Source organism: uncultured Marinococcus sp., from assembly GCF_947493875.1.
Classification (GTDB): Bacteria; Bacillota; Bacilli; order Bacillales; family Marinococcaceae; genus Marinococcus.
Map to the genome: position 1 here is coordinate 57672 of NZ_CANLSU010000007.1, position 92479 is coordinate 150150.

The following is a 92479-nucleotide window of genomic DNA, read 5'->3' on the forward strand; positions in this document are numbered from 1 at the left end:
TTTTGGCAGCCGGCTGTTAAACACCCAGTACCTGGCACGCATCAACACAATAAACCATCGGAAAGAAAAGCGTTTGATTGTCTTCAGGCCCCGTTCATCAAAAAGCTCTTTGTACCGGTGGTCAATGCTCCAGTAAAAACGGAGCTTCGGATAATCCTGCTGCATTTGTTCATAAATCGCACGCGGATTACAGCTGTACTGCTTGCCGAAAAAGCTTTCAAACACGATAATATTTTCATTTTTAGGAAGCTTTCCAAGTACGGAAAGAACCGCTTTATAAAAGTTTTTGCCGTTACGCAGTCTTTTAATTTTTTTCCATCGTTTCGTTATTCGTTTTTTCGCATTTTTCCATGAGCGTTTGAATTTCTTTTTGTATTTTTTCGTCCATTTCTTTTTTGCCATTATCGTCCCTCAATTTTTTTAAAAGTTCGTATTTTGGGTGCTTTGCTGCGCACCTTGTTCCATTCTATCAAAAAAGAGCTTAACAAAAACGACAAACTTACAAAACAGGTTTAAGTTTTTGTAAATCGTTGTTAATTTTGATGGCAACAAAAAAAGGGAGAGAACATTTCTCCCTCCCCGGCTGCTCAGGTTCTCCGCTTAGGCAGGCGAAGCCTCTTTGAGTGAAGATTAATAGTTTACGAGCAGTAATTCTTTTTTGATTTTTGTTGTCGAGATGTCAGCCGTACGCGGCAGATACACTACTTCACAATACGGGCGGAGGAAATCGAATTTCCCGTGCCAGTCGTCACCCATTACAAAGGTAGTAATGTCGTGATCGAGTACGTCATCGATTTTCTGCTCCCAGTTTTCTTCCGGGATGACTTCATCTACATAGCGAACCGCTTCCAAAATCAGCTTACGCTGTTCATACGTGTAGTATGCTTTTTTGGATTTCAAGTCATTGAATTCGTCTGTCGATATTGCTACCACCAAATAATCTCCAAGCTCTTTAGCTCTGCGAAGAAGATTAATATGCCCCCAATGCAGCAAATCGAACGTGCCGTAAGTCAATACTTTTTTCATAGTAGTGCCCCCCTATATTCCGTTAATTTTTACTCTGTATTTTACTCTTCTACACAAATAATTTTCTCAACAAATTCTTCATTAAAAATTTACATTTATCAACTTGACGCGTTAATTGTAACACATATATCCTTCCAAATATGTCGTCTAATCATGGGAAGTGGAAGGAACTTTCTATAAAACTATGTGACAACCGTGATATCGTTCACATTTTTTCACATATTTAATGGTATTTCAATATAGTTTATGGGCTGCTTTGCTCCACAAAAAAGAAGCAGAATGGCTCTGCTCCTTCAGCTGTTTTCTTTTTCAAGCTCTTCTGCAGCCTGAAATATGCGCGCTGCATTCTGCTTATCTGAGTAACTGAAAATCATTTTTCTGTTTTCGCTTACCGCTTTCTTTTCGGTCCACCCACGCTTCAAATGACGCCGCAGACTTTTCAGAAGCTCTTCCTCCGAATGAACAACATCTCCAAGAAAAGTCTCTTCAAGCGGCCGCAGACTTCCACCCTGGAAAAATCGTTTCGTATCGAAATGATAATAGATGACCGGCTTCTGCATATACGTAAAATCAAAGGATACGCTCGAGTAGTCGGTGATCATCAGCATGCTTTCCTTTAACAGCTGCTGAACCGTTTTTGTGCCCAGTTTGACTACTTCGATTTTATCACTGTTAATTTTATCAAAGGCGTTCGTGTACTGCTGCATCCGGTAGTGCGGGTAAAACTGCAGCACTACGTCATTTTTCTCTAAAAACCGGTGCAGCTTCGGATTTTCCAGAAAGCTTTTGTACCGTCGGTAATATTCCGACTCCAGAAAGGTCTCTTTGGAATGAAGCCATTCCCGCCAGGTCGGAATAAAAATAATTTTCCGCTCCGCCGGCACGCCCTCAAGAAGATTATCAAACCTTGAGAGACCCGTTACCTGTACGTTCTCTTCGTCGTAATGCATCTTTTTCATTACCATTTTCTTTTCAATTTTCGAGCTGACACAAAACAGATGAAACGGGTATTTATAGTATTCCCGGTTATATTCCACACGCTTTCGTCCAAGCACGCCGTGCTGCAGGAAGACACGCAGGCCGCTTCGGTAGGATTCCATTAGCGACCCTTTAAACGGCAGAAAATATTCAATATCATGTGATCCGAAAAAGGCAGTTGCCTTAAGACAAACGTCCACGTGCTCATCGCTTCCGATAATCAGCACGTTCCCAAGCCTCTCCACAGCTTCCCGGTCCATGGAATCTTCCTCAATCGCGTAGTATACCGCCATTTCGGGATAGGCAGTACGGCAGTATTTGAAAAAATGATACCCCGTATCCTGTGCAGTATCCGGCCGCTCCCCGATAACCCACACTGCTGGCTTTTTCCCGGCCCTTTGCATTCTGGCATTTTCTTCCCGGAGCTTCAGGAAATGCTTACGAGGATAAGTGGTCGTTTCTATTTTCACATTTCCCCGCGGCGTATAGGTGACATACCAGGAAACCGCCCGATCTCCTTCTTCAAGCACCCACGAATGCAGGATTTCATCTTTATAATAAATAAAATCTTTTTTTCCAAGCTTTCGTTCGTGTACAAACTCCCCTGCATGCAGGCGGATATAGATGTCCAGCACAGCCTTATCACCGTGAAGCGAGCGGAAATCTTTGAATGCCGCTTCCGCTTCAAATTGTACCCAGCTATCTTTCAGGTGCTGGTTTCTGATAGTTAAGTGATGCTCTTCATTTGTTTCCCTGTTTTTCACCACTACCGTTACCCGCTGTCTCGGCCGCAGGTTACGTGTCAAAGTTGTAAAACGGGCCTGCCCTTCAATAATAAATTTCCCATTCTTCACCTTCATCGATGTAATGTCCTTGGCAATGTCGATTTCATCTATGGAGAATGCGACACGTTTACTTGTCGTCCGGTAAAATTGGTGGCGGTAGATTTTGTCCTGGTGGTACCATTCAAGCTTTGTATTTTTCACCAGATTCCTGCTGTTGGAACGCAGCCGGTAGTCAATCTTCTCCCCATCCCTGGTAACACGAAGGTAGAGGTCCGACCGCCCAAGCCGGTAGGGATGTTTTCCTCTCCCGGTTTCATTTTTAAATAAATTCGTCATTTTTCCATGAAAAACGTATTGCGCCTGCCTGGAATGCAGCTTGTATACACGCACTGGCACAGAAGCTTCTTCATTAGTGTCTCTGTTTTTCCATACGAGCTCCCATGCGTCCGGGCTGTAGCGGTTCCAGTAAAGCGTACCCCGGAAATGGATGATATTCTGTTCATAACTGGCGCGCACCGTATACAGTTTGACGTTTTCTGTCTGAATCATAACTGAAGCCGAATAATTCTGGGTACGGTACACTCGGAAGCTGACCGCCCCTTTTTCATAATGAGGGGCGTACCACTTGGATGCTTTTGCCATATCCCTGGCCGGCATATGAAGACGATGCCGCCATAATGGCTTCGCGCTGGCGTCTGCGATATAAAAATCCCATACACCTGTAAAATGACTTGAAGCATCCAGTTCTACAGTCGATGACCACCATTTATCGTCCTGCCATTCAACGGGGTAGTAATATTTCTTTGACTCTCCACGCTTTTTCAGAATCAATTGAAGCTTTGACGGCCATCCGTTTGCTTCAAGCAGCTTTTTTGAAGCTGTGCCGAGCAATAACCAACCGTGGTCGACTGCTTCTATGTCCATCAGATATGCAGGAAAGAGCTTCACTTTTTTTCCGGAGGGCCTGGTGACTTTCAGCTCCAGGTTATTAAATTTATTGAGTACAGGCCTGAACAAACAGCCCTTTTCGTTTACACTAATTGTCCCCTTCTGCAGCCAGGTTGTCCCGCTTCTTCCGGTTTTCAGGCGAAAACGAATTCCTTCCTTCCTATTTGAAAGCACCGCCCAGCCAATCGCTTTAAAAGGAATATCAGTCGCCAGCTTTTCAAGCAGTACATAAGGCACATAGCCTTCAAACGTCGAAAAGCTCCGTCCGTTTCTCACATCGGCCGCGAAAAAACGAAGCGGTACCCTGATCCGGTTTTCCCATTCCGGCCCCGCTGCCCATTCGATAAAAGAGTACTCTTCTTCGATACGCTTTGGCAGCCGGTCATCTCCAATTTCAATACGGATGGTTATACCATGGTCATCTCCAAGCCATTCCTTCGTCCGGCAGCTGTACTGCTTTTCCTTCCACGGCGACTGTCTTTTCTTAAGCTGCTGCACTGGTGTCCGGTAATGCGTTTTTATCGCTGGTGCCTTCATCTCGACGCTCTCCTCTGTGGTCAAACTCTTTTCACTATGTAAAATGCGGACGCTCTGAAGGTCCGCATTACGTTTCATATCAGTATAGCATATGCGTATTAGTAGCTTCTATACGCAGACGGCCGAGTATACGTTTCGGCAAGCCGGGCTCTCCAGGCAAAATCATCCTCCGCATGGTCATGACGTCTTGGCACCCATTTTTTCCCGATAATCATCGTCTCCGGCCGTTCCTTGGTATACTGTTTCCATTCCGGAATGTCTCCGTGCCCGGGGTCCCCTTCCCTCGCGAACCGAACCCAGGCGTCCTGCATCCGTCTGGTGAGCCCCGGGCTTTCATTTATGCCTAAAAGCGTCCGGTTCCGGAGGGAAAAAGCTGTTTTAACCGTATTAAACAAATATCCGAGCTCCAGCCCGTGGCAGGCTTTCAGCCAGCGGGCTTCCACATTGAAACGGTATTGATACACCCTCCCCCCAGCCCGGGAATACAGCTCGCTAAGCTCTGTGTGATACAAACGAAATGCCCGGTCTGTAAACATCTGCATAAAAATCTGCGAGCGGCTCCATCTGGGATACCTCTTCTTATAGTCCTGGTAAACTGCCATCGTTGTCTCTTCTGACATATGCTCATATTTTCGAAGATAAAATAATACATACGTGTCCACCGATTTTTTCTTGCGCAGCTCTGGAATGAGCAGCTTGAAAAAATGCATCTCGTCTGCGTTGGAGCCGTGAAGGAGCTGTACCTTTCCCGCGTTTTCCTGAATCGCCCGCTCTACGTCAAACGGAATAATTTCTCCATCCGGGGTAGGGGCAAACATTCTGGAGCCGTTATATGGACCGTTGGAGGTAAAATTTTTGTCCACGAACGACACCGTCGTTTTTACCAGATTTTCTGCCGGAGTGGTACAGATGTCATTCATGGAATGCAGGCCGAGCTTGTAAATAAGCTGATCAGAAATGTTCACCGCATCCTCCACCGAACGCGCAAGTCCGGTGATCACTCCGCTTTGAGCGATGGCCTTCTGGAAAAGCCCGCGGGCGGATGGCGCAGCGAGCAGGGCTGTTGCGCTGATGCTTCCGGCTGACTCTCCAAAGATGGTGACATTTCCTGGATCGCCGCCAAAGCTTTCAATATTTTCCTGTACCCAGCGGAGTGCTTCCATTTGGTCCAGCAGGCCGAGGTTTTTCATGTAGGCCCGTTCCGATCCGCAAATATTTTCTGCATCCAAAAAACCAAACATCCCCAGCCGGTAATTAATACTCGCCATTACTACTTCTCCCCGGGAAGCCAACGATTTTCCGTCATACAGCGCCTCCCGGTTCGAGCCGCTGTTAAAGCCGCCGCCATGAATAAATACCATCACCGGCCGGCGGTGCACCGGCTCTTCGTCCGGTCTCCAGATATTCACATGCAGGCAGTCCTCCGATTCCGTACCTTTTCTGAGGCCTTCCACGGACTGCGGACAGGCGGGACCGTAATCCAAAGCGCTGTATAATTCCTTGGATTCACCTAAACGCTGTGGTTTTTTAAACCGCTCCGCTTCTGCGTATTTTATACCAAGATACTCTTGAACATGTTTATATAAACGCCCTTCAAATATTCCTGCAGGCGCATGCAGCCGGACAGTTCCTTTTGATTTTTTCATTTTTATCCTCCATAAATACTAAGTTATGTTTATTTTATCAGTAAGAAAATATGTATATTTTAATTCTTCCTCATATTAGTCGACGGAACAAATGGCGGGTTACGTATAAACAGCTACATATTCTTACAAATTTTTACTTATAATTATGACATTTATATTATCAGCAGGCAGCTGTTCTGTTTACTGTAAATAAAAAAGCTGCAGCCCCCGGTTACCAGGGATTGCAGCTTTTAGTTATCAGTTCTTAACGTCAGGATTGCTGACTTCTGTATCCCGTTTATTCATTACGTAAAGAACCCCAAGGACGATGAGTACAAAAACACTGAATACCGCAAGCACACCATAGCCTTCTCCTAAAAATCCGGACCGGTAAACGAGAGAGCCAAAAATGCCTCCCAGCGCCGGTGCCGCCACCGGAATCCAGGCATACGACCAGTTAGAATCCCTTTTACCCGCAATAGGCAGGAGAGCATGGGCAATACGCGGACCCAAATCCCTGGCCGGGTTGATCGCATAGCCGGTTGTGCCACCGAGCGAAAGTCCGATAGCACCAACAAGAAAACCGACAATAAGCGGGTTCAGGCCTTCCGTGAACTCGTTTGCACCTATACTGTTTAATACGAGTAAAAATACAGCCGTTGCGATAAACTCACTTAAAAAGTTTGCAAACCGGTTCGGAATCGCCGGATCTGTTGAAAACGCCGCCAGCTTTACATCCGCATTCTCTGTTTCCTTCCAGTGGCCGAGAAAATGAAAATATACAACGGCTCCGCCGATTCCCGCACCTATAATTTGAGACACGATATAGCCAGGCACGTCCGCCCACGGGAACTCCCCAATAGACGCAAAGCCAAGAGTAACAGCTGGATTTAAATGCGCCCCGGAAAACTGGCCAACAGCATATACCCCCATTGCTACGGCAAACGCCCAACCGAGCGCAACAACAATCCATCCTCCTCCTTCTGCTTTCGATTTGTTTAAGTTAACGTTTGCAACAACGCCACCACCAAAAATAATAAGTATCATCGTACCAATGACTTCCGCTAAGTATATCGACATCTTCCCAGCTCCCTTGTAAGCGTTTTTAATTTACAGACATAAGTATTGACAGCCGTTTCGCTTTCTCAAACGACTAAAAAACCACACACCTCACTCCCTGTAGAGCATTTTAGTGTGTGGCTTTCATTCGACTCAGCCCGATATATTAACTTAAAAAAACTTTAGCACGAAAAGAAAACGCTGTCAATTCGATTTAGAGCTTAGAGATTTATTCTGTCTTTCTAACCGGTATTATAAAAACGGCCGCCCGCATAATTAACGGACGACCACCGTTATATTTATTTTTTATCTTTCGAATTCTTTTCCCTTTCATTTCCCTGCTCGGCAGAATTTCTGCTTCCCTGCCACTGCTCCTTCTGATCAGCTGTATTTCCGGTGTCTTCCCCTTCCAGATCAGCGACGGAGGCATCTTCTACTTTCTCCACCCGTCCTTCCTGCTCTTCCTCTTCTTCCTGTTCACTTGTGTAGCCGGTCATGTCCGGATCATCGGAAGGGGTCTCGGAAGTACTGTGTTCGCTCACTGCTTCCCACGTGTCTTCTTTATCGAAAGCTACATTTTCTTCCGTTTTTTCACGCTCCGGCCCGGGATTAACTACATCTTCTTCCACTGGGTGATCCTGGGCTGGAGCATCGCTGCCTGCATGGTCTACACAGCGCGTTGTTTCCGGCACAATTTCCAGACGTTCATACGGAATTTCTCTGCCGCAGACCTCACACTTGCCGTAATTTCCGTTTTCCATCGCCTCAAGGGCATGGTCAATGTTTTCAAGCTGCTCCCGGGCCTGATTATTGAGCGCTGCGTCCTTTTCCATTTCATGCAGCTCTGTACCCTGATCGCCGGGGTGGTTGCTGTACTCGGAAAGCTCGCCAATGGTTTCTGTATTGTTATTAGCATTTCCTGTTTCTTCCACTTCGATTTTTTCTTCATTTTCTTTTTTCATTTCCAGAAGCCTACTTTTTAATGCTTTTTCCTGTTCTGCCGTAATCATTTGTATCCCTCCAGTTTTGTCTACTATCTCTTTACCCAATTATCATGTATATTGAAAATGCTTTTTTCTTCAAAAGCGTTCATACAAAATAAACCGAAAAGAGTAAAGGCTTCCCCTCCGGCTTTAAAACAGATTGTTATCGCCTAACATCTTTTCCCCCGGTTTACTGATGCGTAAACCCCAGTGTTACTCTTAAAATTTATCATCTGTCCGACTCGTCTGTTTTCACTTTTCCATAGACTACCTGATTGACATAACCACCTGCGAGGCGCTCTGATTCCTTCAGCGTCCCTTCCAGTTGAAATCCCAGCTTTTCCGGGACCACCCTGCTTTTTTTATTTTTTTCGGCGCAGCGAATTTCCACCCGGTGCAGATCCATTTTATCAAAGGCATATTGGGTAAAGGCTTCTACTGCCTGCGTCATGATGCCTTGGCCCTCGTATTTCTTCCCAAGCCAGTAGCCGAGGCTTGTTTTTTTATTCCCCCAGTCCACTTCATGGTAGTTAATGACACCGGCAAGCTCTCCTTTAAACCTTATGCCCGCCCGGAACCCGCCTCCAGCTGCCGCCTGCTGAAGTGTCCTTTCAATGCTTGCAGCAGTATCCTGGACCGACTGGACATTGTCCACCCAGCTCATCCATTCTTTTAGATGCTCACGATTTTTATCAATCAGGGCAAACAGCTCCCCCGCATGCTCTTTTTGAAGCAGCAGCAGCTCCAGACGCTCGTTAATTTTATATACAAACATATAATTTCTCCTTTGACTCCATAATCAGCATGTCCTGCTCGTCAAACCTCCAGAAATCTGCGTACGCCACTTCCCAAAGGTGGCCGTCCGGGTCTTTAAAATATCCGCTGTACCCTCCCCAAAAAACCCATTCCGGCTGTTTTACAATCCTTCCCCCGGCCCCGGCTGCCTGCTTCATGACGATATCCACCTCTTCAGCAGACTTCGCATTATACGCAAGCGTCACCCCTGAAAAACCTCGTGGTGCTTCCTCCACCATTTCACCAGTTTCTTCCGTCATCTCCTTTAATGAATAAAGAGCCAGCCTGGTGCCTTTGTTGTTAAAAAATACAATACCCGGACCGTCTTCCGTTGCAGCAGTCTCAAAACCGAGTCCCTCCCGGTAAAATTTTCTGGAAGCAGCAATATCTCTGACACCAAGTGTAATAAGATTAATTCTATTCATCGTTTTAGCCTCCCTTATTGAGGTCCCACGTACAAAAGATACTTTAATTGTTATTTCGCCGGGATGCCCCTTTTTCCTTCTTCTTTTCTTTTGAACGGTTGATCTTATCAGTGTTACTGAGCGTTTCGCTTTTCATTCAAACGGGAACCGTCTTTAACAATCATAATTTCATAAGGAGGACGACGATTCATGAGTAAAACAATATTTATCACCGGTGCCGGCACCGGTCTTGGGAAAGGCACAGCAATCGTCCTGGCGAAAAAAGGCCACCGCGTGATTGCTGCAGTCGAGATAATGGCGCAGATTACAAGTCTCCGGGAAGAAGCAGAAGCTGCAGGGGTGGACCTTGAGGTGATCAAGCTCGACATTACGAATAAACGGGACCAACAGTTAATTGCCGATTATGACTATGACATTTTCGTCGCAAACGCAGCCATTGGCGAAGGCGGCCCTATCGCTGAAATACCGGTTGAACGCGTCCGTGAAATTTATGAAACCAACGTGTTCAGCACGCTTGAGAATGCGCAGATTGCTGCTAAAAAGTTCGTAGAAAAAGGCGGGGGCAAAATAATCTTTCTCAGTTCGATCGTCGGTGTGGTAGCGATGCCTTATTTGGCCCCGTACGGCTCCACGAAACACGCCATCGAGTCCATTGCGAAATCGATGAAAGCAGAGCTTGAAGAATTCAATGTCCAGGTGGCCACCATTAACCCCGGTCCATACGAAACGGGCTTTAATGACCGGATGTTTGAAGAAAAATGGAAATGGTACGACCCGGAAAAAAACTTCACCCCGGAAAAATCAATCAGCCGCATGGAGCAAATGCTCGACAGCCAGTTTGACCCTGACGACATGATTAACAAGATGGTTGAAGTGATCGAAGCAGACCATCACGCCTTCCGTACGGCGCATCCTAAGGATACAGAGGATCAGATGAAGCAGGAGGAACAGCAGAACTGGGACGCCCGCATATAAAAAATAAACCGGCCGCGTGCCGGTTTATTTTACGTTCTGGTCCATGTGAAGGAACTTCCTGTCGGTGTCTACCTGACCGTACAAAAACTGTTCAAAAATATCCTCCCCATCCAGCCAGCGGGTGAAGTCAATTTCATACGGCTTTTGGTCTCCTCCAAGGGCGAACCATGCCTTTTGTTCCTGCAGCAGGTAGCCGGAGGTATGAATCGTACCCGCCCAGCTGTGATAATTATCCGAAAACACCCCGCCTTTAGTATTATTCAGCAGCCGGTACGCCTCTTCTGCGGAAGGAAGTACCTGCTTTTTCTTTTCCATAACCGCCTGCCGGGCTTTCGAATCCACTAAATAATGACGGTTTTCCTCCGGCATTTTTTCAAAATGATTTGTACATGTCTGATCGTCCCTGGCAATAACCCCGCGCGGCGATGCCTCTATTACTTTAGAAAAGCCCTTTATGTCCTGGACCACATAGCTGAACGAATGGCGGTGCGGAATTTCTTTCAGCATATCGACCGCCTCCTCCACCGATGCACATACCTCCAGGATTAAGCGGCCAATCATGGAGCAGATGAACCCGTCCCCCGGCTTTTTCCGGTGCATAAAATTGTAGCCCATCGCAAGCTGTTTTTCGTTCATGCCGTCCATCCGGCCGGTTACCCGCTGCGAGGGACCGATCATTGCATAGCCCTGATCCGCCGGCTGAAACAATGTGTACCTGCCCTCGTAGGTTTTTGGATGGTAGTCGTAATTGCGCACAAGATAATTGTCTCCGGTCATAATAGAGCAGCCCGATTTAGGTATTTCAAGACGATAGCCGGAAAAATGCATGATGATTTTTTCCATACTCCATTTCAAACCGTCCTGCAGCCCCTCAAGCTCCTCCCAGATACCCGGAGCCACCTTCATAAGCGCTTCCTTCGTGTCCCCTATGTCCACCTGAAACCGTGGTTTCCGTATTTTCCATTGCTTGTCCCGGTTCTCGACGGACAACGACCCCGCGAGACGTTCCCCCTGGTGTTTGCCAAATTCGTAATGGGTGCCGCGAAACTGCACCACGCTGCTGTATATCTCTTTCACATTGTCACCTTCATTAAATGGTTATTTTTCCCGTCGATACGTGAAAATCAGTTTCGCAAAGTGAAAAACCGCCTGCTGCCAGGCGGTTCAGCGATGCTTTTCCAGGTATTCCTGTTCGAGTATGCTCATCATTACGGCGTGATAGTACTGGTGATCGTAGTAACGGCACTCGCGCTTCATTCCCTCGTGTACAAATCCAAGCTTTTCATATACGTGAATCGCCCGGGTGTTAAACGAAAACACCTCGAGTTCAATCCGGTGGAAATTCAATTTCCCAAACCCGTATTCAAGCATCAGCTTTGTCGCTTCAGTGCCAAAGCGCTGACCGATATAGTCGTCAAACACGACCATTTGAAACCTTGCCTGCCGGCTCGCCGGCGTGTCGATGTCACTAAACGAAGTATCACCGATTAATTGATCATTTCCCTGCATGAAAATACCTAGGCGAACATCTGCATGGGCGTCGGTGCCTTCCATATAGCGCTCCACATCCTCCAGGCTGTAGATACGGCTTGTGCCGGTAAACTGACGGGCAATCTGATTATTGTTAAACGCTTCATACAGCGCCGGTATTTCTTCCTTCGTGTATGGACGCAGATACAGCTGCTCTCCTTCAATAGCTTTTACTAATGGCTGCATTATTTATCCCCCATTTGTTCCCTATTATTCTGATATACAATCATCGCACTGAAATAAAAGAAGTTCATCCCAAACTGAATATCCGTTACTTCGATGCCTGCATCGTCCAGGAAGGCATTCACCTTCTTGTCGAGTCCTTTATCGCTTATGGCATAAAACGTTTTTATTCTCACGTCTCTCCTCCTCAGCATTTTCCTATTATCTATTGTACCAAAAGCAGGTATGATAAAAGGAGAACAGGAGGGAAAATTATGGAACGAATTTATTACGGGGACCATCCGGAGCAGTTTGGAGACCTTCGCCTGCCCGAAGGAGAAGGCCCTTTTCCTTTAGCAATTGTTATTCACGGAGGTTTTTGGAGAATGCCCTTCGGTCTCGATATTATTCAGGACGCAGCGGAGGATTTAACCCGGGAGGGCATTGCCACATGGAATATCGAATACCGGCGCGTCGGCCATGAAGGCGGTGGATGGCCGGGAACATTTAACGACGTTGGCAGGGCCGCTGACTATGTCAGGGAGCTCGCAGCCATTCATCCCATCGACGTTCGGCGGGTATTTACCATTGGCCATTCCGCTGGGGGACAGCTAGCCTTATGGCTCGCTGCCAGGCCATTCCTGCCGGCTACCAGCGAGCTGTCCCATTTCGCTGAGCCATTATCCATCCACGGGGCAGTGAGCCTCGCCGGAGTGCTCGATATGCATCTGATGCACGAGATACACGATTACCGCAACAAAGCCACGGATGCAAAAGAACCTATGGACCCCGTCGCAGATCTACTCGGCGGTTCCCCGGATGAGTTTCCTGAGCGCTATACTGAAACGTCACCGTTTGATCTGATTCCTATTGATGTGCCCCAGATACTCGTGCACGGAGCGCTCGATGTGAACGTACCGGTTGGCATCAGCGCGCAGTACCACCAGGCAGCAAAAATCGGCTACCGGTCCATACGGTATCTCGAACTCCCGGACGCAGAGCATTTTATGCTTACCGATATACAAACCGATGCCTGGAGCCTGATTAAAGAAGAAATCCATGAGATGCTATCTTTATAGATTCGCTTATATAAAAACAAGAATATAAATTTAATAATAAAAAACCGGCGCCTCTGCCGGTTTTTTATTGAGACTGCAGGTGAAAACCAATGTGTTCGAGTGCAGCTTCAAGATTTCTTGAAATATGAATATTCATTTTTAAAATTTCATTGTTGCTCAACTCGTGCCGGGCGATCGCCGGAGATATTCCTGTCAGCAAAATGTTGACTCCCATGAGCTTGAGGGCATGAATGACGTTTATAAACACGTGCGGAAATTCACCATCCACGATCACAAGTCCGGACAAATCAATCACAAGGTGCTCAATTTTTTGAGCCGCGGCGTACTCGAGAACGGTCCGGGTAATAATTTCAGCCCGTTTTTCATCAATAATTCCCTGAACCGGAAGAATCGAAATACCTTTTCTGACCGGGATGATCGGCACATTTAAAAACCCGAGGTTGTACTGGGTATGGTCAAGCTCGATAATATGGGCAAGCACCTCTCCCATGGCTTTTAAGTAATCTATATCCTCCTGGCTGAATATTTTTTCCTCCGGATCCATGACGCAGAGCGTTCCGAATACGTTGCCGTTCAGATCGGTCAGCGTGACGCCAAGGAATCCCTTCATTTGCAGCTGGGAGGTCACCTCTAGTTCTTTTGTCATCACGTCTTTGGTCAGGTCCTCGGTACAGAGTGCATCTTCCTCGTTCATGATAATTTTTCTGCAGTATGTATCACTGTATTCTACTGAAAAGCCTTCAGGAATAATTTCTTCTTTTTTATTGAACGTGCTGATGACAGTCATTTCATTACTGCCGCGCTTTGTAATATACGCTGTATTCACATCAAGCTGGTCGGCTATTAAATTAAACATTTTTTGCGAAACGGATTTCAACGATGGAAATTCGGTCGAATCCAGACTATATTCTTTTTGCAATTTTTGTTCCTCCAACATTTAGTTTAATTGCGGGGGCGATTTGCACATTAGAATTATTATAATACTTTTCCTTTTCCCAAACAATACATGTGTCTTTAGTATGGTATAAATGTTTATTTAGTATGTATTTTCATACACAAAAAAGCCAGGGTGATCCCCTGACTCAAGTGTAAAGCGTATGGACTGTAAAGAGCGCGTTTTCAACGAATCCATGCTCTGAAGCGTGCGGACGGTCCTCTCCGTCTCCGTATCCGTAATCAAGCATGCGGTTTCGATTCAGGCAAAGCTTCACCATGGCTGGCTGAAAAAGATTAAAAAGCTCAAAGCGTCCAGCGAGCTCCGGGAAACGTTTTTGATACGCTTCAATTGTTTCCACTGTCATTTTCCAGAATGTATGCTCTGCAAGTAAATTTTCCCGGTCAAGCAGATCCGACAGGTAGCGGAAGTGGCAGATGAACAGTCCCGTGAAGATAAACTGTACGAGTCCTTCCGGCGGTTCGCACCGCAGAACCTGCTTTAAGTCCTCCGGAAGGTCTTCAAGCTCCGGCAGCTGCTGGTCACTCACATTTACGTCATCTACGAAGTCTTTCATAATAAGCCGGTGCGGTTCGTAGTTCTTTAATACCACGATCGTATTCTGGCCGTGCGGTGAAAAAACGGTGCCGTATTTATACATGTAATGCAGCAGCGGAGGAAGCACGGAATCAAACAGCTGTTTGATCCACGCTTCTGTACTTAATCCCGACCGCTCCACGTATTCCAGCACCAAAGGCTTTCCATTCGCATCTTCGTGCAGAAGGGCCGCCAGCGTTACTGGTTTTTCCTCCTCTTCCACAGCCGTATAAATACTTTCTCTCCAGACAGCCCCCAGCATTTCTGTATACTGGTACGGCACTCCCTCCAGATGATGAAACGTGGGGTGTGGCACATCGATCGTCTCTGTTTCCCCGAGCAGCCCCACCCTACACGTACCCCTCAGGAACGGGTCTTTGTCCTTGACCGCCTGAATCCACTTCGTCACTTCCGGGGCCGCCATTGTCCGCTCACTGGGCAGGCCCCGGTACACCAGCGTATTCAAAATACTTACCGGAAGCTTCACATGTTTTTTTGTTTTATGCTCTGTATTTACGAACGTACGAATCGATTGCTGCGGAAGGTATGTGTCTTCTGAATACTGCAATGGAATAATCCATCCTTTGGCAATGTACTCAGCGTAAAGCGTCACAATGTGATTGTCCCACTGCCAGGCATGCACCGGCATGTAATAATAGTCCTCCGCTTCTCTCCCGGCCCGGTTTATAAGATCGCGAAAATGTTTTCGTTCACTCTCATTCAGTTCCTCTTCTATTAAACGATGGTAACCGTCAGCGTGTACCGTTTGAAACGAAGCTGCTTTCTTGTGGACCGCTATCCAGAACAAACGAACCTTCTGCTTGTGTTCAGGAGCATAAGAAAGATAATCCTGAAAGCTGAAGCCAATGCGGCCTTTATTGTAAGTGATCCATGGATGCCCGCCCATTTCTCCTTCAAGACGCAAATAATCCATTTCCGCAAGCTCGGCAGCTGTCGTTTGTTTGTCCAGCAAATGGCAGTCTGCGATCAGGGTATGATAATATTCTTTCAGTAAATGGCCGGCGGTCTCACTCGAGATCGGTGCCATTTGCTGAAGTTCAAGCAGAAAAGCATCTGCCCGCACAGGTACTTCTACATCATGTTCTTTTTTTACGATGCTTTCCGGGTACACATGGACACTGTCAAAAAGCCGCTTGCGTGCAGAAAATGTATAAACTGCTCCAGAGGCTTCTACTTGAAGCGTTTGGGGGTCGCCTTCTTTTACAATATCTGCTTCTATAATAGCTTCATACAAAAATTCCTGGAGCATCTTCGCCGTTAACCGCTGATTCGCTTCCTCCCAGTGCCGCTGTTGGACGGCCCCAAAGGATTCATCCGTATATGGATTCATTTGTTTTCTTCCCTTCTTTTTAGGATTAGGATCACAGGTTTACGCGAAAACCCCGGTCTTTTTTCTCTCAAATTGCTGGAAAACATTTTTGGTCCGGACAGGGTAAACCTCCCGGCCGGCGATTTGGTTAATAATGACCGCGTTCCGATGCGCTCCAAGCCCGAGATCCGGCGCCCCAACGCCGTGTGTGTGCATTTCACCGTTTTGAATAAACACATGACGGTTCCTTTCAGCCTGTACAGCGCGGTACTTTTCATCAATCTGCAGACGCCCGTGTTTATCACGCTGCAGCCTTGCTTCGATACCTTTTAAAAACGGCTGTGGAGACGGCTGATAGCCTGTCGCAGCGATTAACGCTTCCGTTTCTTCTGTGTATTCCGTGCCGTAGTTAATCTCCCTCAAAAACAGCTTCATTTTGCCGGCGGGCATTCTCTCCATGTTCATCACTTCCGTATTTGCCTGCAGAGTGATGTCCTCGTTCTCCCCTCCGATCGTCTGCTCATAAAGCTCATCGTACACCGCAGCTATGGTGTCAGCGCTGATCCCTTTATACAGAAGATCCTGCTTCTGGAGCAGCTGCTCCTTTGTGTAAGAATCAAGGTGGTAGAAATAACTAATATATTCCGGCGAAAAATGCTCCAGCCCGAGCTTGGAATACTCCATCGGGAAAAATCCTGAAGACCTTGTATACCAACGCAGACTGTAGCCATATTCAGGCCGGTTCTTTAACAGATCGAGAAAAACTTCAGCGGCGCTCTGTCCGGATCCTGCCACCGTAATGCTCTCCTTTTGAAGAAGCTCCTTCCGGCGGTACCGGTAACCAGCAGAATGGCAGACATCTCCTCCCTTTTCTGCCCAGAAGGGAAGCGACGGTTTCGTGCCCGTACCTGTCACGATGTGCCGGGTATAGTAGTATTCGGTTGTTTTCCCATTCGAACGTACCGCTTCCACTTTATACAGGCTGCTTTCTTCCAGAAAGGACACATTGGCCACATACCGGCCAAACCGGCAAGAGGAAAGCTTGTCCGCTGCCCACTGGCAGTAGTCATTGTATTCACGACGAGGAATATGAAATTTTTCATAGAAATAAAAAGCATACAGCCGATCCTTTTCCTGTAAATACTGCAAAAAGGAGTAGGGACTCTTTGGGTCTGCCATTGTGACCAGATCAGCAAGAAAAGGAACCTGCAGACTGGCGCCATCGAGCAGCATACCGCCGTGCCATTCAAATGATTCATTTTCATCCAGGAATACGCCTTGTATTCCCGATACGTTTTCCACAAGCGCTGCCATCCCAAGGTTGAATGGCCCAATGCCTATGCCAAGTACGTCATATACTTCTGTTTCAGCTGCCACCGGCTGTCCCTCCTTCAAATGTCTCCCGTCTGCAAACCATTAGAAGCCCCCGTTTATCCGGCAGATCCACCGGCTTCACAGGCTCAAACCCCGCTTTTTTAAACACATGAATCATTTTGCCGTTGGTGATATCGGGCTCTGCAATGATCCGGGCTGTCCGGGCGTGTTGAAACTGCATCGAAAGCATAGCCTTTAAAAGCGGCAGGGCGTAGCCTCTGCCTGTTTCTTCCGGAGGCCCAATCAAAAGGTGTACACCCTGATCTCCCGGTTCCGCCCTGTAATAGGAACCAATGACGTCATCTGCTGCCCAATACACTTCCCAGTAGCTGACCGGACGTCCGTCGATCTCTCCGATGTAAAGTGTCTGATGGGCATCATTAAGCGCCTTATGCAGATGGGTTTGATATTTACTTTCACTTATATTCAGCTGCCAAAATGGCACCACGTGAGCCTGATGCATCCAGCCGTGCAGCAGGTGAAAGTCGGCTGTTTCATCAACTGCGCGGAATTGAATGCGTTCACCTGCCTGCCCGTCCGGCTCCCGGGTAAACGTATGAGAATTAGATTGCTGGGCTTTCATGCTGCAAGCACTCCTTTGCGGTCAACGGGTTTGAAATATGAATATAAACGGACTGTTCAGCAAGGGAGCCGACCAATTCATCCATATCAAAAAAACGGGTCAGCAGATTACCCTTGGAAGGGATTGTTTCGTGTTCAAGGAGACTTTCAGTTAAGGCAGAACGGCCGAATGATTTTTCTGCATCTTCAAGCTCTTCACGCAGTATTCGCAGCAGCTCCGCCTCTTCAATCAATTCTGAAGCGCCGAAGCCGTTAATCAGTCCAAACAAATGGTTGATAAAAAAGTAGTAACGAAAGCGTTCGTCTGCAATGTCATCTGCGCATACCGTATCGCTTGAAGCATTCAGCTCCGGTACGTACTCCTTTAAGTGGGCTTCCTTCGAGCGCGCAAAATAGTAGCCCTGGTTGTCCCGGTAATAAAACACCTGCGGATAGCCGCCGGTAAAACGCACGACGGAATTCTGCTGATGGGCTTCAAGCGCAATGCCGTGGGTCATATACAGCCAAAGCATCGGATGCAGGGAGATTGATAAATACTTCCTGAACCAGTCCCGGCTTACCTCGGCAGTGCTCCGGTTTTCTGCCTGAGCAAGGCTTCGGATCAGATTGCCTAGCATACTGCCTTCTCCGTAAGCATCGTGCACCAGCCCTGCGGCCAATGATACCTGGTCGTCCATAGTTTCCTGAAAAGGGTTTTGCCGGATAATCGTTTCAAAGCCTGTTTCTTCTTCACCTTTAAGGGCGATGTATGCTGGGTCACGAACAATTTCAAATTCCGGAAAAAACCGTGCTGCCTCTTTCCCAATCCGGCTCTGCATCAGCTGTTCCACTTCTACACCGCGCACGAGTTCCTTTTTTTGATTCACACGCAGGGAATTGGTAACCTTCACCGGAATAGAGACTTTGAACATATAAGGTGACTGCTCATGGTAAAGTGTCCGGATCGAGGAGGTCGCTGTAAAGCTCCGGCCAGCCGGGCCAAGGTACGCTAATTCTCCCTGGTCTAACTTCTGCTGAATGGGTTCCTGCCGGAGCATGGCCTCTGCCTGAAGCGGATGCACCGGCAGCAGAGCATACCCATCATCCAAGAGACAATAGTTTTTTTTAAATAGTTCCTCTGTCTCTGGCGCATTTTGGAGCTCGTTTTTCACGATAGCTGACGCACTTTCTTTTTCCATCGATGCTTCCTCCACCTGCTCTGATGGCGCCCGGAAGAAATGCATTTGAAAACGTCCGCCGGTTTCCGGGGAATACAGGTCTCTTTCCTCTTCGCGTTCCATTCCCTGACGGCTTTTAGGGGTCGGGTGCAGCAGATGCCCGAGCAGAAGGGCCTGTTCTGAATCAATGTAGCGGGAGACCATTTCCCCCTTCTGCTCTTTGCGTGCTTCCAAAAACAGTTCTGTGAGCTCAAGGCTCTGCAGCACCCGCTGCATCATCTCTTCTCTCCCTCCGTGATCACCGTACTCAAGCGAAAGCTCCTTCAAAAGCAAAGCCCCGGTGGTCAGCACATCAAGCTCAAGCAGGGGACCGCTTTCCTGGGTTTTATAATAAACCGGAAAATGAAAGATATGGCGGTGGGTCAGCGACCGGTACTTCACTGGAAGAATCAGCTCGATTTTCTGACGGGAGAGCTCCACGCGGTATTGCGCCTCTTCCCAGACACCGCTTCCGGTTTCACGCAAATAACAATTGATAAAGCTCTGCATCGAAGCTTCTGCTGCTTGTTGTTTAAAATTCAACACTTTTCCTCCTTCGTAAAATTTCAATTTCCTGTCCTGCTTCAATGACCGACTGGATTACATGATCTATATCCTTTTCCGTCGTTAAAGGGTTCAGCAGAGTGCATTTTAAAAACTGTCTGCCGTCTATTTTCGTTTTGGCAATGACTGCTTCGCCTGAGGCATATAACTGCTGCTGAATTTCTCTGTTGATCTCACCCTCTTCTGCTTTTTCAAAGGGATGCTCTGTGCAGTATTTAAACACCACTGCATTCATTTCCGGCTTCATTACCAGGTGCAGCGCCGGCTCGTCGTTAATTTTTTCCGCGAGACGTTCGGCCTGTTTTAACCCACGGCCTATCATTTCCGCCCATTTTTCCGTTCCGAGGGTACGGAGCGTCATCAATATTTTAAGTGCATCGAATCGGCGGGTCGTCTGCATCGAATAGTCCACAAGGTTCGTAAAGCCCTCCTCCCTGTCCTCCTCCGGATTCAAATACTCCGCCCCATGTCTGATAAAACGAAAACTATCCTGGCTCCTGACCAAAAAAGCGCCGCAGCTGACCGGCTGATAAAATAATTTGTGAAAATCCACCGCCAAAGAATCTGCGTTCTGCATTCCTTCAAGTTTGGCAGTTTGATCACTGCAGAGCGCCAACGCCCCGCCAAATGCTGCGTCCACATGCATCCACAGATGCTCTTTATTAGCCGTATGCTGAATATCTAAGAGCGGATCGATGCTTCCAAAATCAGTAGTCCCGGCAGTAGCTACTACGGCAATCGGGTGCTCCCCGGCTTCCCTTGCCTCCTGAATGAATGCTTCGAGCTTTTCGGTGCTCATCTTTTTATGCTCATCTGTCGGCACGCCTACTACTGACCGCTCTCCCAGACCAAGCTGAACTGCTGATTTTTTGACTGTGAAGTGTGCTTCCTCTGAACAGAAAATTTTAAATCGGGCTGCTTCCGGGGGAAGCCCGTCGGCTTTTACATCATGTGATAATTTCTGTGCGCAGTACTCGTCTCTTGCAAGCAGCAGTCCCATAAAATTCGACTGCGTGCCTCCGGTCGTAAACGTTCCCGCAGCAGTTTGAGGCAGCTGGTACAATTCACACAGCCAATTCACTACTTCTGTCTCCACTGCCGTCGCTGCCGGACTTTGATCCCAGGAATCCATTGATTGATTTAAAGCACTCACAATTACATCCGCGCACACCCCGGATAAAAGCGGCGGGCAATGCAGATGCGCCATCGCATGAGGGTGGCTGATGTTTAAAGAGGGTGTCATAATATGCTCCATTACTTCCTCAAGCACACTATCAAAAGCATGTTCATTCTCTGTGCCGTGAAAGAATTGCTTTACCTGCGGCTCTGCTGCTGCCGGCACAGGTCCTTCACTTTCATTGAAAAATTCTGCTATACGGGCAGAAGTCTGGGTTAACATTTCAAGAATTCTGCCCTTATCACCAACGTTGGTTAGGAATTCGTTATCAAATGCGGTGTGCGATTCTTCCTTTACAACCGGCATATCGTCTCCTCCATTATCTGTTATTTATAGATAATGAAAATCATTATCAATTAAACTGAAAAAATAAAAGCTTTTCCAAGCTCTTAATTACAATATACACACTAATTGAAAATGATTATCAAAGTCAACAACTGCTGTGGAATTGATTCAAAGGTTGGTGCCGGCCGCTTAAACAGTTTAGGTCTATTACCCTTTTCCCCGCCCAGATCGTGACTTAATAGCCACATGCTTTTGACCGTTCATGTCGTTGGTTTAAAAACACCCCTCTCCGGTAATAAACCGGATATCAATAACTATTAGCAGGAGGTGCAGCAATTGCTCGTACGTACAAAGGATTTTCAGGCATTTTGGATCTCAGCCACCGATGAAGAAGCGATTGGCTCCATTTCCGACGTCTATTTCGACTCCAGAGGCGCATGGAAGGTACGGTTTCTCGTCGCTGATACCCGTACGTGGTTTGTCGGAGGAAAGGTTCTGCTCAGTCCCCAGCTGATTAACCGTCTTGATCTGGCTGGCCAGGCCATTCAGATGAATGCTTCGAAAGATCAGATTAAAGACAGCCCGAAGCCGGACGAGCACGAACCTATTTCCCGTTCCTACGAAGCCTCGGTGCTAAATTATTACAACCTGGAGCCTTATTGGATTCCAACAGCCGACAGTACTGACACAGAACCGGTCATGCCTGTAGGCGGGCCGTTTGCCCCAATGGATGACGACGATAATAATGCACGGCCTGCCCATGACACTGCTGTCACCGGTCCGGAAGAAGATGAAGTGGAAGCTTCCCGGAACAAAGAAGACTACTACCTGCAGAGTACGAAGGATCTCCGCGGCTATGATATCGATGTGAGCGGTGAAAACATCGGCACCATTTCTGACGTTGTGTTTGATACAAACGACTGGAGCGTTCAGTTTATCGAAGTCGATACCGCTGGTGCGCTGTCAAGTGACCACTCTCTTGTCCCGGTGGAATGGTTTAATCAGTTCAATGCCCTGGATGAAAGTGCCACCGCCAGTGTGAGCCGTGAAGCCGTAGAAAATTCGCCTGATTACGAAGCCTCCATGACACTGACCGATGATTACGGCGAAGAAATCCGCCGTCACTTTGGCAGCCCATCAAACAGATAAACGCTGGACTCCCGCTGCTTAAATGCAGCGGGCTTTTTTATGCGTGCCGGAACCAGAACCTCTGTGATATGTTAAAATAAATAAGCTAATAATCCTTCAAACAGCTCAGGAGTGGACTACCAATGGATAAAAAAGATATTTCCGACCTTCGCAGGCAGTTAAAAACAGACAACGATCTGCTTACAATCTCCGACATTTTTAACGTTTACATAATGAAAGAAACCACCGATATTTATCACCACCAGAGCCAGCCGTTTGAAATGCTCGACAGTGATCAGCAGGAGCTGTTTATGGCCAATTTTAAAAAGGTTCTCACCGGGCAGCTGGATGAAAAGCTATTCGAACTGAAATTTCAGCAGGACGCTGAAGACTCCAGCCAGCTCATTCTTCATAAAGGCCTCTTAAGCCGCAATGTTGAAGACTGGAAGGAACAAATGCTTCGCATGACCGAAAAAATGATTGAAGACCATCCGTATGAAAAGGACACTGTTATTACCTTTATCCGTGCCGACTATTTAAAGCCGGCCAAACAGCGGAACGAGGTGGAAGAAACTAGCAGCCGCGACGCAGTTTATACCAATTCTTTCATTCTCTGCAGCATTAATAAGACAGAAGAGCCGAAAAAAGAAATGCAGTTCGACTACATTGAGAAGGAATTTAAATACAAGGTCGAGGCCGATCCAGTCATTGATCTCAAGCATCCGCTGGCCGGCTTCCTGTTTCCGGCTATGACCGAAGGGGCCGCTGACGTCAATCATGTTCTTTATGCGGCGTCGAAGCCCAATGAGCCGGACTACCGGTTTATCGAAGACGTGCTGAACGGCGAAGAGATCGTTACAGCCAAAGAAAACAAGACCGTGTTCGAGGATATTGTAAGAGACGTGGTCGGCGATCAGATGAATCCCTCCACGCTTGCGAACGTCTACGGGGAAATTCACCGGGTCGTCGAAGAAAACGAGGAGGATACGCCGCCGATGCTTGACTATAAAGATGTCGAACGGGTACTCCAGCAGAGCGGCGAGCAGGTGGATACCGACAAAGTAAAAACGGCCTTTCAGCGGGTGACCGATAACGAAACATATGAACTGAAAGCAAACAGCATCGTACCGAAATACAACTCCAAATCCATTAAAATTAACACGAAGGTCGCCAATATTTCGATCAGCCCGCAGGATCTCGAATATGTGAAACAGGTCAACTATCAGGGAAAACGCTGCATTATGATTGAAATTGAAGAGGACGCAGAGATCGAAGGCTTTAAAATGCTGCCGGAGGCCTTTGGCGAAGATACTCTCTAATAAAACAAGGAAGGTCCCGCGCCCGGGGCCTTCCTTGTTTTTTAATATACAGTTGTGCTCCTGTCATTCCTTTTGCAGGTGCCCTCTTATTTCCGCACCAACTTTGTGGCTACTTCCACATGCGTTGTCTGCGGGAACATATCGACCGGCTGGGCTTCTACAACCTCGTATCCGCCCTCCACGAGGTGCTTTAAATCCCGGGCGAGTGTCGCCGGGTTACAGGAGACGTATACGATACGTTCGGGTGCTACCTCGAGCATTGTATCAAGCAGTTGTTCGTCGCAGCCCTTCCGCGGCGGATCCACCACAACGACATCCGGTCTCAAGCCGTTTGCTTTTACCCACCACGGCATCACTTCCTCTGCTTTGCCTGTCGCAAAGGTTACGTTATCAAAATGATTCAGCTGGGCATTTCGCTTAGCATCACTCACAGCCTGCGGCACTACCTCCACGCCGTACACCTGCCGGGCTTTTTCCGCGAGAAACAGCGAGATGGTACCAATGCCGCAGTAGGCATCAATGACCGTTTCATGACCGCGCAGGTCCGCGTACTCCAACGCTTTATCGTACAGCGTTTTTGTCTGGACCGGATTCACCTGGTAAAAGGACCGCGCAGAGATCGCAAACTTCACGCCGCCAATGTGATCGTAAATGTAGTCTTCGCCCCATAGCGTTTTTGTCTTATCGCCAAAGATGACATTCGTGCGTTTCGTATTCACGTTTTGAACGATGCTTGCGGTATCCTTTACTTCGTCTCGAACAGCTTCGATAAACCTTTGCTCATCCGGGATTTTTTTGCCGTTTGTAATAAGAACAATCATCAGCTGGCCGGTGGTCGGTGCGTAACGCGTTACGACGTGTCGCAGAAAGCCGCTTCCGCTTTCTTCATCATAGGCGCTCATGCCAAACCGGCCGGCAATATCCTTTACCTGCTGGACGGCAGCGTCGTTTTCCTTCTGCTGAATAATGCACTCATCCATGTCAATAATGTTATGCGTACGCTTCTGGTAAAAGCCTGCCTTCAGCTGTCCGTCCTCTTTTACCCCGATCGGCACCTGGGCTTTGTTGCGGTAGCGCCACGGGTCCTCCATGCCGATCGTATCACGGACCACTGCTTCATCGAGGCCGCCGATCCGTTCGAACGCATCCTTCACCTGTTTATGCTTGTAGCGGAGCTGGGCATCGTAGGTCATATGCTGCAGCTGGCAGCCGCCGCATTTTACATAAATCGGGCACGGCGCTTCGGTTCGTTCGCTGCTTTCTTCAAGAACAGTAATAAGCTTTCCAAAGCCGTAGCCTTTTTTTGTTTTAATAACCTTGGCCTCTACACGCTCGCCGGGCAGGGCGTACGGAATAAACATCGCATATCCGTCGATTCTTCCAACTCCGTGTCCTTCATGGGTTAAATCCTCAATTGTCGTCTCTATTAATTCATTTTTTTCTACCGGGGCTTCCGGCTTATTTTGCTTACTCATTATTTCGTTCCTTCCGTTCATTCTAGTCTGTCAGCAAAATTGTAACACAGGAGCGGTTTGGCGTCCGTCTGTTCGCACGCTATAATGTAGGAATACATAAAGCAAATACTGCAGAATGGAGAGATACATATGAACATCCGGCTGATTGAGCCCGCCGATGCCAACGATCACCTGGCGTTCAGCCAGCAGCTCGATAACGAAACATCGTATATGCTGCTCGAGCCGGGAGAGCGCAGGCCCACGGCCGAACAGCATCAGCATATGGTGAACGAGTTTATTATGAAGGATCATCTTGTGCTGTTTATTGTGGAGGACGCGGGTGCGGTCGTGGGGCACGCGATGGGGGTCGGAGGCAGTACCATTCGTAATTGCCGGACCGCCTCTGTCGTTATCGGCATCCTGCCGGCCTACCACCGTCTGGGCATTGGCAGCCGGCTGCTCGGACGTATCGAAGCATGGGCCATAGAACGAAGCCTTCACCGCCTGGAGCTGACCGTAATAGAAGAAAATACCGGGGCACGTGCTCTCTACGAACGCTTCGGCTTTCAGGAGGAGGGCGTCAAAAGAAACTCGCTTTTTGCCCACGGAGCGTATGTTAACGAAATAATGATGGCTAAGCTGCTGTAGAAAGGAGCAATACTGTGCGTATTTCATTTGAAGCGATTTATGAGCTGATTCTTGCTGCTCTCTTAATATTTTCATTGACGGTAGATTTGCCGCCGGACCAGTCACGGGCACTTGATGTATTTATTTACGTGTTGTTTGTGATTGATTTTGCTGTCCGCTTTTTTGCGAGCGACAACAAATGGCAGTACGTTAAAAGCAACCCGCTGGAGCTGATTGCTATTCTTCCGCTCGGGGAAATTTTCCGGGCTGCCCGACTCGTTCGTCTCTTAAAAGTCCTGCGTTTGATTGTACTTTTCAGCCGGAAGCACTCTCCATTCGACGTATTTTTTTCTAAATACCATATAGACAGAGCTGTCATTATTGTCGGCGTGCTCCTGTTTGCGGCCAGTCTTTCCATGCGATGGATTGAACCAGATTTTCACACTTATGAGGAGGCGCTGTGGTGGGCAATCGTCACGACGACCACAGTCGGATACGGAGATTTCATTCCAGTAACAACTGCCGGCCGGATTATTGCAAGCATTCTGATGATCGTCGGCATCGGCCTGATAGGCGTGATCACCGGGACTGTAGCAGCCTTTTTCTCTCAGAACCAACGCACGCTGCCTCCCGAAGCCCGGCACGTGCAGGAAACGCTGAACCGCTACCCGAAAATTACCACCAGAGAAATGGATGACATGATTGCTTCACTCGAAAGGTGGAAGGAGCGCTACAAGAAAGAGGAAGATCAATCATCGTAGCTGTCTTCCTCTTCCACACCGATCACCTGGCTGCGGCGTTCAAGCAGGACCACGTCCCGCCAGCGCCCCTGCATTTTGCCAATACGCTCCCGTACACCTACTTCACGGAACCCTTTGCGCCGGTGAATGCGCAGACTGTAATCATTTTCCGGAAAAATGCCGGCCTGCAGCATCCAATAGCCTTCTGCTTCTGCTTTTTCAATTAATGCCTCCAGAAGCGTTCCGCCTACGCCCCGCCCGCGTTCATCCTGATGAATATAGACATTTGTTTCGCCTACACCTTCATATACTTCCCGGCCGGAAACCGGGGCGAGCGCTGCCCAGCCGATTACTTTTTCAGTTGTAGTGTCGATAGCAACGAGACGGCAGGCCAGGTCGTGCGTCGCTGACCACAGCTCCCATGACGGCGCCTCCGTTTCAAATGTCGCATGCTCGCTCATAATTCCCATTTCGTATATCTCCCGGACTTCAGGCCAATGCTCCTTTTGCATTCTAGTTATGTAGTAGTCCACGTGCATCTACCCCTTATCCTGTTTTTTTCCTAGAATAACATACCTGTTTTTCTTTTGTTTATTTCAGCATCCATCCCCAGGTTGTTTATAATTTCATGAACAAAGGAATACTTCTGACGTAACCTGTCTCTTTGTCACAGTGAATTATACTTATGAAAAGGACGTGTTTGCATGAAGTATCGTCGATTAGGGAACTCCGGCGTAAAAGTAAGTGAAATCGGCCTTGGCAGCTGGCTTACCTACGGCTCTTCCGTGGAGGACCAGACTGCAGGCAACATCATTCACCATGCATATGAAAACGGCATTAATTTCTTTGACACCGCGAACGCCTATAACCGGGGCGAAGCGGAAAAGGTCGTAGGCAAAGCGTTAAGCTCCTACAACCGGGACAGCTACGTGCTTGCTTCGAAGGTATATTTCCCCATGGGAGACGGACCGAATGACCGCGGACTTTCCCGCAAGCACATCATGGAGCAGTGCGATGCCAGCCTGCAGCGGCTCGGAACGGATTATATGGATTTGTATCAATGCCACCGCTATGATCCCGATACTCCGCTCGAAGAGACGCTGATGGCACTTGATGACCTTGTTCGCCAGGGTAAAATATTGTACTACGGCTTCAGCGAATGGTCCGGAGCCCAGATCAGTGATGCGGCGCATATTGCCGATAAACGAAACCTTCACCGGCCGGTGTCGAACCAGCCAATCTACAACATGCTCGTACGCTACATTGAGAAAGAAGTACTTCCGATCAGCGAACGCGAAGGACTCGGGCAGGTCGTCTTTTCCCCGCTTGCCCAGGGCATTTTAACCGGTAAATACCGTCCGGGCGAGCAGCCTCCTGCTGACAGCCGCGCTGCCAATTCAGATATTAATTTTGCGATGGACCGTTTCATGGACGACCGCATTCTCGAAAATGTTGTCAAGCTGGAGAATTTAGCCCGTAACGAGCTCGGTGTTAAGCTTTCCCAGCTTGCCCTTGCCTGGATTCTCCGAAAGCCTGGCGTAAGCTCTACTATCGTCGGAGCGAGCCGTCCCGAACAGCTTGAAGAAAACTTAAAGGCTGCCGAGCTGGAGCTTCCGGACAATCTGCTCGATGAAATCGACAGCACCCTACAGGAAATCGAAGATGTTACCTCCAGGCTTCATTAAATACTTTCCCGCCGACCACGGCGGGATTATTTTTATATACAGAACTTCTATATTTTCATTATTTTTAAATGGTGCTATAATGAACTTGTGTAAGCGTTCCCAATTTTTCTCTAATACGAAGGAGGATTTTGCATGAGATACGATGCACCAAACACCCCTGAAAGCCTGGTACATTTTAAAAACAAATACGACAACTTTATTGGAGGCGAATACAGGCCGCCGGCCCAGGGCGAATATTTCGATAACGTCAGCCCGGTTACCGGTACCGTTTTCTGCCAGATTGCCCGTTCAACGAAAGAGGACGTTGATGCGGCAGTAGCAGCAGCAAATAAAGCGAAGGAAGCCTGGGGCAAAACATCCACCACCGAACGATCCAATATTTTAAATAAAATGGCGAACCGGATGGAAGAAAACCTTGAAATGCTGGCCGTTGCCGAAACATGGGAAAACGGCAAAGCTGTCCGGGAAACGCTGAACGCTGATATACCGCTTGCTATCGATCACCTGCGCTACTTTGCAGGCGTCATCCGTGCCCAGGAAGGAACAATTGGCCAAATTGACGATGATACCGTAGCTTATCATTTCCACGAGCCGCTCGGCGTTGTCGGCCAGATTATTCCGTGGAACTTCCCGATCCTTATGGGCATCTGGAAGATCGCTCCTGCGCTTGCTGCCGGCAACTGCATCGTGCTCAAACCGGCCGAACAGACCCCGGCGTCGATTTACAAGGTGCTTGAACTCGTCGAAGACCTTCTTCCGCCAGGCGTTCTGAACGTAGTGAGCGGGTTTGGTGTCGAAGCCGGCAAGCCGCTGGCCCAGCACGAAGGCATTGATAAAGTGGCGTTCACCGGGGAAACCACGACCGGCCGCCTGATTATGCAGTACGCTTCGGAAAATATTATTCCGGTAACGCTCGAGCTCGGCGGCAAATCACCAAATATTTTCTTTGAGGACGTAATGGCCGAGGATGACTCGTATCTCGATAAAGCGATCGAGGGCTTCGTTATGTTTGCCTTGAACCAGGGGGAAGTGTGCACGTGCCCATCCCGTGCTCTCATTCAGGAATCCATTTATGACAAATTTATCGAACGGGCCATTGAACGCGTCAAAGCCATCAACGTCGGCCACCCGCTCGACACCGACACTATGATGGGCGCCCAGGCCTCCAAGGAACAGCTCGATAAAATTCTTTCGTATCTCGATATTGGAAAACAGGAAGGCGCAGAGGTTCTCGTCGGGGGCGAAGCAGCCCAGGTCGACGATGAAGACCGTTCGCAGGGATATTATGTACAGCCGACCGTATTTAAAGGCCACAACAAAATGCGTGTGTTCCAGGAAGAAATCTTCGGACCAGTGCTGAGTGTGACTACCTTTAAAACGAAAGAAGAAGCGATGGAAATCGCCAACGATACGCTGTACGGCCTCGGCGCCGGCGTATGGTCCCGCGATATGAACACCGCCTACCGATTCGGGCGCGCGATCCAGGCCGGCCGTGTATGGACCAACTGCTTCCATGACTACCCGGCGCATGCAGCATTCGGCGGGTATAAAAAATCGGGTATTGGCCGGGAGAACCATAAAATGATGCTTGACCATTACCAGCAGACGAAAAACCTTCTGGTCAGCTACAGCGAACAGCCGAAGGGATTCTTTTAAGAATCTGCCGGCCGGAAGCATATAAAAAGGAGGATTTATCATGGCAGTAGAGCGTGTAACCGCTACTGACGCTGCCCTTGAACTGATTAACCGACTGACAAAGCGACATGGCCCGTTAATGTTTCACCAGTCCGGCGGCTGCTGCGACGGCAGCGCCCCGATGTGTTATCCGGAGGGCGACTTTAAAACCGGCAACAGTGACATGTATATGGGTGACATCGGCGGAGCCCCGTTTTATATGTCCAAGGATCAATTTGAATACTGGAAGCATACGCAGCTGATTATTGATGTGGTCGATGGCCGGGGCGGAATGTTTTCTCTCGAAGGGCCAGAGGGTAAACGGTTTTTAACCCGCTCACGGGTGTTTTCCGAAGAAGAACGCACCGAGCTCGAACAAAATTCTGCTGTTTAAACGTCCAGGCATTCTGCATTTACGCAGAATGCCTTTTTTTCTGCCTGGTGTGCCTATTGTCATTTCGGGTATTTCTTATTATTCTATAATTAACAAAGAAATAAGCACCGTTTGAGGGCGCGCTACAGTAAAGGATGAAGGCCTATGCATCATTCATCAGCATCACCATTCAGACCCTTCCCCACCCTGGAGACGTCAAGGCTCCGGCTCCGGGCTCTGCGGTATTCAGATCTTGAAGATATTTACGAATACGCCTCCAACCCGCTTGTCTCCCGCAACGTTTTGTGGGACACCCACAGAAGCCGCGGAGAAACAAAAGATTTTCTGGATATCACGATGAACTCCTATAAATACGGCGACCGGGCACCGTTTGGCATCGAACGCAAGGATTCCGGCAAAGTAATCGGCACTATCGATTTTGTGCATTGGGACCGTGGCCACGCCAATGGGGAAATTGGATACACGCTCGCCCCTGATCATTGGAACCAGGGGTTCGGCTCGGAAGCAGCACGGGAAATCATCCGCTTCGGCTTTGAAGATATGGGCCTGCACCGGATTGAAGCCCGGTGTTTTATCGAAAATACAGCCTCAGCCAAGGTGATGGAAAAGGTCGGCATGGTGCATGAAGGCACACTGCGCCGTTCCCTGTTGATCCAGGGGGCGCGGCGGGATGTAATGATTTACGCAATTTTAAAAACAGAATGGAAAAATAATTAAAACAGCCGACGATGCGGCTGTTTTTTTACGGACAGAACAATTCAATATGCTGGTATAAATTTTCAAACGTCGTCGGCAGATGACCTCCGTATTCCCCGTCGAGATTCAGCTGCATGTCTTCTTCTGCTTCTATACGAAGCTGTTTCGCTTTAAAATACTTTATTTTAGGATTCTCCAGATGCCGGCCGCGTAATGCCTGGCGCAGCAGCTGGCTGAATTCAAACATTGTCATCTTCTGTACGATCATCACATCAAAATAGCCGTCATTATACTCTGCCTGCGGAAGAAGCTTTTCAAAACCGCCGACAGAATTGGTGTTGGATACGAGAAACATTGTAATTTCTTCCTCGAGAAACTTTCCATCATATTCAACAGTCGTCATCTGCGGCTGCAGGGACCAGAATTTCTCAAACCCCTTAATGAAATAGGCAGCCTGTCCCAGGGCCGTTTTCAGTCCCTTTGGGGTGTCATAGGTGAGTTCTGTCAGCTTCCCGCCCGCGGCAATATTAATAAAGTATGAGCCATTCGCCTTTCCTATATCAATCTCCTGGGTGCGCCCGCGTACAAATACGTCACAGACTTCTCCAATTTCTTTTCCCTGCAGGCCAAGAGCACGAGCAAAATCATTCGTCGTTCCAGCAGGAATAAGCCCTACTTTGGGACGCCACTCCTGTTCAGCAATTCCGTTGATAACCTCAAAAATAGTTCCGTCCCCGCCTACGGCAATCACGGCTTCGAACCTGTCCTCCGAGGCGCGGCGTGCCTCATCCCGGGCATCCCCTTCCCCGCGGGTCATAAATGCCGATGTTTCGTACCCTGCCTGCTCCATCCGGTCCAATATATAGGGCACCTGCCGCTCCATCTGTTCTCTTCCAGACGTTGGATTGTAAATTATTCTTGCTCGTTTTCGCATATTTTAACCCCTATTACATCGAAGATTTCAACTCATTTGAATAATATATAAAAGAACTATCTTTCTCCGCCTTTGTTACATGCGTTACTAATTAATTGTATACTATTGTTAATTCATTAAACAGTAGCAGTTGTAGGGTCGATACTACCCGGTTGAAAATATGGGCGCTGCGCCAACGCGGCACGCTGAAAACGCAGATAGTTTTGAAGAATAAAGTCATAAAAAATCGTCTGACCTTTTTCTTCTAAATAAAATAAAGACTTCTCCATACAACGCAGCGCTTCTTTTATATTACCTAAATAATATAAACATATTCCTTTTTGATAATATAATTCTCCCAATAAATATAATGACTCTTGCTCATATACGTTTTTAATTCCTTCATCAACAACTTTCAACCCTTCTTTAAATTTATTAGAATTTGCATAAACTACACATGTATTAAAATATATTTTTGTTTGCATCGGGCCCCATTGATCTATAGGTAGTTTTTTATACAAAGTTCTTGCTTCATCAAAATATTTAACTGCTTTACTAAATTCCTTTGTGTCCATAAAAATAGTGCCAAAATTTATTATAATACCTATGTCTTCTTCTGTAATACTCAACGTTTCCGTCTTAAGGTCTCTAGCTAATTGCAATAATTCTAAGGCTTCTTCTTTTTCATTTGTTAATTTAAAATGTAAAATAGCTCTTTTCCATAATAAAAACTTTTTATGCACTGGCTTTCTAAAAAGAGGATTTTTTAATTCTTCTCTTATGATATTCATTGCCTCAATGAAATCATAGTCGCGGATTAATTTATCAATTTTATCTTTAGTGTCCCTAATATAATTAAATCGTGGAGCTTCATGATCGTCAAAAAAATAACTTATCTTAACCCCTAATTTTATAGCTATCAAATTTAAAATTTCTGCAGTCGGTTGCATTTCATTTCTTTCAATTTTGGAAATAGCTTTTTGTGAACATATACTTTTAGCTAGTTCACTTTGGCTAACTTCATAGTATTGTCTTAGATCTTTAAGTTTTGTGCCCAAAGTCAATATTTCCATAACAACCTCCTGTTTAGTACTATAGTTCTTAAGATTTCTATTGTATCATGAATACTGGATCTTAAGGCATTTAATCACCTCTAAAGCCTGAATTCCCGGAATACACTTTTTTATTAATTGTGTAATAATATGGATAGAGCTTGATTAACTAGTCTTTAGGAGGAATGCAGTAATGTCCAAAGCGTATTTGTGTAAAATAGCAACCTTTGCCATAATGGCATCATTTGCAGTTGCTGCTGGGGATTTTCAAACTCTAGTCAACCTGCCTGGAGTAGCTTAATATCTAAGTTCTAAGCGTAAACCGTCACCCTCGACACACGTTTCACACCATTAACCAAGCTTACCCCTGTTATATTTTTGTATCCCTTGCAGTTTAGCTGGCAGGGGATTCTTTTTTATTACTTATTGCCTGACCATTTATTGGCATAGGAGGAGCGGCCATGCATCCGGACCAACATATTGCTTATTTTGTAGATCAATTTTTGTACCAGCTGGATCGTGCGGATGACCCGGCGGAGCTCTGCCAGCTCCGCGACCGCGTATTTGAACACGGGGCCCTGATTGACACGCGCATCCCTTATATTGAAATGATGGGAACGATCTGGCATAAACACCCCGCCACTATTCAGAAGGCACTTGAGGAAGAGCCTGTCTGCTACGGGCTTTTGGTTGACATGTTTGAGCATATTTCTTCGAACCAGTTTGTCTATATGCGCTGGCGCCTCCAGGAATGGGCCAGGCTTTCTGCTTGATTCGAAAAAGGGTTATATTCGGGAAAATATCGGGAAAATACTCTCCACCTATAGTTTTCGGAGGGGATAAAAAATGGCTGAGTTTACCGTGGATTCCCAAATGTACCTTCGCCCGTTTAAGGAACACGATGCTCCCGACTACCTGCAGCTCGTCGAAGCCAACCGTTCTTATTTACGGCACTGGCTTCCCTGGGTCGATAAGACACGCGAACTGCGTGACGTACTCCGCTTTTTTGAATACCGGTCCAGGCTAGCCCGCCGCGGCACCTCCTATACATTTGGTATCTGGTATGAAGGCAGGCTCGCCGGTGCGATCAGCTTCAACCACGTGTACCGGCTGACCCGGCGCACCGTTATTGGCTACTGGCTCGCCGCCCCCTTTCAGGGCAGAGGCATTATGACCCGGGCGGTACAGACATTGACTGATTATGCCTTTCAGGATATTCATCTCCGGCGTGTGGATATTTGTGTCGCTCCAAATAACCGTCCCAGCCGTTCGATTCCGGAGCGGCTCGGCTTTGAAAAATATAAATACGTGCGTAACGCTGAATGGCTGTATGATCATTACGTCGATCACGTTGTCTATACCATGCGTTCACGCTTTTGGTTTCCGGCCATTCTAGGTACCGGAATGGAGCATACAAAAACCCCGCAGTTTTAAAACTGCGGGGTTTTTGTATTAGCGCTGTTCCATACCCTCAAGAATTAAAGAGTTCACCATTTGCGGGTTGGCTTTCCCCTTCGTTTCCTTCATCACCTGGCCGACTAAGAAGCCGAGCGCTTTGTCTTTTCCGTTTTTGTAGTCTTCGATCGACTGCGGATTGTTATCCAGTATACCATCGACGACCTGCTTAAGCTCTCCTTCATCAGAGATCTGCATAAGTCCTTTGTCTTTTACGATCTGTTCCGGATCGCCGCCCTGCTCCATTACATCTGCAAAAACCTGCTTGGCAATTTTGCTTGAAATGGTGCCCTTTTCAATGAGTTCAATCAGCTTGGCGAGCGACTGCGGCGTGAGCGCGGTCTCTTCGATATCCATATCGTTGTTGTTTAAATACCCGCTTACCTCACCCATCAGCCAGTTGGCCGTGAGCTTGCTGTCCGCTCCGGCCTCAACAGTTTCCTGGAAAAAGTCTGCGATTGCCTTGGACTGCACCAGCACCGAGGCGTCGTATTCGGAAAGACCGAAGTCCTCGATATAACGCTTCTTCCGGGCGTCCGGCAGCTCGGGAATTAGTGAACGGATTCGTGATTTCCAGTCTTCATCAATATAGTAAGTGACCAGGTCCGGCTCCGGGAAGTAACGGTAATCGTCCGAACCTTCTTTGATACGCATCAGAATCGTTTCTTTTTTCGCATCATCCCACCGACGCGTTTCCTGCAGTACTTCCCCGCCGGCAAGCAGTTCTTTTTCCTGGCGCTCTTCTTCAAACGACAGCCCTTTTTGTACATTCGTAAATGAGTTCAGGTTTTTCAGCTCGGTTTTTGTGCCGAATTCCTCCTGGCCGGCCGGACGGATGGAAATATTCGCATCACAACGGAGCGATCCTTCTTCCATTTTGCAGTCGGACACGTCGGTATACTGCAGAATCGCTTTTAGTTTTTCCAGATAGGCGTAGCCTTCCTCGGGCGTTGTAATATCCGGTTCTGATACGATTTCAATCAGAGGTGTGCCGACACGGTTAAAGTCCACCAGAGAGTGGTCGCCGTCTTCGTCGTGCGTGAGCTTTCCGGCATCTTCTTCCATGTGAATACGGGTGATACCGATACGCTTCGGCCCGTTTTCTTCTGTTTCAATGTCGATCCAGCCGTTTTCCCCGATCGGCTGGTCAAACTGGGAAATTTGATATGCCTTTGGGTTATCGGGATAAAAATAGTTTTTCCGGTCGAATTTCGTTTCTGCGGCAATGTCGCAGTTCAATGCGAGCGCTGCTTTCATGGCGAAGTTAACCGCCTGCTCGTTCAAAACCGGCAGCACTCCCGGATGGCCCAGGCAGACCGGGCACGTATGCGTATTCGGAGGAGCACCAAATTCGGTTGAGCAGTTGCAGAAAATCTTTGTGTTTGTTTTTAACTCTGCATGGACTTCGAGTCCAATGATTGTTTCAAAGTTCATGGTCCTGGTTCCTCCCCTATAATTCCGGTCTGGCTTTATGGTGTTCAGTTGTCTGCTCAAAAGCGTGAGCAACTGTATAAATCGTTTCTTCAGCAAACGGCTTGGCGATAATCTGCAGGCCTACCGGCATATTGTCCGAGAAGCCGCACGGCACAGAAATCGCCGGAATGCCCGCCAGGTTTACCGGAATGGTTAGAATATCGTTGGCGTACATGGTGAGCGGGTCATCGAGCTGTTCCCCGAGTTTAAACGCAGTCGTCGGTGCCGTTGGCCCAACGATGACGTCGTAATCGGCAAATACTTTTTCGAAATCCCGGCGGATGAGCGTCCGTACCTGCTGAGCCTTTTTATAGTAGGCATCATAATAACCGGCGCTCAAAGCAAATGTTCCGAGCATGATCCGGCGCTTTACTTCTTCGCCGAAGCCTTTGCTGCGGGTTTCTTTGTACATTTCCACCAGGTCTTTCGCGTTTTCATCGCGAACACCGTAACGGACACCGTCAAAGCGGGCCAGGTTGGCTGAAGCCTCTGAAGAAGCGATTAAATAGTAGGCAGCAACTGCATATTTTGAATGCGGCAGGGAGACCTCCTCCCACACTGCACCCTGATCCTCTAAAACCTTCAGCGCTTCAAGCACCCGTTGTTTGACGCCTTCATCCACGCCTTCACCGATGTATTCAGATGGCACACCAATTTTCAGGCCCTTGACGTCCTTGCCCAGTGCCTCCAGATAATTTGGCACCTGTACATCGGCAGAGGTGGAGTCGTTCTCCGAATGGCCGGCAATCTGCTGCAATACGTAAGCATTATCCTCCACGGAGCGGGTAAGCGGCCCAATCTGATCCAGGGAAGAAGCGAAAGCAACAAGACCATACCGCGATACGCGTCCGTAGGTAGGCTTCAAGCCGACAACTCCGCAGTAGGACGCCGGCTGGCGGATGGATCCGCCCGTGTCCGACCCTAATGAAAACAGGACTTCGCCGGCTGCCACTGAGGCTGCCGAACCGCCGCTCGAACCGCCTGGAACGTACTCAGTGTTCCACGGATTTCTCGTTTCCTGCACACCGGAGTTCTCCGTCGAGGATCCCATGGCGAATTCGTCCATGTTCAGCTTCCCGACGGTTACCGTTTCTGCCTCTCCAAGCTTATCCATCACGGTCGCATTATGAACCGGGTCAAAGTTTGCAAGCAGCTGGCTCGCGCAGGTGGTCCGCAGGTCCTGGGTGATGATATTATCTTTAATACCTGCTGGCATGCCGAACAAAAATGGAACCTCACCGCCGTTTTGAATCTGCTTGTCGAGCTTTTCAGCCTGTGCGAGTGCCCGGTCTTCGTTTAACGTTAAAAACGCTTTTACATCTGTGTCTACTTCACGAATACGCGCAAATGAGGCTTCCACCAGTTCGGCGACAGTTACTTCCTGATTTTTTATCTTTGTATGTAACGACGCTACATTTTCTTCCAAAATGGACATACGTTATCTCCCTTCTTTTACTCCAGCACGGATGGTACTTTGACCTGGCCGTCTTTTTGGTCCGGAGCATTTTTCAATGCTTCCTCCCGGTCAAGCGATGGTTGAATAGTATCTTCACGCAGTACGTTGTGGATATCCAGTACGTGGGATGTCGGCTCTACGTCAGTCGTATCAAGCTCCTCGAGCTGTTCAGCAAATCCAATAATCGCATCAAGCTCTTCGGTCAGCTTTTCCAGATCCTCATCCGAAACGGAAAGTCTTGCCAGATGGGCCACGTGCTTCACGTCTTCTTTTGAAATATGAGCCATCGGTTTTTCCTCCTTTAAATGCTTCTATCGTTCTTCTGTTGTGACAATACTCTGATCATATCAAAGAAAAAGGAAAGCGGGCAACTGTGCCCACTTCCCGCGTTCACAAATTACTCATTGTAGACGTGAACGTACATATCTTCTCCCGGTTCTTTTGTAATTAACGCTTCCTGGCCGGAGGAAGAATTAATATTCACTTCAACTTCAAGCCCGTCTGGAAAAATGTCTTCTGTTTTGTCCGCCACGTGCTGAGTAAAGGCAATAATTTCTGTTTTACTGTAAAATTGAATTGGGATATCAATCGTCAGGCTGTCGAGTTCGCCGTTGACGTAATGACCTTCTCCAACCACACCGACTGTAGTTTCAAAAAAGCTGTTCACTTCGTTACTAAACTCATCAAACATTTCGGAATCCGCACGATTATTTTCCTCTGCTTCCGAGGATGGGAACAGGTAGTTTGATTCATTTAACTCATTCCAGTTTCCAGGTTCCTGTCCCGGATCAGCCATACCAGTGGCAATAAACGTTCCCGGCACGCTCGAATCCCGCGGCGCCTCCTGGAAGACGGTAAACATGATCGGCACTTCTTCAATCTGTTCCGCATTATCCCGTTTTTCGTTTCGCAGGCGCTCAGTAATTTCTCCTGCAATACGCTTGGCATCCTCAAGAGCATTTTCTTCACTGATGGATTCCTCGAGCCACGGGCCATATGTACCGTCTTCATTCTCTTCGCGGAAGTAATATGTTTCATTCATTGACAGCCCTATGACAATGCCGCCAAGTTCAAGACCATCGCTTCCCTCTTCCATATAGTTATGTTCAAGCAGATTGGACATTGTTCTTGGTTCGCCACGCTCACGTTCCTCAAACCCGTCACCTTTACTGCCGGCAAGCGGAGGATTCAGCCCCTTCGGCCTCGTTGTCGGTTCGCCGTCCTCTTCCTCGCCTTCCCGGAGCAGCCAGTTGTTTAATTCACTGCGTTCAATGATCTGGCCTTCCCGGAAGTAATAATTGTCCTGGCTGAACTCTTCCGAAGCAAGCTCCTGCATACCTATTTCCATCCGCTCAAGATCAAAGCGGTTATAAACAATGGCGTTGCTGAGCCCCCGGGATTCACCCGTTACGTATTGGCCATCGTCAGTGAGCACCGCCCGGTAGTACTCATCCAGACTTGGAATGCCGGCACTAAGCGACAAATCTTCTTCTGATTCCGGCTGGGAGTTCTCTGATTCAGATTCCCCCCCGCCAAACAACCCACACCCTGATAATGCAAACACGGAAGCAGCTATAACTAAGCCGGCTCTTTTCCGCATGATATCATTTCCTCCATTCCCGGCGTTTCCTTCCAGATGTTTTTTCTTTTGCGTCCAGAGGTTCACATTTTTTCTTTCTATTTTCTATCTTAGAAGGTATATCCGAGTGAAACAAGATACTTTTATCTTCTTTTTATTCATTTGTCTGCTCAATTAACTGCTGTTCGTCCCAGACAGTAACATTCAGCTCTCTCGCTTTTTCCAGTTTAGAGCCGGCTTCTTCTCCTGCCACTACAATATCCGTTTTGCTGCTGACGCTGCCAGTAACTTTTCCACCCAACGCCTCAATCCGTTCTTTGGCGTCCTTGCGGGTTAACTCCTGCAGCTTGCCGGTAAGAACGACTGTTTTACCGCTAAATACTGTATCGGTTGCCTGCTCCGATTTCCGCGGACCTTTATATTCCATGTTCAGTCCGAGGCGGCGCAGTTCGCCCAGCAGTGTCGAAACGTTTTCCTGTTCAAAATAACTGACGATGGAATCCGCCACCTTCTCTCCAATATCATAAATAGCAAGAAGCTGCTCTTTGTCTGCCAGTTCAAGCGCCTCCATCGTGCCGAACTCTTCTGCCAGCGTCCGTGCCGCTTTGGAGCCAACAAAACGGATGCCAAGACCAAACAGTAGGCGCTCCAGTGAATTTTCCTTAGATACTTCAATCGCTCTTAAGAGATTATCAACGGATTTTTCTCCCATACGTTCAAGCTCAAGCAGCTCATCCCGGTCGAGCTTATAAATATCTTCAATTCCTGAGACTAATTGATGCGAAAACAGCTGCTGGATCACCTTTTCTCCGAGGCCGTCGATATTCATCGCTCCACGGGAAACAAAATGAATTAACGCTTCCTGCAGCTGGGCCGGGCAGTTTGGATTCATGCAGCGAAGAGCCACCTCCTCCTCGAGACGTACAAGCTCTGATCCACAGGACGGGCACTCGTCCGGCATTTCAAATTCCCGTTCATTTCCTTCGCGGAGCTCTGTCAGCACCCGCACGACCTCCGGAATAATATCCCCGGCTTTTTTGACGACAATCTGGTCCCCGAGCCTGATCCCCTTTTCCCGGATCAGGTCTTCATTGTGAAGCGAGGCCCGCTGCACCGTCGTGCCCGCTACCTGGATCGGCGTCAGCTTTGCCGTCGGGGTCACCACGCCGGTACGTCCGACGCTTAAAATAATATCCTCGAGCGTTGTCACCTTTTCCTCTGCAGGGAATTTATAGGCCGTCGCCCAACGCGGACTTTTTGCCGTAAACCCGAGGTCCTCCCGCTGGCCCAGATCATCCACTTTAATCACGATACCATCAATTTCATAGGAGAGCCCGTTGCGATTTTCCGTCCAGTAGTCCACAAATTCCAGCACCTCTTCGATGGTCTGGCATTTTTTTGTTTCCGGGTTCACTTTGAATCCGAGCTGGTCCATAAAATCAAGCGACTCGGCATGCGTATTCACATCCAGCTCATCGTCGTTGCCGGCGCCGTAAAGAAAGATATCCAGGTTCCGCTTGGCTGCAATTTTCGGATCAAGCTGCCGGAGAGAGCCTGCAGCAGCGTTACGCGGGTTGGCAAACGGCTCTTCTCCGTTTTTCTCCTTATCTTCATTCAGGCTGAGAAATGAGCGCTCCGGCATAAATACTTCCCCGCGGACCTCAATGTCCACCGCTTCTTCAAGACGCAGAGGGATCGCCCGCACCGTTTTCAGGTTGTGGGTAATATCCTCCCCGGTCGTACCGTCACCCCGGGTGGCCCCGAGGACAAAGCGTCCGTCTTCATAGGAAAGCGACACGGCCAGCCCGTCAATTTTCAGCTCACACACGTATTCCACATTATCGCCGGTCACCTGGCGCACCCGACGGTCAAAGTCCCGTACATCCTGTTCATTGAACACGTTTCCGAGGCTCAGCATCGGAATCCGGTGCTGCACCTTGCGAAAGCCCTCCAGGGGAGCGCCCCCGACCCGGACCGTAGGAGAATCGGGAGCCTGCAGATCCGGAAAATCGTTTTCAAGCTGGATCAGCTCCTGCAGCCGTTCATCGTATTCCGCATCCGGCACGATCGGATCGTCTTTTACATAGTAATAGTAGCCGTATTTATCCAACAGCTGGCGGAGTTTTTCCACACGTTCTTCTGCTTGCTTTCTCTCCATCGGCTTCGTCCTTTCTATGCTTTTTCGATCGGGGCGAATGTGGCCATCAGCCGTTTAATTCCTTCACTTGGAAAGGCAATGTCAAGCTCCATATCATTGCCTTCACCGCGTACGCTGACCACAGTGCCGGTGCCCCATTTTTTGTGCTTCGCTTTGTCTCCGATATTCCAGGCAAGGTCACTGCCTCCGCTTGGCGTCGGTGCTTTGCTTTCACGGGGCGCAGCCGTTGCCGCCTGGCGCTTGCGTTCAAACGGGGACGCTGTTTTTCCGCCGGCAGGAGCCTGTTGCTTCTCTTCACGGCCGGAGATCAGCTCCTGTGGAAGCTCCTGGATAAACCGCGACATCGGATTCGCCTGCGTTCGTCCGTACTGCATCCGCATGGAGGCATGGGTCAGGTGAAGCTCCTGCTCGGCCCGGGTCATCCCGACATAGGCAAGCCGGCGCTCCTCCTCCATCTCTTCAGGCTCGAAAAGTGACCGGTTGTGCGGAAAGATTCCTTCTTCCATTCCAATAAGGAACACTGTCGGAAACTCCAGCCCCTTGGCGGAGTGCAGGGTCATCATTGCTACCTTGTCCCGCACGTCTGTGTCATCGTTTTCGTTCAAATCAGCCACGAGCGCCAGATCTGTTAAAAAGGAAATTAATGATTTATCCTCACTCCGTTTTTCGAACTCCTGGGCTACTGTCATAAATTCCTCCAGGTTTTCGAGGCGGCTCTGCGACTCAAGCGAACGTTCATTTTTCAGCGCTTCCCGGTATCCGGTTTTTTCTAGCAGCTCTTCGACCAGCTCGGTAACCGACAGGTAATCCTGCATCTGCATCCAGTGGTTCATCTGTTCGGCAAAGGACTGCAGTTTCTTTGTCGGGCCGGCGCCAAGACCAATCTGATCGGCCTCCTGCAGGGCATGGATGAGGGAAATGTCCTGACTCGCAGCATATTTGGTCACCTTTTCCATCGTGGAAGCCCCGATGCCGCGTTTCGGTACGTTCACAATCCGCCCAAGACTGATATCGTCGTCCGGGTTTGCAACTGTCCGCAAATAGCCGAGAAGGTCCTTGATTTCCTTACGGTCATAGAACTTGGTACCGCCGATCATGTTGTATTCGACGCCTGATTTGACAAACATTTCCTCAATTACACGGGACTGGGCGTTCGTCCGGTATAATACGGCAATATCACCGTGGCGTATGTCTTTTTTTCTCGTAATTTCTTTAATTTTGTCCACCACATAATACGCTTCGTCCCGTTCATTGGAGGCCTGGAAGTAATAGATGTTTTCTCCGTCCGGGTTCGATGTCCAAAGCGTCTTTTCTTTTCTTCCGGCATTGTTTTTAATCACTTCATTTGCCGCGCGAAGAATCGTCTTCGTCGACCGGTAATTCTGTTCGAGAAAAACAGTGACGGATTCCGGATAGTCGCGCTCAAAGGAAAGAATATTTTGTATGTCCGCCCCGCGCCATTTGTAGATGGACTGATCTGAATCCCCCACGACACAGAGATTGTGGCGCTTTGCTGCGAGCATATTCACAAGCATATACTGCGCCCGGTTGGTATCCTGGTATTCGTCCACATGAATGTACTGAAATTTCCGCTGATAAAACTGCAGCACCTCCGGCACGTCCTCAAACAGCTGGATGGTCTTCATAATAAGGTCGTCAAAGTCAAGAGCATGGTTGTTCCGGAGCCGTCGCTGGTACTCTTTATACACGTCCGCTGCAATTTCTTCGAATGGGCCTTCTGCCCTTTCTGCAAACTGCTTCGGCGTTTCAAGCACGTTTTTGTTGGATGAAATCATGCCGAGAATGGCCCGTGGCTCAAATTTTTTCGAGTCGATATTCTGATCCTTTAAAATCTGCTTGATCACAGACAACTGGTCGCTTGAATCCAGGATCGAAAAATTCCGGTTATAGCCGATCCGGTCGATATCCCGGCGGAGAATGCGGACGCACATCGAGTGGAAGGTAGACATCCAAATATCCTCAGCAACCGGACCGACAAGCTTGCCAACACGCTCCTTCATTTCCTTGGCTGCTTTATTTGTAAAAGTAATCGCAAGAATCGCGTAAGGCGGGATCATTTTTTCTCTAATTAAGTAGGCAATCCGATGGGTTAATACCCGGGTTTTTCCGCTTCCCGCTCCGGCCATGACCAAAAGCGGACCTTCTGTATGCTGGACCGCGCGTTTCTGCGGCTCGTTCATTCCGGATAACATGCGCTCAATGATTTGTCGCTGCATGATGCCACCGCCTTTCATAAGTGTTAAGGAACATATGTTCCTGTACAGTATACCGAATATTTGTGATTCACGCTACGCTCTGGCTGCCTTAACGGTCTGCACTGCTTTTTTGATATCCTCATACACAATGTCTCCGACTACAATCGTGTCGGCATAAGCAGCCATCTCCGCCGCCTGCTCCTTCGAACGAATGCCGCCGCCGTAAAAAAGCCTTGCTTCGTTTAATGTTTTACGTGCTTCCTGGACCATTCGTACGTCTCCGTACATCCCGCTGTATTCTATATAAAATATCGGAAGATGAAATAAACGGTCCGCCATCGCGGCGTATGCTTCAATATCTTCCTCCATCTGTTCTGTCTTTGCATCTGTCAATACTGCAGCCTTAGCTTCTGGATTTAAAATACAGTAGCCCTCTGCAAGCACTTCCTCCTGCTCGAGGGCCGGCCCCATCTTCTTCAGTGCCTCCTGATGCATACCGGTAATCCAGCGTACGTCCCCGGCGTTTAACACCGTTGGCACGAGATAGCAGTCAAACCCGGGCGTTACCGCCTCTATATTTGAAATTTCAAGCGCACATGCGACCGGGAATCTCCGCACCCGGGCCAGAAGGTTCAATGTATTATCAAGCGTGACTCCGTCGCTTCCTCCTACAATCACCGCGTCTGTTCCCGATTCACATATTAGTTCTAAATCTTCGTCGCTGATCGTCTTCGCTGGATCCAGCTTGAAGGCATGTTCCCATTCTGAATATGATAGCATCCTCATGTACTCCCTTTATGAAAATAGATAAGTCCGGACAGAAGGCGTCTGGTGCTTGAAGCGGCCAAACATTCCGGGCCTTTCCGCTTTTCGTTCTTCAGTCTTTCATTATACCAAATCCACCGCTGTTACTAAATAAACTTATTTGGCTGCCGCCGCAAAAAAACTCCCATCCGGCAGTCCGGCGGGAGTTTTATACGCGTCTGTCTGTTACGCTCTATTGTGAGTCCTGTTCCTGTTTTTCATTGTGCACGCGGTCGAGAGTCATCTGGTAGCTGTCGTTTCCATAATTCAGGCACCGTTTCACACGTGATATGGTGGCGGTGCTCGCACCGGTTTCCAATTCAATTTTGTGATACGTATATCCGTGCTGAAGCATTCTTGCTACTTCAAGCCGCTGGGCAAGTGATTGAATTTCATTAATTGTGCATAGATCGTCAAAAAACTCATAGCACTCATCAATATTTTTTAACGAAAGGATCGCCTGAAAGAGCTGATCGAGCTCTTTGCCCCTTAATTTGTCAATCTGCAACACACTACACTCCTTTTTGGCTACGTGACAGACGAAGGTATTTATTCATAAAGCGACGCGCAAAACAGTTTCATTCAAGCTGAAACTAGCTGATATCAGTACCTACTTTTACAGTTTAACGCATAATGGCAGGAAAGAGTACCATTTTTTTATGAACATCGTATATACCTTTTTGCGTAACCCTGATGTACGGGAGATGAGTCGCTGCAAAAAATAAGAGAGAATAAATCGGATCCTCATGCGGATAGCCCCTGGTTTTCAGCGCAGTTACCATTTCTTCATGCTCAGAAATAACCTCTTCCATCGGCTTCGAAGACATCAGGCCGAAAATATCCAGGGTAATATGCTCCACTACTTCCCCGTCCTCGACCAGAAAAATCCCGCCGTTATTCTTTATCAGTTCATGGGCGGCTTTTTCCATGTCTTCCTTGTGCTTGCCGATCATAATAATATCGCCGTTGTTATTAAAGGACGATGCAAACCCGTCCACCTTAGTCGCAAATCCCTTTAAAATCGTATTAACGCGCCAGTTCCCGTAGCGGTCAACAACCATGAAAAAGGATTCGTCATGCGTTTTCCAAAGCTCATCATTATTTGCTTCAATGCCAATGTGATAAGGCTTTAAAATCACGGAATTCATTAGTTCAATCCCCATCGGCATTGAAAAGTGAAAGTCACTGTCCTTTAATTCCCAATCAATTTCAAGCGGCGTGACCCCGTACTTCTCCCATTCAAACGGCTTCTTCGGATACAGGTTCGTTTCATCCCTGTACACCCACTGCCCTTTAGCGAGAACGGCTTCAGGCTTAGGCTCGCGCTTGTCCGACAGAATATTCAGGTGAGCCAGCCGTCCCGGGGCAATCATGCCGATTAAATTGTCGAGACCCAGGTGAACCGCCGCGTTATACGATCCCATTTCATACGCATCGATTTCAGGGACACCCTTGTCCAGGCAGATTTGAATGGTCCGGTCAATAACACCTTCCTTGTAGAAGGCAGGCGTAGATCCGTCAGTGTTTAGTGTGAAACGGCGAAAATCCGTGATTCCGGCTTCAAGCAGTCCTTCGATCATATCCGGAAGATCCGGGCGGATCGAAGAGTAGCGAAGCGAGGTAACAAGTCCTGCATCCAGTCGGCGCAGCGCTTCTTCTGCAGTCATCGCTTCATGCTCGCCGTCCACGCCGAGCAGCGCCATCTGTGTAATCGTGGATACTGATGAGCCCGGCAGGTGCCCTTCAATCGGCTTATTCAGCTCCTTAGTATACTGCATCCAGTGCAGGATTGTATCGTTACCGGTCATTACTTTAGGCCAGGAGGTCAGTTCTCCGCCCTGAACGACGAGCGGATGCTCCAGCCAGTCCTTCATGTTCGACGGCGAAAACCACCGGTCTTCCTCTTCCAACTCTGTCTGCGAATCGTACCGGGCCCACCAGAACATGGACGTAGGCAGCTCTCCAAGGTCTTCAATAGCAGAAAGTGCCTGGTACTTTTCCATATTTAAAAACAAAAACAAATTGTCGTTCACAAGGGTGGTCGTCCCGCGCACGGAGGCATATTCTGCCAGGGTCTGCGGGCTGTACAGCTGGAACGGGTGGGCGTGCGGTTCAATATAACCCGGCACCACCCATTTTTCGCTGCAATCGACGATTTCTGACCCTTCTGTTTTTTCCGGCCATTCAGGTCCGGCGTACATAATGCGGTCGTCATATATCCATATGTGCCCGCTGCTCCAGCTTTTGCGGGCACTATTTAAGTACGTTGCATCTTTTAAAATAATAGAGGGTGCTGTTTCGCCCCTCATTACGGAAAGATGCTCTCTCAATGTTGATTTGCTCCAATGATACAGCTTATTTGCCATCCAAACATCTCTCCTCCTGCACACAGTTCGTTGCCCGATTTCATTTTCCCTATCATATCACAAATGTAAACGCTTTTTTATATTTTCAGGTGACAATTTTGAAACGTTTTTCTTTTTATAACTGTTTTCATAGTTTCACAAAAATAATGAAACAGTTTTAGATAATTGTCAGAATTCACTTAAAATATTAGGGGATCTTATTGAAGAACCGATAAAACTGTACTAATATTTTTATCCTGCTTATTGTAACAGAATACTGCACCAGGGAGAAAGAAAATGACAGGAAATATAACATAAAATTCACAATCGCTTTGCAAAATTCATAAAAAAACTGCTTCTGCCGTCAGCAGAAACAGTCTCCTTGTCATTATTTCAGCGCCCGAAAACCAATGTCGGTGCGGTAAAACAAATTACCCGTATCGAGTTCCTTCATTTTTTCGTACACCTGTTTTTTCGCTTCCCCGAGGGTCGCAGCCTTTTCCGACAGCAGCAGCACCCGGCCGCCGCTGTTTACATATACACCGTTCTTTTTTTCCACTCCCGCGAAAAAAAGAAGGGGGCTTTTTGGAACCTGCTGAATAGGATGGTTCTTTTCATAGCTGCCGGGATAGCCTTTAGAGGCGGCTACTACTCCAAGTACAGCTTCTTCTGACCATACGGGCTCCGGTTTTTCCCCATCGAGGAGGGCTATCAGAAGCTCCGCCAGGTCCGATTCAAGTCGTGGAAGGACGACCTGCGCTTCTGGATCGCCGAACCTTGCATTAAATTCAATCACCTTCGGCCCGGCAGATGTCATCATCAATCCGGCATACAGGACACCGGTGAACGGTGAGCCTTCCTGCACCAGGCCGGTGGCTGCCGGCTGAAGCACTTTTTCCACCGCTTCATCGATATTTTTTTGAGTAAACTGAGGCACGGGACTATAGGCGCCCATCCCTCCAGTATTAGGCCCTTCGTCGTTATCATAGGCACGTTTATGATCCTGGGCAGCAACCATCGGCACGACCGTTTCGCCGTGGACAAAAGCCATTAAAGACAGCTCCTCGCCCTCTAAAAACTCCTCAATGACTACTTCGGCTCCCGCTTCGCCGAACTTGTTGTCCTTCAGTACTTCTTGAAGCGCCTGCACCGCTTCTGCTTCGGTCATCGCTACGGTGACCCCCTTGCCGGCAGCCAGACCGTCTGCTTTAATGACAATCGGTGCTCCCTGCCTGCGCACATAAGCTTCTGCTTCTTCGTATGCTGAAAACGAAGCATAGGCACCAGTTGGAATATGGTAGCGTTCCATGATTTCTTTTGCGTACGACTTACTTCCTTCAATCATAGCTGCTTTCTCACCCGGACCAAACACGCGCAATCCTTCATGCTCAAAGCGGTCAGCAAGTCCTGCCAACAGCGGGGCTTCCGGTCCGATAACGGTCAGCTTCACTGCCTTTTCTTTTGCGAAGGCCACCAGGCTTTCCTGATCGGTTTCCTCTATGTTTACGCATTCTGCATAATTCTCCATACCGTCATTGCCCGGAGCTGCGTATACCTGCGTTACGCTCGCACTTTTTGCAAAGGCATAAGCAAGGGCATGCTCGCGACCCCCTGCTCCTACTACTAAGACATTCATCGCCATCCTCCTGTTCAAAAGCCGTTATAGCTGTGCCTTACCGGTCTCAAATAAAAGCCCGGGGAGTGGAACCCCGGACTTTTCGGGTCTTAATGCCTGAAATGGCGCATGCCGGTAAACACCATAGTGATTCCCAATTCATTGGCGCGGTCGATGGACTCCTGGTCCCGGATTGAGCCGCCCGGCTGAACAATCGCTGAAATACCGGCTTCTCCGGCTGTTTCCACCGTATCCTGCATCGGGAAGAAGGCATCGGAGCCGAGAGCGCTGTTTGCCGCTTCCTCTCCGGCCTGGTTAATAGCAATTTCAGCCGAACCGACACGGTTCATCTGGCCGGCACCAATTCCAATCGTCTGAACATTTTTCGTCAATACGATCGCGTTGGATTTCACGTGCTTAACTACCTTCCAGGCAAGCTTCAAGTCCTCCCATTCCGCTTCTGTCGGCTCCCGTTCGGTTACCACTCGCACGTCCGCATCCAGAAAGCCTTTGGTATCCTCGTCCTGTACAAGCAGGCCGCCGTGGATGGACGTCAATTGTGAACGCGTCTCAGCAAGTCCTTCGAGCGTGACAGTCAGCAGACGGATATTTTTCTTCTGCGTCAGCAGATCAAGGGCTTCCTGCGAAAAGCTCGGAGCAATGACAATTTCAAGAAAGATCTCCTTCAGCTTTTCTGCGATGGCCTCTGTCACTTCACCGTTAAACGCAACGATTCCCCCAAATATCGAAACCGGGTCTGCGGCATACGTTTTGTCGTAGGCTTCCTCGAGCGTTTCCCCGATCGCGACTCCGCACGGATTCATGTGCTTAACGGCCACTGAGGCTGGATGCGTAAATTCACGAATCATGCTGAGGGCTGCTTCAGCATCGTTAATATTATTATAGGAAAGCTCTTTGCCGTGCAGCTGGAAGGCATTTGCAATCGAGCTGAGCGGCCCGATTGGCTCCCGGTAAAAGGCTGCCTCCTGATGAGGATTTTCGCCGTAGCGCAGATCCTGCTTTTTCTCATACGTCACGGTGTACATTTCAGGATGCTTTTCGCCGGCTTCCCGGGTTAAATAATCCGCAATTAATGCGTCATAGGAAGCAGTGTGCCGGAACACCTTGGCTGCGAGCCTTTTGTTCGTCTCCGCTGATACCGTGCCGCCATCTTTTAATTCTGTAAGCACAAGCTCATAATCATCCGGATCCACGACGACCGTAACGTCTTCGAAGTTTTTCGCTGCTGCCCTAAGCATTGTCGGACCGCCGATATCAATATTTTCAATGGCATCCTCAAACGACTTGTCCGGGTTTTCGATCGTTTTTTTGAACGGGTACAGATTTACGACTACCAGGTCAATTGGTTCGATCCCGTGCTCGTTCAGCTGGGCTGTATGGGCATCGTCGCTGCGGCGGGCAAGCAGACCGCTATGTATGTTTGGATGCAGCGTCTTCACCCGGCCGTCAAGTATTTCCGGAAATCCGGTAACGTCTGAAATACCCTTGATCTGCACACCGCTTTCCTCGAGTACGCGGCTCGTTCCTCCCGTAGAGATAATTTCAATTCCCTGTTTTTCAAGACTTTTGGCCAGGGGTACAATCCCCTCTTTATCTGACACACTAATTAATGCTCGTTTCATGAATGGTTGGCTCCCTCCGTATTGGTTTGTGCTGTTTTCAGGGGGCGGGTTATCCACTGCTGGACGATGTCCGGATAAAGCCGGTGTTCAACGGCCTGGATACCGGCGGTGAGTGTTCCGAGCGAATCCGTATCCTTTACATACAGCGGCTCCTGCGCAATAATGCTGCCGGTGTCCATGCCTTCATCGACGTAATGAACCGTGACCCCGGTCACCTTTACTCCTGCATCCCACGCCTGCCTGATGGCATCCTTTCCAGGAAAAGCCGGAAGCAGTGAAGGATGGACATTAATCATACGTCCGCCGTATTCGCTAAGCAGCGTATCGCCGATTAACCGCATATAGCCGGCAAGCACGATCCGTTCCGCCCCTTTAGCATATAATTCCTTCACGATTTCAGTTTCAAACGCCGCCTTGTTTTCGTACTCCTTCGGCGAAAAAGCGAACACCGGAATACCCTCTTCTTCGGCAAAGGCAACGACCGGAGCCTGCGGCTTATCACAGACAATCAGCACGAATTCCGCTTCGAGTCTCTCTTCCCGGGCTGCGCGGATCAATGAACGGGCGTTCGACCCAGTACCAGAGGCAAATAGGGCGAGCTTCATCAGCACGTCGCCCCCTTCACCTGCACTCCGCCGCCATCAGTTACTTCCCCGATGGCCCACGCCTCTTCCCCGGCCTGCTTCAGGGCCTGGAGTACGTTTTCTTTTTCCGCAGCCGGGACCACTGTCATTAAACCAATACCCATGTTAAAGGTGCCAAACATGTCTTCCGGAGACAAATGACCTTCGTTTTGAATGAAAGGAAAAATTTCCGGCTGCTTCCAGCTGTGGACGTCAAACATCGCACCACAGCCGTCTGGAAGCATTCTCGGCACATTTTCAAAAAAACCGCCGCCAGTAATATGAGCCATTCCTCTGGATGTGCCCAGCTGCTTAATGGCTTTCGCCGCATTTACGTAAATCCTTGTCGGCTCAAGCAGCTCTTCACCGAGCGGACGCTGAAACGGAGGAACCGTGTCATTCACCGTAAACAGGCCATCCTCAAACAATACCTTACGCACGAGGGAAAACCCGTTGCTGTGCACGCCTGAGGAAGCTACCCCGATAATCACGTCCCCGGGTTCGGCTTTGGATTCAGCCAAAATATCCGCCTTTTCTGCCGCACCAACCGCAAACCCGGCCAGGTCGTATTCTTCCTCACTGTACATTCCCGGCATCTCAGCGGTTTCTCCGCCAATGACAGCGCAGCCTGCCTGCACGCAGCCGTCTGCTACGCCTTTGACGATCTGCTCGATTTTTTCCGGATCTGCTTTTCCCAGGGCGAGATAATCCAGAAAATAGAGGGGATCGGCCCCCTGGACGGCGATATCATTTACACACATCGCCACCACGTCCTGGCCGATCGTATCGTGCTTATTCATTTGAAAAGCAAGCATTAATTTCGTGCCGACACCGTCTGTGCCTGATATGAGCACGGGCTCTTTGTAAGGAAGTCCGGAAATATCAAACATACCGCCAAAACCACCGAGAGCCCCCATCACTTCCGGGCGCCCGGTCCGGGCAATGTGCTTTTTCATCCGCTCTACCGCCTGGTATCCTGCTTCAACGTCTACACCGGCCCGCTTGTAAGCTTCAGACATCCGTAAGGCCCTCCTTTGTTAACCATTCATAATTTTATCGTGCGGATGGAGCGTATCATCGTAAATTTCTGTAGGGTATTTGCCGGTAAAGCACGCGAGACACTGGCCGCAGTTCGGCTCGCTTTTATCCCGGCCGATGCCGTTCTGCAGGCCTTCAATGCTGATAAACGACAGTGAATCCGCCCCCATCAGATCGCGCATTTCATCGACGGTATAATTTGAGGCAATCAATTCTGCCTTCGTTGACGTATCTATTCCGTAGAAGCATGGGTGCGTAATCGGCGGTGACGTAATGCGCACGTGCACTTCTGTTGCTCCCGCTTCCTTGAGCATGCGGACGATCCGCTTGCTTGTCGTGCCGCGGACAATTGAATCATCCACCATCACGACTCTTTTGCCTTCCACGACCCCGCGAACCGCGGACAGCTTCATTTTCACACCCTGCTCCCGGAGCGCCTGTGACGGCTGGATAAAGGTCCGGCCGACATACCGGTTTTTAATCAGTCCGAGTTCATACGGTGTACCCGTAGCTTCGGCATAGCCGATAGCAGCAGAAATGGAAGAGTCCGGCACCCCGGTCACGACATCTGCTTCCACCGGAGCTTCCTTGGCCATTTCCTTGCCGAGATTTTTTCTCGCCGTATGCACGTTAATATTGTCCACATTGGAATCCGGGCGGGCAAAATAGACGTATTCCAGACTGCATATTGCCCGGGATGTGGCAGTTGAAAACAATTCCGAGTGCATGCCCGAGTCATCAATGCTGATAATTTCTCCGGGCTGCATGTCCCGGACGTACTCAGCGCCGATCACATCAAACGCACACGTCTCGGAAGCAACCACATACGTGTCCCCGATTTTCCCGATCGCAAGCGGACGCAGACCGTTTGGATCCATAGCGCAAAGCAGCTTGTCCTCGGTCATTACTGCAAAGGCGTATGCTCCTTCAATATAGGACAGGGCATCCTTCAGCTGGTCTTCAAACCGGGTTTCATCGCTTCTTTTGATTAAATGGGCGAGCACTTCAGTGTCCGAGGTGGACTGGAAAATGCTTCCCTTTCTTTCGAGCTCCTCTTTTACGTGGTTGGCATTGACAAGATTTCCATTATGCGCAACAGCAAGACCAGTTGTCTGCGACTGAAAAAGCAGTGGCTGACAGTTCACCAGACCGCCGCCGCCTGCCGTAGCGTAGCGTACGTGACCGACGGCTGAGTTTCCCTGCAGCTGTTCGAGGTCTCCTTCTTTAAAGGCTTCCGTAATAAGACCGAGTCCTTTGTGGCTCGACAGTTTATCGCCGTCGCTGACGACGATGCCTGCCCCCTCCTGCCCGCGGTGCTGCAGGCTGTGCAGCCCGTAATAGGTCAGCTGTGCTGCCTCCTCATGGTTCCAGACAGCAAACACGCCACATTCTTCGTTTAAGCCTTTGATTTCACCAAGCATGGAATAGCTCCTTTCCAGGCGTTCTCCAACTCCTTGGCAGAAGCTTGAAGAATCGTCTCTTCCGATTCTTTGAGTAAGTGCAATGCTGCCTCTTCTGTCACTCTGCCGGCGTATCTGGCATCTGGTACTGTCTGTTCGAAGGCTTTCCGGTTTTCCGGTGTTACCGAAATCACGTAGCGCGACTGCGTTTCAGCAAACAATTCATCGACAGTATCTCCGGCGATCACCACTTCCACTCCGAGTCCGGTGCCAAACGTGCTTTCTGCAATTGCCACAGCAAGACCGCCTTCGGATACGTCATGCGCCGACTGCACCAGCCCTGCCTGAATCGCCTTCAGCACATCCCGCTGCCTCCGGTACTCAGTGTCAAGATCAAGCTCCGGCGCCCGTCCGTCAATCGAGCCGGTCTGCATCTCCTGAATCTCGCTGCCGCCAAAGTCTTCGCCCGCTTCACCGATAATATATACAGCGTCCCCTGCCTGCTTAAACTCCTGAGTTGTAATATGGGCAAGCTCTTTAATCAGCCCGACCATGCCGACGACCGGCGTCGGGTAGATCGCGCCGTTCTGCGTTTCATTGTAAAGCGATACATTGCCGCCGATAACCGGTGTTTCAAGGGTTTTGCATGCTTCTGTCATGCCGTCAATCGACTTTTCAAACTGCCAGTAAATTTCCGGTTTTTCCGGATTGCCATAGTTCAGGCAGTCGGTCAGCCCAAGTGGCAGCCCGCCCGAGCATATAATATTCCGGGACGCTTCTGCGATAACAATTTTTCCGCCCTGCTCCGGATCAAGCCCGAGATAGCGCGCGTTGCAGTCGGTTGTCATCGCAAGTGCTTTGTCCTTGCCGCGTACCCGGAGCACCGCTGCATCGGAGCCTGGCATGACGGCTGTATTGGTGCGCACCATGTAATCGTACTGGTCGTACACCCATTCCTTGCTGGCAACCGTCGGCTGCTTTAACAGATCCGTGAGCGTTTCTTTCGCATCACTCACCTCCGGCCGCCACGCCTTCTGCTCCTGGCGTTTGCGGAACGCTTCCGGCTCCCGGGACTCGGGATAGTAGACCGGTGCGTCTTCGGCCAGCGCGTCTACAGGCACGTCCGCAACTTTTTCCCCGCTGTGCCAGAGTACAAGACGCTGATCATCGATAACGCGGCCGATTTCCGCCGAGTGAAGCTCCCAATGGCTGCAGATATCGTGAATCTCTTTTTCTTCGCCCTGTTTGACCACCAGAAGCATCCGCTCCTGGGACTCGGAAAGCATCATTTCATACGGGCTCATGTTGAGCTCGCGCTGCGGTACCGTATCAAGGTTCATCTCGATGCCCGATCCCGCCTTGCTGGCCATTTCTGCTGAAGAAGAAGTCAGCCCTGCAGCTCCCATGTCCTGAATCCCGACGAGCGATTCACATTTCACGAGCTCCAGACATGCTTCGAGCAGCAGCTTTTCCATAAATGGATCACCCACCTGCACGGAAGGACGCTTGCTTTCTGATTCGTCGCTGATTTCTTCCGAAGCAAAAGTAGCTCCGTGGATACCGTCTTTACCGGTGCTTGCCCCGACGTAAATAACCGTATTTCCGGCGCCGCTGGCAATCCCCTTCTGAATATCCTTATGGTCAATCAGCCCAACACACATGGCGTTCACAAGCGGATTGCCCTCATAGCTCGGGTCAAACTGCACCTCGCCTCCAACCGTCGGCACACCGATGCAGTTACCGTATCCGGCAATGCCTGCCACAACCTCTTCAAATAAATATTTCACCCGTGGCTTGACCAGCTCCCCGAAACGAAGCGAATTCATAATGGCGACCGGCCGGGCACCCATTGAGAACACGTCCCGGAGAATGCCTCCGACGCCGGTAGCCGCCCCCTGATAGGGCTCGATCGCTGACGGATGGTTATGGCTTTCCATTTTAAATACAACCGCCTGCTCATCACCAATGTCGATGATGCCGGCGCCTTCGCCAGGTCCCTGCAGCACACGCTCGCCCTCTGTCGGAAACTTTTTCAGCTGGGCTTTGGAATGCTTATAGCTGCAGTGCTCCGACCACATGACTGAAAACAGGCCGATTTCTGTATAATTTGGCAGGCGCCCGAGAATTTTTTTAATCATTTCGAATTCTTCGTCTTTTACGCCCATTTCCTGATAAATTTTTTCCTGTTCAATCTGTTCTGCAGAAGGCTCAAGTAGTAAGGACATGGGATTTCCTCCATTGCTTCAATATTGACTGAAAGATTTTCAATCCGTCATCACTGCCAAGAATCTGGTCAGTTGCTCGTTCCGGATGCGGCATCATGCCCATCACGTTACCCTGCTTGTTTATAATGCCGGCAATCGCTTCTTTGGAGCCGTTAAAATTGTCTTCGTATGTGAACACAATCTGATTGTTTGTCTGCAGGTCTCTCAGGGTCTCGTCGTCGCAGTAATAGTTTCCTTCGCCGTGGGCCACCGGGATCGTTATTCGTTCACCTTCGGCGTATTCGGAGGTAAAGCCGGTTTCATGATTTGCCACCATGAGACGTGCCGGCCGGCAGATAAACTTCAGCGACCGGTTCCGCTGCATGGCTCCGGGCAGCAGTCCGGCTTCGAGAAGCACCTGGAAGCCATTACAGACGCCGAGCACCGGCTTGCCTTTTTCCGCCTGCTCCACGACGCTTGCCATAACCGGGGCAAAACGGGCAATCGCACCGGAACGAAGATAGTCTCCGTAGGAAAAACCGCCGGGCAGAAGAATACCGTCATAATCCGCGACACTTTCTTCCGTGTACCAGACTTTATCCACCGGCTCTCCGAGACCCTCCTGGATTGCATAGTACATGTCGTCATCACAGTTGGATCCTGGAAACACGATAACCGCGAATTTCATCAGGACACGCCCTTTCCGATCGTGTACGTATAATCTTCAATCACCGGGTTGGATAGGAGCTTTTCACACATTTCCTCAATCCGCGCTTCAAGGTTGTTTCCTTCCTCTACTTCAAGCTCAATATACTTGCCGGTCTGGACAGATGCCACCTCATGGTACCCCATTGTCTGCAGGGCGTTTTCAATCGTACTTCCCTGCGGATCAAGCACTCCTTCTTTCAATGTCACATACACTTGAACGTTAACCATGTGCAGCCCCTCCTAATCGCTGTAATATTTCGGTATAGCCTTCCTGAAGAGAACCAATCCCGTAACGGAACAGATCTTTGTCAAATTTCTGCCGGGTTTCTTTATCCCACAGCCGGCACGTATCCGGAGAAATTTCGTCAGACAGCAGCAGCTTTCCGTCCTCTGTCGTTCCAAATTCAATTTTAAAGTCCACCAAAAGCAGTCCGTGGTCGGAAAAATGCTTTTTAAGCGTTTCATTCACGTGTTCGGCCATCTGCTTCATATCCTTCACCTGCGACGGGGAGGCCGCCTGCAGCAGGCGGATATGGTCATCGTTAATTAAAGGGTCCCCAAGCTCGTCGTCCTTGTAGTAGAATTCCACCACCGGCTGATCCGTTTCAATGCCTTCCTCAATGCCGGTGCGGCGGTGGAGGCTGCCGGCAACAATATTGCGCACAACGACCTCAAGTGGAATGATGGTTGTTTTTTTGACCGCCTGCTCGGTTTCGGAGAGCCGGTCCACGAAATGGTTGTTTATACCTTCCTCGTGCAGCTTTTGAAACAGCAGGGAGGAAATTTCGTTATTCAGCTTGCCTTTGCCGACCAGCACTTCCTTTTTCTCTCCGTTAAAAGCGGTGGCATCGTCTTTGTACTCTACCCAGAGCGTGTTTTCCACGTCTGTTTCATACAGCTTTTTGGCCTTTCCTTCATACAATAGAGCGCGTTTTTCCATCGCAGGCTCCTCCTTTGGACTATCCCTTATTATTCGATGCCGGCACGGGCGAAGATCGTATCGACTTCCTTCATGTGATGACGGTGATCAAAGCAATCCTCGATTTCTTCACTGCTTAAAACATTTGTAATGGCCGGTTCACTTTCTACAAGCTCCCGGAACGGGATGCCTTTTTCCCATGCCTCCATTGCCTTAGGCTGGACTGTGTCGTACGCTTCCTCACGTACCATGCCTTTGTTGATCAGCGTAAGCAGCACACGCTGGGAGAAGACAAGACCGAGCGTTTTGTCCATGTTTGCTTTCATATTGTCTTCAAATACGGTCAGGTTTTTCACGATATTGCCAAAGCGGTTCAGCATGTAATTGAGCGCCGTCGTCGCGTCTGGAATAATAATTCGTTCAGCTGAGGAATGCGAAATATCGCGTTCATGCCAGAGCGGAACATTTTCATAAGCAGTCAGCATATGGCCGCGGATCACCCGGGCCAGGCCGGTCATATTCTCCGATCCGATCGGATTGCGTTTGTGTGGCATCGCTGAGGAACCCTTCTGTCCCTTGGCGAAAAACTCTTCCACTTCCCGGGTTTCGCTTTTTTGCAGGCTGCGGATTTCAACAGCCATCTTTTCAATCGACGTAGCAATTAACGCGAGGGTGCTCATGTAATCAGCATGACGGTCCCGCTGCAGCGTCTGCGTCGATACCGGCGCTGCCTGAAGGCCAAGCTTCCGGCAGACCGATTCTTCAATAGCCGGCGGAATGTTGGCAAACGTCCCAACCGCTCCCGACAGCTTCCCGACGCGGATGCCCTCGGCTGCGGCGTCAAAGCGTTCGATATTGCGCTTCATTTCCTGATACCAGAGAGCGAGTTTAATCCCGAAGGTAGTGGGCTCCGCGTGCACGCCGTGGGTGCGCCCCATCATAATCGTATGCTTATGCTCCTTTGCCTTGTTTTTTAAAATTTCGAGAAAACGCTCCAGGTCCGCCCGTAAAATCTCATTGGCCTGCTTAATCAGATAAGAGAGCGCCGTATCTACAACATCAGTGGAGGTCAGGCCGTAATGCACCCATTTGCGCTCATCGCCGAGCGTCTCCGACACCGCCCGTGTAAACGCCACAACGTCATGGCGTGTTTCCTCTTCAATCTCCTGGATCCGTTCGATATTAAAGGAAGCATTATCCCTTATTTTTTTCACATCTTCCTTTGGAATGTCCCCAAGCTCCGACCAGGCTTCACAGGCACAGATTTCGACCTCCAGCCAGGCGTTGAAGCGGTTCTCTTCGGTCCAGATGGCACCCATTTCCGGGCGCGTGTAACGATCGATCATAATCAGGTTCCTCCACTCTTCTCTTTAATTAGTTATTTCTCTATGTACTGCTTCCATACATCTGAGGACCGCTCAAGCGCATCCTGAAGATCCTCCCGCAGCACCGTCCAGTGCCCCATTTTCCGGCCGGGCTTGGCTTCATCCTTGCCGTACAGATGCACATGATCCTTGCTCCACTCTTCCATATGCGCCGTTACCGCTTCGACGTGTTCCCCGAGAATGTTGGTCATGACCACCGGCTGCTTCAGTCCGGCAGGCCCGAGCGGAAGACCGCAGACAGCGCGGATGTGCTGTTCAAACTGGGAGGTTTCACATGCTTCAATCGTATAGTGGCCTGAATTGTGCGGCCTTGGCGCCACTTCGTTTACATACACCGTGTCATCGTCTGTAACAAACATTTCCACCGCAAGGGTGCCGACTAGATCAACATGTTCGGCAAGCCGGTGGGCGATACGGATCGCTTCTTCATTTACAAAACGCGAAATTCTTGCCGGGACAATAGTCTGGTGCAGAACGTTATTAACATGGATATTTTCTCCGACCGGAAACACGCCGGTTTCCCCGTGCACGCTCCGGGTAACAATGCAGGAAATTTCTTTTTGGAACGGGATCCACGCTTCGAGTACGAGCTCTTTGCCGTCGCTTCCCCCGAGGGCTTCAAACGCTGCTTCTGCATCCTCCTCTGCCTTTAACACTACCTGGCCCTTCCCGTCGTAGCCGCCGCGGCATGTTTTTAATACGCTGGGCACACCAATCTGCTCTACCGCTGCCGAAAGCTCTTCGCGGGAGGTCACCTGGTGATACGGAGCTACTTTAATATCTGCTGCTTCAATTGCCTGCTTTTCACGAAGACGGTGCTGCGCCGTATACAGCAGCTGGCTTCCCTGCGGAAGATAAAGGGTATTTTCCAGATGCCTCGCTGTCTCTGCGTCAATATTTTCAAATTCATACGTTAATACATCACACACTTCTGCCATGCTGTCTGCCCCGTCACGGTCATCATAGGAAGCTTCAATTTCAATATCAGCCACCTGCCCGGCAGGCGAGTCTGTTTTTGGTTCAAGCACGGCCACCCGGTAGCCCATTGGCTTGGCCGCAAACGCCATCATTCGTCCGAGCTGTCCGCCTCCAAGTATTCCGATCGTCTGTCCCGGTTTCATTACTCGCCCCATAATTCATCTCCTGACTGCATGACCTGTTCACGCATTTTTTCTCTACGCTGCTGAAGCTTATCTGCCAGCTTTTCATCAAAGGCTGAAATCATCTGAGCGGCCAGCAGTCCGGCATTGGTCGCCCCGGATGTTCCAATTGCCACGGTCGCCACCGGCACGCCGCCGGGCATCTGGGCGATGGATAAAAGCGAGTCCCATCCGCTTAAAGCCTTGGACTGCACCGGCACTCCGATGACCGGCAGGGTTGTTTTTGCTGCTACCATCCCAGGCAGATGAGCTGCCCCGCCCGCACCGGCAATAATTACTTTTATTCCGCGCCCTCTTGCCTCTGCCGCGTATTCAAACATGTAATCCGGTGTCCGGTGGGCGGATACGATGTTCTTTTCAAACGGCACCCCGAGTTCGTCGAGCACCACGCATGCCTTCTGCATCGTTTCCCAGTCGGACGTACTGCCCATTATTACTCCTACCTGCGGTTCCAATTGCGCCACTCCTTTGCTTTTCCACGCATACTTTTTGACATAAAGAAGCCCCGGTGCCAGATCCATCCCTAAAAAAGGATAGTCTTCCGCACTCCGGGGAAGGTCTCGTGAACGTATACGCTCTACTATAGAAGAAAATTTCAAGCCGAAGCTTCCACTATTTCAGACAAAGGCTTCGTTTGATCATTCTCCTCATAGTCCAGCAATTTACGGTTGCCGGGTAGAGACGCTCGAGCCTTATTCCCGAAAGTATATGAGGATTGTCATCGTTCTGCTTTTCTTGCTTACGTGTTTTAGCTTAACAAGCTGTGATATTATCTGTCAATCAAAATTCGAACAATTGGAATGACCATAGCTTAAATGTTCGTTTATTTCTTTTTTGCTTCAAAACTGATTTCCTGTTTCACCGGCACATACTGTCTTTCTCCGTTAATGGTCTGCTCTTCAAATACGGGCTTTTCCATTCTGCGTACCGGCATAAAGCCCTCTGCAGCAATCCGGGAGAGACACTCCTCCACCGTTTCTTCTTCCTGCACGTAAAATGTCTGTTTATTTTTCTTTTTAGCCATTCTTTTCGCTGCTCCTTATTTCTTCACTTCTGCATCTATTATAACAGGTTCTTTCTAAAAAAAACGAACGAAGCAGAATTTCATTTCCCGCTTCATTCGTTTATTTATCGTCCTTTTTCTGTGCCTATCGTTCGTATAGTCTCTTTTAAGACAGCAACACCGTTTACACAGTCTTTTAATTCAGTAAATTCTTCCGGCGTGTGACTTTTCCCTTCGAAGCTCGGGACAAACAGCAGGCCAAATGGCACGTAGGCTCCGAACATCATGGCGTCATGGCTCGCGCCCGATACGAGAGATTCTGCCGTTAAGCCAATGCTTCGGGAGGCATCCCAAATCGAACGCCGGATCCATTCAGGGGCCGGTACTGGTTTTACTCTGAAGGCCACTTCATGAGAAACAGTAAGCTCCCGGCGATCGGCTATTTTCTCCGCTTCGCTTCGTGCCAGACTGATCATCTGGTCCCGGACCTCCTCATCAAGGTCCCGGATATCGGCTGTCAGCCGGGCCTCTCCAGCAATTACGTTTGAACCGTTCGGCTCGAGAGAAAGCCTTCCTACGGTAGCTACTGCAGTGTCACTGTGCATAGCCGGAAGCTGCTCCAAATACAGAATAAATTCTGCTGCTGCAGCGGCTGCGTCTTTTCTGATGTTCATCGGTGTGTTCCCGGCATGGTCTGTTTCTCCAAGAAAATGCACGTCAAGCCATGAAGGGCCGGCGATTCCTTCTACAACGCCGATACTTGCCTCCTGCTGTTCTAGCTGCTTTCCCTGCTCCACATGCAGCTCCAGATATGCCCGCAGCCGTTCACGCGGATAAATATTATTTTCGAGCTTATTCGGCGAATAGTCCATCAGCTTCATTGCCTCCGCCGCCGTCACTCCCTCGTCATCCCGCATTTGAAAGAAAGCATCCTTCGAGATATCGCCGACGGCCGCACGACTCCCGAGGAGCCCACTCCCGAAACGGGCTCCTTCTTCATCTACAAAAACGGCAATCTCTACAGAACAATCCAGCATGGCACCTTCTGCCTTCAATGCTTCTACAGCCATCAGGCTCGATATGCAGCCGAGAGCCCCATCAAAAGCACCGCCGTTTTTCACAGTATCCAGATGTGAGCCGGTAAGGATAATCGGTGCGCCGGCCTGGCCAGACTCCCACAGGCCATAAATGTTTCCCACACCATCTTCCCTGACACTCAGTCCCGCTTCCTTCATCCAGGAACGAAAAAGATTTTTTGCCTGCTGTTCTTCTTCTGTATAGACGTAGCGCGTAACACCGCCTTCTTCTGTGCGGCCGATGGCTGCCAATTCTTCCAGACGGCTGGCCAGCACCTCGGGATCGATTGACGGAAAGCCCCTGCTTTCCTCAATCGTCTGGAGCAGGCGCTCCCTGCTGAATCCCTCGTTACCCAAAGCATCATCACTCCTTCTCTTCTTTCACACTAACACACCGGCAAAAACGTTACACTTCATTGCATCAGGTCCACGATAAAAACCTCCGGCCTTCATCATTAATACAGTGAAATTTGCCAAAAAATCATCTGTTTCCATTATATACTATTTAACCGTATCAAAAGTAGCTTAATACAAGAATAAATACTCCTGTTTAAAAACAGAAATTTTGGCTTCTAAAAAAACAGGGAAAAGATATTTGCCAGCATTTTGACGCAAAAAACCGCCCTGATGATTTCCAGGGCGGCTTCTGCATAAAAGTCTATGAAACATAATTGGTCGTAATGATAGAGCGCTCCATTTGATACAGCTGCTCCTGGGAGTACAGGGGCGCGTTTTGGGAAAACTGCTCGTGAAAGAAGGCCCGTAGTGCTGCTTCTGTCGTAAAACGATGAGTATAGGCATCTACCGACACATCCTGCACAAACCGGTCCTCCTGCGTGTTCGAATGGCCGAAGAAAATAATTGGCGTAACTTCCCCCGGGTTGTGCTTTTCCCTGCGCAGGAAATCCTCTGTGATCGAAGCCGTTGCTTTGGCATGCTCAATCGGGCTGTCGTGCACTTCAAATGTTCCTGACCGGACATGCCCCCGGCTTGTGTTTTGAAACACCATCGTCGTTTCCACATCTTCCTCGACGTCCGGGTACAGCGTATCAAGCACAAAATCAAGCGTTCCGGCATTGTGCTTACTGACCCCGTGGATAATATGGCCTTTCCATTTCTGCGTCTCAAGCACATACAGCCCCCGGGTCGTCAAAACAACGTGGTCCACCTGGCGGGTCGACAGCTCCGTTCGTTCGTCCAACGGCACGTAAACGTGTCCGGAAATCAACATTTCGTCCACGGCAATCTGATTTGCTTCGACAAGATCATTTTTAATGCTTCTAAGCAGCTCATGTGTTTTCATTTCTTCCGGTTCCCGTGAAATTTTTTCCAAATGATAAATGTAATCCGTCAGTTTCCCTTTTTCTTCCTCATACTTGCCGCGTATCGCCTGGATGTCCTCGCGGTACTGCGAGCTTTTTCCTTCAATTTCTTCTTCCATTTTTCTATCATACTGCCGGACTTTTTTTAAATACTGGTCCCGCTGAATTAAAATGACCGCCCCAATGATGATTAAAGCTATAATAACTGTAACCGCTATACCCATATAAGCACCTCTTCCATCTCCTGCCTTAATATTTTTACTATGACCCGGGATTTGGTACACTAAAAATCGCTTCTTATTCGCTATGTAAAATTATATACATCATATTTCTATCATAATCAATATATTCCTTTTCGTATACACCAAAAGAAAGGATTCTTCCCTATGACACTTTATCCTGTGGTTCCAAAGGACTTTTATGAAAAACCGACGCTCGAGCTGTCCCGGGCACTGATCGGCTGTGTACTCGTGCATGAAACACCGGAGGGCCCTGCAGCTGGCAGGATCGTTGAAACGGAAGCCTATATAGGACCCGTGGACCGCGCTGCCCACAGCTACAATTACCGCAGAACAAAGCGGACGGATGTAATGTTTTTCCCTCCGGGGCACGTGTATATGTATACGATGCACACCCATGCGCTTCTAAATATTGTAAGCGGGGTGGAGGAGTCTCCCGAAGCTGTCCTCATCCGCGCTGTCGAGCCGGCTGCAGGCCTTGAGCTTATTCAAAAACGCCGGCACCGTGTCCGCGGCATTCAGCAGACAAACGGTCCCGGCAAGTTAACGAAAGCGCTTGGCATTGATATGAGCTACTACGGCCATGAGCTTGACCGTCCGCCGCTGTATCTGTCACCTAAGGATTACGAACCTGCGGTTGAAAGCGGTCCGCGCGTCGGTATTTCCGGAAGCGGCGAGGCACGCCATTACCCTTGGCGGTTCTTTGAAGCCGGCAATCCCTACGTTTCCAAATGGAGGGCCTGAGCCCCGTTATTTCAGAGCAACGATCCGGCGGCCCTGGATACGGTTTTCCAAAATAGCGTCAAGATCCTCCGCCAAATCATCCAGCGTGGTCTCGCTTGCAATCGTATCAAGCAGTGATTGAATTTTCAGGTCATCTGCGAGCCGGTTCCACACATATTGTCTTTTTTCCACCGGACAATAAACAGAATCAATTCCAGCCAGATTGACACCTCTTAAAATAAACGGGAGGACCGTGGTAGGAACGTCTGTCCCTCCGGTAAGTCCACTGACAGCTGCGGTACCGTGATATTTCATCGTACTCAGCAGGTAGGCAAGCGTTTCTCCCCCAACTGGGTCCACAGCCCCGGCCCACATCGCCTTACCAAGTGGTTTACGTTTATCCGGATTCACGTCCTCGCGGGACAGGATACGTCCTGCGCCAATATTTCGGAGGTAATCATGGGCTTCACTGTTCCCGGTAACGGCTGCCACGTCATACCCGAGGGAGTGGAGCATCGCTACAGCCATGCTTCCAACACCGCCAGTAGCACCGGTTACAACGACTTCGCCCTGTTCCGGCGTGACTCCTTCCTCCTCCAGGCGCACTACCGATAATCCTGCTGTAAACCCGGCAGTGCCAAAAATCATAGCTTCTCTTGGAGTCATCCCCTTCGGCAGCTTCACTACCCAGTCAGCAGGCACTCTTGCTTTTTCCGCATAGCCGCCGTGATGGGCCACTCCGAGCTCATAGCCTGTAACGAGCACTTCGTCGCCCTCCCGATACCTCGAATCACTGGATGAGGCGACAACGCCGGCGAGATCAATGCCTGGAATCAGTGGGTAGCCCTGGGCAATCTGGCTTCCAGGTGCCGCTGCCATCCCGTCTTTAAAGTTGATGCTTGAATAGTGTACATCGATGGTGACGTCGCCTTCAGGCAGATCGTTTTCTTCCAGTGTACGTACTTCTTTTGTAACTTCTCCCTGATCGTTTTTATCCACGACCAGCGCTTTAAATGTGCTCATGCTTTCCACCTCCATAAAATAATCCTCTAAACTATTCCCCAAAAAGCTTTATTCCATGCAGAGCAAAAACAAAAAACACGCGCCTCCTTTAGGAAGCACGTGTGGGATGCTACGGTGTTAAAAATAAGAAAAAGATGATAAACACAAAAAACAACGCGTACATAATCGGGTTCAGCTGCTTTCCTCTTCCAGTGAGCACCATCGTGATCGGATAGAAGATAAAACCCATCGCAATACCGGTCGCGATACTGTAGGTGAGCGGCATTGATACAATCGTTAAAAAGGCCGGCACCGCAATTTCGAGACGCTGCCACTCAATTAAGCGCAGCGACGATACCATCAATGCCCCTACAATAATTAGAGCCGGAGCTGTTACAGCGCTTGTTACCACGCCGAGAAGCGGCGAGAAAAACAAAGCGGCAAGAAACAACAGCGCCGTAATAATCGATGCAAACCCGGTACGCCCTCCGACAGCTACGCCGGCTGAAGATTCAATATATGCTGTCGTTGTCGAGGTTCCCAGAATTGAGCCGATCACGGTGGCCGATGAATCCGCCACCAAAGCACGCCCGGCACGCGGAAGTTTGTTGTCTTTTACAAAGCCGGCCTGGTTGGCTACTGCAAACAAAGTTCCGGCTGTATCAAAAAAGTCTACAAACAAAAATGTAAGCACTACTACGATAAATCCAATAACAAAGCTTGAATCCCACGAAAAGTCCGCAAGAGAGGTGAAAGCAGCACCAAATGTCGGGGCGATACTAGGCACCCCGGAGACAATCTGGCCCGGTGGCTGAATCTGCCCCACCAATATGCCAGCCAGAGCTGTAATCACCATTCCGTAAAAAATACCTCCCCGGATGCCAAGCGTCATCAGTATGACGGTAACAAGCAGCCCAAATGCCGCAAGAGCAGCCGGCCCGGAGGTGAGTGTACCAAGCGTGACGAGAGTAGACTCATCAGCCACTACAATCTGCGCTCCCTGCAGCCCGACAAAGGCAATAAACAGTCCAATACCGGCAGAAACAGCGTATTTCAGCTCCTCCGGAATCGCGTTAATAATTTTTTCTCTAATACCAAATGTCGTTAAACCGATAAAGATCATCCCGGAGCAGAATACCCCAAACAACGCAAGCTCCCAGGGGATCCCCATTGTCAGCACAACGGAATATGTAAAAAAGGCATTAAGCCCCATCCCCGGTGCCAGAGCTATCGGATACCTGGCAAGCAGCCCCATAATCAGTGTCCCAATAGCTGCTGCCAGGGCTGTCGCTACAAACACGGCGGACTCATTCATTCCGGCTTCGGCTAAAATACTGGGGTTGACGAATAAAATATACGCCATCGCAAGGAAAGTCGTTAAACCGGCTAACGATTCTTTCTTGTAGTTCGTTTCATTCTTTTTAAATTCAAAAAAACGATCCATCCTCTTATCTCTTCCTCTCTTTCCTCTCCCCAGGCAAAACTCTCTCTGATTGTATTATATACTTACTAAGCACTTACCGCGCAAGCCCCTACTCCCATTCAATGGTCGAAGGCGGCTTGGATGTAACGTCATACACTACACGGTTAACGTGCTGCACTTCATTAACGATTCTGGTGGAAATTTTTTCGAGAACGTCATATGGAATACGGGCCCAGTCCGAAGTCATTCCGTCAATCGAAGTAACCGCGCGGATTCCGACTGTATAATCGTATGTCCGGCTGTCTCCCATTACGCCCACGCTTCTCATATCCGGAAGCGCCGTGAAGTACTGCCAGATTTCACGATCAAGACCGGCATTTTTGATTTCTTCGCGTAAAATGTAATCTGATTCCCGGACAATTTCGAGCTTCTGCTCCGTAATCTCCCCGAGCACACGAATACCCAGTCCCGGTCCCGGAAACGGCTGACGCCATACGATTTCATCCGGCACCCCGAGCTCCGTTCCGAGCTTGCGGACTTCGTCTTTAAACAGCGTATTCAAAGGCTCAATCAGATCAAATTTCATGTCCTCCGGCAGCCCGCCGACATTGTGGTGGGACTTTATCGTCTGTGCTGTATCCGTACCACTTTCAATGACGTCTGTATACAGCGTGCCCTGAACAAGAAAATCCACGTTTTCAAGCTTTCCTGCCTCTTCTTCAAACACGTATATAAATTCATTTCCGATAATTTTCCGTTTTTGTTCCGGATCGCTCACTCCATCGAGCTGATCGAGGAAACGTTTGGCTGCGTCTATTTTCACAATATTCATCTGAAACCCGCGTCCGAGCGACTCCATGACGCCTGTCGCCTCCTCTTTACGCAGCAGGCCGTGATCAATAAACATGCATGTAAGCTGATCCCCGATCGCTTTGTGAACGAGCGCTGCAGCCACCGAGCTGTCCACTCCGCCGCTCAATGCACACAGTACGTTACGGCTGCCCACCTGCTCCCGGATAATTGCCACCTGCTCATCGATAAAATTGGCCATCGTCCATTCATTCGAGCATCCGCAGACACGGTAAGCAAAGTTCTTCAGCATGTCATCGCCAAACTGGGTGTGGCGTACTTCGGGATGGAACTGAACGCCGTACATTTTCTTCTCCGGAGCGCTCATCGAAGCTACCGGGCATGATGGGCTGGTTGCGTCGACCGTAAAACCTTCCGGCGGCTCGACAATTAAGTCGCCATGACTCATCCAGACGCTCTGGGTTTTCGGCAGTCCTTCAAACAATACCGGATTCGCCTGTACATGAATATCGGCTTTTCCATACTCCCGATGCTGGGCTTTTTCCACTTTTCCGCCGTAATGCAGTGTCATCAGCTGCATTCCATAGCAGATTCCCAAAATCGGAATATCCAGGTCAAAAATAGCTGGATCGCAGGTAAGTGCGCCTTCGACATACGCACTGTTCGGCCCACCGGAAAAAATAATCCCCGCTGGGTTCAATTCTTTAATTTTTTCAGCACTGATCGTGTTCGGATGGAGCTCGCTAAAAACACCGAGATCTCTGATCCTGCGTGTAATCAATTGATTATACTGGCCGCCAAAGTCCAGAACAATAATCGTTTCACTGATATTTCCTACGCTCATCGCTTCTACCCCTAACTGTTTTCAAATATGTACGTTCAAGGTTCACTTTAAAGGAATGCCTGCTTCCGGGCAACAGCCTGCTTTGATTGCCAGCTCATCCGCACGTAAAATACTCCTGCAGAAGCGGGCCTTCTGCAGACCAAAAAAGCTGCCTTCGTAAAGTATACGAAAGCAGCTTTGACTGGAGACACACGGCGGCGCTTCTGCTGGCGTGTGCCCTTCGCTGCCCTCGTAGTCCAGCCATTTTCCGGCGGCCGGGTAGAGACATTCGGGCCTGATCCCGAACTATACGAGGTATTCACCTGTAAACATAGAGTAAATTCTAACAGCCGGCTCAGTGCCGGTCAAGAACGGACTTTCTTTACCAGCTGTTTCCATGCCGCAACTGCCTCCGGCCCGGCTTCGTTCCCGGTCTTACGTCCGTAATACAGACGTTCATATTTCTCTGTCAGATGCTCCATCTCACCGCTTCCGTAGATGTCATTCACCCGCACGGCAAATTCCCGCAGCGTTTCCCCGGCGTTCCGTTTTACACGTGCTGTCTGCAGCAGCCGCAGCAGCGCCTGGTAAGCATTTTGAAACTCTTCATCAGAATGCATGTGCCGGTATTTGAAAAGAAGATAGCTGGCCAGCAGCTTCCTCCGGAAAAGCCATCCGGCTGCTGGGAGGATAACTACCGCTGCAAAAAAAGGCCACAGCGGAAGCCTCCAGTCAATGCCGGCGCTGCCAGAGGAATCCTCCTGTTCTTGTTCGCCCTCTTCCCCAGTTTCAGGAGCCGCTTCCTCTTCTTCAGGGGCGGCCTCCTCTTCCTCCGTTTCCTCTTCTTCAATTTCGGGTGCTTCTTCTGAGGCTTCATTATTTTCATACGTGTAATTAAACTCTGAAGAAAAACCCTTCGTCGGTTCAAACGGCACCCAGCCTACTTCGGGAAAATAAACCTCCACCCAGGAATGCGCATTTTCATTTGTGACTTCCACCTGATTTTCATTCCCCGGCGCCTGGTCGCCTTCCGTGAATCCTTTGACCCAGCGCGTCGGTATATCAAGCGTGCGGAGCAGCACCGCCATTGAAGTCGAATAATTATCACAGTAGCCTGTTCGTGATTCAAACAGAAACTGGCTGACATAATCTCCGCCCTCCGACGGAGCCGGAATGTTGGTCGTCTGATAGGAGAAATTCGGACCGCGCAAATACCTTTCCACGGCTCTGGCTTTTGCATAGCGGTTATCGTCATCTGCTGTAAGCTCTTCGGCAAGCTCCTGAATTTCTCCCGGAAGGTCGTCGGGAAGCTGTGTGAAGTATTCCGTGATCTCCTCCGGATCCTCTGAATTATCAGTAACAGCACTCATCTGCTCTACGGGAAAATCTGCTGTTTCATACGCCACCGTGTAATTAGTTAACGACGCCGACTCTCCGCCAGCCTCAAACTCCACCTGGGTGGTCCAGGCGTCCACTGATGTTTCTATGTCTTCTTCAATAGAAAGAAACGAACCTGGATAAAAGGCAAAATCAAACTCCTGGGTTTCTGCCATTTCAATGTTTACTTCCTGTTCTTCTGTTTCGATATTTTCATTGTATAAGCCGGCTTCAGAAGACGTCTCATCAGGGGCGTCTATTTCCCACCCAAGACCGGTGTATACATTTTTAGCCTCGCCCCGCCAGTAGCCGTTAATATCGCCTGATGCAGTAAATACCGGCATATCACTCATTTGAAATCCTCCGCCAAGGCGTTCATCAGTATTGTCATAGCCAATCTTCTGCACACCCTGACTGCTCCCGGTGCTGCTCTCTCCCCACGTTAAAAATGGAACGGGATCAGGCCACCGTGGTTCACTTTTGGGGGCAAGCACTCCAACGCCTCCGGCGGTAATTAAAAAAGCAGCCATGATCAGCGTCCACCGTATAAAAATCTTCCTCTGAGCCTGCCTGTCCTCCGCCTGCGATACAATACGTTCCCACTGAAGCAGTCCTAAAAGCAAAAATCCTATAACAAACGTACGGATAATCGCAAACATTCCATCGTATTCGAAAAAAGTATCCATTACGCCAATATAAATAACCGTAAATGTCAGGAAAAATAAAATCCGGCGGGACTGTACCACCCAGAAATAAATCAAATAGCTCATAATAGCAAGCAGAAGCATAAATAACACACTGCGGAACATATCTGTCAGAGCGTACCACTGGCCGCTGATTATATAACCAACATTCGTCTGCACTTCCGCCCCCAGAGTAATCAGCCAATTCAGCTGCAGCAGCGATTCCTCATAAAATACAATATTTATACCTATTAGTATAGTCAGCAGTACACTGCCGATTATCGCCCACCAGGGCGGCCGCAGATAAATGACGATAAAAAAGGCGGCAGAGACAGCCATAAATACGGTCACTGATCCTGTCCCGGTAGCTGCCGGCAGGGGCAGCAGCCATTCTGCCAGCAGCAAATAACCAAGAATATAAACAATCAATTTTTTCCAGGTATGCTCCGGTTTAATCAAATAATTATGCCTCCTCTATAACACTTCAAAACCGGCCTCGCCCGGCTGCACATAGTATATATGAATATTGGTATGCCGCAGCGCTTCTACACCCTTATGGTGGGACAACCCACTCTCATCAGGAAGCAGAGCCACAATAACAGAGCGTTTCTGTCCGGCCCATTGCTTTAATTCTTTAATTCTAATATCCGGAAGCACCGGAGTCACATAAATCAGTGCTTCGGGCCCCGGGGCCTGACGTAAAAACGGCGAAGCCTCCGTATCTGTATTCAATTCCACATACGCCAGACCCTGATAAATACGCTGAAAATGCTCTTTGGAGGTTCCGGAATGCTGCAGAGGCTGCCCGGAAGCAGTGACTCCGTAACCAATAGGCATTTTCATCTGATAGGCATACTCCGTTAAAGAAGCAGCAAATTCCACTGCGGTTTCAAATGATTCGGGTGCTATATCAGCTGCGGTTTCAAGCAGCAAAAAATAGCCTTCTCCCTTTTCAGCTTCAAATTCTTTTGTCACAAGCTTTCCAGCCCGGGCCGTCACCTTCCAGTCAATATTTGCCATCCGGTCCCCGGGGGTATAATCCCTCACCCCTGCGACATTAACAGATTCATTTTGTATCCGCTGCGACAGTGAGACTGCCTCCGAGGAGTTGTCTGCCGCCGTATTCCAGTTCGCTAACTTTCTCATTCTTGGAAGTACTACCACCGTAGAAGAAATCAAAATATCGTAATCTTTTTCCACAAAGCCAAACAGATCGCCGGCACGGACGCGGAGATAACCAATGGTATGCTTTCCCCGTCTTCTGCCCCTAAGGCTGTAGGAATAGGACGCCTCCCTCTGAAAAAAAGGGAAAATCAACGCTTCTGCCGACGTTTCCCAATCCCTGAGCCCGTAAGGCTGATGATCCCGGATCTTTACGTACATCAGTGGAAGCGGAATTCTTTTTTTTAATGTGACTACAGCTTCAGCATGACCGTTAAAGGAAAGCATATCAGCACTCAGTCTGCGTTCAGCCTTTAAAGAACGAAGCGGATAGACTAGTAATAATAATTGTATAACCGCGAGGGTCGTCACACTGTAAAACAAAAACCAGCTGACAAACCCCCCTTGAAACATAGCGTAAATAAATAATACAGCTAATGCAGCCAGAACAGCTGCCAGCTGCATTACTTTTCTTCCGATTTTTAAAAACCGACTCATGGGCGTACCGCCGAATCACTGTCCGAGGCCGGTACACGGACGCTCGATAAGATGTCCCGCACCACGGTCTCTCCGTCTTTATCCGCCATCTGCTGGTCTGTCTGCAGAATAAGGCGGTGCCCCATAACGAACGGCGCAAGGTACTTCACATCATCCGGGGTTACGTAGTCTCTTCCTCTCACAAAAGCATATGCCTGCGATACCTTCATCAGCGCAATCGATCCCCTTGGACTTACGCCAAGATAAATATCGCGGTGATTTCTGCTCTCCCGCACAATGGAAACAATGTACTGCTTCACTGAATGGTCCACGTGCACGTTTTTCACGAGCTCCTGAGCCCTCAGGACGTCTGCGAGACTCATTACGGATGAAAGATCATCAATCGGATGCGTGAATTCCACACGCTCGAGCACTTCTATTTCCTGCTCTTCTGTAGGATAGCCGAGCCGGAGCTTAAACAGGAAGCGATCGAGCTGTGCTTCCGGCAGAGGATACGTTCCCCCGTACTCTACCGGATTCTGTGTGGCCATCACAAAAAATAAACGTTCGAGGTTTCTCGTTTCGCCGTCCACTGTAACACTTTTTTCCTCCAGCGCTTCGAGAAGGGCTGACTGCGTTTTCGGGGAAGTACGATTAATCTCGTCTGCGAGCAGAACGTTTCCCATTAACGGGCCGGGCCGGAATTCAAACTCCATCGTCCGCTGATTATATATAGACACACCTGTTACATCTGATGGGAGAAGATCCGGCGTGAATTGTATTCGTTTAAAACTCGCGCCAATCGATTTGGCAATTGCCCGCACCATCATCGTTTTTCCCACCCCGGGCACATCTTCAAGCAGGATATGCCCGCGGGCCAGAAGCGCTGTCAGGCTTAATTCAATTTCAGCTTTTTTTCCGACCACGACCTGCTGCACGTTTTCGATGACACGCTGCAACGCTTCACGTTCGTTCACCAATATCTTTCTCCCCCTACTGTATATGCTCTCGCTCTGTAAATCATATTAATCTTATCACAATAACCCACCCCTAGAAAGAAAACCGACTATTCCTGCTCCCGGTTTTCCGGCAGTATTTTTCTTCGCTCCACCGGCGATTTCAGCACAATCGACGTATTAATGTTCCCGTAGGAGATCAGGGTATCAACAAGCTCTCTCAGGCTGTCCATCCCCTCCACCGCTGCTTTAATAAAATAGCTTACTTCTCCGGTCACCCGGTGACATTCCAGTACCCGCGTGTCCTCTGCAATCATTTTTTCAAAGCGGGGAATCGTGTCCTTTAGTTCACTCACCTGGATCATCAGAAGCGTATCCCGGCCCACGGCTTCCGGAGAAACCACCGCACTGAAGTGATCAATAATTCCTCTCTCCTGCAGCCTCATCATTCGCTCTGAAACGCTTGGACGGCTTAAATTTAATTTTTTGGATAAATCACTGACCGATATTCTCCCGTCCTCCTGAAGTAACTCGAGCATTTCAATATCAATATGATCCATTCGAACGCACTTCACCTTTCTTTTTGAACATCAATAATCAAATATACCTTCATTTTTAATGTTATTAAACCAATTATCCTTCATATGATTATTCAAGAATGGTTAATTTTTCCTTATAATAGAAGTAACCTATTGTTGAAGGAGAGACGACCGTTGATAAACATAACCAATATACTACAAGTCCTGGCCGGATGTTTGTTAGCTGCCTTTGGCATTACTCTGCTCCAGCACGCTGATTTAGTCACCGGAGGCACTGCGGGCCTGGCGCTCGGTTTAACATATGTCCTGCCGCTGTCTTTTTCCGCCGTCTTTTTTATAATCAACCTGCCTTTTTATGTGTTCTCTGTGGTGCATATGGGATGGAAATTCACGCTGAATACGATCGCCGCAGTATCTTTGCTTTCTGCACTGACAAGCCTGGATTACTTTCTTCCTGCTTTCAGCATCCATCCGGCTGCTGGTGCCATTTTCGGCGGGGTCAGTATAGGAGCCGGCATATCGATTTTATTTATGAACAACACCTCGCTCGGCGGAGCTAATATTCTGGCGTTGTTCCTCCAGCGACGGCTCCAGTGGAACCCAGGCAAAGTCAATTTATCCTTTGATGTAATGGCGGTGGCTGTCGGACTCGCTTCTGTCGGCTTAATCGCAGGAGCTTATTCCACACTCTCCATTATTGCTACTGCTTTTGTAATCAGCGTAGCTAAAGGGAAAATTGCCGCTTCAAGGCCCGTTCCGAAAGCGAAGCCACGTTCTTCGCGCCAGGGAGCACTAATCGAAAAACAATAAATCAAAAGCAGCTTCCCACAGGAGGCTGCTTTTTTCAGCTTTCCGTCAAACCCTCCGTCAGTGCTGCGGCTGCTTTCTTTTCATCATCAGCCACAGAGGCTTCAAACAGCTTTTCCTGCTGGAACGGGGTATACTTCATGTCGAAGCCGTGGTGCCAGGCAATTTGCCGGACGAATTCCCGCTGCGTTCGGCCGTTTCCTTCCCGGAACGGATGAATATGATTAAGGTCATTGTAGACCGGGGCAAGGGCTTCGGCGAAAGCTTCCCTGTCCCTGTACGTCATTTTATTTATTGCCTGCACAGAGTCTCTTAGGTGACGCAGTCCTCTGTCGATAAACGCTGCAGGCAGAAAGGATGTCTGTCCTTTAGCAAGGTCTACCGTCCGAAACTCTCCGGCCCAGGCGTATACATCAGAAAACAGCCGCCGATGAATACGCCGTATATGCTCTTCATCAAAGGAGCCAAGCACCTTTTTTGCTGTCATCATCTGCTGCAGGCGGTACGTTGTAATAATCTGTTCGATTTTTTCCGCTTTGGCTTTTTCCCGAAAATTCATTTTGTTTATAAGCACTCCGCTGTCTCCATACGTGTAATAGGATTCGCTCATATTATAAACGCCCTTCCGCTATAGAAGCTGTCACTTCTTTAATCGTCATTTTCCCATCGCGGAGCTTCCGCACAGCTTCGATATCTTTTTCTGAAAAAACAAACCCTTCTATTTCTGCAGAAACAATCGCGTTCTTAAGCTCCCGTTCTTCGGGCGTATCCGGGAAATCGTATTTGTCTGTTGCGGACGAGCCGTGTTTTTCATGCATTGTTTGCCCTCCCCCTGCCTGTAATGAAACAGTTTTTGCTTTCTTCTCGTTTCCATTTGCTCTCTCCTGCCCGGAGCTAAAGAAAATCTTTTTTGCACGTTTTTCAGGTGCGCCTCTAGGAGTATCATTTCGGATACTATACCACTTCAAAGTGGGTACTTCCATGCCTGAGCCTTCTGCTAGTATGATGAAAGCTGCATACTATAATAAAAATAAGAGGAGTGTTTACGCGTGCCTAATGTGATTGACCCCACTGTTTCTGTCGGTCCTGTGCAGCTTAGAGTGCAGAGTATCAGCCGGGCTGCTGCCTATTATGAAAATGTCCTCGGCCTCCGGATGCTCGGACGTTCATCCTCCACCGCTGTTCTCGGCGTTCCATCAGACGGCGCCCCTCTCGTTATGCTCCGGGAGGTGGAAGGCTCGATCGCTCCCCCGCGCACGCATGCCGGTCTGTACCACTTTGCTGTTCTTCTTCCGGACCGTGCGTCCCTGGGTGCCTTCATCCGTCACCTGCACAGCACCGGCGAGCAGTACGGAGCGTCCGACCACAGCGTCAGCGAAGCGCTCTATCTGACGGACCCGGACGGAAACGGCATCGAGGTTTACCGCGACCGCCCCCGGAAAGAATGGAACTACGACAGTAACGGTTTCATCCATATGACGGTCGACCCCCTTCATGAACAACCGCTGCTTCAGGAGGGAAAAAATATTCAGTGGCACGGTGTGCCGGCTGGAACCGTGATGGGCCACGTTCATCTTCATGTGCATGACATGGAGGAGGCTTATCGTTTTTATGTAGAGGTGCTGGGATTTGACCTGGCCGCCGATCCGCAGAAATTCCCTGCTTTCTTTGTTGCCGCCGGCGGCTATCATCATCACATCGGGCTTAATCCATGGGCCGGAGCCAAGGCTCCTAAAGCCTCCATACGAAACACCGGCCTCGACATGTACACGATTTTGCTTCCTTCTGCCCGTGCTCTCGAACCCGTCGCCGAACGCCTGAAGGCAGCTGGCTACTGGTTTCACCGTGAAGAACATGCCCTTTATGTCACCGATCCTTCGGGCATCGTCGTATGCCTTACTGTAAATGCTCCGGATGAAGTCCTGTCCTCTGCTCAAATGGCCCGACTGACCGAATAAAAATTTACTTTTACTATTATGGAAATTTATAGACAGTTAACTCGTATTAATTTTTAAACAAATCCGGCTCTTTTCTTCTCTTGGAAAAGGCCGGATTTGTTTTATCTGCGCTGCTTATACATGAAAACATGGACAGAAAGAAATTCAGCTGATATGATGAATATTGATTGATAATGATTATCACTAATGAATGATTTTTTAATGTTGAAAGAGGATATAACATGCGTCAACAAACGGAACCTTCCACCTATAAAGACGATATTACTTCACGTCCTGTAACAGCTGTACTAATGTTTATTGCCGGCCTTCCTATACTTGGATTTATTTTTTTGCTTTCGATTTCTGTCGGTGCTGCAGACGTGGAAATTGGTACTGTTTGGAACGCATTGTTTCACTATGACGCTTCCTTGAATGATCACGTTGTTATTCGCGAGCTTCGTCTCCCACGGGCTATTGCAGATATTGTTGTTGGCGCCTGCTTCGCCGTAGCCGGAGCCATTATGCAGGGAATGACAAGAAATCCACTGGCCGAATCCGGGATTCTTGGCATCAATGCAGGTTCAATTTTTATGGTGGCAGTCTGTTTTGCGTTTCTGCCGGGGCTCTCTTATAACCTGTTGATAGTCTTTTCTTTTTTAGGGGCAGCGATCAGCATGGGGCTGATTTTTGGTATTGCTTCGCTTTCACGCATCGGTCTGACACCTCTTCGCATGGTGCTTGCCGGGGCGGCGATTAACGCCCTGTTTACAGCGTTAAGTGAAGGCATCGCCATTCACTTTGATCTCAGCCAGGATATTGCCTTTTGGTACGCCGGTGGATTATCCGGTGTCCGGTGGGAGCAGCTGCTGCCCGCCCTTCCATGGATGGGGGGAGCGCTTGTATTTGCGGTCGCCCTGTCCAGGTCTGTTACTATTTTAAGTCTCGGGGACGATATCGCTTCAGGCCTTGGGCAGCGTGTCGGCCTGATAAAACTACTCTGCACACTCGCCGTTTTGTTTCTCGCCGGCATTGCCGTATCCATCGCTGGCCCTATCGGGTTTGTCGGTCTCGTTATCCCACACGTCGTCCGGTTTTTCGTGGGAGTTGACTACCGGGCGATCATCCCGTGCTCTATCGTGGTGGGCGGCATTTTTATGTCGCTTGCCGATATTGGTGCCAGGATTATTAATCCGCCGTACGAAACCCCTCTCGGTTCTTTATTTGCGCTTATCGGTGTGCCCTTCTTTTTATACATTGCGCGCCGCGAGAGGAGGGAACTCTAAATGCATTCTATATTTTCCGGCGAGTGGGAACGCAGGCGCCGCAGACGGCGCATTTTTGTATTCAGCTTCCTCGCCATTCTAATATTTATCGTGCTTCTTTTCAGCATGAATTCCGGAGTTACTCCGCTGGGGCCGTTAGAGGTGATAAAAACGCTTTTCGGCTTTGGCGACAGTAACCAGAATCTCGTACTATTTCAGTTCCGCCTGCCCCGGATTGTACTCGCTCTTCTTGTCGGGGCAGCACTTGCCGTTTCAGGCTGCGTGCTCCAGGGAATCTCCCGTAACAGCCTGGCAGACCCGGGTATTCTCGGCATCACTACCGGAGCAGGATTATTTGTAGTTTTATACATTTCGTTTTTCAGTTCGATTGATGCTGCTTCTCCGTATTTACTGCCGGTATTCGCGCTTGTTGGCGGCCTGCTCGCTGCAGCATTAATTTATATTCTTGCCTACGACCGGCAGCTTGGTCTCGTGCCGATGAGAATGATACTGACCGGTATTGCAGTGGCTGCCGGGCTGAATGCACTGATGACCGTTCTCATGCTGCGTCTGCAGCCGGAACAGTTTGACTTTGTCGCTATATGGCTGGCTGGAAGAATTTACGGATCCACCTGGCCTTATGTATATTCGTTTCTTCCCTGGTTTATTATTTTATCGATTTTCATTTATTACCGGTGGCGCGCGCTCGATACCCTTACCTTCGGCGAACAGATGGCAAAAGGGCTAGGCCTCCGGGTGGAAAAGGAACGCCTTCTGCTCACCTTCGCTTCAGTGGCGCTTGCAGCATCGGCGGTTTCTGTCAGCGGCGGCATCGGCTTTGTCGGACTGATTGCCCCTCATATAGCCCGGAGGCTGATCGGTCCCAACCATGCGCTTGCTCTCCCTGCCTCGGCGCTTCTCGGTGGACTTCTGCTTCTGTTTGCGGACACCCTTGGCCGTACTATTATTCAGCCGTCGGAAATTCATGCAGGGATTGTTGTTGCAGTTATTGGCGCTCCTTATTTCCTATACCTGCTTGCCAGAAGCAATGTCTAACTTTATCACCCTGAAAGGATGTTTATGCGATGATCGAAACAGATCAACTCCATATTGGTTATGATCAGCAGACAATCGTAAACGATTTAAATATTGAGATTCCTTCTGGTAAAATTACCGCGCTTGTCGGCGCAAACGGTTCCGGCAAGTCTACTATTTTAAAAGCCCTGTCACGACTGATGAAGCCTTCGAAGGGCGTTGTCTACTTAAACGGCAGCTCCATCCACAGTCAAAAAACAAAGGAACTCGCCAAACAAATGGCCATTCTTCCCCAAAATCCCGAAGCACCGCAGGGCTTAACGGTTACGGAGCTTGTGACATACGGACGGGCTCCTCATCAGCGTGGTTTTGGTTCCTTAAAGGCCCATGATAAAGAAATGATCGGCTGGGCCATTGAAATCACCGGCATGCGCGAATTCGCCAACCGCCCGATCGATCACTTATCCGGCGGGCAGCGCCAGCGGGCATGGATTGCCATGGCTCTGGCCCAGGAAACCGAAACCTTATTTTTGGATGAGCCTACCACCTTTCTTGATATGGCCCATCAGATGGAAGTGCTGAACATCCTTGAAAAACTGAACGTGCAGGAGCATCGGACCATCGTGATGGTCGTGCATGATTTGAATCATGCCAGCCGCTACGCCCACCATATTGTTGCCATCAAGCACGGCAACGTTGTCAAAACCGGCACCCCTCATGAAGTGATGGAAGCAGGAATTATCGAAAAAGTGTTTGGCATCAAAAGCGATATTATTAAAGATCCCCGTTCCGGCATGCCGCTCTGCCTTCCCTATAATTTATGCGAAGAACAGGCAGCTTCACCGATATTTGGATCCTAAAAAGAGAGCCGCGCATTATTATTTATGCGGGCTCTCTTTTGCTATAACCATTTTCTCAGGTGCCACTCATCCCGGATCGTTATTCCGTTCACGCCGACAAGCGGGATCGATGGCTTATCCTCCCGGGCTTTTCTGGCTGCATCAACATGCACGCTCGCCAGCTGAAAGCCCCGGCGCCGGTAAAAACGCAGCGCATATTCATTCTCGTTTGTTATGACGACCCGCAGGTCCTCCACCCCTGTCTTTTTTAAATGCTCCTCTGCATGCATCAGCAGGCGGCTCGCAAATCCCTGCTTTTCGATTACGCTGTCAAGAGACACAATTAAACCAACACTGCCATCGTATGTATAAGTAATCGCTGCGGCAAGCACCCCGTCCTCCTGGACAGAGAATCCTTCAAGCTCCGGGAGTATATACGTTTGACTATTAACATGCATCTCATTTGTTTCCCAGCAGGCGGCAAAGAAATCCTCCTTCTTCTGCCGGTCGATTTCTTTCATTGGTTGAATGTTCACAGTGGTTCCCCCTTTTCCCAATTACTGTTCAATGTCCAGTCCAGACGCTTGACCCACCGGTTCTGAATAGCCTCCGGCGAACGTCTCACCCGGCCAAGCGCCCGGTAAATCACAGCAAGACTGTACGCTTTAATATTGGTCTCTGTAATGTTCATCGTACGAATACTTACGTACGTTTCCAAAAATGCACGACGGAGTTCGCTGTATCTTTCAGGGGCGTGAAATGCTGCGTTCCATAACGCCCAGCTGATGTCTATCATCGGATCATTCCATCCGGCCCACTCCCAATCGATCAGAACGGCTCTATGATTTTCGTTCAGGATCATATTGTGCGGTCCTGCGTCTCCATGTACGAATGTGATTCCTGTAGACGTCCGTGCTTTCCAAACCTCAACAGCCTGATGATGCATAGCCCCTGGTGGAAGAGCGTCTATGTTCCATTGAAGAGGCTCCGCATTCCGGTCATACTCGCGTATGCTTCCTTTACGGCTGTGCACCTCAGAAGCAAGCATGACAGCGAGGCTTTTATAGGCTTCGAGCCAGAAGGAAGAGTGGGATGCCAGCTTGGAGACGTTTTCTCCGCGATGATAGCTTTGCATAAATGAAAAATAGCCTTCGGCTTCCAGAAAGCCGGCTGGAGCCGGGAGAAAGGATGCCCCTCGCAGCTGTTCGAGCACTTCATATTCCCGGCGCAGATAGCCGCCGCTTCCTTTCTCAATTTTCAATACGTACTGCCTGGACGCCTGAGTGACTAAAAAGGTATGGTGGCTGAATCCTCCCGTCAGCCGCTCACTCGCAAACGGTCCAATGATTTTTTCCCATTCCTTTTTTACATCTATCAGCATGTGTCATCTTCCATTCTTTGTGTTCTGCTTTTTTCTTTCCCGTTCAGCTCTTTCCGGAACCTGTTTTTTTTGCCCACAAAGCAAAAAAAGACCCGGGATATTTCCCGGGCTCCGGCTGTTTAACTTCCTACAAGCTTTAATGCTTCTTCACCCTTGATACTGACGCTTACTTTTCCACCGCTTTTTAATATCCTGGTAATGTTTGCTTTGCCAATCCGCGCACTGTTTCGTTCCGTATAAAAAATCATGCTGCGCACGTCGCAGTTTTCATACATCTCTTCAAACAAGCCGATATGATGTGGGTTTTCGAGCTCTACATACCACACCTCTGCCGGCTCGTAATCGTATACCGTTAAGAGTCCTTTATCAAATGTCAATGGCGCTTGTGAGTGTTCAAACCTCAGTCTTGTTAAGCGATACTCTTTCATTGGTAACGCCCCCCTTAATGAACTCCAAAGACTTCCAAACTACTGATTCTTCAACTTATTATTTTATCCTTTTCCCTATTTTCACACATTTTAAAAGTAATTTAAAGCGCTTACAAGGTTTCTCTTTCTTTCTTATGTGCAGATTAAACGGTACGGGCGCCATTTAAGTCCAAAAGCTATTGCTATTTGCTTCCCACGAGCCGAAGTTCTCCTTGGCCTTTCAAACTCACACTCACTCCTGAACTGCTTTCTGTTACTCTCGTAACTTTTGCATAGCCAACTCTTGCGCTGTGACCGTCAGTAAAAAACATTACTTCTTCTTCCTTATCTTTTTCCTTCCATTCGTATAATGCGTCCACTTCCGAAGGCTGTTCAATTTCAGCATACCATACACTGGATTCATCATTATAAACAGTCAGAGAACCGCGAGCGATGCTGATTGTTCTGCCTGAAAGCTCCAGTTTAATTTTTGTCAGACGATATTCCTGCATGAGAATAGACCCCTTTCTGCGATTAATTGCTGTAGCGTTTTATTTCACCGTATATAATGGCTATATACAGGGTATGTGAGATAGAATGATGCTTTTTTAAATCAAATCATTTTATGTTTTTACATATATTTGCGATAGTTCTCGCTTTATCTTCGTGATATGCTGTGTTTTTTCAGCAGTACTGACACTAAAACTTACAGTTTGCGCAGGTGATAATGATGAATCAGCACTTTGAATGGGTGAACATTGCCAAAGGTCTCGGCATCATTCTCGTGGTCCTCGGGCACGCCCCTATTGACGATATTCTACGCCAGTATATTTTCGCCTTCCATATGCCTTTGTTCTTTCTTTTATCCGGCGTGACATTTAAAGGCGGCTACACGGAGCTCCGGCCGGTCGATTTCGCCAGGAAAAAAGGCCGTTCACTGCTCATCCCTTATTTCACCTTTTCCATCATTACATATGCATTCTGGTTTTTTCTGGAACGTCCTCTTCTTGGTAAGGATGACGTTGACGCTATTATTCCCGCCCTTGGTATTTTTTATTCAGCCGGAGACAACTATCTGCTCACCTATAACCCGGCCATATGGTTTTTAACCTGCCTGTTTATGGTTGAGATTGGCTTTTATGTGCTGCTCAAATATGTGCCGGGCAACAGCGTGCGCATTATAAGCATTGTCGCTGTCGCAGCAGCCGGATATTTTTCCACCCGCTGGTTTGACTCCATGCTCCCATGGAGTATTCAGGTAGCAACTGTTGCCGTATTGTTTTTTGGTCTTGGTTATTTGTTGAAGGCCCGGACAAAAATATTCGGATACTCCTTCGGCTGGGTGGCAGCCGCAGCAGCGCTCAGCCTTATATATCCGCTCATTCACTTTACGAACCGGATCGACATGCGTGCCGGGGAATATCAGTCTGTTCCCATTTTTATATCTACTTCGCTGCTAGGTATTACGGGTATTTTATTTTTAAGCTTCCGCCTGGAGGGAAAAAGCCGCATCCTCAGTTATTTGGGCCAGAATTCACTGATTATTTTCGCTCTTCATTTTATGATTTTTGCCATTATCCGTATTACACTTGAATACGGCTTCGGTATTGAAGGCAACCCTATGCCAATCACATCTTTATGGGGAATGATGTTTACGGCAGCTACGCTTGTAATCAGTGTGCCGTTTGTATATTTAATCAAAAACAAAGCCCCGTTTCTTATTGGCAAATAACATCCCTGCTTCCTCCGGGGCCGAAAACTGTAAACAATTTTCGGCCTGTGTTAAGATAGTATCTATTGATTCTCACGAAGTAAATTTTAAGGAAGGTCGGGGCATGAAAAGACAAACACCAAAGAGAAAATTACAATACTGGATTTTGAGCCTTTTGGGTCTTTTCGCTGCAGGGTTTTTAGCATTTATTCTTTACACAAGCTGGCACGAGGACCGTTCGGTAATATCCGTAGTGACAAATCTTGCTGACGGCTCCACCGGCAAAGACGGTCCTTATCCAGACAGGCCTGAGTATCAGCTTCCCGACGAAATTGATACTCGCTACGATTACGAAAAAATGACATTAAACGGCATGGACAACTATGTACTTGAAAACGAACGGACCGCAGAAAAGAAAATTATTTATCTGCATGGCGGCGGCTATGTCAGCCAGCCAAACCCCCGACATTTTCGGTGGCTTGAAGGAGTGCAGGACCAGACCGACAGCACGGTAATGCTTCCTGTTTATCCTAAAGCTCCGCAGCATCAGTATGAAGAGGTCTTCGAAAAGCTGGTGCCTCTCTATATGCAGACGCTTGAAAACACGGAGGCTGAAAACATTGTCATTATGGGGGACTCTGCCGGCGGAGGGCTGGCTCTCGCCCTCGCCCAGGAGCTGAACCGCCAGGATATCGAACAGCCGGGAGATATTATCATGCTCTCCCCGTGGCTTGACGTCAGCATGACAAACCCGGACATCCAGAATTTAACTTCGGTAGATCCTTTTCTTGATCTGGAATGGCTGCTGAATGCCGGAGCTTCCTATGCCGGGGACGCTGATTTGAGAAATCCTATGGTGAGTCCTATTTATGGAGACATGACCGGGCTTGGAGATATGACTCTGATTGTCGGCACCCATGAATTGTTTCTTGCGGATGCCAGGAAGTTTTCTGGGATCACTGATGAAAAAAACATTCCCATCAACTACTATGAGTACCCGGAAATGCCTCATGTGTTTCAGCTCCAGGACACCGATGAAGGCCGGCGTGCAACGCAGCAGATAGTTAACATCATTAACGACGACGCAGATGATACCTCCACCACTGATTAAGGTGGAGGTATTTTTACGGTTAATAATTAAATTTATCCAATAAAAAAACGCACTCCGGGAGGTGCGCCTGCTTTAAAAATCCAGTTCGTCCTTATCACGGAAGAACTTTCCGTTAGGACCGTCCTCTTCAAGCTGAACAAGCCACAAAATACCTTCCATTGCCTCAGCCGGCTTTCGCTTTGCTTTTTCTCCACCTAAATCGGTCTGTACCCAGCCCGGGCTGACCGAATTCACTTTCACATTCTTTTTCCGCACCGCTCCGGCGAACAGACGAGTCAGAGCATTTAATCCGTATTTAGAGGATTTATACGCTCCGCCCATCGGGGCATCCATAGTACTGGAAACTCCGATTTCGGCAGCTATGTTTACTATACGACCATAGCCTGCTTCGAGCATGGAGGGCATAAAGCTCCTCATCGTAAAAAATGGCCCGAAATAATTGGTTAACTGAATGTCTTCGAACGTTTCTGGTTCAATATCAACGATGGACTGCTTTTGATCCGGAAAGATTCCGGCGTTATTTACCAGTACATCGAGTTTTCCGTCTTCGTTCATAATCTGATTTTTTACTGCCTCCACCATATCAGGCAGACCGACATCCAATGCAATAAACTGTACTTCAAGTTCTTCGTCCTGCAATGCCTTCGCTGCTTCCACGCCTGCTTTTTCATTCCTTGCTCCAAGCCATACTTTGAAGCCGTTTTGAGCTAACTGCCGGCAGGCTTCCAGTCCAATACCACGATTGCCGCCAGTCACCAACGCGTTCTTTTTCACTATATATTCCTCCTCCCGGTCTGCATACTCTCCTATACCCGTGGGAAGAGAAGCCTAGTCGAAGAAGCAAGGCTATAAAATAGACATATTTCATGTACGTTAAAGCTGAAAACAGAAATCTGTTTTACATACTCCCCAGACCATGTGCTGCCCAGGCGAAGAGAGCATTTAAAACAGCAAGCATTAGCAGCAGGCGTGAAAATTTTTGATTATTTCTCCATTCCCGAGCTGCGCCCGCAAAACCTGCAGCGGCGGAAGCTGCCCAGGCAGTAGTAAATATTTTTTCCGCTGCAGCATACGGCAGTATCGTATAAAAACCAGTAAGAAAAAGTATCCACTGGACAGCAATTATACCTATTGCTGCAATGCTGAGCTTTTTTATTTTTCCACTTTTTTGAACTGGCGGGTATGAACTGCCGGACATGACATTTCCTCCTGATTAAATCAGCCTGAAGAATTTTATCTTTTACTCACTGTGCAGGTAGCGGTACAGATCGGCGTCGATTTCTTCCTTTAGTTGAAGGTTCAACCGCACAACCGGAATTAATTTTCCATTTTTGTCCTGCATAGATGTGTTTTCTTCTGTGTGTTTCAGTGGACTTGCTTCGCCCATGTAATAAAACTCGCGGCCCTCATCATCATCTTTTTTCACAAAAATATAAATACGGTTACCCTGTTTTTCCGCATCGATAATTTCCTGCACTTCCTTTGAAGCGGTAGTCCGGTTGCTTCTGGTGTACCACTGCAGTTCTCTGCGATTAATAAATTTATCCTCATAATTAATATTGGCTTCCACGTCTTCCGGTTTATGATACGTAACAAAAATAGGAGTAGTGCCGTACTTCGTTTTATAGCCATACATTGTGGAGCTTTCATCATTTTCCCAGTTCAGCAGCCGGCATACGTCCTTACGTGAGTACTTCTGATACAGCGTAAACGGCGGCCTGCCGTATTGCTCATTTTTCATCTCCGCACAGGAAAGCACATCTTCCACAAACACTCTGAACCAGGATGAACCGGCGAGCGCTTCTTTCATTGCAGTGTGCCACATGAAGATTCCTTTATCTTCTTCAATCAGCGGGGTTCTGCCGTACCTTTTCTGATAAGGATCTGTGAAAAAATCCGTTGTTAAAAGCCTTTTCACGGAAACGGCCGCTGCTTTTGTATTGATGTCCCCCGACGCTTGGACAATGCGCTCTATTTCTTCTGTCGTAATACGGCCGTATGTAAGAAGGTACCGGAGTACTTCAGGTTCATGCCGTCGCTTGCCATTAATAAATTCAGCAGAAATAAGATGCAGCAGCTGGTCCTCGAGCGGAGAGAGCCGGGGAGCCTGTTCCTTCATTTTACCCAGGAACCTGTAATAGCTTCCGTACTTGGAGATAATCACTTCCGGATCTACGGCATTCTGCTGTAAAAAATCCTTTAAAAGCGGCATCCGTCCGATACGCTGCTTTACATTCATATAAGATTCCTTCAGCTTTCGCAATTCCTGCAGGTTCGTCTGATCAATAGCAGCAAACACCTTTTTCTTGGCCACCTCTTCAAAATTAATGGAGGAAATACCCTGAACAAAGCTATTGGTCTGCATCCGCCGTCGGATATGATCTTTATTGAGCGAACGGTCGCCGGAGAGTGCCACCGGAATCAGGTAGTTATTTTTATAATTGCCGATAAAATCTACCACGGTTACGAAATCCTTGGCAGGGTCTTTGCGGAGACCTCTCCCAAGCTGCTGGGTAAAGATAATGCTCGACTCTGTCTGCCGGAGCATGACGACCTGGTTCACACCCGGTATATCAATGCCTTCATTGAATATATCCACTGTAATAATGTATTCAATCACGCCGTTTTCAAGACGGTTCACCTGCTTCCACCGCTCGTCCTGCGAATCAGCCCCCGTCAGCACCACGGTACTCCGCCCTTTTTGGTTCATGAGAGCCGACAGTTCCTCTGCCTCCCGGTTGCGGCTGCAAAAAATCAGTCCACACACCTTCTCCCCGGAATGACCGTAATAATGGATTTTTTCGAGCAGGTGTTCCACTCGCTCCTCCGACACAAGCCGGCTCAAATCTGTGGTCTGATCAATCACTTCTCCGTCTTTCTCATAATCGGTTACCCCGAAATAATGGAAAGGGCAGAGCATTTCTTCCTCAAGCGCTTCCTGCAGCCGTATTTCATAAGCCACCTGATAGTCAAACAGGGCGAAGATATTTACATCATCGCTTCGCTCCGGGGTCGCTGTCATACCAAGTAAAAATGATGGCTGAAAATAATCGATCACTTTTTGATACGACGCAGCCCCCGCTTTATGTACTTCATCAATTAAAATATAATCAAATGCTTCAGGGTCAAACTGCTGCAGATGAATATCTCTTGAAATCGTTTGTATCGTTGCAAACACATAGCGGGCTCCCACGTCCTGACCGGCACCGGTATATAATCCGAAATCCTCTGTGCGTCCGCCGAGAACCTGGGCGAAGTCGTCCTTTGCTTTACGGAGAATCTGCTCCCGGTGGACGATAAACAGCATCTTTCGGGGCCGGTACTTTCTCACATCGAATGCGGCTAAATACGTTTTTCCGGTCCCTGTTGCTGAGATGACGAGTCCCTTTTGCTGACCGGCTGTTCTCAAAGCCTCCAGTTCCTTCAAAGCTGCCTGCTGCATTTTATTCGGCTTGATTTCCAGCGCTTCCTTCATTGCGTTCCGGTCAATCCAACCTGGAGAAAGCTCGGCAATTTTCTCCTGGGCATGCGGGCGATACAGCTGCTGATACTTTTCTATCCATCCCTCTGTTAACGGAATCGCCTGCGACCAGGTATCCTCAAACTGCTCCCGGAAGTGATGAATCACCTCTCCATTTTCATGAGAGTGCAGCTTAATGTTCCATTCATAGTTCACCTTCAGCGCATGCACCGTCAGGTTTGAACTCCCGACCATCAGTGAATAGTGGTCGTTATGCTTAAATACATATCCTTTAGAATGAAACCCGTCGATTTCAGCTAACCGTACCTCCACATTTATAATTTTCAGCAGCTCCTGAAAAACCTTCGGCTGGTTAAACTGCAGGAAGGTGGACGTAAGTATTCTCCCATGCACACCGCGTTCCTTCAGCTCGAGCAGGTGTGTTTTCAAGGTAGCCAGGCCGCTTTCCGTAATAAAGGCGACGGAAAAGAAAAAAGATTCACATCGTTGCAATTCATGAACAAGTGTAGCAAGCACCTCCTCATGCTTTTGCTTGTCATTCATCAAAAGCTTTGGTGCATAAGGGCTGCGCTCGTAGCTGTTCTGGTCAATAAAGCCGCGGTATAACGATTCCTGTAATTGACGCACTGTATCCATCATCAAGCTCCTGCCTATATTTGTAATAAAAAACTATTGAGTGATTTTATGAATGGCAGGAATGTCTGCCGGTGCCCAGTCCAATTCATGCAGATTTTCTTTATGTACCCATTTGATTGTGCGGTGCTCCGTAAGCACCGGTTCTTCTCCTGTAAGCCTGCAGTAAAATGTCGTTAAGTGCACAATGCCGAAGTCATATTCATGCGTTGTTTCCTCAATTTTTCCCTCAATGCTGATGCCGCATTTCATTTCTTCCCTTATTTCTCTTTGCAGCGCATGCTCCGGCGTTTCCCCTGCTTCAATTTTCCCGCCCGGGAATTCCCATTTCAGTGGAAGGGTTTTCGTCTGCCCGCGCTGGGCGCAAAGAATCCACTCTTTGTCGTAAATGACTGCTCCCACTACATAGATGTCTTTTTTCATTTTATGTCCGCCTTTCTGAGTGGAGATGGGTGCTTACTTCTTTTTACCAGCTTACTATACTTTCCATTTTTCAGGCAAAGATAATTCATATAAAAAAACCTCCGGCCCTGAGGCCGAAGGAGATGACTTAGTCATTGTATTCTTTTTCAAATGCTTTCGTGCTTCTCACTGTATCAATCGGACGCACGGATGCTTCGATCTGTTCGCGCTGCGGCTCGAGCATCGGTGGCAGAGCGAGATTTTCTCCAAGGGTCTCATATGGTTCGTCGCCCATGAATCCCGGTCCGTCCGTCGCAAATTCAAATAAAATCTGCGGTGCTACCTGAGAATAGAGTGATTCAAAATAATGCCGGTTCACGTACCCTGACGTGCGGAAACGAAAGTCCGCCATCCGCTGAATCCAGGCTTCGAGCTCCTCGCGGTCCTTCACCCGGAAGGCCGAGTGGTGTACGGTGCCAAAGCCCTGACGCGCCGGCGGAAGCACCGCGTTGTATTCGACGATCACCTGGGCGCCGTTTCCTCCTTCTCCGACCTCAAATAAATGAAAGGAGCCGTCATGGCCAATTTCTTCAAACATGAGCACGCGCTCCATCATTTCTTTAAAATAGTCAATGTTGTCAATACGGACGTAAATAGGCCCAAGCCCCGTAATCGCATACTCATCCGGAACAGGACCGTTTTTCCACGGCTTGCCTGCCGGCACTCCTTCATTGTTTTCATCGGAAACAAGTTCATACTGCTGTTCGTCAAAATCAACAAATGGGAGCCGTTTTTTGCCAAATCGTTCGTAAATGCCCTGATGCTTAACGTCTTTTCGGTCAAACCGCTTTTCCCAGTACGCTAAAGCTTCGTCACTAGGGACCCGGAAAGATGTGCGCGCGATCTCGTTCGTGCCGTGTGTGCCTTTAGGGATACCCGGAAAATCAAAAAAGGTCATGTCCGTACCGGCGTTGCCTTCATCGTCGGAAAAAAACAAATGGTACGTCTGAATATCGTCCTGATTGACGGTTTTTTTGATCAGTCTCATGCCTAATACGTACGTAAAGAACTCATAATTTTTTTCTGCACTGCTCGTAATAGCTGTTACGTGGTGCAGGCCTCTGATTCCTTCCACCCTGTGTTCCTCCCTTGTTCTAATGCTTTATTAAATTCCGCATAAAAGGGGCGCGTACGCCCCCCTTTTGACTACTGCTGCTCCATGCCCTTTTTCACCCATGAAGCTACTGTTACTGTACGCTTCGCCTGATGCTTGACGGCTTCTTCAATGTCTTCCTGCATGTTGCCTTCCTGGTCAACCGTGACACTTGTGCCATAAGGATTGCCGCCGGACGCAAACGTTACTGGGTCTGTGTAGCCCGGAGAAGCGATAATGGCTCCCCAATGCATCATCGTCGTATAAAGGTTTTTCACTGTAGCTTCCTGTCCGCCGTGAGGATTCTGGGCGGAGGACATACCGCTTACTACTTTATTGACCAGCTGGCCGTTCATCCACAGGCCGCCGGTAGTATCAATGAACTGCTTCATCTGTGCCGGCAGGTTGCCAAAACGCGTCGGCATGCTGAAAATAAAGGCGTCTGCCCATTCCAGGTCAGCAAGTGTTGCTTCGGGAATATGAGAGGTGTCTTCGAGATGCTGCTTCCAGGCCGGATTTGCATGCACCGCTTCGTCAGGGGCAAGCTCCGGAACACGGACGAGCTTCGCTTCCGCTCCGGCTGCCTCTGCGCCTTCCACGGCCCATTGTCCCATTGTGTAGTTTGTGCCTGTTGCGCTGTAATAAATAACTGCTACTTTTACGTTTTCCATTGCTTCATCGCTCCTTGTATTTTGCTTCAAAAAATCAAATAGTCCCACTTTCGTGCACCACCATTTCGTTTATTCCTGCTTGCTTCTATCAGGCTATGCGCTCCCTTCACGCACGAGAAGTGACTGGATTACAGCACAGAGTTTTTATACCAGGCAGCCGCCTGCTCCACTTCTTCTTTTGTCAGCTGATGACCCCCGTCCTCCCAGTGAAGGGTGACCTCAGCACCGGCTGCTTCAAGCATTTTCGCCAGTTCTTCTGTTTCTTCCGGACGGCAGATCGGATCATTTTTCCCCGCTCCAATAAATACGGGCAGGCCGGTTAAATCCGGAAGCTCTATGCCCCGGCGTGGCACCATCGGATGAAAAAGCGCTGCCCCCTTCACCGGCTCTTCGTAATGAAAGAGCAGGTTCGCAGCAATGTTGGCGCCGTTGGAATATCCGATTGCCACAACATTTTTCCGGTCAAAGGAATGTTCTGCAGAAGCGGTGTCGATAAATCCGTAAAGCTCTTCCGTCTGCTTCATTAAGTCTTCTTCATCAAACACGCCTTCGGCCAGCCGTTTAAAAAATCTTGGCATGCCATTTTCTGTAATATTTCCACGCACACCAAGCACCGAAGCGGAATCATCTATCATTCCTGCCACCGGCAATAGATCGTTTTCCGTTCCTCCTGTGCCGTGAAGAAGCATAAATGTCGGTTTGTTCTGGTCAGTTCCCTGTTGAAAAATGTGTTTCACTATAATCCTCCTTTTTTTGCAGCGTCTACCGGTTCCAGTGACGCTTCAATCTGCTTTCGTCTGGGCTCCAGCCATACAGGCAGCTTTAATTCCTGTCCCAGCTGCTCGAGCGGCTCATCCCGGGTAAATCCCGGGGGATCGGTCGCAATCTCAAACAATAAGCCACCGTGCTCGCGGAAATAAATGGCTTTGAAATAATCACGGTCCTTCACTTCTGTGGGCACGTAGCCATGGGCCGTCATCTGTTGCTGCCATTCGAGCTGGTCCGCATCATCCCGAGCCCGGAAAGCTATATGGTGCACAGTACCTGTTCCAAGCTCTCCCCTTGGAACGGGAGCTGTACTGATATCAATGGTATTACCGACAGAGGCTTCGGTCTGGAAACGCAGATACGTCCCATCCTGCCCCGCATAATTCATTCCCAGCACCTGCTCGAGAAGATCAGCTGTCTGGTGAGGTGCCCCGGAATTCAGTACCGCCCCGGCAAATCCCTGAATGGCGTAAGCCTCAGGCACCATTGAAGAACTATTCCTGTTCAGCGGACGTTCCGTCAGCTCTAAATGAAGGCCGTGTGGATCCTGAAAGCGAAGATACGTTTCGTTGTATCTTTCGAATTGTTCTACTTTCACCCCTAAAGCCGTGAGGCGTTCCTTCCAGAAGCCAAGACTCCCGGCAGGGACAGCGAACACCGTGGTATCCACCTGGCCGCTTCCAGTCCGCCCTTTACGCGCCTCATTCCAGGGGAAAAACGTCATAATGGTGCCCGGCGAACCTTCCCTGTCGCCAAAGTACAGATGATACGTGCCGGGATCATCAAAATTAACGGTTTTTTTAACAAGTCTTAAACCAAGAACCTCCAAATAAAAGGCGATATTTTCTTTTGGGCTTTCTACAATGGCCGTAATGTGATGAATACCAGCGGTTTTTTTCTCCATATCCATCCTCTTTTCAGCATTTATTTCGAAACCATATATCTTTAATTCAAGATATTAACGTAAAAAAATTTATTTTTCGAGAGAAAGACCTAATTTTTTCAGAAGAGCTATAAATGTTTCTTTTTCCTCGTCATCAAGCACACTGAACATTTCCTGAATAGCTGCCTGGTGGAGGGGAAATATCTCATCCATCAACGACGAGCCTTCTTCTGTAATACGTACATTAATAATTCTCCGATCCTCCGGGCACCGGGTCCGGAAAAGATATTTTTTCTTTTCGAGTTTATCAATAACGTAGGTCATGCTTCCGCTCGAAAGCAGTATTTTTTCACCGATGCGCTGAATAGCCTGTTCTCCTTTGTGGTACAAAAGCTCAAGCACAGCAAATTCAGTAGGATTCAAACCATGGGCACGTATATCCTCCCGAATTTTTTCTTCCACTGCGTGATTGGCTCTCGATAACACAACTAATGATTTTAAAGCGAGGTCCTGCCCGCTCGTAGGATTGCTCATGCTCACCATATCCTTAATTCAATTATCTTTAATTAAAGATAATATTACACTTTGCTTTTTCATGTGTCAAGGTCCAGGCGAATGTTTTAAGAAAAGGTCCGTATGTTTGAGTACCAGCATAGCTTTGCTGATTAAAGAACGACCTTAATTGAAATCATTTTTTCTCTCCCATAAATAAAGCCGGCCCGAGAAGCCGGCCGGCTTTATTCGTTTTCCCCTTTTTCCAGCGTACCTTCTAAATTAAAAACAACGCCGCGCTGCTCTATTTTTGTTTGGCCCATTTCAAATAATACTGTTCCAGCCTGCGGAGTAAGCCGGTCCTTAGTTTCGTAGTTCACGTGTACAGCCCGTTCGTTGTTTTTTTCCACGAAATTGATCGTGTACTGAATATTATGGCCGTCGGTGCTTTTTGTAGTGTGTGTGCCTTTTTCTGGTTTGAACGTAATTTCGGTCATTGGAAAACCTCCCTTTTGTTACGGTCTGGTTTTCTTTACCCGCATTGGGCTTACGTTCAACCTTTTCTTACGAAGCGATTTTCAACCTCTGACCGACACTGATTATCCCCGTATTGGAAATGTTGTTGTCGGCCGCAATTTTTTGAACGGTGGTATTGTATCTTCCTGCAATGCTGTACAACGTATCACCTGATTTCACCGTGTACATTGTGGATGAGGCTGGCGGAGAGGCTGTGCCTTTACCCGGGATTTCCAGCACCTGGCCGACCCGGATCACGTTCGAGCTTGTCGGAATGCCGTTCGCTTTTTTCAGCTCGGTCACGCTTACATCATTGCGGCTGGCGATGCTGTACAGCGTGTCACCCGATTTTACCGTGTACGAGCCGGATTCAGCCGGAGGCGGAGTAGTGGTCCCCTTGTCCGGGATTTTCAGCACCTGACCGATCCGTATCACGTTCGAGCTTGTCGAAATGCCGTTCGCTTTTTTCAGCTCGGTCACGCTTACAGCGTTGCGGCTGGCGATGCTGTACAGCGTGTCACCCGATTTTACCGTGTACGAGCCGGATTCAGCCGGAGGCGGAGTAGT

General features: G+C 48.8%; 89 protein-coding genes and 2 riboswitches (1 of these 91 running past the window's edge). Of the genes, 20 read left to right on the forward strand and 69 right to left on the reverse strand.

Annotated features, from left to right (window positions below; all coding sequences use genetic code 11):
• The 8 genes from Q0757_RS13750 to Q0757_RS13785 all read right to left on the reverse strand — a co-directional run.
• Nucleotides 1-402: the 5' portion of a CDP-glycerol glycerophosphotransferase family protein gene (locus Q0757_RS13750; protein ID WP_298788305.1), read on the reverse strand. The gene continues 861 nt to the left of window position 1, outside the view; only the first 402 of its 1263 coding nucleotides appear in the window; its start codon is at nucleotides 400-402; the stop codon falls past the left edge of the window.
• Nucleotides 403-630: 228 nt separating this feature from the next.
• A complete protein-coding gene (tagD, locus tag Q0757_RS13755; protein ID WP_022793663.1) occupies nucleotides 631-1026 on the reverse strand; it encodes a glycerol-3-phosphate cytidylyltransferase in 396 nt (131 codons plus the stop codon).
• Between the two features lie 293 nt (nucleotides 1027-1319).
• The gene (locus Q0757_RS13760) at nucleotides 1320-4352 is read right to left on the reverse strand and encodes a CDP-glycerol glycerophosphotransferase family protein (protein WP_298788308.1); all 3033 of its coding nucleotides are present in this window, start codon (nucleotides 4350-4352) and stop codon (nucleotides 1320-1322) included.
• A gap of 20 nt (nucleotides 4353-4372) precedes the next feature.
• Nucleotides 4373-5920 carry a carboxylesterase/lipase family protein gene (locus tag Q0757_RS13765; RefSeq protein WP_298788310.1) on the reverse strand — a complete coding sequence of 516 codons (1548 nt, stop codon included), beginning with the start codon at nucleotides 5918-5920 and terminating at the stop codon, nucleotides 4373-4375.
• A 237-nt stretch (nucleotides 5921-6157) separates the two neighbouring features.
• Entirely contained in the window at nucleotides 6158-6979 is an 822-nt protein-coding gene (locus Q0757_RS13770) for an MIP/aquaporin family protein (protein WP_298788312.1), read from the reverse strand.
• 278 nt (nucleotides 6980-7257) lie between these two features.
• Nucleotides 7258-7968 (reverse strand): TraR/DksA C4-type zinc finger protein, encoded by a 711-nt coding sequence (locus tag Q0757_RS13775; protein WP_298788314.1) that lies wholly within the window; start codon nucleotides 7966-7968, stop codon nucleotides 7258-7260.
• 202 nt (nucleotides 7969-8170) lie between these two features.
• Nucleotides 8171-8716: a GNAT family N-acetyltransferase gene (locus tag Q0757_RS13780; RefSeq protein ID WP_298788316.1), complete on the reverse strand. Its 546-nt coding sequence runs from the start codon at nucleotides 8714-8716 to the stop codon at nucleotides 8171-8173.
• Nucleotides 8703-9161 carry a VOC family protein gene (locus Q0757_RS13785; RefSeq protein WP_298788319.1) on the reverse strand — a complete coding sequence of 153 codons (459 nt, stop codon included), beginning with the start codon at nucleotides 9159-9161 and terminating at the stop codon, nucleotides 8703-8705. Before Q0757_RS13785 ends, Q0757_RS13780 begins: the two co-directional genes overlap by 14 nt.
• Nucleotides 9162-9350: 189 nt before the next feature.
• Here Q0757_RS13785 and Q0757_RS13790 point away from each other — a divergent pair, with 189 nt between their 5' ends.
• On the forward strand, nucleotides 9351-10136 hold the full coding sequence (locus Q0757_RS13790; protein WP_298788321.1) for an SDR family oxidoreductase: 786 nt from the start codon (nucleotides 9351-9353) through the stop codon (nucleotides 10134-10136).
• A gap of 24 nt (nucleotides 10137-10160) precedes the next feature.
• Here Q0757_RS13790 and Q0757_RS13795 read toward each other — a convergent pair whose 3' ends face one another.
• From Q0757_RS13795 to Q0757_RS13805, 3 genes are all read right to left on the reverse strand, one after another.
• A complete protein-coding gene (locus Q0757_RS13795) occupies nucleotides 10161-11213 on the reverse strand; it encodes a C45 family peptidase (RefSeq protein ID WP_298788323.1) in 1053 nt (350 codons plus the stop codon).
• A gap of 87 nt (nucleotides 11214-11300) precedes the next feature.
• Nucleotides 11301-11852 (reverse strand): GNAT family N-acetyltransferase, encoded by a 552-nt coding sequence (locus Q0757_RS13800; protein WP_298788325.1) that lies wholly within the window; start codon nucleotides 11850-11852, stop codon nucleotides 11301-11303.
• Nucleotides 11852-12025 (reverse strand): hypothetical protein, encoded by a 174-nt coding sequence (locus Q0757_RS13805; RefSeq protein ID WP_022793673.1) that lies wholly within the window; start codon nucleotides 12023-12025, stop codon nucleotides 11852-11854. The genes Q0757_RS13800 and Q0757_RS13805 overlap by 1 nt, the downstream gene beginning before the upstream one ends.
• Nucleotides 12026-12103: 78 nt before the next feature.
• On the opposite strand from Q0757_RS13805, the gene Q0757_RS13810 reads away from it, so the two are divergent.
• Nucleotides 12104-12907, forward strand: a complete 804-nt coding sequence (locus Q0757_RS13810) for a S9 family peptidase (RefSeq protein ID WP_298788329.1) — start codon at nucleotides 12104-12106, stop codon at nucleotides 12905-12907.
• Between the two features lie 64 nt (nucleotides 12908-12971).
• Here the strand turns inward: Q0757_RS13810 and Q0757_RS13815 are convergent, their stop codons facing one another.
• From Q0757_RS13815 to Q0757_RS13840, 6 genes are all read right to left on the reverse strand, one after another.
• Entirely contained in the window at nucleotides 12972-13826 is an 855-nt protein-coding gene (locus Q0757_RS13815) for an STAS domain-containing protein (RefSeq protein ID WP_298788331.1), read from the reverse strand.
• 163 nt (nucleotides 13827-13989) lie between these two features.
• On the reverse strand, nucleotides 13990-15789 hold the full coding sequence (locus tag Q0757_RS13820; RefSeq protein WP_298788333.1) for an IucA/IucC family siderophore biosynthesis protein: 1800 nt from the start codon (nucleotides 15787-15789) through the stop codon (nucleotides 13990-13992).
• A 39-nt stretch (nucleotides 15790-15828) separates the two neighbouring features.
• A complete protein-coding gene (locus Q0757_RS13825) occupies nucleotides 15829-17082 on the reverse strand; it encodes a lysine N(6)-hydroxylase/L-ornithine N(5)-oxygenase family protein (RefSeq protein WP_298788473.1) in 1254 nt (417 codons plus the stop codon).
• A gap of 52 nt (nucleotides 17083-17134) precedes the next feature.
• Nucleotides 17135-17725: a GNAT family N-acetyltransferase gene (locus Q0757_RS13830; protein WP_298788335.1), complete on the reverse strand. Its 591-nt coding sequence runs from the start codon at nucleotides 17723-17725 to the stop codon at nucleotides 17135-17137.
• Entirely contained in the window at nucleotides 17706-19466 is a 1761-nt protein-coding gene (locus Q0757_RS13835; protein WP_298788475.1) for an IucA/IucC family siderophore biosynthesis protein, read from the reverse strand. The genes Q0757_RS13830 and Q0757_RS13835 overlap by 20 nt, the downstream gene beginning before the upstream one ends.
• Nucleotides 19453-20967 carry an aspartate aminotransferase family protein gene (locus Q0757_RS13840; RefSeq protein WP_298788337.1) on the reverse strand — a complete coding sequence of 505 codons (1515 nt, stop codon included), beginning with the start codon at nucleotides 20965-20967 and terminating at the stop codon, nucleotides 19453-19455. The genes Q0757_RS13835 and Q0757_RS13840 overlap by 14 nt, the downstream gene beginning before the upstream one ends.
• 315 nt (nucleotides 20968-21282) lie before the next feature.
• Between Q0757_RS13840 and Q0757_RS13845 the strand changes: the two genes are divergently transcribed.
• Both Q0757_RS13845 and Q0757_RS13850 read left to right on the forward strand, forming a co-directional pair.
• Entirely contained in the window at nucleotides 21283-22095 is an 813-nt protein-coding gene (locus tag Q0757_RS13845) for a PRC-barrel domain-containing protein (protein ID WP_298788339.1), read from the forward strand.
• A 122-nt stretch (nucleotides 22096-22217) separates the two neighbouring features.
• The gene (locus Q0757_RS13850; RefSeq protein WP_298788341.1) at nucleotides 22218-23393 is read left to right on the forward strand and encodes a DUF4317 domain-containing protein; all 1176 of its coding nucleotides are present in this window, start codon (nucleotides 22218-22220) and stop codon (nucleotides 23391-23393) included.
• Between the two features lie 86 nt (nucleotides 23394-23479).
• Here the strand turns inward: Q0757_RS13850 and rlmD are convergent, their stop codons facing one another.
• Nucleotides 23480-24868: a 23S rRNA (uracil(1939)-C(5))-methyltransferase RlmD gene (gene rlmD / locus Q0757_RS13855; RefSeq protein WP_298788342.1), complete on the reverse strand. Its 1389-nt coding sequence runs from the start codon at nucleotides 24866-24868 to the stop codon at nucleotides 23480-23482.
• 129 nt (nucleotides 24869-24997) lie between these two features.
• Between rlmD and Q0757_RS13860 the strand changes: the two genes are divergently transcribed.
• Both Q0757_RS13860 and Q0757_RS13865 read left to right on the forward strand, forming a co-directional pair.
• On the forward strand, nucleotides 24998-25495 hold the full coding sequence (locus Q0757_RS13860) for a GNAT family N-acetyltransferase (protein WP_298788344.1): 498 nt from the start codon (nucleotides 24998-25000) through the stop codon (nucleotides 25493-25495).
• 14 nt (nucleotides 25496-25509) lie between these two features.
• The gene (locus Q0757_RS13865) at nucleotides 25510-26235 is read left to right on the forward strand and encodes a potassium channel family protein (protein ID WP_298788345.1); all 726 of its coding nucleotides are present in this window, start codon (nucleotides 25510-25512) and stop codon (nucleotides 26233-26235) included.
• On the opposite strand, the gene Q0757_RS13870 is transcribed toward Q0757_RS13865, so the two are convergent.
• Nucleotides 26223-26747: a GNAT family N-acetyltransferase gene (locus Q0757_RS13870; protein ID WP_298788347.1), complete on the reverse strand. Its 525-nt coding sequence runs from the start codon at nucleotides 26745-26747 to the stop codon at nucleotides 26223-26225. The two genes, Q0757_RS13865 and Q0757_RS13870, sit on opposite strands and share 13 nt — an antisense overlap.
• A gap of 171 nt (nucleotides 26748-26918) precedes the next feature.
• Between Q0757_RS13870 and Q0757_RS13875 the strand changes: the two genes are divergently transcribed.
• The 4 genes from Q0757_RS13875 to Q0757_RS13890 all read left to right on the forward strand — a co-directional run bounded on the left by Q0757_RS13875 (nucleotide 26919) and on the right by Q0757_RS13890 (nucleotide 30684).
• Nucleotides 26919-27899: an aldo/keto reductase family protein gene (locus tag Q0757_RS13875; protein ID WP_298788349.1), complete on the forward strand. Its 981-nt coding sequence runs from the start codon at nucleotides 26919-26921 to the stop codon at nucleotides 27897-27899.
• A gap of 132 nt (nucleotides 27900-28031) precedes the next feature.
• The gene (locus Q0757_RS13880; protein ID WP_022793689.1) at nucleotides 28032-29555 is read left to right on the forward strand and encodes an aldehyde dehydrogenase family protein; all 1524 of its coding nucleotides are present in this window, start codon (nucleotides 28032-28034) and stop codon (nucleotides 29553-29555) included.
• Between the two features lie 40 nt (nucleotides 29556-29595).
• Nucleotides 29596-29967 (forward strand): DUF779 domain-containing protein, encoded by a 372-nt coding sequence (locus Q0757_RS13885; RefSeq protein WP_298788356.1) that lies wholly within the window; start codon nucleotides 29596-29598, stop codon nucleotides 29965-29967.
• A 144-nt stretch (nucleotides 29968-30111) separates the two neighbouring features.
• Nucleotides 30112-30684, forward strand: coding sequence for a GNAT family N-acetyltransferase (locus Q0757_RS13890; protein WP_298788358.1), 573 nt, complete (start codon nucleotides 30112-30114; stop codon nucleotides 30682-30684).
• 25 nt (nucleotides 30685-30709) lie between these two features.
• On the opposite strand, the gene Q0757_RS13895 is transcribed toward Q0757_RS13890, so the two are convergent.
• Together Q0757_RS13895 and Q0757_RS13900 are read right to left on the reverse strand one after the other, a co-directional pair.
• Nucleotides 30710-31597: a diacylglycerol kinase gene (locus tag Q0757_RS13895; RefSeq protein WP_298788360.1), complete on the reverse strand. Its 888-nt coding sequence runs from the start codon at nucleotides 31595-31597 to the stop codon at nucleotides 30710-30712.
• A 116-nt stretch (nucleotides 31598-31713) separates the two neighbouring features.
• Nucleotides 31714-32649: a helix-turn-helix domain-containing protein gene (locus tag Q0757_RS13900; protein ID WP_298788362.1), complete on the reverse strand. Its 936-nt coding sequence runs from the start codon at nucleotides 32647-32649 to the stop codon at nucleotides 31714-31716.
• A 440-nt stretch (nucleotides 32650-33089) separates the two neighbouring features.
• On the opposite strand from Q0757_RS13900, the gene Q0757_RS13905 reads away from it, so the two are divergent.
• Nucleotides 33090-33401, forward strand: a complete 312-nt coding sequence (locus Q0757_RS13905; RefSeq protein WP_298788364.1) for a hypothetical protein — start codon at nucleotides 33090-33092, stop codon at nucleotides 33399-33401.
• Nucleotides 33402-33474: 73 nt separating this feature from the next.
• Nucleotides 33475-34062: a GNAT family N-acetyltransferase gene (locus tag Q0757_RS13910; protein WP_298788366.1), complete on the forward strand. Its 588-nt coding sequence runs from the start codon at nucleotides 33475-33477 to the stop codon at nucleotides 34060-34062.
• Nucleotides 34063-34080: 18 nt separating this feature from the next.
• On the opposite strand, the gene gatB is transcribed toward Q0757_RS13910, so the two are convergent.
• From gatB to Q0757_RS14030, 24 genes are all read right to left on the reverse strand, one after another.
• Nucleotides 34081-35517 carry an Asp-tRNA(Asn)/Glu-tRNA(Gln) amidotransferase subunit GatB gene (gatB, locus tag Q0757_RS13915; protein WP_298788368.1) on the reverse strand — a complete coding sequence of 479 codons (1437 nt, stop codon included), beginning with the start codon at nucleotides 35515-35517 and terminating at the stop codon, nucleotides 34081-34083.
• 16 nt (nucleotides 35518-35533) lie between these two features.
• Nucleotides 35534-36991: an Asp-tRNA(Asn)/Glu-tRNA(Gln) amidotransferase subunit GatA gene (gene gatA, locus Q0757_RS13920; RefSeq protein ID WP_298788370.1), complete on the reverse strand. Its 1458-nt coding sequence runs from the start codon at nucleotides 36989-36991 to the stop codon at nucleotides 35534-35536.
• Nucleotides 36992-37008: 17 nt separating this feature from the next.
• The gene (gene gatC / locus Q0757_RS13925; RefSeq protein ID WP_298788372.1) at nucleotides 37009-37299 is read right to left on the reverse strand and encodes an Asp-tRNA(Asn)/Glu-tRNA(Gln) amidotransferase subunit GatC; all 291 of its coding nucleotides are present in this window, start codon (nucleotides 37297-37299) and stop codon (nucleotides 37009-37011) included.
• Nucleotides 37300-37409: 110 nt separating this feature from the next.
• On the reverse strand, nucleotides 37410-38612 hold the full coding sequence (locus tag Q0757_RS13930; protein WP_298788374.1) for a CamS family sex pheromone protein: 1203 nt from the start codon (nucleotides 38610-38612) through the stop codon (nucleotides 37410-37412).
• Nucleotides 38613-38745: 133 nt separating this feature from the next.
• A complete protein-coding gene (ligA, locus tag Q0757_RS13935; RefSeq protein ID WP_298788376.1) occupies nucleotides 38746-40749 on the reverse strand; it encodes an NAD-dependent DNA ligase LigA in 2004 nt (667 codons plus the stop codon).
• A 14-nt stretch (nucleotides 40750-40763) separates the two neighbouring features.
• Nucleotides 40764-42986: a DNA helicase PcrA gene (pcrA, locus tag Q0757_RS13940; RefSeq protein WP_298788377.1), complete on the reverse strand. Its 2223-nt coding sequence runs from the start codon at nucleotides 42984-42986 to the stop codon at nucleotides 40764-40766.
• A gap of 72 nt (nucleotides 42987-43058) precedes the next feature.
• Entirely contained in the window at nucleotides 43059-43745 is a 687-nt protein-coding gene (locus tag Q0757_RS13945; protein ID WP_298788378.1) for a heptaprenylglyceryl phosphate synthase, read from the reverse strand.
• Nucleotides 43746-43962: 217 nt separating this feature from the next.
• Nucleotides 43963-44277: a YerC/YecD family TrpR-related protein gene (locus Q0757_RS13950; protein ID WP_091615863.1), complete on the reverse strand. Its 315-nt coding sequence runs from the start codon at nucleotides 44275-44277 to the stop codon at nucleotides 43963-43965.
• Between the two features lie 115 nt (nucleotides 44278-44392).
• Nucleotides 44393-46135, reverse strand: coding sequence for an adenine deaminase C-terminal domain-containing protein (locus Q0757_RS13955; protein WP_298788385.1), 1743 nt, complete (start codon nucleotides 46133-46135; stop codon nucleotides 44393-44395).
• 367 nt (nucleotides 46136-46502) lie between these two features.
• Nucleotides 46503-47750 carry a phosphoribosylamine--glycine ligase gene (purD, locus tag Q0757_RS13960; protein WP_298788387.1) on the reverse strand — a complete coding sequence of 416 codons (1248 nt, stop codon included), beginning with the start codon at nucleotides 47748-47750 and terminating at the stop codon, nucleotides 46503-46505.
• Between the two features lie 89 nt (nucleotides 47751-47839).
• Entirely contained in the window at nucleotides 47840-49372 is a 1533-nt protein-coding gene (gene purH, locus Q0757_RS13965; protein WP_298788388.1) for a bifunctional phosphoribosylaminoimidazolecarboxamide formyltransferase/IMP cyclohydrolase, read from the reverse strand.
• A complete protein-coding gene (gene purN, locus Q0757_RS13970) occupies nucleotides 49369-49980 on the reverse strand; it encodes a phosphoribosylglycinamide formyltransferase (protein ID WP_298788477.1) in 612 nt (203 codons plus the stop codon). Before purN ends, purH begins: the two co-directional genes overlap by 4 nt.
• On the reverse strand, nucleotides 49977-51014 hold the full coding sequence (purM, locus tag Q0757_RS13975; RefSeq protein ID WP_298788390.1) for a phosphoribosylformylglycinamidine cyclo-ligase: 1038 nt from the start codon (nucleotides 51012-51014) through the stop codon (nucleotides 49977-49979). Before purM ends, purN begins: the two co-directional genes overlap by 4 nt.
• An 18-nt stretch (nucleotides 51015-51032) precedes the next feature.
• Nucleotides 51033-52454 (reverse strand): amidophosphoribosyltransferase, encoded by a 1422-nt coding sequence (gene purF / locus Q0757_RS13980; protein WP_298788392.1) that lies wholly within the window; start codon nucleotides 52452-52454, stop codon nucleotides 51033-51035.
• A complete protein-coding gene (gene purL, locus Q0757_RS13985) occupies nucleotides 52430-54658 on the reverse strand; it encodes a phosphoribosylformylglycinamidine synthase subunit PurL (protein WP_298788394.1) in 2229 nt (742 codons plus the stop codon). The genes purF and purL overlap by 25 nt, the downstream gene beginning before the upstream one ends.
• Nucleotides 54642-55325, reverse strand: a complete 684-nt coding sequence (gene purQ, locus Q0757_RS13990; RefSeq protein ID WP_298788396.1) for a phosphoribosylformylglycinamidine synthase subunit PurQ — start codon at nucleotides 55323-55325, stop codon at nucleotides 54642-54644. The genes purL and purQ overlap by 17 nt, the downstream gene beginning before the upstream one ends.
• The gene (purS, locus tag Q0757_RS13995; protein WP_022793713.1) at nucleotides 55325-55573 is read right to left on the reverse strand and encodes a phosphoribosylformylglycinamidine synthase subunit PurS; all 249 of its coding nucleotides are present in this window, start codon (nucleotides 55571-55573) and stop codon (nucleotides 55325-55327) included. Before purS ends, purQ begins: the two co-directional genes overlap by 1 nt.
• Entirely contained in the window at nucleotides 55566-56285 is a 720-nt protein-coding gene (gene purC, locus Q0757_RS14000) for a phosphoribosylaminoimidazolesuccinocarboxamide synthase (RefSeq protein WP_298788400.1), read from the reverse strand. Before purC ends, purS begins: the two co-directional genes overlap by 8 nt.
• A gap of 29 nt (nucleotides 56286-56314) precedes the next feature.
• Nucleotides 56315-57610: an adenylosuccinate lyase gene (purB, locus tag Q0757_RS14005; RefSeq protein WP_298788402.1), complete on the reverse strand. Its 1296-nt coding sequence runs from the start codon at nucleotides 57608-57610 to the stop codon at nucleotides 56315-56317.
• 32 nt (nucleotides 57611-57642) lie between these two features.
• Entirely contained in the window at nucleotides 57643-58782 is a 1140-nt protein-coding gene (gene purK, locus Q0757_RS14010) for a 5-(carboxyamino)imidazole ribonucleotide synthase (RefSeq protein ID WP_298788404.1), read from the reverse strand.
• Nucleotides 58770-59264, reverse strand: a complete 495-nt coding sequence (purE, locus tag Q0757_RS14015) for a 5-(carboxyamino)imidazole ribonucleotide mutase (RefSeq protein WP_298788479.1) — start codon at nucleotides 59262-59264, stop codon at nucleotides 58770-58772. The genes purK and purE overlap by 13 nt, the downstream gene beginning before the upstream one ends.
• Nucleotides 59265-59439: 175 nt before the next feature.
• Nucleotides 59440-59541, reverse strand: a riboswitch (purine riboswitch).
• Nucleotides 59542-59632: 91 nt separating this feature from the next.
• Nucleotides 59633-59833, reverse strand: a complete 201-nt coding sequence (locus tag Q0757_RS14020; RefSeq protein ID WP_298788406.1) for an NETI motif-containing protein — start codon at nucleotides 59831-59833, stop codon at nucleotides 59633-59635.
• Between the two features lie 104 nt (nucleotides 59834-59937).
• On the reverse strand, nucleotides 59938-61245 hold the full coding sequence (locus Q0757_RS14025; protein ID WP_298788408.1) for a Zn-dependent hydrolase: 1308 nt from the start codon (nucleotides 61243-61245) through the stop codon (nucleotides 59938-59940).
• A gap of 301 nt (nucleotides 61246-61546) precedes the next feature.
• Nucleotides 61547-62434, reverse strand: a complete 888-nt coding sequence (locus Q0757_RS14030; RefSeq protein WP_298788410.1) for a nuclease-related domain-containing protein — start codon at nucleotides 62432-62434, stop codon at nucleotides 61547-61549.
• 162 nt (nucleotides 62435-62596) lie between these two features.
• On the opposite strand from Q0757_RS14030, the gene Q0757_RS14035 reads away from it, so the two are divergent.
• Nucleotides 62597-63193 carry a DNA-3-methyladenine glycosylase gene (locus Q0757_RS14035; protein ID WP_298788411.1) on the forward strand — a complete coding sequence of 199 codons (597 nt, stop codon included), beginning with the start codon at nucleotides 62597-62599 and terminating at the stop codon, nucleotides 63191-63193.
• 6 nt (nucleotides 63194-63199) lie between these two features.
• Here the strand turns inward: Q0757_RS14035 and Q0757_RS14040 are convergent, their stop codons facing one another.
• The 7 genes from Q0757_RS14040 to Q0757_RS14070 form a co-directional block, all read right to left on the reverse strand.
• Entirely contained in the window at nucleotides 63200-64195 is a 996-nt protein-coding gene (locus Q0757_RS14040) for an acryloyl-CoA reductase (protein WP_298788412.1), read from the reverse strand.
• Between the two features lie 109 nt (nucleotides 64196-64304).
• Nucleotides 64305-65618, reverse strand: a complete 1314-nt coding sequence (locus Q0757_RS14045; RefSeq protein ID WP_298788414.1) for an NCS2 family permease — start codon at nucleotides 65616-65618, stop codon at nucleotides 64305-64307.
• 88 nt (nucleotides 65619-65706) lie between these two features.
• Complete coding sequence (gene guaA / locus Q0757_RS14050; RefSeq protein ID WP_298788416.1) at nucleotides 65707-67251, reverse strand: glutamine-hydrolyzing GMP synthase; 1545 nt, start codon at nucleotides 67249-67251, stop codon at nucleotides 65707-65709.
• Between the two features lie 212 nt (nucleotides 67252-67463).
• Nucleotides 67464-67564: riboswitch (purine riboswitch) on the reverse strand.
• A 31-nt stretch (nucleotides 67565-67595) separates the two neighbouring features.
• Nucleotides 67596-69749, reverse strand: coding sequence for a transglutaminaseTgpA domain-containing protein (locus Q0757_RS14055; RefSeq protein WP_298788418.1), 2154 nt, complete (start codon nucleotides 69747-69749; stop codon nucleotides 67596-67598).
• A gap of 15 nt (nucleotides 69750-69764) precedes the next feature.
• Nucleotides 69765-70949: a DUF58 domain-containing protein gene (locus tag Q0757_RS14060; protein WP_298788420.1), complete on the reverse strand. Its 1185-nt coding sequence runs from the start codon at nucleotides 70947-70949 to the stop codon at nucleotides 69765-69767.
• Complete coding sequence (locus Q0757_RS14065) at nucleotides 70946-71905, reverse strand: MoxR family ATPase (protein ID WP_298788481.1); 960 nt, start codon at nucleotides 71903-71905, stop codon at nucleotides 70946-70948. The genes Q0757_RS14060 and Q0757_RS14065 overlap by 4 nt, the downstream gene beginning before the upstream one ends.
• Before the next feature lie 89 nt (nucleotides 71906-71994).
• A complete protein-coding gene (locus Q0757_RS14070) occupies nucleotides 71995-72444 on the reverse strand; it encodes an Lrp/AsnC family transcriptional regulator (RefSeq protein ID WP_298788422.1) in 450 nt (149 codons plus the stop codon).
• A 153-nt stretch (nucleotides 72445-72597) separates the two neighbouring features.
• On the opposite strand from Q0757_RS14070, the gene Q0757_RS14075 reads away from it, so the two are divergent.
• Complete coding sequence (locus Q0757_RS14075) at nucleotides 72598-73233, forward strand: YitT family protein (protein ID WP_298788424.1); 636 nt, start codon at nucleotides 72598-72600, stop codon at nucleotides 73231-73233.
• A gap of 34 nt (nucleotides 73234-73267) precedes the next feature.
• Here Q0757_RS14075 and Q0757_RS14080 read toward each other — a convergent pair whose 3' ends face one another.
• Nucleotides 73268-73840, reverse strand: a complete 573-nt coding sequence (locus tag Q0757_RS14080; protein ID WP_298788426.1) for a Fic family protein — start codon at nucleotides 73838-73840, stop codon at nucleotides 73268-73270.
• Between the two features lies 1 nt (nucleotide 73841).
• Complete coding sequence (locus tag Q0757_RS14085; protein ID WP_298788428.1) at nucleotides 73842-74213, reverse strand: hypothetical protein; 372 nt, start codon at nucleotides 74211-74213, stop codon at nucleotides 73842-73844.
• A gap of 66 nt (nucleotides 74214-74279) precedes the next feature.
• Here Q0757_RS14085 and Q0757_RS14090 point away from each other — a divergent pair, with 66 nt between their 5' ends.
• The 4 genes from Q0757_RS14090 (at nucleotide 74280) to Q0757_RS14105 (ending at nucleotide 78324) form a co-directional block, all read left to right on the forward strand.
• On the forward strand, nucleotides 74280-75188 hold the full coding sequence (locus Q0757_RS14090) for a VOC family protein (protein WP_298788430.1): 909 nt from the start codon (nucleotides 74280-74282) through the stop codon (nucleotides 75186-75188).
• A 290-nt stretch (nucleotides 75189-75478) separates the two neighbouring features.
• Nucleotides 75479-76450, forward strand: a complete 972-nt coding sequence (locus tag Q0757_RS14095; RefSeq protein ID WP_298788483.1) for an iron ABC transporter permease — start codon at nucleotides 75479-75481, stop codon at nucleotides 76448-76450.
• Nucleotides 76451-77485: an iron ABC transporter permease gene (locus tag Q0757_RS14100; protein ID WP_298788432.1), complete on the forward strand. Its 1035-nt coding sequence runs from the start codon at nucleotides 76451-76453 to the stop codon at nucleotides 77483-77485.
• Nucleotides 77486-77514: 29 nt separating this feature from the next.
• Entirely contained in the window at nucleotides 77515-78324 is an 810-nt protein-coding gene (locus Q0757_RS14105) for an ABC transporter ATP-binding protein (protein ID WP_022793739.1), read from the forward strand.
• A gap of 41 nt (nucleotides 78325-78365) precedes the next feature.
• On the opposite strand, the gene Q0757_RS14110 is transcribed toward Q0757_RS14105, so the two are convergent.
• The 4 genes from Q0757_RS14110 to Q0757_RS14125 all read right to left on the reverse strand — a co-directional run bounded on the left by Q0757_RS14110 (nucleotide 78366) and on the right by Q0757_RS14125 (nucleotide 80603).
• Nucleotides 78366-78839: a GNAT family N-acetyltransferase gene (locus tag Q0757_RS14110; RefSeq protein ID WP_298788436.1), complete on the reverse strand. Its 474-nt coding sequence runs from the start codon at nucleotides 78837-78839 to the stop codon at nucleotides 78366-78368.
• The gene (locus Q0757_RS14115) at nucleotides 78836-79684 is read right to left on the reverse strand and encodes a phosphotransferase family protein (protein WP_298788438.1); all 849 of its coding nucleotides are present in this window, start codon (nucleotides 79682-79684) and stop codon (nucleotides 78836-78838) included. The genes Q0757_RS14110 and Q0757_RS14115 overlap by 4 nt, the downstream gene beginning before the upstream one ends.
• A 119-nt stretch (nucleotides 79685-79803) precedes the next feature.
• Entirely contained in the window at nucleotides 79804-80112 is a 309-nt protein-coding gene (locus tag Q0757_RS14120) for a hypothetical protein (RefSeq protein WP_298788439.1), read from the reverse strand.
• A 182-nt stretch (nucleotides 80113-80294) separates the two neighbouring features.
• On the reverse strand, nucleotides 80295-80603 hold the full coding sequence (locus Q0757_RS14125) for a hypothetical protein (protein ID WP_298788441.1): 309 nt from the start codon (nucleotides 80601-80603) through the stop codon (nucleotides 80295-80297).
• A 215-nt stretch (nucleotides 80604-80818) separates the two neighbouring features.
• Here Q0757_RS14125 and Q0757_RS14130 point away from each other — a divergent pair, with 215 nt between their 5' ends.
• Entirely contained in the window at nucleotides 80819-81823 is a 1005-nt protein-coding gene (locus Q0757_RS14130) for an acyltransferase family protein (protein ID WP_298788443.1), read from the forward strand.
• Between the two features lie 103 nt (nucleotides 81824-81926).
• Complete coding sequence (locus Q0757_RS14135) at nucleotides 81927-82913, forward strand: alpha/beta hydrolase fold domain-containing protein (RefSeq protein WP_298788445.1); 987 nt, start codon at nucleotides 81927-81929, stop codon at nucleotides 82911-82913.
• Nucleotides 82914-82985: 72 nt separating this feature from the next.
• Here Q0757_RS14135 and Q0757_RS14140 read toward each other — a convergent pair whose 3' ends face one another.
• The 11 genes from Q0757_RS14140 to Q0757_RS14190 form a co-directional block, all read right to left on the reverse strand.
• Entirely contained in the window at nucleotides 82986-83687 is a 702-nt protein-coding gene (locus Q0757_RS14140) for an SDR family NAD(P)-dependent oxidoreductase (RefSeq protein ID WP_298788447.1), read from the reverse strand.
• Between the two features lie 124 nt (nucleotides 83688-83811).
• Nucleotides 83812-84111, reverse strand: a complete 300-nt coding sequence (locus Q0757_RS14145) for a hypothetical protein (RefSeq protein WP_298788449.1) — start codon at nucleotides 84109-84111, stop codon at nucleotides 83812-83814.
• Between the two features lie 42 nt (nucleotides 84112-84153).
• The gene (locus Q0757_RS14150; protein WP_298788451.1) at nucleotides 84154-87033 is read right to left on the reverse strand and encodes a DUF3427 domain-containing protein; all 2880 of its coding nucleotides are present in this window, start codon (nucleotides 87031-87033) and stop codon (nucleotides 84154-84156) included.
• A gap of 30 nt (nucleotides 87034-87063) precedes the next feature.
• The gene (locus Q0757_RS14155; RefSeq protein WP_298788453.1) at nucleotides 87064-87450 is read right to left on the reverse strand and encodes a (deoxy)nucleoside triphosphate pyrophosphohydrolase; all 387 of its coding nucleotides are present in this window, start codon (nucleotides 87448-87450) and stop codon (nucleotides 87064-87066) included.
• A gap of 127 nt (nucleotides 87451-87577) precedes the next feature.
• Complete coding sequence (locus tag Q0757_RS14160; RefSeq protein WP_298788455.1) at nucleotides 87578-88564, reverse strand: ring-cleaving dioxygenase; 987 nt, start codon at nucleotides 88562-88564, stop codon at nucleotides 87578-87580.
• A gap of 71 nt (nucleotides 88565-88635) precedes the next feature.
• Nucleotides 88636-89253 (reverse strand): NAD(P)H:quinone oxidoreductase, encoded by a 618-nt coding sequence (wrbA, locus tag Q0757_RS14165; protein WP_298788485.1) that lies wholly within the window; start codon nucleotides 89251-89253, stop codon nucleotides 88636-88638.
• Nucleotides 89254-89381: 128 nt separating this feature from the next.
• Entirely contained in the window at nucleotides 89382-89990 is a 609-nt protein-coding gene (locus tag Q0757_RS14170) for an alpha/beta hydrolase (RefSeq protein WP_298788457.1), read from the reverse strand.
• Nucleotides 89990-90925, reverse strand: coding sequence for a ring-cleaving dioxygenase (locus Q0757_RS14175; RefSeq protein ID WP_298788459.1), 936 nt, complete (start codon nucleotides 90923-90925; stop codon nucleotides 89990-89992). The genes Q0757_RS14170 and Q0757_RS14175 overlap by 1 nt, the downstream gene beginning before the upstream one ends.
• Nucleotides 90926-90994: 69 nt before the next feature.
• Complete coding sequence (locus Q0757_RS14180; protein WP_298788461.1) at nucleotides 90995-91438, reverse strand: MarR family winged helix-turn-helix transcriptional regulator; 444 nt, start codon at nucleotides 91436-91438, stop codon at nucleotides 90995-90997.
• Between the two features lie 203 nt (nucleotides 91439-91641).
• Nucleotides 91642-91893 carry a hypothetical protein gene (locus Q0757_RS14185; protein ID WP_298788463.1) on the reverse strand — a complete coding sequence of 84 codons (252 nt, stop codon included), beginning with the start codon at nucleotides 91891-91893 and terminating at the stop codon, nucleotides 91642-91644.
• Nucleotides 91894-91960: 67 nt separating this feature from the next.
• The coding region (locus Q0757_RS14190) for a LysM peptidoglycan-binding domain-containing protein (protein WP_298788464.1) at nucleotides 91961-92479 on the reverse strand (519 nt) is incomplete at its 5' end.

What these genes read in the sequence shown, in the direction of transcription:
- Q0757_RS13875 (WP_298788349.1), top strand. Translation starts at nt 26,919, where the DNA reads ATGAAGTATCGTCGATTAGGGAACTCCGGCGTAAAAGTAAGTGAAATC.
- Q0757_RS13770 (WP_298788312.1), bottom strand. Translation starts at nt 6,979, where the DNA reads ATGTCGATATACTTAGCGGAAGTCATTGGTACGATGATACTTATTATT.
- Q0757_RS13765 (WP_298788310.1), bottom strand. Translation starts at nt 5,920, where the DNA reads ATGAAAAAATCAAAAGGAACTGTCCGGCTGCATGCGCCTGCAGGAATA.
- Q0757_RS14080 (WP_298788426.1), bottom strand. Translation starts at nt 73,840, where the DNA reads ATGAGCGAATCCTATTACACGTATGGAGACAGCGGAGTGCTTATAAAC.
- Q0757_RS14085 (WP_298788428.1), bottom strand. Translation starts at nt 74,213, where the DNA reads ATGGAAGTACCCACTTTGAAGTGGTATAGTATCCGAAATGATACTCCT.
- Q0757_RS13810 (WP_298788329.1), top strand. Translation starts at nt 12,104, where the DNA reads ATGGAACGAATTTATTACGGGGACCATCCGGAGCAGTTTGGAGACCTT.
- Q0757_RS13775 (WP_298788314.1), bottom strand. Translation starts at nt 7,968, where the DNA reads ATGATTACGGCAGAACAGGAAAAAGCATTAAAAAGTAGGCTTCTGGAA.
- purL (WP_298788394.1), bottom strand. Translation starts at nt 54,658, where the DNA reads ATGTCCTTACTACTTGAGCCTTCTGCAGAACAGATTGAACAGGAAAAA.
- Q0757_RS13900 (WP_298788362.1), bottom strand. Translation starts at nt 32,649, where the DNA reads ATGGAAATATTGACTTTGGGCACAAAACTTAAAGATCTAAGACAATAC.
- Q0757_RS14060 (WP_298788420.1), bottom strand. Translation starts at nt 70,949, where the DNA reads ATGAGTCGGTTTTTAAAAATCGGAAGAAAAGTAATGCAGCTGGCAGCT.
- Q0757_RS14040 (WP_298788412.1), bottom strand. Translation starts at nt 64,195, where the DNA reads ATGAGCACATTTAAAGCGCTGGTCGTGGATAAAAACGATCAGGGAGAA.
- Q0757_RS13840 (WP_298788337.1), bottom strand. Translation starts at nt 20,967, where the DNA reads ATGCCGGTTGTAAAGGAAGAATCGCACACCGCATTTGATAACGAATTC.
- purK (WP_298788404.1), bottom strand. Translation starts at nt 58,782, where the DNA reads ATGGGGCGAGTAATGAAACCGGGACAGACGATCGGAATACTTGGAGGC.
- Q0757_RS14150 (WP_298788451.1), bottom strand. Translation starts at nt 87,033, where the DNA reads ATGATGGATACAGTGCGTCAATTACAGGAATCGTTATACCGCGGCTTT.
- Q0757_RS13760 (WP_298788308.1), bottom strand. Translation starts at nt 4,352, where the DNA reads ATGAAACGTAATGCGGACCTTCAGAGCGTCCGCATTTTACATAGTGAA.
- gatB (WP_298788368.1), bottom strand. Translation starts at nt 35,517, where the DNA reads ATGAACTTTGAAACAATCATTGGACTCGAAGTCCATGCAGAGTTAAAA.
- Q0757_RS14185 (WP_298788463.1), bottom strand. Translation starts at nt 91,893, where the DNA reads ATGACCGAAATTACGTTCAAACCAGAAAAAGGCACACACACTACAAAA.
- Q0757_RS14135 (WP_298788445.1), top strand. Translation starts at nt 81,927, where the DNA reads ATGAAAAGACAAACACCAAAGAGAAAATTACAATACTGGATTTTGAGC.
- Q0757_RS13790 (WP_298788321.1), top strand. Translation starts at nt 9,351, where the DNA reads ATGAGTAAAACAATATTTATCACCGGTGCCGGCACCGGTCTTGGGAAA.
- purF (WP_298788392.1), bottom strand. Translation starts at nt 52,454, where the DNA reads ATGCTTGGTGAAATCAAAGGCTTAAACGAAGAATGTGGCGTGTTTGCT.
- Q0757_RS14045 (WP_298788414.1), bottom strand. Translation starts at nt 65,618, where the DNA reads ATGGATCGTTTTTTTGAATTTAAAAAGAATGAAACGAACTACAAGAAA.
- Q0757_RS13850 (WP_298788341.1), top strand. Translation starts at nt 22,218, where the DNA reads ATGGATAAAAAAGATATTTCCGACCTTCGCAGGCAGTTAAAAACAGAC.
- pcrA (WP_298788377.1), bottom strand. Translation starts at nt 42,986, where the DNA reads ATGCAGCGACAAATCATTGAGCGCATGTTATCCGGAATGAACGAGCCG.
- Q0757_RS13905 (WP_298788364.1), top strand. Translation starts at nt 33,090, where the DNA reads ATGCATCCGGACCAACATATTGCTTATTTTGTAGATCAATTTTTGTAC.
- Q0757_RS14125 (WP_298788441.1), bottom strand. Translation starts at nt 80,603, where the DNA reads ATGCAGGAATATCGTCTGACAAAAATTAAACTGGAGCTTTCAGGCAGA.
- Q0757_RS13825 (WP_298788473.1), bottom strand. Translation starts at nt 17,082, where the DNA reads ATGGCAGCGCTTGTGGAAAACGTATCGGGAATACAAGGCGTATTCCTG.
- Q0757_RS14095 (WP_298788483.1), top strand. Translation starts at nt 75,479, where the DNA reads ATGTTTATTGCCGGCCTTCCTATACTTGGATTTATTTTTTTGCTTTCG.
- purB (WP_298788402.1), bottom strand. Translation starts at nt 57,610, where the DNA reads ATGATCGATCGTTACACGCGCCCGGAAATGGGTGCCATCTGGACCGAA.
- guaA (WP_298788416.1), bottom strand. Translation starts at nt 67,251, where the DNA reads ATGAGCGTAGGAAATATCAGTGAAACGATTATTGTTCTGGACTTTGGC.
- Q0757_RS13830 (WP_298788335.1), bottom strand. Translation starts at nt 17,725, where the DNA reads ATGAAAGCCCAGCAATCTAATTCTCATACGTTTACCCGGGAGCCGGAC.
- purC (WP_298788400.1), bottom strand. Translation starts at nt 56,285, where the DNA reads ATGGAAAAACGCGCTCTATTGTATGAAGGAAAGGCCAAAAAGCTGTAT.
- gatA (WP_298788370.1), bottom strand. Translation starts at nt 36,991, where the DNA reads ATGTCCATTTTGGAAGAAAATGTAGCGTCGTTACATACAAAGATAAAA.
- Q0757_RS14130 (WP_298788443.1), top strand. Translation starts at nt 80,819, where the DNA reads ATGATGAATCAGCACTTTGAATGGGTGAACATTGCCAAAGGTCTCGGC.
- Q0757_RS14020 (WP_298788406.1), bottom strand. Translation starts at nt 59,833, where the DNA reads ATGGCTAAAAAGAAAAATAAACAGACATTTTACGTGCAGGAAGAAGAA.
- Q0757_RS13860 (WP_298788344.1), top strand. Translation starts at nt 24,998, where the DNA reads ATGAACATCCGGCTGATTGAGCCCGCCGATGCCAACGATCACCTGGCG.
- Q0757_RS13945 (WP_298788378.1), bottom strand. Translation starts at nt 43,745, where the DNA reads ATGCTATCATATTCAGAATGGGAACATGCCTTCAAGCTGGATCCAGCG.
- Q0757_RS14145 (WP_298788449.1), bottom strand. Translation starts at nt 84,111, where the DNA reads ATGTCCGGCAGTTCATACCCGCCAGTTCAAAAAAGTGGAAAAATAAAA.
- Q0757_RS14120 (WP_298788439.1), bottom strand. Translation starts at nt 80,112, where the DNA reads ATGAAAGAGTATCGCTTAACAAGACTGAGGTTTGAACACTCACAAGCG.
- gatC (WP_298788372.1), bottom strand. Translation starts at nt 37,299, where the DNA reads ATGGCTCATATTTCAAAAGAAGACGTGAAGCACGTGGCCCATCTGGCA.
- Q0757_RS14070 (WP_298788422.1), bottom strand. Translation starts at nt 72,444, where the DNA reads ATGGATCATATTGATATTGAAATGCTCGAGTTACTTCAGGAGGACGGG.
- tagD (WP_022793663.1), bottom strand. Translation starts at nt 1,026, where the DNA reads ATGAAAAAAGTATTGACTTACGGCACGTTCGATTTGCTGCATTGGGGG.
- rlmD (WP_298788342.1), bottom strand. Translation starts at nt 24,868, where the DNA reads ATGAGTAAGCAAAATAAGCCGGAAGCCCCGGTAGAAAAAAATGAATTA.
- wrbA (WP_298788485.1), bottom strand. Translation starts at nt 89,253, where the DNA reads ATGGAAAACGTAAAAGTAGCAGTTATTTATTACAGCGCAACAGGCACA.
- Q0757_RS13800 (WP_298788325.1), bottom strand. Translation starts at nt 11,852, where the DNA reads ATGCAGCCATTAGTAAAAGCTATTGAAGGAGAGCAGCTGTATCTGCGT.
- purM (WP_298788390.1), bottom strand. Translation starts at nt 51,014, where the DNA reads ATGTCTGAAGCTTACAAGCGGGCCGGTGTAGACGTTGAAGCAGGATAC.
- Q0757_RS13895 (WP_298788360.1), bottom strand. Translation starts at nt 31,597, where the DNA reads ATGCGAAAACGAGCAAGAATAATTTACAATCCAACGTCTGGAAGAGAA.
- Q0757_RS13955 (WP_298788385.1), bottom strand. Translation starts at nt 46,135, where the DNA reads ATGGCAAATAAGCTGTATCATTGGAGCAAATCAACATTGAGAGAGCAT.
- Q0757_RS14155 (WP_298788453.1), bottom strand. Translation starts at nt 87,450, where the DNA reads ATGAAAAAAGACATCTATGTAGTGGGAGCAGTCATTTACGACAAAGAG.
- Q0757_RS13930 (WP_298788374.1), bottom strand. Translation starts at nt 38,612, where the DNA reads ATGCGGAAAAGAGCCGGCTTAGTTATAGCTGCTTCCGTGTTTGCATTA.
- Q0757_RS13785 (WP_298788319.1), bottom strand. Translation starts at nt 9,161, where the DNA reads ATGAATAGAATTAATCTTATTACACTTGGTGTCAGAGATATTGCTGCT.
- Q0757_RS14100 (WP_298788432.1), top strand. Translation starts at nt 76,451, where the DNA reads ATGCATTCTATATTTTCCGGCGAGTGGGAACGCAGGCGCCGCAGACGG.
- Q0757_RS14115 (WP_298788438.1), bottom strand. Translation starts at nt 79,684, where the DNA reads ATGCTGATAGATGTAAAAAAGGAATGGGAAAAAATCATTGGACCGTTT.
- purS (WP_022793713.1), bottom strand. Translation starts at nt 55,573, where the DNA reads ATGGTTAACGTTCAAGTGTATGTGACATTGAAAGAAGGAGTGCTTGAT.
- Q0757_RS14175 (WP_298788459.1), bottom strand. Translation starts at nt 90,925, where the DNA reads ATGGAGAAAAAAACCGCTGGTATTCATCACATTACGGCCATTGTAGAA.
- Q0757_RS13880 (WP_022793689.1), top strand. Translation starts at nt 28,032, where the DNA reads ATGAGATACGATGCACCAAACACCCCTGAAAGCCTGGTACATTTTAAA.
- purQ (WP_298788396.1), bottom strand. Translation starts at nt 55,325, where the DNA reads ATGAAATTCGCGGTTATCGTGTTTCCAGGATCCAACTGTGATGACGAC.
- Q0757_RS13780 (WP_298788316.1), bottom strand. Translation starts at nt 8,716, where the DNA reads ATGTTTGTATATAAAATTAACGAGCGTCTGGAGCTGCTGCTGCTTCAA.
- Q0757_RS13820 (WP_298788333.1), bottom strand. Translation starts at nt 15,789, where the DNA reads ATGAATCCATATACGGATGAATCCTTTGGGGCCGTCCAACAGCGGCAC.
- Q0757_RS13885 (WP_298788356.1), top strand. Translation starts at nt 29,596, where the DNA reads ATGGCAGTAGAGCGTGTAACCGCTACTGACGCTGCCCTTGAACTGATT.
- Q0757_RS14105 (WP_022793739.1), top strand. Translation starts at nt 77,515, where the DNA reads ATGATCGAAACAGATCAACTCCATATTGGTTATGATCAGCAGACAATC.
- Q0757_RS14030 (WP_298788410.1), bottom strand. Translation starts at nt 62,434, where the DNA reads ATGGGTATAGCGGTTACAGTTATTATAGCTTTAATCATCATTGGGGCG.
- purH (WP_298788388.1), bottom strand. Translation starts at nt 49,372, where the DNA reads ATGAAACGAGCATTAATTAGTGTGTCAGATAAAGAGGGGATTGTACCC.
- ligA (WP_298788376.1), bottom strand. Translation starts at nt 40,749, where the DNA reads ATGGAGAGAAAGCAAGCAGAAGAACGTGTGGAAAAACTCCGCCAGCTG.
- Q0757_RS14035 (WP_298788411.1), top strand. Translation starts at nt 62,597, where the DNA reads ATGACACTTTATCCTGTGGTTCCAAAGGACTTTTATGAAAAACCGACG.
- Q0757_RS14180 (WP_298788461.1), bottom strand. Translation starts at nt 91,438, where the DNA reads ATGAGCAATCCTACGAGCGGGCAGGACCTCGCTTTAAAATCATTAGTT.
- Q0757_RS13910 (WP_298788366.1), top strand. Translation starts at nt 33,475, where the DNA reads ATGGCTGAGTTTACCGTGGATTCCCAAATGTACCTTCGCCCGTTTAAG.
- Q0757_RS13890 (WP_298788358.1), top strand. Translation starts at nt 30,112, where the DNA reads ATGCATCATTCATCAGCATCACCATTCAGACCCTTCCCCACCCTGGAG.
- purD (WP_298788387.1), bottom strand. Translation starts at nt 47,750, where the DNA reads ATGAATGTCTTAGTAGTAGGAGCAGGGGGTCGCGAGCATGCCCTTGCT.